The sequence below is a fragment of the Paenibacillus riograndensis SBR5 genome (assembly GCF_000981585.1).
GTDB lineage: Bacteria > Bacillota > Bacilli > Paenibacillales > Paenibacillaceae > Paenibacillus_AQ > Paenibacillus_AQ riograndensis.
This window is the reverse complement of record NZ_LN831776.1, coordinates 5088956-5204298: the sequence shown is the minus strand read 5'-3', so window position 1 is coordinate 5204298 and position 115343 is coordinate 5088956. Positions and strand designations below refer to the sequence as shown.

At 52.5% G+C, this 115343-nt stretch carries 109 protein-coding genes (1 of these 109 cut by a window edge); 94 read left to right on the top strand and 15 right to left on the bottom strand.

The annotated features are described in order from the left end of the window. Positions 1 to 242 precede the first annotated feature (242 nt). The 23 genes from PRIO_RS22100 (at position 243) to PRIO_RS21990 (ending at position 20103) form a co-directional block, all read left to right on the top strand. Positions 243 to 515: an HU family DNA-binding protein gene (locus tag PRIO_RS22100; protein ID WP_020427702.1), complete on the top strand. Its 273-nt coding sequence runs from the start codon at positions 243 to 245 to the stop codon at positions 513 to 515. Between the two features lie 118 nt (positions 516 to 633). Further along, positions 634 to 882 carry a trp RNA-binding attenuation protein MtrB gene (gene mtrB / locus PRIO_RS22095; protein WP_020427701.1) on the top strand — a complete coding sequence of 83 codons (249 nt, stop codon included), beginning with the start codon at positions 634 to 636 and terminating at the stop codon, positions 880 to 882. Positions 883 to 992: 110 nt separating this feature from the next. Then, positions 993 to 1532 carry a hypothetical protein gene (locus PRIO_RS22090; protein WP_020427700.1) on the top strand — a complete coding sequence of 180 codons (540 nt, stop codon included), beginning with the start codon at positions 993 to 995 and terminating at the stop codon, positions 1530 to 1532. Positions 1533 to 1642: 110 nt separating this feature from the next. Next, complete coding sequence (locus PRIO_RS22085) at positions 1643 to 2512, top strand: heptaprenyl diphosphate synthase component 1 (RefSeq protein WP_020427699.1); 870 nt, start codon at positions 1643 to 1645, stop codon at positions 2510 to 2512. A gap of 3 nt (positions 2513 to 2515) precedes the next feature. Then, on the top strand, positions 2516 to 3268 hold the full coding sequence (locus PRIO_RS22080) for a demethylmenaquinone methyltransferase (protein ID WP_020427698.1): 753 nt from the start codon (positions 2516 to 2518) through the stop codon (positions 3266 to 3268). After that, positions 3261 to 4136, top strand: a complete 876-nt coding sequence (locus tag PRIO_RS22075) for a UbiA-like polyprenyltransferase (protein WP_020427697.1) — start codon at positions 3261 to 3263, stop codon at positions 4134 to 4136. Before PRIO_RS22080 ends, PRIO_RS22075 begins: the two co-directional genes overlap by 8 nt. After that, on the top strand, positions 4133 to 4735 hold the full coding sequence (locus PRIO_RS22070) for a UbiX family flavin prenyltransferase (RefSeq protein ID WP_020427696.1): 603 nt from the start codon (positions 4133 to 4135) through the stop codon (positions 4733 to 4735). Before PRIO_RS22075 ends, PRIO_RS22070 begins: the two co-directional genes overlap by 4 nt. Before the next feature lie 3 nt (positions 4736 to 4738). Then, positions 4739 to 5599 (top strand): menaquinone biosynthesis protein, encoded by an 861-nt coding sequence (locus tag PRIO_RS22065; RefSeq protein ID WP_020427695.1) that lies wholly within the window; start codon positions 4739 to 4741, stop codon positions 5597 to 5599. After that, a complete protein-coding gene (locus tag PRIO_RS22060) occupies positions 5596 to 6564 on the top strand; it encodes a polyprenyl synthetase family protein (protein WP_020427694.1) in 969 nt (322 codons plus the stop codon). Before PRIO_RS22065 ends, PRIO_RS22060 begins: the two co-directional genes overlap by 4 nt. A gap of 107 nt (positions 6565 to 6671) precedes the next feature. Continuing rightward, positions 6672 to 7115 carry a nucleoside-diphosphate kinase gene (gene ndk / locus PRIO_RS22055; RefSeq protein ID WP_020427693.1) on the top strand — a complete coding sequence of 148 codons (444 nt, stop codon included), beginning with the start codon at positions 6672 to 6674 and terminating at the stop codon, positions 7113 to 7115. Between the two features lie 26 nt (positions 7116 to 7141). Next, positions 7142 to 7945, top strand: coding sequence for a CheR family methyltransferase (locus PRIO_RS22050; protein WP_046504708.1), 804 nt, complete (start codon positions 7142 to 7144; stop codon positions 7943 to 7945). 337 nt (positions 7946 to 8282) lie between these two features. After that, entirely contained in the window at positions 8283 to 8444 is a 162-nt protein-coding gene (locus tag PRIO_RS36165) for a hypothetical protein (protein ID WP_020427690.1), read from the top strand. A gap of 196 nt (positions 8445 to 8640) precedes the next feature. Continuing rightward, on the top strand, positions 8641 to 9810 hold the full coding sequence (gene aroC, locus PRIO_RS22040) for a chorismate synthase (RefSeq protein ID WP_020427689.1): 1170 nt from the start codon (positions 8641 to 8643) through the stop codon (positions 9808 to 9810). A gap of 2 nt (positions 9811 to 9812) precedes the next feature. Then, positions 9813 to 10916, top strand: coding sequence for a 3-dehydroquinate synthase (aroB, locus tag PRIO_RS22035; RefSeq protein ID WP_039787312.1), 1104 nt, complete (start codon positions 9813 to 9815; stop codon positions 10914 to 10916). Next, positions 10910 to 11281 carry a chorismate mutase gene (aroH, locus tag PRIO_RS22030; RefSeq protein ID WP_020427687.1) on the top strand — a complete coding sequence of 124 codons (372 nt, stop codon included), beginning with the start codon at positions 10910 to 10912 and terminating at the stop codon, positions 11279 to 11281. The genes aroB and aroH overlap by 7 nt, the downstream gene beginning before the upstream one ends. Positions 11282 to 11627: 346 nt before the next feature. Continuing rightward, on the top strand, positions 11628 to 13181 hold the full coding sequence (gene trpE, locus PRIO_RS22025; RefSeq protein ID WP_020427686.1) for an anthranilate synthase component I: 1554 nt from the start codon (positions 11628 to 11630) through the stop codon (positions 13179 to 13181). Positions 13182 to 13256: 75 nt separating this feature from the next. Continuing rightward, positions 13257 to 14297 carry an anthranilate phosphoribosyltransferase gene (trpD, locus tag PRIO_RS22020; protein ID WP_020427685.1) on the top strand — a complete coding sequence of 347 codons (1041 nt, stop codon included), beginning with the start codon at positions 13257 to 13259 and terminating at the stop codon, positions 14295 to 14297. Further along, entirely contained in the window at positions 14287 to 15117 is an 831-nt protein-coding gene (gene trpC, locus PRIO_RS22015) for an indole-3-glycerol phosphate synthase TrpC (protein WP_020427684.1), read from the top strand. Before trpD ends, trpC begins: the two co-directional genes overlap by 11 nt. Continuing rightward, entirely contained in the window at positions 15110 to 15790 is a 681-nt protein-coding gene (locus PRIO_RS22010) for a phosphoribosylanthranilate isomerase (protein ID WP_039787310.1), read from the top strand. Before trpC ends, PRIO_RS22010 begins: the two co-directional genes overlap by 8 nt. Then, complete coding sequence (gene trpB / locus PRIO_RS22005; protein WP_020427682.1) at positions 15787 to 16983, top strand: tryptophan synthase subunit beta; 1197 nt, start codon at positions 15787 to 15789, stop codon at positions 16981 to 16983. The genes PRIO_RS22010 and trpB overlap by 4 nt, the downstream gene beginning before the upstream one ends. Then, a complete protein-coding gene (gene trpA, locus PRIO_RS22000) occupies positions 16983 to 17804 on the top strand; it encodes a tryptophan synthase subunit alpha (RefSeq protein WP_020427681.1) in 822 nt (273 codons plus the stop codon). The genes trpB and trpA overlap by 1 nt, the downstream gene beginning before the upstream one ends. Positions 17805 to 17862: 58 nt before the next feature. Then, positions 17863 to 18960: a histidinol-phosphate transaminase gene (gene hisC, locus PRIO_RS21995; RefSeq protein ID WP_020427680.1), complete on the top strand. Its 1098-nt coding sequence runs from the start codon at positions 17863 to 17865 to the stop codon at positions 18958 to 18960. Positions 18961 to 19008: 48 nt separating this feature from the next. Then, positions 19009 to 20103 (top strand): prephenate dehydrogenase, encoded by a 1095-nt coding sequence (locus PRIO_RS21990; protein WP_020427679.1) that lies wholly within the window; start codon positions 19009 to 19011, stop codon positions 20101 to 20103. A 98-nt stretch (positions 20104 to 20201) separates the two neighbouring features. Here the strand turns inward: PRIO_RS21990 and PRIO_RS21985 are convergent, their stop codons facing one another. Next, positions 20202 to 21143 carry a ketopantoate reductase family protein gene (locus PRIO_RS21985; RefSeq protein WP_020427678.1) on the bottom strand — a complete coding sequence of 314 codons (942 nt, stop codon included), beginning with the start codon at positions 21141 to 21143 and terminating at the stop codon, positions 20202 to 20204. A 207-nt stretch (positions 21144 to 21350) separates the two neighbouring features. Here PRIO_RS21985 and PRIO_RS21980 point away from each other — a divergent pair, with 207 nt between their 5' ends. From PRIO_RS21980 to PRIO_RS21920, 13 genes are all read left to right on the top strand, one after another. Beyond that, positions 21351 to 21920 (top strand): TetR/AcrR family transcriptional regulator, encoded by a 570-nt coding sequence (locus PRIO_RS21980; RefSeq protein WP_020427677.1) that lies wholly within the window; start codon positions 21351 to 21353, stop codon positions 21918 to 21920. A 583-nt stretch (positions 21921 to 22503) separates the two neighbouring features. After that, on the top strand, positions 22504 to 23097 hold the full coding sequence (locus PRIO_RS21975; protein WP_020427675.1) for an RNA polymerase sigma factor: 594 nt from the start codon (positions 22504 to 22506) through the stop codon (positions 23095 to 23097). Positions 23098 to 23249: 152 nt separating this feature from the next. After that, positions 23250 to 23696 (top strand): hypothetical protein, encoded by a 447-nt coding sequence (locus PRIO_RS21970; protein WP_052741507.1) that lies wholly within the window; start codon positions 23250 to 23252, stop codon positions 23694 to 23696. A 143-nt stretch (positions 23697 to 23839) separates the two neighbouring features. After that, the gene (locus tag PRIO_RS21965) at positions 23840 to 24427 is read left to right on the top strand and encodes a histidine phosphatase family protein (protein ID WP_039787303.1); all 588 of its coding nucleotides are present in this window, start codon (positions 23840 to 23842) and stop codon (positions 24425 to 24427) included. 90 nt (positions 24428 to 24517) lie between these two features. Then, positions 24518 to 25603, top strand: coding sequence for a hypothetical protein (locus tag PRIO_RS21960; protein WP_039787299.1), 1086 nt, complete (start codon positions 24518 to 24520; stop codon positions 25601 to 25603). Positions 25604 to 25618: 15 nt separating this feature from the next. Continuing rightward, positions 25619 to 26125 carry a gamma carbonic anhydrase family protein gene (locus tag PRIO_RS21955; RefSeq protein ID WP_020427671.1) on the top strand — a complete coding sequence of 169 codons (507 nt, stop codon included), beginning with the start codon at positions 25619 to 25621 and terminating at the stop codon, positions 26123 to 26125. 18 nt (positions 26126 to 26143) lie between these two features. Further along, a complete protein-coding gene (locus tag PRIO_RS21950; protein ID WP_020427670.1) occupies positions 26144 to 26323 on the top strand; it encodes an IDEAL domain-containing protein in 180 nt (59 codons plus the stop codon). Between the two features lie 90 nt (positions 26324 to 26413). After that, on the top strand, positions 26414 to 26833 hold the full coding sequence (locus tag PRIO_RS21945; RefSeq protein WP_046504693.1) for a DUF2487 family protein: 420 nt from the start codon (positions 26414 to 26416) through the stop codon (positions 26831 to 26833). A 224-nt stretch (positions 26834 to 27057) separates the two neighbouring features. Beyond that, complete coding sequence (locus PRIO_RS21940) at positions 27058 to 27612, top strand: Rieske (2Fe-2S) protein (RefSeq protein WP_020427668.1); 555 nt, start codon at positions 27058 to 27060, stop codon at positions 27610 to 27612. Between the two features lie 5 nt (positions 27613 to 27617). Next, positions 27618 to 28289, top strand: coding sequence for a menaquinol-cytochrome c reductase cytochrome b subunit (qcrB, locus tag PRIO_RS21935; protein ID WP_020427667.1), 672 nt, complete (start codon positions 27618 to 27620; stop codon positions 28287 to 28289). A gap of 30 nt (positions 28290 to 28319) precedes the next feature. Then, positions 28320 to 29192 (top strand): menaquinol-cytochrome c reductase cytochrome b/c subunit, encoded by an 873-nt coding sequence (locus PRIO_RS21930; RefSeq protein ID WP_046504690.1) that lies wholly within the window; start codon positions 28320 to 28322, stop codon positions 29190 to 29192. A 94-nt stretch (positions 29193 to 29286) separates the two neighbouring features. After that, positions 29287 to 29937 carry a DUF1405 domain-containing protein gene (locus tag PRIO_RS21925; protein ID WP_046507277.1) on the top strand — a complete coding sequence of 217 codons (651 nt, stop codon included), beginning with the start codon at positions 29287 to 29289 and terminating at the stop codon, positions 29935 to 29937. 208 nt (positions 29938 to 30145) lie between these two features. Next, positions 30146 to 31057 (top strand): sporulation protein YpjB, encoded by a 912-nt coding sequence (locus PRIO_RS21920; protein ID WP_020427664.1) that lies wholly within the window; start codon positions 30146 to 30148, stop codon positions 31055 to 31057. Positions 31058 to 31193: 136 nt separating this feature from the next. Here the strand turns inward: PRIO_RS21920 and PRIO_RS21915 are convergent, their stop codons facing one another. Further along, the gene (locus PRIO_RS21915; protein WP_046504687.1) at positions 31194 to 31487 is read right to left on the bottom strand and encodes a hypothetical protein; all 294 of its coding nucleotides are present in this window, start codon (positions 31485 to 31487) and stop codon (positions 31194 to 31196) included. Between the two features lie 211 nt (positions 31488 to 31698). Beyond that, positions 31699 to 32574 (bottom strand): YitT family protein, encoded by an 876-nt coding sequence (locus PRIO_RS21910; protein WP_020427663.1) that lies wholly within the window; start codon positions 32572 to 32574, stop codon positions 31699 to 31701. A 205-nt stretch (positions 32575 to 32779) separates the two neighbouring features. On the opposite strand from PRIO_RS21910, the gene PRIO_RS21905 reads away from it, so the two are divergent. The 22 genes from PRIO_RS21905 (at position 32780) to PRIO_RS21800 (ending at position 54973) form a co-directional block, all read left to right on the top strand. Further along, positions 32780 to 33109: a nucleotide pyrophosphohydrolase gene (locus PRIO_RS21905; RefSeq protein WP_020427662.1), complete on the top strand. Its 330-nt coding sequence runs from the start codon at positions 32780 to 32782 to the stop codon at positions 33107 to 33109. A gap of 59 nt (positions 33110 to 33168) precedes the next feature. After that, positions 33169 to 33690, top strand: a complete 522-nt coding sequence (locus tag PRIO_RS21900) for a tetratricopeptide repeat protein (protein ID WP_020427661.1) — start codon at positions 33169 to 33171, stop codon at positions 33688 to 33690. A 32-nt stretch (positions 33691 to 33722) separates the two neighbouring features. Beyond that, positions 33723 to 34526, top strand: a complete 804-nt coding sequence (gene dapB / locus PRIO_RS21895) for a 4-hydroxy-tetrahydrodipicolinate reductase (protein WP_020427660.1) — start codon at positions 33723 to 33725, stop codon at positions 34524 to 34526. 15 nt (positions 34527 to 34541) lie between these two features. Next, positions 34542 to 34964, top strand: coding sequence for a methylglyoxal synthase (gene mgsA, locus PRIO_RS21890; RefSeq protein WP_020427659.1), 423 nt, complete (start codon positions 34542 to 34544; stop codon positions 34962 to 34964). Then, the gene (gene bshB1, locus PRIO_RS21885) at positions 34961 to 35671 is read left to right on the top strand and encodes a bacillithiol biosynthesis deacetylase BshB1 (RefSeq protein ID WP_020427658.1); all 711 of its coding nucleotides are present in this window, start codon (positions 34961 to 34963) and stop codon (positions 35669 to 35671) included. Before mgsA ends, bshB1 begins: the two co-directional genes overlap by 4 nt. A 90-nt stretch (positions 35672 to 35761) precedes the next feature. Continuing rightward, entirely contained in the window at positions 35762 to 36919 is a 1158-nt protein-coding gene (gene bshA, locus PRIO_RS21880; protein WP_020427657.1) for an N-acetyl-alpha-D-glucosaminyl L-malate synthase BshA, read from the top strand. Between the two features lie 26 nt (positions 36920 to 36945). After that, complete coding sequence (locus tag PRIO_RS21875) at positions 36946 to 38409, top strand: CCA tRNA nucleotidyltransferase (protein WP_046507268.1); 1464 nt, start codon at positions 36946 to 36948, stop codon at positions 38407 to 38409. Continuing rightward, positions 38399 to 39196: a biotin--[acetyl-CoA-carboxylase] ligase gene (locus tag PRIO_RS21870; protein WP_020432825.1), complete on the top strand. Its 798-nt coding sequence runs from the start codon at positions 38399 to 38401 to the stop codon at positions 39194 to 39196. Before PRIO_RS21875 ends, PRIO_RS21870 begins: the two co-directional genes overlap by 11 nt. Before the next feature lie 319 nt (positions 39197 to 39515). Then, positions 39516 to 40382 (top strand): 3-methyl-2-oxobutanoate hydroxymethyltransferase, encoded by an 867-nt coding sequence (panB, locus tag PRIO_RS21865; RefSeq protein WP_020432824.1) that lies wholly within the window; start codon positions 39516 to 39518, stop codon positions 40380 to 40382. Between the two features lie 49 nt (positions 40383 to 40431). Continuing rightward, on the top strand, positions 40432 to 41274 hold the full coding sequence (gene panC, locus PRIO_RS21860; RefSeq protein WP_407944502.1) for a pantoate--beta-alanine ligase: 843 nt from the start codon (positions 40432 to 40434) through the stop codon (positions 41272 to 41274). Then, positions 41267 to 41650, top strand: a complete 384-nt coding sequence (gene panD, locus PRIO_RS21855; RefSeq protein WP_020432822.1) for an aspartate 1-decarboxylase — start codon at positions 41267 to 41269, stop codon at positions 41648 to 41650. Before panC ends, panD begins: the two co-directional genes overlap by 8 nt. 132 nt (positions 41651 to 41782) lie before the next feature. After that, positions 41783 to 42400: a tetratricopeptide repeat protein gene (locus tag PRIO_RS21850; protein WP_231869735.1), complete on the top strand. Its 618-nt coding sequence runs from the start codon at positions 41783 to 41785 to the stop codon at positions 42398 to 42400. A 113-nt stretch (positions 42401 to 42513) separates the two neighbouring features. After that, on the top strand, positions 42514 to 45375 hold the full coding sequence (gene dinG, locus PRIO_RS21845; protein WP_020432820.1) for an ATP-dependent DNA helicase DinG: 2862 nt from the start codon (positions 42514 to 42516) through the stop codon (positions 45373 to 45375). Positions 45376 to 45692: 317 nt separating this feature from the next. Then, positions 45693 to 46346 (top strand): redox-sensing transcriptional repressor Rex, encoded by a 654-nt coding sequence (locus PRIO_RS21840; protein WP_020432818.1) that lies wholly within the window; start codon positions 45693 to 45695, stop codon positions 46344 to 46346. After that, positions 46333 to 47634, top strand: a complete 1302-nt coding sequence (locus tag PRIO_RS21835) for an amidohydrolase (protein ID WP_020432817.1) — start codon at positions 46333 to 46335, stop codon at positions 47632 to 47634. The genes PRIO_RS21840 and PRIO_RS21835 overlap by 14 nt, the downstream gene beginning before the upstream one ends. A gap of 45 nt (positions 47635 to 47679) precedes the next feature. Beyond that, a complete protein-coding gene (locus tag PRIO_RS21830; protein WP_020432816.1) occupies positions 47680 to 48198 on the top strand; it encodes a cell wall elongation regulator TseB-like domain-containing protein in 519 nt (172 codons plus the stop codon). Positions 48199 to 48631: 433 nt separating this feature from the next. Beyond that, positions 48632 to 49174: a hypothetical protein gene (locus PRIO_RS21825; RefSeq protein WP_039837840.1), complete on the top strand. Its 543-nt coding sequence runs from the start codon at positions 48632 to 48634 to the stop codon at positions 49172 to 49174. After that, positions 49167 to 50669 carry an AAA family ATPase gene (locus PRIO_RS21820; protein WP_020432814.1) on the top strand — a complete coding sequence of 501 codons (1503 nt, stop codon included), beginning with the start codon at positions 49167 to 49169 and terminating at the stop codon, positions 50667 to 50669. The genes PRIO_RS21825 and PRIO_RS21820 overlap by 8 nt, the downstream gene beginning before the upstream one ends. Positions 50670 to 50801: 132 nt before the next feature. Continuing rightward, positions 50802 to 51674, top strand: coding sequence for a 3-hydroxyacyl-CoA dehydrogenase family protein (locus PRIO_RS21815; protein WP_046504682.1), 873 nt, complete (start codon positions 50802 to 50804; stop codon positions 51672 to 51674). Further along, positions 51671 to 52879 carry an acetate/propionate family kinase gene (locus PRIO_RS21810; protein WP_020432811.1) on the top strand — a complete coding sequence of 403 codons (1209 nt, stop codon included), beginning with the start codon at positions 51671 to 51673 and terminating at the stop codon, positions 52877 to 52879. The genes PRIO_RS21815 and PRIO_RS21810 overlap by 4 nt, the downstream gene beginning before the upstream one ends. Positions 52880 to 52901: 22 nt before the next feature. Further along, positions 52902 to 54197, top strand: a complete 1296-nt coding sequence (gene asnS, locus PRIO_RS21805; RefSeq protein ID WP_046504679.1) for an asparagine--tRNA ligase — start codon at positions 52902 to 52904, stop codon at positions 54195 to 54197. 20 nt (positions 54198 to 54217) lie between these two features. Further along, complete coding sequence (locus tag PRIO_RS21800) at positions 54218 to 54973, top strand: DnaD domain protein (protein ID WP_020432809.1); 756 nt, start codon at positions 54218 to 54220, stop codon at positions 54971 to 54973. 153 nt (positions 54974 to 55126) lie between these two features. Here the strand turns inward: PRIO_RS21800 and proC are convergent, their stop codons facing one another. The 3 genes from proC to proB form a co-directional block, all read right to left on the bottom strand. After that, positions 55127 to 55993 carry a pyrroline-5-carboxylate reductase gene (gene proC, locus PRIO_RS21795; protein WP_020432808.1) on the bottom strand — a complete coding sequence of 289 codons (867 nt, stop codon included), beginning with the start codon at positions 55991 to 55993 and terminating at the stop codon, positions 55127 to 55129. 117 nt (positions 55994 to 56110) lie between these two features. Beyond that, a complete protein-coding gene (locus tag PRIO_RS21790; protein ID WP_046504676.1) occupies positions 56111 to 57358 on the bottom strand; it encodes a glutamate-5-semialdehyde dehydrogenase in 1248 nt (415 codons plus the stop codon). 22 nt (positions 57359 to 57380) lie between these two features. Further along, complete coding sequence (gene proB, locus PRIO_RS21785; RefSeq protein ID WP_046507265.1) at positions 57381 to 58484, bottom strand: glutamate 5-kinase; 1104 nt, start codon at positions 58482 to 58484, stop codon at positions 57381 to 57383. Between the two features lie 443 nt (positions 58485 to 58927). On the opposite strand from proB, the gene PRIO_RS21780 reads away from it, so the two are divergent. Next, the gene (locus PRIO_RS21780; RefSeq protein WP_020432805.1) at positions 58928 to 59125 is read left to right on the top strand and encodes a hypothetical protein; all 198 of its coding nucleotides are present in this window, start codon (positions 58928 to 58930) and stop codon (positions 59123 to 59125) included. An 817-nt stretch (positions 59126 to 59942) separates the two neighbouring features. On the opposite strand, the gene PRIO_RS21775 is transcribed toward PRIO_RS21780, so the two are convergent. Together PRIO_RS21775 and PRIO_RS21770 are read right to left on the bottom strand one after the other, a co-directional pair. After that, positions 59943 to 60854, bottom strand: a complete 912-nt coding sequence (locus PRIO_RS21775) for a LysR family transcriptional regulator (RefSeq protein ID WP_020432804.1) — start codon at positions 60852 to 60854, stop codon at positions 59943 to 59945. 127 nt (positions 60855 to 60981) lie between these two features. Then, complete coding sequence (locus tag PRIO_RS21770) at positions 60982 to 61440, bottom strand: hypothetical protein (RefSeq protein ID WP_020432803.1); 459 nt, start codon at positions 61438 to 61440, stop codon at positions 60982 to 60984. Between the two features lie 235 nt (positions 61441 to 61675). On the opposite strand from PRIO_RS21770, the gene leuC reads away from it, so the two are divergent. From leuC to PRIO_RS36940, 11 genes are all read left to right on the top strand, one after another. Then, entirely contained in the window at positions 61676 to 63100 is a 1425-nt protein-coding gene (gene leuC, locus PRIO_RS21765; RefSeq protein ID WP_020432802.1) for a 3-isopropylmalate dehydratase large subunit, read from the top strand. A gap of 27 nt (positions 63101 to 63127) precedes the next feature. Then, positions 63128 to 63730 (top strand): 3-isopropylmalate dehydratase small subunit, encoded by a 603-nt coding sequence (leuD, locus tag PRIO_RS21760; RefSeq protein ID WP_046504674.1) that lies wholly within the window; start codon positions 63128 to 63130, stop codon positions 63728 to 63730. A gap of 210 nt (positions 63731 to 63940) precedes the next feature. After that, positions 63941 to 65479: an N-acetylmuramoyl-L-alanine amidase family protein gene (locus PRIO_RS21755; RefSeq protein WP_231869734.1), complete on the top strand. Its 1539-nt coding sequence runs from the start codon at positions 63941 to 63943 to the stop codon at positions 65477 to 65479. Positions 65480 to 65641: 162 nt separating this feature from the next. After that, positions 65642 to 67081 (top strand): N-acetylmuramoyl-L-alanine amidase family protein, encoded by a 1440-nt coding sequence (locus tag PRIO_RS21750; RefSeq protein ID WP_020432798.1) that lies wholly within the window; start codon positions 65642 to 65644, stop codon positions 67079 to 67081. 108 nt (positions 67082 to 67189) lie between these two features. Beyond that, positions 67190 to 67855, top strand: coding sequence for a GerMN domain-containing protein (locus PRIO_RS21745; RefSeq protein WP_046504668.1), 666 nt, complete (start codon positions 67190 to 67192; stop codon positions 67853 to 67855). A 303-nt stretch (positions 67856 to 68158) separates the two neighbouring features. Further along, on the top strand, positions 68159 to 70912 hold the full coding sequence (locus PRIO_RS21740) for an S-layer homology domain-containing protein (protein ID WP_046504665.1): 2754 nt from the start codon (positions 68159 to 68161) through the stop codon (positions 70910 to 70912). A gap of 139 nt (positions 70913 to 71051) precedes the next feature. Next, positions 71052 to 71723: an endonuclease III gene (gene nth / locus PRIO_RS21735; RefSeq protein WP_020432794.1), complete on the top strand. Its 672-nt coding sequence runs from the start codon at positions 71052 to 71054 to the stop codon at positions 71721 to 71723. 44 nt (positions 71724 to 71767) lie between these two features. Then, entirely contained in the window at positions 71768 to 72034 is a 267-nt protein-coding gene (locus PRIO_RS21730) for a hypothetical protein (RefSeq protein ID WP_020432793.1), read from the top strand. A 686-nt stretch (positions 72035 to 72720) separates the two neighbouring features. Further along, the gene (locus PRIO_RS36945; RefSeq protein WP_231869733.1) at positions 72721 to 72918 is read left to right on the top strand and encodes a hypothetical protein; all 198 of its coding nucleotides are present in this window, start codon (positions 72721 to 72723) and stop codon (positions 72916 to 72918) included. A gap of 108 nt (positions 72919 to 73026) precedes the next feature. Next, positions 73027 to 73974 carry an IS110 family RNA-guided transposase gene (locus PRIO_RS21725; protein ID WP_046501296.1) on the top strand — a complete coding sequence of 316 codons (948 nt, stop codon included), beginning with the start codon at positions 73027 to 73029 and terminating at the stop codon, positions 73972 to 73974. 62 nt (positions 73975 to 74036) lie between these two features. Further along, on the top strand, positions 74037 to 74252 hold the full coding sequence (locus tag PRIO_RS36940; protein ID WP_052741404.1) for a hypothetical protein: 216 nt from the start codon (positions 74037 to 74039) through the stop codon (positions 74250 to 74252). A gap of 373 nt (positions 74253 to 74625) precedes the next feature. Here PRIO_RS36940 and PRIO_RS21715 read toward each other — a convergent pair whose 3' ends face one another. Both PRIO_RS21715 and PRIO_RS21710 read right to left on the bottom strand, forming a co-directional pair. Next, the gene (locus PRIO_RS21715) at positions 74626 to 74958 is read right to left on the bottom strand and encodes an ArsR/SmtB family transcription factor (RefSeq protein WP_020428420.1); all 333 of its coding nucleotides are present in this window, start codon (positions 74956 to 74958) and stop codon (positions 74626 to 74628) included. Positions 74959 to 74961: 3 nt separating this feature from the next. After that, the gene (locus PRIO_RS21710; RefSeq protein WP_020428419.1) at positions 74962 to 75387 is read right to left on the bottom strand and encodes an SRPBCC family protein; all 426 of its coding nucleotides are present in this window, start codon (positions 75385 to 75387) and stop codon (positions 74962 to 74964) included. A 374-nt stretch (positions 75388 to 75761) separates the two neighbouring features. Here PRIO_RS21710 and PRIO_RS21705 point away from each other — a divergent pair, with 374 nt between their 5' ends. The 17 genes from PRIO_RS21705 (at position 75762) to PRIO_RS21620 (ending at position 102867) form a co-directional block, all read left to right on the top strand. Then, positions 75762 to 79430 (top strand): dynamin family protein, encoded by a 3669-nt coding sequence (locus tag PRIO_RS21705; protein ID WP_144412128.1) that lies wholly within the window; start codon positions 75762 to 75764, stop codon positions 79428 to 79430. A gap of 147 nt (positions 79431 to 79577) precedes the next feature. After that, positions 79578 to 80768: a formate-dependent phosphoribosylglycinamide formyltransferase gene (gene purT / locus PRIO_RS21700; RefSeq protein ID WP_046504662.1), complete on the top strand. Its 1191-nt coding sequence runs from the start codon at positions 79578 to 79580 to the stop codon at positions 80766 to 80768. Beyond that, on the top strand, positions 80758 to 81222 hold the full coding sequence (locus PRIO_RS21695; protein WP_020431261.1) for a GNAT family N-acetyltransferase: 465 nt from the start codon (positions 80758 to 80760) through the stop codon (positions 81220 to 81222). The genes purT and PRIO_RS21695 overlap by 11 nt, the downstream gene beginning before the upstream one ends. A 629-nt stretch (positions 81223 to 81851) precedes the next feature. Then, positions 81852 to 83501, top strand: a complete 1650-nt coding sequence (locus tag PRIO_RS21685) for a response regulator (protein ID WP_020431263.1) — start codon at positions 81852 to 81854, stop codon at positions 83499 to 83501. A 3-nt stretch (positions 83502 to 83504) separates the two neighbouring features. Next, on the top strand, positions 83505 to 85328 hold the full coding sequence (locus tag PRIO_RS21680; protein ID WP_020431264.1) for a sensor histidine kinase: 1824 nt from the start codon (positions 83505 to 83507) through the stop codon (positions 85326 to 85328). Next, positions 85325 to 86344 (top strand): substrate-binding domain-containing protein, encoded by a 1020-nt coding sequence (locus tag PRIO_RS21675; protein WP_046504658.1) that lies wholly within the window; start codon positions 85325 to 85327, stop codon positions 86342 to 86344. Before PRIO_RS21680 ends, PRIO_RS21675 begins: the two co-directional genes overlap by 4 nt. A 340-nt stretch (positions 86345 to 86684) precedes the next feature. Beyond that, positions 86685 to 87764 (top strand): galactose ABC transporter substrate-binding protein, encoded by a 1080-nt coding sequence (locus tag PRIO_RS21670; RefSeq protein WP_020431266.1) that lies wholly within the window; start codon positions 86685 to 86687, stop codon positions 87762 to 87764. 123 nt (positions 87765 to 87887) lie between these two features. Beyond that, positions 87888 to 89399, top strand: coding sequence for a sugar ABC transporter ATP-binding protein (locus PRIO_RS21665; protein ID WP_020431267.1), 1512 nt, complete (start codon positions 87888 to 87890; stop codon positions 89397 to 89399). 14 nt (positions 89400 to 89413) lie between these two features. Beyond that, positions 89414 to 90421 carry a galactose/methyl galactoside ABC transporter permease MglC gene (gene mglC, locus PRIO_RS21660; protein ID WP_025708391.1) on the top strand — a complete coding sequence of 336 codons (1008 nt, stop codon included), beginning with the start codon at positions 89414 to 89416 and terminating at the stop codon, positions 90419 to 90421. Between the two features lie 896 nt (positions 90422 to 91317). Next, entirely contained in the window at positions 91318 to 93279 is a 1962-nt protein-coding gene (locus PRIO_RS21655) for a WG repeat-containing protein (RefSeq protein WP_046504652.1), read from the top strand. 163 nt (positions 93280 to 93442) lie between these two features. Then, positions 93443 to 94213, top strand: a complete 771-nt coding sequence (locus PRIO_RS34430; protein ID WP_046504648.1) for a CAP domain-containing protein — start codon at positions 93443 to 93445, stop codon at positions 94211 to 94213. Between the two features lie 190 nt (positions 94214 to 94403). Continuing rightward, a complete protein-coding gene (locus PRIO_RS21645; protein ID WP_020429128.1) occupies positions 94404 to 95324 on the top strand; it encodes a GDSL-type esterase/lipase family protein in 921 nt (306 codons plus the stop codon). A gap of 55 nt (positions 95325 to 95379) precedes the next feature. After that, entirely contained in the window at positions 95380 to 96360 is a 981-nt protein-coding gene (locus tag PRIO_RS21640) for an ABC transporter ATP-binding protein (RefSeq protein ID WP_020429129.1), read from the top strand. Then, a complete protein-coding gene (locus PRIO_RS21635; RefSeq protein WP_020429130.1) occupies positions 96353 to 97342 on the top strand; it encodes an ABC transporter permease in 990 nt (329 codons plus the stop codon). Before PRIO_RS21640 ends, PRIO_RS21635 begins: the two co-directional genes overlap by 8 nt. Positions 97343 to 97407: 65 nt before the next feature. Then, entirely contained in the window at positions 97408 to 99390 is a 1983-nt protein-coding gene (gene parE, locus PRIO_RS21630) for a DNA topoisomerase IV subunit B (RefSeq protein ID WP_020429131.1), read from the top strand. Between the two features lie 355 nt (positions 99391 to 99745). Then, positions 99746 to 102187, top strand: a complete 2442-nt coding sequence (gyrA, locus tag PRIO_RS21625) for a DNA gyrase subunit A (protein WP_020429132.1) — start codon at positions 99746 to 99748, stop codon at positions 102185 to 102187. 248 nt (positions 102188 to 102435) lie between these two features. Further along, the gene (locus PRIO_RS21620) at positions 102436 to 102867 is read left to right on the top strand and encodes a MarR family winged helix-turn-helix transcriptional regulator (protein WP_020429133.1); all 432 of its coding nucleotides are present in this window, start codon (positions 102436 to 102438) and stop codon (positions 102865 to 102867) included. A 583-nt stretch (positions 102868 to 103450) separates the two neighbouring features. Here the strand turns inward: PRIO_RS21620 and PRIO_RS21615 are convergent. Together PRIO_RS21615 and PRIO_RS21610 are read right to left on the bottom strand one after the other, a co-directional pair. Continuing rightward, on the bottom strand, positions 103451 to 104197 hold the full coding sequence (locus PRIO_RS21615) for an RluA family pseudouridine synthase (RefSeq protein WP_046504644.1): 747 nt from the start codon (positions 104195 to 104197) through the stop codon (positions 103451 to 103453). A 3-nt stretch (positions 104198 to 104200) separates the two neighbouring features. Beyond that, positions 104201 to 105064: a class I SAM-dependent methyltransferase gene (locus PRIO_RS21610; RefSeq protein WP_020429135.1), complete on the bottom strand. Its 864-nt coding sequence runs from the start codon at positions 105062 to 105064 to the stop codon at positions 104201 to 104203. Positions 105065 to 105296: 232 nt separating this feature from the next. Between PRIO_RS21610 and PRIO_RS21605 the strand changes: the two genes are divergently transcribed. The 5 genes from PRIO_RS21605 (at position 105297) to PRIO_RS21585 (ending at position 108656) form a co-directional block, all read left to right on the top strand. Beyond that, a complete protein-coding gene (locus PRIO_RS21605; protein WP_081487215.1) occupies positions 105297 to 106199 on the top strand; it encodes a helix-turn-helix domain-containing protein in 903 nt (300 codons plus the stop codon). Between the two features lie 99 nt (positions 106200 to 106298). Further along, positions 106299 to 106667: a VOC family protein gene (locus PRIO_RS21600; protein WP_046504640.1), complete on the top strand. Its 369-nt coding sequence runs from the start codon at positions 106299 to 106301 to the stop codon at positions 106665 to 106667. 247 nt (positions 106668 to 106914) lie between these two features. Then, on the top strand, positions 106915 to 107367 hold the full coding sequence (locus PRIO_RS21595; RefSeq protein WP_020429138.1) for a flavodoxin: 453 nt from the start codon (positions 106915 to 106917) through the stop codon (positions 107365 to 107367). Next, the gene (locus PRIO_RS21590; protein WP_141639116.1) at positions 107316 to 108149 is read left to right on the top strand and encodes a hypothetical protein; all 834 of its coding nucleotides are present in this window, start codon (positions 107316 to 107318) and stop codon (positions 108147 to 108149) included. Before PRIO_RS21595 ends, PRIO_RS21590 begins: the two co-directional genes overlap by 52 nt. 138 nt (positions 108150 to 108287) lie before the next feature. Next, positions 108288 to 108656 (top strand): winged helix-turn-helix transcriptional regulator, encoded by a 369-nt coding sequence (locus PRIO_RS21585; RefSeq protein ID WP_020429140.1) that lies wholly within the window; start codon positions 108288 to 108290, stop codon positions 108654 to 108656. Between the two features lie 1175 nt (positions 108657 to 109831). Here PRIO_RS21585 and PRIO_RS21575 read toward each other — a convergent pair. The 3 genes from PRIO_RS21575 to PRIO_RS21565 form a co-directional block, all read right to left on the bottom strand. Beyond that, positions 109832 to 110902, bottom strand: coding sequence for an SDR family oxidoreductase (locus PRIO_RS21575; protein WP_020427729.1), 1071 nt, complete (start codon positions 110900 to 110902; stop codon positions 109832 to 109834). A 277-nt stretch (positions 110903 to 111179) separates the two neighbouring features. Further along, positions 111180 to 112031 carry a GNAT family N-acetyltransferase gene (locus tag PRIO_RS21570; protein WP_020427730.1) on the bottom strand — a complete coding sequence of 284 codons (852 nt, stop codon included), beginning with the start codon at positions 112029 to 112031 and terminating at the stop codon, positions 111180 to 111182. 43 nt (positions 112032 to 112074) lie between these two features. Further along, positions 112075 to 112356: a GNAT family N-acetyltransferase gene (locus PRIO_RS21565; protein WP_020427731.1), complete on the bottom strand. Its 282-nt coding sequence runs from the start codon at positions 112354 to 112356 to the stop codon at positions 112075 to 112077. 212 nt (positions 112357 to 112568) lie between these two features. Here PRIO_RS21565 and PRIO_RS21560 point away from each other — a divergent pair, with 212 nt between their 5' ends. Continuing rightward, positions 112569 to 113471: an ArsR/SmtB family transcription factor gene (locus PRIO_RS21560; protein ID WP_020427732.1), complete on the top strand. Its 903-nt coding sequence runs from the start codon at positions 112569 to 112571 to the stop codon at positions 113469 to 113471. Positions 113472 to 113702: 231 nt separating this feature from the next. Next, positions 113703 to 115343, top strand: partial view of an ABC transporter substrate-binding protein gene (locus PRIO_RS21555; protein ID WP_046504632.1) — the 5' portion only. The gene runs 114 nt beyond the window's last position; only the first 1641 of its 1755 coding nucleotides appear in the window; it begins with the start codon at positions 113703 to 113705; the stop codon falls past the right edge of the window.

Below are 115343 nucleotides of genomic sequence, written 5' to 3'. Positions count from 1 at the left end.
TCCGCTCTGTTTTTGGTATGATTGGATACGGCATTGCACATTTTGAGGGCAAAAGTGCTACTTTCTGCTCCTTTTTTGAGGAACGCCTTGAAATTATGGATGGGCTGTATTACTATAAGTTTGTTGCGCTTCTAGGTAGAAGGGCGCCAGTATCTAGTAAAAAACGGGATTATCACGTATATTTTGCGTTTAAACGGAAACAGTGTATGATACCGGAAATTTGCCCAGGGAGGTGAGAAGACATGAATAAATCAGATTTGATCAACGTGGTGACAGAAGCAACTGAACTTCCCAAGAAAGATGCTACTAAAGCGGTAGATGCCGTTTTCGAAGCGATCACAGGTGCTCTGCAAAACGGAGATAAAGTTCAGCTGGTAGGATTCGGAAACTTTGAAGTGCGTGAACGTTCCGCACGCAAAGGCCGCAACCCGCAGACTGGTGAAGAAATCGAAATTCCTTCGAGCAAGGTACCGGCGTTCAAACCGGGTAAAGCTCTGAAAGACGGAATCAAATAGAGATTTCTACATATCTATCCCATAGTCTTTCTGAGTAACAATGATGCCGCCCTCCAAGGCGGCATTTGTTGTTGAGAGGGCTGGCTTAATCTCACAATCATTATTAGGAGGGTTCGGCATGACTGAGAAGAATAATGGCGTTAATCCCGCACCGGCTGGCAGCGACTACATTGTAATCAAAGCCAAGGAGAACGGCGTTCAGGTAATCGGGCTTACCCGGGGGCTGGATACACGGTTTCATCATACGGAGAAGCTGGACAAGGGCGAGGTGCTCATCGCCCAATTCACAGATCATACCTCAGCCATGAAAATCCGCGGCAGGGCCGAAATTTGGAGCAAACACGGACAATTGGAAAGTGAAAGCTGAAAAGCAGGCATAGCCTGCTTTTTTTCAAAATATAACTAAGGATAGCCATGTCTCGTTTTCCGTATATTCGTTCAAAGAGGCGGCAACTATGAATGATAAGGAGGCTTGTCATGAACAGGAGCTGGCTGATTGGAACGGCAGTGCTCATTACCGCAGCTTCCGCGCTGATTCTGCCGCAGCTGGCAACGCTTGAGCCTTCCCTGCACCGGCAGGACGGGGTGGTGGAAACCTTAAGCGGAGGCGGTGTGGTTCTGGAGAGCAGCAATCTTGTGGATATGCTGGAGAAGCTCCCGCTTACGCTGGCCATTGACAGGGCCGGGTGGAAGGGAAATGTGCTCTCTCTGGATTTGAAGGTGACCGGCAATGATCCGGAGCCGCAGGAGCTGTATCAGAACATGGCCCGGGTCATTTCCTTTGCTTTTCAGGAGACGGTTAACGTCGACCAGCTGCTGCTGCGGATTGTTGCCGAGGACAAATGGCTGGACAGCAGGCGTCTGCTGCTTGCCGGGGATATCCGGCGCAGCGAATGGTCGCCCCGGCTTCAGGATGCGCTGGAGACAGCGCCAAGCCGCCCGCTGCCCGAATCCGTGAAAAGCGGACTGCGCATCAGTGAGAGCGAGCTATGGAAGAAGCAGTTCATTTATCCCTGATCTGGGTAAAAGAAACTAGAATGGCCTACAGTGCGTGACCAAAAAACATGTGATATAATAGACAAGATTGTGAACAAAGTGTCATAACGTCAATGGCTCCGGAGGCTGAAATGAAACCGTACCGCATACCGCAACTGGCTAAACCTTATACCGACTACGACATGATTCAGCGGCATACGGAATTGCCGCCGTTCTCAGAAGGGCGTGGTCATTTGTTATATATTTTTTTAAGTCATGGCTCCCCGGCCGGCATAAAGGGCGGAGAGCTTTATACACTGGTGACCGGTCTCGTGCAGCTGGGGCTGGATACCCATGAGTGCATCGACCGTGTCCAGGACGAGCCGGGGAGAGATCCTATGCGCTCCCGCCAGCTTAAAGTTCTGGCCGGCGACTATTTCAGCAGCTGGTTTTATCATTTGCTGGCCAAACGGGAGCAGATTGAGATGGTCGGTATACTAAGCACCGCCATTGCCGATCTTAATGTGATGAAGGCTCATCTGTACAGCAAGATGAAGGGCATGTTCCTGTCTGCTGAACAATATTTGCGTCACACGGTACAGCTCAATATGAGGCTGTTCCTTTCTTTTACACCGATGATTGAGGAATCGCTTGCTGAGCTGTGGGAGAAGCTGCTCGCCGAATTCAGCCAGTATGAGACCGTCCTTCTGGAGCTCCGCCGCGGAGGCGACCCGGTAAATGCGATGGAAGGTTATTGCTACTGGAAAGTGCTGGAGTCGGCAACTGAGGATGAACGGCGGCTGCTTCAGGAGCAGGAGCTCGATCTCAAGGATTGGAAGAAGCTGAAGATGAAATACAAATGCGATTCTTTGCTGACAGACAAGCTGCATGGATCGCTCGGGTCCATTCAGGGACTGCTGCAGGGTGTGAAGGAGGAGAACCTGTTCGCCGAGCTGAATGCTGCGCTTGACCGCCTGCTTCAGCACATGAAAATTTCCGGACAAGCAGCCGTGGAGGGTTAGGACATGACTATAGAGAAAACTACTACAATCGGTGATCAAGGCACTAAACCCAAGGAGCAATTTGTCCATTCCGTGTTTGAGAGCATTGCCGGCAAATACGATCTGATGAATGACATCCTGAGCTTCCGCAGGCATAAGGCCTGGCGCAAATTCACCATGCGTAAGATGGGGATGAAGCGGGGCGACTCTGCGGTTGATCTGTGCTGCGGCACCTGTGACTGGAGCATTGCGCTCGCTGAAGCCAGCAAGACAGGCTGTGTCATGGGCCTGGACTTCAGTGCAGGCATGCTGGAGGTGGGCCGCCGGAAGGTGGAGGCACGCAATCTCCAGGACCGGATTTCCCTGGTACAGGGCAATGCCATGGAGCTGCCTTTCGGGGACAACTCCTTCGACTATGCGACCATAGGCTTCGGGCTCCGCAACGTGCCTGATCCCGTCCGGGTATTGAACGAAATGAAACGTGTGGTGAAGCCGGGAGGCATGGTGGTCTGCCTGGAATTATCCAAACCGATGAAGCAGCCGTTCAAAGGCATTTATTATTTCTATTTCCAGCGGGTGCTGCCGCTCCTTGGCAAACTTTTCGCGAAAAGATATGAGCAGTACAAATGGCTTCCGGAGTCATTAGCCTTGTTCCCGGACAGAAAACAGCTAGAAGTTATTTTCCGTGAAACCGGACTGCAAAAAGTGGAATCCTTTCCCTTGACCGGAGGCATCGCGGCACTACATATTGGGCTCAAGGAGAATTGTAATGCTTAAGAAAATCGGCATTTTTTTGCAAATGATCAAGTTTGAACACACCGTTTTTGCTTTGCCTTTCGCTTTTATGGGCGCCCTGCTGGGTTCGGTCGTGATGTTTGGGGCCTTGCCCTCCTGGGGCCAGATCGGCTGGATTGTAGTAGCCATGTTCGGCGCACGCAGCGCGGCCATGGGGCTGAACCGGCTGATTGACCGGTTCAGCGACGCCAAGAACCCCCGTACAGCCGGCAGAGCCATCCCGGCCGGACTGCTCAAGGTTGGAGAGGTGTCCCTGTTTATCGCCTTCTCTTTCTTTTTGCTGTTCTGGGCTGCATTCAAGCTGAACCCTTTATCGGCCAAGCTGCTGCCGATCGCAGTATTTCTTCTTGTTTTTTACTCATTCACGAAACGCTTCACCTGGGCCTGCCACCTGATCCTTGGTTTGACAATTGCGCTCGCCCCTCTCGGGGGCTGGGTTGGCGTCACCGGAACCGTGGACTGGACTTCCATGGTATTCTATTTCACGATTGTATTCTGGACAGCGGGCTTTGATATTATCTATTCCTGCCAGGACGTTGAATTCGACAAGAAGGAAGGCCTTTATTCTATTCCTGTCCGCTTTGGCGTGGCCCGTGCACTGACCATTGCCAAGGTGTTCCACATGCTGACGGGCATCGGCTTTGTTTCACTGCTGTTTATTACCGATCTTAGCTGGTGGTATGTGGCAGGGATGCTGATCGCCTACATTATTCTTTTTTATGAACACCATATTGTTTCTCCAAGCGACCTTAGCCGGCTGCAGACCGCGTTCTTCACCATGAACGGTGTGCTGAGCATAGTAGTATTTTCCTTTACCCTGATTGACTTGGTGGTGCAATTCTACAAATGAATGAGCTTAAGCCGAAAAACTATGTCGTGGGCATCACGGGAGCCAGCGGCGGCATTTATGGCGTCCGGCTGGCCAGAACGCTGCTTGCGCTGGGACACTCGGTCCATCTAGTGGTAAGCAATGCCGGCTGGCGCGTATTTAAGGAAGAGCTGGGCTTTGCCGCCTCAGACCGGGAGGGCTTTCTGAACGAACAGTTCGGGAGCTATCCCGGTTCTCTGCATTATCACCCGGTTGCCGACATCGGGGCTTCCATTGCCAGCGGCTCCTTCCGCACAGAGGCCATGATTATTATGCCTTGCTCCATGGGAACTCTGTCAGCCGTGGCCCACGGCAGCTCGGATAACTTGATGACCCGGGCTGCGGATGTCATGCTGAAGGAAGGACGTCCGCTTGTGCTCGTACCCCGGGAGACACCGCTTCATGCGATTCACCTGGAAAATATGCTGAAGCTGTCCCGGCTCGGGGTAAAAATGATTCCGGCAATGCCTGCATTTTATTACGGCCCGACTACGGTGGATGACCTGGTTGACTTTATGGTGGGCAAAGTGCTGGACAGCCTGAACATTGAGCATTCATTATTTCGCAGATGGGGGGAATGAAGGATGAATGATCCTGAACCTACCGTTATCGGTAAAATCAGCTATACCAATTCCTGGCCGGTATTTCACAATTTCCACACCTCTTCCTTAAGCTTTCCCGCAGAGATGGTGAGCGAGGTGCCAGCCGTTCTTAATCAAGGTATGACCAGCGGAAGTATTCATGTGGGAGCCTTGTCCTCTTTTGCCTACGCGGCTGCAAGCGAACGGCTGCTGCTGCTGCCGGATTTGTCGGTTAGCTCCGATGGACCGGTGAAGTCCATTCTGATGTTTTCACGTGTGCCGCTGGCACAGGTCGCCTCAGGAACGATTGCTGTAACCAATACTTCGGCCACATCGGTCAATTTGCTGAAGATCCTGATGGCAAAAGCATTGAACGGCAAACCTGAATATATCAGCGCCGCACCTGATCTGGACCAGATGATGGCCGGGGCGGATGCCTGCCTGCTGATCGGTGATCATGCGATCCGGGCTTCGTGGCAGGATCAGGGCTATATCGTTACTGACCTTGGCGGGCTGTGGAAGGAATGGACCGGATTCGGGATGACTTTTGCCGTCTGGGCCGTGAACCGGGAGGCTGCCCGAATGAGACCGGAGGCAGTGGCTGAAATCGCCGACGCCTTTGTGGAGAGCAAGAGACGCGGCCGGCAGAATCTGGCGCCCATTATCCGGGAGGCCTGCTCAGCTATCGGGGGTTCAGCAGCCTATTGGGACACGTACTTCCGTAATTTATGTTATGACTTTGGGGAAAGGCAACAGGAAGGGCTGAACCTCTATTTCCGCTACGCCTACGAGCTGGGTCTGCTGCAGCGTGAAGTGAAGATGGAGATGTGGAGCCAAAATCTGCTGACACGGGTGAACGAATGAAACGAATGCAAATGTTTGGCTTGCTGAACAAGGATATGGATCAGATCGAAAAAGAGCTCTACCGCAGCGTACAGGGGGACGATGATCTGCTGACAGAAACGTCCCTGCACCTGCTGAAGGCAGGCGGCAAAAGGCTGCGCCCGGTCTTTGTGCTGATGGGCGGCAAATTCGGGCAATATGACCTGGAGAAGCTAAAGCGTGTTGCCATACCGCTGGAGCTGATCCACAGCGCCTCGCTGGTTCACGACGATGTCATCGACGATGCAGAGCTGCGGCGCGGAGAGCTGACGGTCAAAGCGAAATGGGGCGATAAAATCGCCATGTATACCGGGGACTATATATATGCCAAGGCGCTGGTAATGACCTCGGAGCTGGGCAATCCGCGAATACACCAGATCCTCTCCAAGGCGATGGTGGAAATGTCCATCGGAGAGATGGAGCAGATCCGTGACTTCTTCAACAGCGAGCAGAGCGTGCGCCATTATCTGCGGCGCATCCGCCGCAAGACGGCGCTGCTGATTGCCATCAGCTGCCAGCTTGGTGCGCTGGCCGCGGATGCGGAGCCGAATACGGCCAGGCTGCTCTATGATTACGGATATAACGTCGGCATGGCGTTCCAGATCCGTGACGATCTGCTCGATCTTTCCGGGACGGAGAAGCAAATCGGCAAACCTCCGGGCAGCGACATGCGGCAGGGCAATATTACACTGCCGGTGATATACAGCCTGGAAGACCAGCGGCTGCGGAGTGCGCTGCTTACAGAGCTGGCTTCCATCCGTGAAGGCAATAGCGGCGTGGGGCGCGCCATCGATCTGATTCTGTCGGGTGAAGGCATTGCCAGGGCAGAAGAGCTGGCATCCCGCTACATTGCCAAGGCGCTTGAGGCGCTGGACCAGCTGCCGAACAACCGGACGAAGCGCAATTTGAAGGATATTGCTTTTTTTGTGACAGGGCGGTCTTATTAATCTGCAGAATTTAAAATATTAAGCGTTCACAGATGGCATGGTTTCTGATACTATCAGAAAAACAGCTTATTATTCATTAGGAATAATAGAAAATGGAGAGTGACTCTATGGAGCAAACGTATCTGATGATAAAACCGGATGGGGTGCAGCGCGGATTGATTGGGCGGATTGTGGCCCGTCTGGAGGACAAAGGATTCAAGCTGGTTGCCGCGAAGCTGATCATCATTACAGAAGAGCAGGCGAAGAAGCATTACGCTGAACATGAAGGGAAGGATTTCTTTCCCGAATTAGTGCGCTTTATTACCTCTGGACCTGTATTTGCCATGGTCTGGGAAGGGGATGACGTAATCGCGCTGTCCCGGTTGATGATCGGCAAAACCAAGGTGGGGGAAGCTCTGCCGGGTACGATCCGCGGAGATTATGCCAGCCACACCCCTCTGAATTTGATTCATGGTTCGGATTCCCCGGAAAGTGCGGCACGTGAAATCGCCAATTTCTTTGCTCCGGATGAACCGGCGGATTACAACAAAGACATCGCGGCCTGGATGTAGGTTCAGGCGGGAGGCAGGGAAAAGAAATGGCTGAACGAGAAGAAGCAGCAACAGCACCAGACCCGGATTACACCGGATTTATCCATAACGTTAAGCAAAGCACCGGAATTGACCTGGCGCAGTATAAGGAAGCGCAGATGAAACGGCGTCTGACCACGCTGCGGATGAAGAACGGCTATCAGTCCTTCAGCGATTTTTTCGCCGCAATGATGAAGGACAAAGCCTTGTTCTATGAATTCCTGGACCGCATGACCATCAATGTCTCGGAATTCTGGCGCAACCCGAACCGCTGGGAGGTCCTGCGGGATGTCATTCTGCCTGAACTGCAGCGTTCGGGCCGCAGGCTGAAGCTGTGGAGCGCTGCCTGCTCCACCGGCGAAGAGCCGTACACACTGGCGATGATCCTCTCCGACAAAAACATTCTGGCCCAGACCGGCATTCTGGCGACAGACATTGATGACGGGGCACTGGCCAAAGCGAAGCAGGGCATCTACCTGGAGCGGTCGCTGAAGGATGTGCCGAAGGATGTCGCCGGCCGCTATTTTACACCGGAAGGGCCGGTGTTCAAGGTCAGTGAAGGACTCAAGAAAAATATCGATTTCCGCAAGCAGAACCTGCTGCTGGATAAGTTTGATGAAGGCTTCGACTTGATCATCTGCCGCAATGTCATGATATATTTTACGGAGGAAGCCAAAAACAAGCTGTACCATAAGTTTTCAGCCAGCCTGCGTCCGGGCGGGTATCTGTTCGTAGGCAGCACGGAGCAGATTTTCACGCCGGCGCAGTACGGATTCGAATCGACGGAAACGTTCTTTTACCGCAAGAAATAAAGCAGCTTTATAGAGTGAACTTGAAAAACGAACAAAAGGGAAAAGGGATGGAGGGGAAGTTTGGATACTTACGGAGCGAATGCGTCCGCCTTTGTCTGCGGATTTCCACCGCGAACAGCGATAACAATCAAGAAATCTGCAGATGGGCAGCGGCCGGAAGTCCAAACATTCACTGGAGTCCCGACGAAGTCCCTAAAATGTAAATATCTTAAGTTCACTCTATATATGTCCCGCAAAAAGGCATTCCTTAGGGATATACGTATACTTTCGCCTGTTTTCAGTGATACTGGACAGTAGAGGTTGATTACGCGAGTCATGCGAAAGGTCGTACAATCCGATGGATAAAAGCAAGGTCATAGATGCCTACAGACGCGGCTTTCTGACCGTACGTGAATGCGGGCAAATTCTCGGTGTTGAAGAGCGGCAGCTGCAAAGTCTGCTCGCGCTTGAAGCTGACAAGGCGTCATGCCTGCCGCCAAGCCGGAGAATCGGCAGTTGAGGACCGGATTCTCCGGGTACACTGCAGCGTCGTCTTTACTCGGAAGAGTAGAGGCGGCGCTGTTCTTTTTCGTGCCGGATACGGGCAGGCCGGGTGTATCCCTTTCTTGTCAAAGCGGATTCCCTATACTATAATGAGCAAAGACATTTAACATTTTAGCGGTTTACAGTTTAAAAGTGTGAAGGGGGAACGCAGCATGAGTTTACGTTACTTAACAGCGGGGGAAACGCACGGCCCCCAGCTTACAGCTATTATTGAAGGACTGCCCAGCAATTTGACACTTGATTTTGAAGAGCTTAACTTTCAACTGCAGCGGCGGCAAAAAGGGTACGGGCGGGGACGCCGGATGCAGATCGAAAAGGATTCGGCAGAAATCGTCGGCGGTGTCCGTCATGGTTACACCACGGGTGCTCCTGTAGCTCTGGTTGTGGAGAATAAGGATTGGACCCACTGGAAAAATATTATGAACATCGAGCCTATTCCCGGCAGCGATGAAGAGAAGCGGCGTGTGAACCGTCCCCGTCCCGGACATGCGGACCTGAACGGCGGACTGAAATATAATCTGACAGACCTCCGGAATGTGCTTGAGCGCTCCAGCGCCCGCGAAACGGCGGCCAGAGTGGCTGTAGGTGCCGTAGCCCGGCAGCTTTTGGCTGCGTTTGGCGTGAAGATTGCCGGACAGGTGATCCGTATCGGTGAAATTGAAGCGCCTGCAAATGATCTGCCGGTTGATGAGCTGATCGAGCAGACAGAAGCTTCTTCGGTGAGAGTTGTGGATAAAGAAACTGAGAAGAAGATGGAAGCTTACATAGATAAGATCAAGGAGGAAGGCGACTCCATCGGCGGCATCGTGGAATGTATCGTTGAAGGCCTGCCGGTCGGCCTGGGAAGCCATGTACAGTCCGACCGCAAGCTGGATGGTGCCATCGCCGGTGCAGTAATGTCCATCAACGCCTTCAAGGGTGTGGAAATCGGCATTGGTTTTGAGGCAGGCAAGCTGCGGGGCTCGCAGGTCCATGATGAGATCATGTATGAAGCATCCCGGGGGTACTACCGGGCGAGCAACCGTCTGGGCGGCTTTGAAGGCGGAATGACCAACGGGATGCCGGTTGTGGTCCGCGGAGTGATGAAGCCGATTCCGACGTTGTACAAACCGCTGCAGAGTGTCGATATCGACACGAAAGAGCCTTTTACCGCCCAGGTGGAACGTTCAGACGCCTGTGCTGTGCCGGCTGCATGTGTGGTGCTTGAGAATGTGGTGGCCTGGGAGATCGCCAAAGCCTTTATGGACAAGTTCGGCGGGGACTCCATTGAGGAGATCAGAGCCAACTACAACAATTACCAGGCACAGCTGGAGAGCTACTAATGATGCGCAGCATTACGGTAGAACTCGGTGAACGTTCCTATCCGATCCACATCGGAAGCGGACTCTTGCGTGACATTGGCCAGCATTGTGTGAAGGCCGGGTTCCCGCTCCGCAGTCCGCTGCTGATCGTCAGTGACAGCGAAGTGGCCCCGCGGTATCTTCCCGTGGTTGAGGCCGCCCTGCGCGGAGAAGGATATGCTGTAGTCAGTCATGTGATTCCGGCCGGAGAGGCCTCCAAATCACTGGCTGTGTATGAAGAAGTCATCACAACGGCAATCCAGGCCGGCCTGGACCGCAGTTCAGCCGTACTGGCGCTGGGCGGCGGTGTGGTAGGGGATCTGGCGGGATTTGTAGCCGCAACTTTCATGCGCGGAATAGGCTTCATTCAGATTCCTACTACCATATTGGCTCATGACAGCAGTGTAGGCGGCAAGGTGGCGGTGAATCACCCGCTGGCGAAGAATATGATTGGCGCCTTCTATCAGCCGTCGCTGGTGCTGTATGATTTGGATACCCTGAGCACGCTTCCGCCGCGCCAGATCTCTTCGGGACTGGCTGAAGTGGTGAAGCACGGTCTGATTCTGGACCGTGACTTTGCTTACTGGTGCCTTGAACATGCTTCTGAACTGCTCTCCCTGAATACAGAGGCATTGGGATACGCGCTGGAGCGGGGCTGTGCGATCAAGGCCCAGGTCGTCAGCAATGACGAGCGGGAGCATGGGCAAAGAGCGTTTCTGAACCTTGGGCATACGATCGGACACGCGATTGAAGCCGTAGGCGGATACGGTGTATTCCTGCACGGCGAAGCCATTGCCATCGGAATGGCAGGTTCTGCACTGCTCGCCGCCAAGCTTGGCCGGGAACGGGCGATTTATGAGGATACCATTGCCATGCTGTCAGCACTCTCGCTTCCCGTGAAATTGCCTGCGGAGTACAGCGAGGATGAGCTGATGGAAGCGATGATGCATGACAAGAAATTCAAGGAAGGCAAGATGACCTTTATCGTGCCGGATTCAATCGGCGCTGTCAGCATCGTGAATGATGTGCAGCCGAGCGCCGTCCGCGAGGTTCTCGCGCAGCTTAAGAAGGAGGGAAGCCCGTGGTAAACCGGGGAATACGCGGTGCAACAACCGTAACCAACAATGAGGAAAACGAGATCTTGCGCGAAACGGTTGTACTGCTGCGCGAGATTGTGGAGCGAAATGATGTCATAGCGGAAGATATCTGCAGCGTGTGGATTACGGTGACGGGAGATCTGGACGCCACCTTTCCGGCGCGGGCCATCCGGGAAATTGAAGGCTGGGACCTGGTGCCGCTGATGTGCTCCGTGGAGATTCCCGTCAAAGGCGGCCTGCCGAAGTGCATCCGGCTTATGGTGCAGGTCAACACCGATAAATCGCAGCGGGATATCCGCCACGTCTATTTGAATGAAGCCCGGAAGCTCCGTCCGGATCTCTCACAGCAGAAGTAACAAATTTCTTGTGCGGGGTTGCCATGGACCAAAGCCATCATGTATAGTGTAGTTAGCCGAGTGAAGCAGAGTTTAGTTAAGCTGAGTTGAGTATAGTTGAGCAGAGTGCAGAATTTTAGTTGAGTCCAGGCATCATACCGTTTGGTTTGCAGTTCTCTTTGAGGTACGCTTTAGTGCTGATTTGCGCTATCGCCGGATTTTTCTATGGGAGAAGTGCATCTTTTGCGATGGTGATATGCCGCTCCTTTGCGCTTTTTCATATACTTACTTACACAAACCTCTACTTCGGTAGAGGTTTTTCTGTATTTCGGACAATATAAACCAACAACCTAAGGAGGCATCCCAAGTGACGAATCCAAGAGTAGAAGAAGTGCTGTCGCTGTCGCGGGAATATAATCTGATCCCTGTAGTTACGCGGCTGCTCGCCGATATGGAGACACCCATCCGGTTATTCCAGCGGTTTGCCGGGCAGGACCGGGCCTTTTTGCTGGAGAGTGTAGAGGGCGGGATACAATGGGCCCGTTATTCTTTTATCGGCAGTGACCCCTTCCTGATGGTCTCCGGCAAAAAAGGCGAAGTCCATGTAGAGGTCGGCGGCGAGAAGAGACGGCTGTCCGGCAAACCCGTCGAGGAGCTGAAAGCACTGCTCCGCTCATACCGCAGTCCCAAGCTGGACGGGATGCCTCCTTTTACAGGCGGGGCCATCGGATTCTTCGGCTATGATCTGCTGCAGTATTATGAGAAGCTCTCCGCCCACGCAGTCGATGATTTGAATATGGATGATATCCGCTTCATGTTCTGCGACCGCATTATCGTATTCGATCATGTGAAACAGCAGATTCTCCTGGTGGGCAACCTGCATATCAAGGACGGGGATACGGATTCCGATATCCGGGCCGGATATGAGGAACTGAGCCGGAAGCTTGAGAATATGGCTGAAGAGCTTCAGAAGGAAGGACCGAAGGAAAACGTCAACCGGCGCAGCATTCCACAGGACATTGAACTGGGCGAGATCCATTCGAACCTTACCAGGGAACAGTACATCAGCAATGTGGAACAGGCGAAGGAATATATCCGGGCGGGGGATATTTTTCAGGTGGTGCTGTCCCAGCGGCTGCACATTGAAACAGAAGTATCTCCGCTGCATGTCTACCGGATGCTTCGGACGCTGAATCCTTCACCCTATATGTATTATCTGAAAATGGATGAGGAAATCATCGTCGGCACTTCACCCGAGGCGCTCGTCAAGGTGGACGGAGGCCGTGTGGAGACCCGTCCCATCGCCGGGACCCGTCCCCGTGGTGAGAACGAAGCGCAGGACCGGGCGCTGGCCGCTGAACTGCTGGAGGACGAGAAGGAACGGGCAGAGCATCTGATGCTGGTGGATCTGGGCCGCAATGACCTGGGCAGAGTATCCAAATTCGGTACGGTAAAATGCGATTCCTTCATGGAAATCGAGAGGTACTCGCATGTGATGCATATCGTCTCGAATGTGTCAGGGACACTCGACGAGGGCAAGGATTTCTTCGATGCCTTCCTCTCCTGTCTTCCGGCAGGAACGGTATCGGGTGCGCCGAAGCTGCGGGCGATGGAAATCATCGCCGAACTGGAACGGGAAGCGAGAGGCGCTTACGCCGGAGCCATCGGCTATCTCGGATTTTCCGGAAATATGGATTCCTGCATTACAATCCGCACCATCATTTTCCGCAAAGGCCGGGCTTATGTGCAGGCTGGGGCAGGGATCGTGTGGGATTCGGTTCCCGAGAAGGAATATGAGGAGACCGTCAACAAGGCCAAAGCGATGCTGAAGGCGATCCGGATGGCAGAAGCCATGTTCCCGGCCGAAGTTAAAGAAAAACAGGTAATCAACCAGGATTACATGTATGAATATACCCCTTGATCCCGGCGGGTCAAGCGGAACCGCTATATGAATTCCAGAAGCCTGAGATGGCACAATGAACAGGAGGAAACCAGGATGGACGCAAACCAAAGGATACAATCAGGGATTGCCAGCATAATCGAGGGCCGGGATCTCAGCCGGCTGCAGGCGCGGGAGATTATGGGGTCAATTATGGAAGGGTCGGCCTCAGCGGCGCAGATTGGCTCGCTGCTGACGGCACTCCGGATTAAGGGGGAAACCGTTGAAGAAATCACCGGGTTCGCGGAAGCGATGCGGGGGTTCAGCACACATGTGGCTACGGAACGGTCCCAGCTGCTGGATACCTGCGGGACCGGCGGCTCGGGCATCCATAAGTTCAATATTTCCACAGCCTCGGCCATTATATCATCTGCAGCTTCCGTCAGAGTCGCCAAACACGGCAATCGTTCCGCCTCCGGCAGAGCGGGCAGTGCCGACGTGCTTGAGGCGCTTGGAGTCAATATTCATCTGAATGCGGAACAGGCCCGGCAGTGCCTGGACAGCATCGGCATCTGCTTTCTGTTCGCGCAAATCTACCATCCGTCGATGAAGCACGCTGCAGCGCCGCGCAAGGAGCTGGGGTTCCGCACCGTATTCAATATGCTGGGACCGCTGACCAACCCGGCAGGCGCGGACCGTCAGCTGATGGGAATCTACGACAGGGACAAAACACAGACTATAGCCCATGTGCTGAAAGAGCTGGGTTCCAAGCGTGCGATGATTGTAAGCAGCCTGGACGGCCTGGATGAGATCAGCATTTCCGCTCCCACACAGGTGTCTGAACTGAAGAACGGTATGGTAACGACTTATGAGATCACCCCTCAGGAATTGGGACTAAGCACACATCCGCTGGAGAATGTGCTCGGCGGTGATGCGGCCGTAAATGCGGCCATCATTACCGGAGTACTGCAAGGAGATGTGAATCCTTACCGTGATATTGTCCTCGCCAATGCGGGCGCCTGCATTTATGTGGCTGGACTTGCGGATACCTTGCAAGAGGGCGTGGAACAAGCAAAGGCTGTAGTAGATTCCGGCGCTGCGCTGCTGAAGCTGGAGCAGCTCAAAGCCATGACGAAGGAGCTTGATTATGTATCTTGAGCGGATTGTTGCCACCAAAATCAAAGAAGTAGAAGTCCTAAGCACAACGTTCTCCTTGGAGGAGGCCAAACGTCAGATTGCCGCCTTGCCCCCTACAAGGGGATTTCGAACAGCGCTTACGAAGTCGCGGAACAGATCCATGGGGCTGATTGCCGAAGTAAAGAAGGCCTCTCCGTCCAAAGGCCTGATCCGGGCGGATTTCGATCCGGTGTCTATCGCCAAGGGGTATGAAGCGGGAGGGGCGGATTGTTTATCCGTCCTTACGGATAAAGATTATTTTCAGGGCAGCGGCGCTTATCTGCAGCAGGTTAGGGAGGCGGTAAATCTTCCGCTGCTGCGCAAGGATTTCATTATCGATGAACGCCAGATCTACGAAGCCCGGCTGCTGGGTGCCGACGCGGTGCTGCTGATCGCCGCCATTCTGACGCCTGAACAGCTGATTTCGTTCACGGATACAGCTGCCTCGCTGGGACTCGATATCCTGATTGAGATTCATGACCGGAGCGAGCTGGAGGCCGTTCAGGCCACCGGGAAACTGGAGCACCCGGGGGTGCTGCTGGGGATTAACAACCGTAATCTGCGCACGTTTGAGACGGCACTGTCTACCACAGCTGAGCTTGCTGCGCTGCTTCCCGGCTCAGTTCCCGTGATCAGCGAGAGCGGAATAGCCGGACCCCGGGATATTGATTATCTTAGAACCACCGGAGCCAGCGGCGTGCTGGTCGGAGAATATCTGATGCGCCAGCCGGATGTGGAACAGGCAGTGAACGGGCTGCTTGGTGCGCTGCCGGAAGGAAAGGAACGTGCCGCCCGTGGCTGAGACGCTGGTAAAAATCTGTGGACTTCAGGACGTTGAAGTGCTAAAATCTATGAAGCGATTACCTGTGGATTATATCGGGTTTGTGTTTGCAGAGAGCCGCCGCAGGGTGAGTCCCGGACAAGCGGCAGAGCTTATTGCCGGGCTTGCGGAATGGGAGAACGGAAACCCTCCGCTTGCTGCCGGAGTGTTTGTGAATCCTACACTTGCTGAGCTTGCAGCGCTGCTCTCCACCGTTCCGCTGAAGGTCATTCAGCTGCATGGCCGGGAGAGTGCGGAATTGTGCCGGGCCGTCAAGGCGGCTTTTCCCCAGGTGCAGGTATGGAAGGCTCTTTCGGTAGCCAAAAGCAATGCCGAGTCTGATGCGGACGGTCCGCATGCTCTTCAGCAATATGCCGGTGCTGTTGATGCTCTGCTGCTGGATACCTATGACCCTGCCGGCAGCGGCGGCTCCGGGCAGACCTTTGACTGGGGGAAGATCCCTTCGTATCAACAGGCGGCTTCTGAATATGGCCTGCCACTATTTGTCGCCGGCGGATTGCATCCGGATAATGTGCGTGAACTGCTGGACGGCTATGCTCCCTACGGTGTTGATGTTTCAAGCGGAGTAGAGAGCGGCGGGGTTAAGGATCTTATCAAAATGACGGCTTTTGTGGAAAGGGTGAAGCAATCATGATACAAGTACCGGACAAGAATGGGCGTTTTGGTTCTTTTGGAGGCCGCTTCGTTCCTGAAACGCTGATGAATGCGCTGATTGAGCTGGAGGAAGCCTACAACAGGTTTTCCGCCGATCCGGCTTTTCAGAAGGAAGTGGATTATCTGCTCAAGCAATATTCCGGACGCGAGACTCCGCTCTATTATGCGGAACGTCTCAGCAAGCATCTGGGAGAAGCTAAAATATACTTGAAACGGGAAGATCTCAACCATACAGGCGCCCACAAAATCAACAATGCAATCGGCCAGGGCATACTCGCCAAGATGATGGGCAAAACCAAAGTCATCGCCGAAACCGGAGCAGGCCAGCATGGTGTGGCCACAGCTACAGTAGCAGCGCTGCTCGGAATGGAGTGTAAGGTGTTCATGGGCGAAGAAGACACACGACGCCAGGCGCTGAACGTCTTCCGCATGAAGCTGTTGGGGGCTGAAGTCATTCCGGTGACTTCCGGTTCGCGGACACTGAAGGACGCAGGGAATGAGGCGCTCAGATACTGGGTCAGCAACGTGGAAGACACCTTCTACGTGCTGGGTTCTGCTGTAGGCCCGCATCCGTATCCGATGATGGTCCGCAATTTCCAGCGGATTATCGGGGATGAGACACGGCGCCAGATTCTGGAAGCCGAAGGCAGGCTGCCGGATTTGCTGGTCGCAGCAGTGGGCGGCGGCAGCAATGCGATCGGCATGTTCTATCCGTTCATGGAGGATAAGCAGGTCGGGATGATCGGGGTGGAAGCAGCCGGCAAAGGCGTGGAGACTCCCTTCCATGCGGCAACGATGAGCAAAGGGACCCGGGGAGTCTTTCAGGGCTCGCTAAGCTATCTGCTGCAGGATGAGCATGGACAAGTACAGGAGGCGCATTCCATATCCGCCGGTCTGGACTATCCCGGAGTAGGACCTGAACATTCCTACCTCAAAGATGTCCACCGTGCCCAGTATGTACCCGTTACGGATGATGAAGCACTGGAAGCCCTGAAGCTGCTCTGCGTAACCGAAGGGATTATTCCGGCGCTTGAATCCGCCCATGCCCTTGCGCATGTTGTGAAGCTTGGACCGACATTGACCAAGGATGATCTCGTGGTGATCTGTTTGTCGGGACGCGGGGACAAGGATGTTGAGTCGATTATGGCCTACACGGAAGGGGCGGGTAAGTGATGACAATCGAAACGACGAACCGGATGGATGTGGCCTTCCGCAGACTGAAGGAGGAGGGCCGGACAGCGCTGATTCCGTTCCTGACTGTAGGCGATCCTGATCTGGAGACTACGCTTGAGATTATCGCCGAGCTGGAGGCGGCAGGGGCGGATATTCTGGAGCTGGGCGTGCCTTATTCCGATCCGCTGGCGGACGGTCCTGTAATTCAGCGCGCATCTTCCCGGGCCTTGCGCGGCAATATCAATCTGCGCACCTGCATGGAAACTGCGCTGAAGGCCCGGCAGGCGGGCAGCAAGCTGCCTTTTATTCTGTTCACCTACTACAATCCGGTCATGCAGATGGGGCTGGACAACTTTTTCTCCCTGCTGGATGCCCATGAGATCAGCGGACTGATCATACCTGATCTTCCGGTGGAAGAGTCAGAGGATATGCGCCAGCGCAGCCGTGCTGCAGGAGTAAATCTGATTCCGCTTGTAGCGCCTACGTCCAGCGAGCGGATTGCGCGGATTGTCGCCGGGGCAAGCGGTTTTGTGTACTGCGTATCTTCGCTTGGAGTTACAGGAGAACGCTCTTCCTTTCATTCCGGAGTGGATGACTTCATTGCTTCTGTCCGCCAGGCCACGGACCTTCCGGTGGCGGTGGGCTTTGGGATCTCGACCGGTGAGCAGGTAGCGCGGTTTGCCCGTATCTGCGACGGTGTAGTGGTAGGCAGCGCTATCGTCCGCAAGGTCGAGGATGTTATACCGCTTCTGGACAATCCTGCTACCCGAAGTGAAGGACTGTTGCAAATTCGTGAATTTGTGGCACAATTAAGACCATAACAGTCTGCTGGCAGGCCCTGAAACAGCTGGAGATATTGATGGAGAGCGAGGACCGTTCATGAACCCGAAACCGAATATTGTTAACCTCCCTGTATATAAGCCGGGGAAACCTATTGAGGAAGTGAAAAAGGAGCTGGGCTTAAACGATGTCATTAAGCTGGCCTCCAACGAGAACCCGTACGGGTCTTCGCCAAGTGCAAAAGCCGCCATCCTGGCGGAGCTCGACAACCTGTATCTGTACCCTGACGGTTCGGCTGCTGAATTGACGTCAGCGCTGGCCGGTCATCTCGGAGTGCAGAGCGGCAATATCATCTTTGGCTGCGGCTCGGATGAGATTATCGCCTTGATCGCCCGGGCATTTTTCCTGCCGGGAGACGAGACGATTATGGCAGACCAGACCTTTTCCGTATATAAAAGCAATGCCGATATCGAAGGAGCAGTCTCCATCGAAGTGCCTCTGGCGGACGGTACGCATGATCTGGATGCGATGCTGGCCCGGGTTACAGAGCGGACCAAGGTCATCTGGATCTGTAATCCCAATAACCCTACCGGGACGATCGTGCCCGAGGAAGCCCTAATTACATTCCTGAATGCGGTGCCGTCCGGGGTGATGGTTGTCCTGGATGAAGCGTATTGCGAATATGTGACGGATCTTTCGTACTCGAATGGAATCAAGCTGCTGGAATCCTATCCGAACCTGGTTGTACTGCGCACCTTCTCCAAGATTTACGGCTTGGCTGCTCTGCGCATCGGGTACGGGGTGGCAAGTCCGCAGATTATCTCCTTGATCAACAAGGTGCGTGAACCGTTTAATACCTCGCGTCTGGCACAGGCCGGAGCACTCGCTGCGCTTGCTGACCAGGAATACGTACAGGAGTGCCGCCGTCTGAACAGTGCGGGCATTCTCCAGCTTCAGGCTGAATTCAAGCGGCTGGACCTTGCATTCTTCCCGGCGCACGGCAATTTCATCATGGTGGATGTGCGGAGGCCGGCAGCCGATATTTTTGATGCATTGCTGCGGCGCGGGATTATAGTGAGAGCAGGGCATAAGCTGTACCCGACCTATATTCGCGTCACCGTCGGTTCGGCGGAGCAGAACAAGGCTTTTATCGCTGCGCTGGAGCAGGTGCTTCAGGAACAGGGCGTACAAGTCTAACGGGCAGCATATAAGACGAATCTACAGAAGGCAGGTAGTTCAAAGAACATGACGACAAAAATAGCAATTTTCGGTGTCGGTCTGATCGGAGGCTCTCTGGCCCTTTGCTTCAAAGGCAAGGAGGGCCTGACCGTTGTAGGCCATGCCCACCGTCCTGAATCGGCACAAAAATATGTCAGCAGAGGTGTGGTCGATCAGGCCACACTTTCACTTGAGGAAGCGGCACTGGATGCCGATTTCATTTTTTTATGCGTGCCTGTAGGCATGCTGGAGGATTATTTGCAGCGCCTTAGCAAGCTGCCCTTGAAGCCGGGCTGTATTATCACGGATGTGGGCAGCACCAAGGCGACGATTGCCGCCTGTGCGCTGTCGCTGGACCTTCCCGGGGTCCATTTTATCGGTGGACATCCCATGGCGGGGTCGGAGCGTTCCGGCGTGGAGGCCGCTTCTTCGCTGCTGTTCGAGAACGCCTATTATGTGTTGACACCCCCTCCGGGAGTGCCAGAGGAGGCTTATCAGACGCTTGAGGCTTTGCTTTTACATACCAGAGCGCAGATTGTCCGGCTTGATCCGGAGCGCCACGATGAGATTGTCGGAGCCATCAGCCATTTGCCCCATATCATTGCGGTTGCGCTGGTGAATCAGATCCGGGCGTATGACGACACGGACTCCCTGTACAGCACCTTGGCGGCCGGGGGCTTCCGTGACATCACACGGATCGCATCCAGCGACCCGATCATCTGGAGAGATATTCTTCTCAACAACCGCCCGGTCATGCTTCGTCTGCTGAAGGATTGGAATGATGAGGTTTCCTCATTCGTGCAATTGCTGGAGAATGCGGACGGGGAGGGGATTGAGGAAGCGTTTCTTGAAGCGGGCGGCTTCCGCAGCCAGCTGCCGGAGCGGCGCAAGGGGATGATTACTCCGCTGTTCGATCTGCATATCGATGTCCCCGATCATCCGGGGATTATCGGACGGATTGCCACAGAGCTGGGCGATCAGGGCATCAACCTCAGCAATGTGCAGATTATCGAAAGCCGCGAGGATGTGCCGGGCATAATGCGCCTGTCCTTCCGCCAGGAGAACGATATGGAACGGGCAAAAATTCTGCTGCAGCACCACGATTATACAGTGTACGTGTAAGCTTGGATAATATCCCCTTTAAGCAACTACGCTCCAAAGCCCATGGCTAACAGGAGCGGAGAAGTGAGCTTGAAGGGGATTTTTTGCAGCGGAAGGCTTTAACTCTGGAGAAGCGGCGAATGAATTCCAAGTGTATCCCAATTGGGTGTCGGAATGCCTGCTCTGCTCTTTAAATCAATAAAGGCTTGATATAATGCAGACATCTCGTCAGCGGACACCGCTTTATCGCCCAGGAGAATTTTGCCGACAGGGGTGGACAGCATTATCTTCAGCATGATATAGAACATTTTCCTTTGCTTCCGGGCTAATTTCAGTTGACTTGCAGGCGTAACCGTATATCCGAGCTTCTCCAAGACTTGATGGCCCTCATCTACAGCAGCAATGACCTGATGAAGCAGCTTATTGTCTTTTGCAGCCTTCCGCAAATCACCGTTATGGGCAGGCGCAATGAAATTCAAAGGCAGGATCATCATAAAGTGACTTTTCAGCCATTCATCCATGTTCTGGTGATAGACCAATTTATATTTGGTGTTCACAAAAGCCTGGTCAATCACCGTCCGCCAAGGCAAATCTTCACCTAGACCGCCGATGGTCATTTGTACCTGAGGTCCGCGCACGGTGAACATCCGGCCGGGCTCCCTCCATCCGGCACTCACTTGGAATCCAAAGGCAACCTGCTTTTGAACCGGACTGTTGGCCTGCAAATAGTCTCTCATCTCTGTGGGGTTGGCATTATTCCCTACGAGTACCACCCGACTGCTGTGGTTCGCTGCAAGTGCAGGCAGTACTGAGTGGAAATCCGGATATTTCATCACGACAAAAACAAGGTCGTAAATATCCTCCGGCTGCAGTTCACTGATCACATTCACCTTGTCAGCCGTAGTGCGGAACTGGAAATAATGCCGGATCACGTTTCCGTGCTTTTGCAATTCATCCAGCCGCGCACCCCTGGCCAGCATGGTCACGTTGTTGCCTCCACGCACCAGCACATGGGCTAAGTAGCTTCCCAACACCCCGGCCCCGTACACCAATATTTTCATTGAATCGTTCCTCCGTATCCTATTGCATATTTTGTATAAAGTTTTTAAATATTGAGTCATATATTTAAAAATTATCACAACTCGATTCTAGTCCTGACACAAACCGTCTGTCAATAGGTTTTTAAATCAAGGTGCTAATATTTCAAAATTTCAGAATTCATGTTATAGTAAGCTTAATCAACAAATGCGGGATGTGGGTAAAGCGGTATGAACAAATTTGAAATAAGAACACAAACGAAGAAGGATGCAATTGTTGCAGCAGCCCTAAGGCTTTTCCAGGAAAAAGGCTTCACCCACGTCAGTATAAAAGACATTGCTGCTGAATCCGGCGTATCCTCTGTGTCACTATATAACTATTTCGGCAACAAAGAAGGGGTAGTCAGGGAATGTGCGAATGTCCTGATGCAGAATTCCGTCCGCAAGGCCAAGGAACTCCTGGGCCAAAATATCGGATTCAAAGATAAAATGCTCCGGGCGTTGGAGATTTGTGCCGATCAGGATTATCAATTGCTCAGTTCCCCGGGGGCAGTAGAGGATCAAGTGTTATCAAGTCTCTATAATGAAAATACAAACCGGATCAGAGTCGAAATCATTCAGGAGTTCATCGGGCAGGGGAAAAGTGAAGGGGTTATAGATGCTTCTGTTTCTATGGATACCATATTGGAATTATTATGTGCGATTGGTCCGCTCCAATCATCCTGGGCCAAAACTGAAAATTACAAGGATAAAATGGCAGAGCTTAACCGTCTGCTCCTGTTTGGATTACTTGGAACTTAAATTCAGAATTTAATCTTTAAAAAAAGTGTTGACAGGATGTAAACGGATACATATAATAAAAGTACAGTATGGTTTCTCTCCACTCCTATCCAAATACTACACGGTTCCAAGAAATTGTGAACTGTAACCGCTTATAATGTAAGCGGTCTTTTTTTTGCCTATTTTTAGCATCATCTGGAGGAATATAATAAATATTGCAAAATTCCGAATCCATGCCCCGCGTTCCATCATTCGACCCCACGCGACCCCACGCTTGAAAATCCGACGCATTCCGCTGCAATGAGTCTATTAATGTCATCCTGTTAGAATATGTGCTATACTAGACTAGGTATGTTTATAGTTTCCAGAGATATATCAAGCGAACCGGTATTTGGATGGCCGATCCATCCATGGACTTGCGTTTTTCTTTCTGTATTTACTTACAGAGTGCCTTATTTGCCGGGTAACTGAATATACATAGAAGTAATGCCTTTAAATTTGTGCAAATTTGCAGGAAAACCGCAACTTTTTACGCCCCGGCCGGTATAAGAATTATGGACCGGACGGGATTACACGTGCTAGGGCGAGGAGGGCCGAACTCACCATGACGGATTCCCAGTTGATCCAGCTAATCAAACAAGGTAACACAGAGATATATTCAGAATTAATGCGGCGTTACCAACGTAAAATACTGGCTTTTGTCTACCATATGCTCAAGAATTCCCACATGGAGCTTCTTGCGGAGGATTTATGCTCGGAGACCTTTTACAAGGCGTTCCGGAGCCTGCATTCTTTCCGGGAAGTAGATGCATCATTCTCAACATGGCTGTATACGATTGCCCGGAATACAGTGCTTAGCGAGCTGCGCAAGAACCGTGCCGGAAATGTGTCACTTGAGGAAAGCGGGTATACGCCGGTAGCCCCGATTGAGGTGGCTCCAGAACAGGCTGCGCTCCGCAAAGAGCGGATGAACCTGGTCCGTGAAGCGATTAATAATCTGCCGGAGAAACAGCGTTCCGCGCTGATACTGCGGGAATACGATCAAATGGACTATCAGGAAATTGCAGAGATTCTGGACCAGAGTGTCAGCTCCGTGAAATCATTATTGTTCCGTGCCAGGAGCAGTGTGAAGCTCCAACTCGAGTCCTATTTTTATGAGCCTGAAATAGAGGAAGATCAGCAGGCTGAGAGGGTGTAAGGCCTATGAATTGCAGGGAAGCGCAGGATTCCATTCCGCTTTTGTGGGACGCTCCCCCCACGGACCCTAGGCGGATTTTGCTTGAAAGGCATATTGTGAATTGTCCCTACTGTTCCGCTGAATGGGCGTTATGGCAGGAGAGCAGTGAGCTTATGCGGGAAACACAGATTGAAATCAGCGAAGAACGTGCGGAGGCTGTGAATCTTCGGGTGATGGAGCGGATTTATCTGGAAAGTCCCTGGCTTATGCCGGGGGATGGTAAATCTGCCGGGAATTCTGCTGCTTTCCGCCGCCGGCTCAGTCTCTGGATTGCCTGTTTTCTGGCTGTTTTTATATCCAGCTTTTTGTATTTTACAATGTTCAAAACACCCGCCAATACTACTGTGGCGCAGAGCGGGATTGTGGAGACCGGTGTAGCCGGCTTGTCTCTGGATTGGTCCTCCTCGTATCCTGACTCTGAATCGGGCGGAGGGATCATTGAACCGCTCGTGGTGAGCATGGGTCCAACCCATCCGCAATATTGGATGATGCTGTCCATGCTCGGAGTAGGCCTGTCGATATTTTTGCTGTACCGGTTGAACCGTTACCGCAGACATTAAGAAGCCCTCTTTACTCCCAGGTAAAGCGGGTTTTTTGTTGTGATTTTACAGGACAAACCTAATTAACATTTCAAAAAGAAGACATTTGTTTTCATTCGTGTTACATTATTAAGCAAACATAAGGGAAGGGCAAGGTGATTGTGATGCTGATTGGCTTAATCCGCCATGGGCTGACGGACTGGAATGCGGAAGGCAGGATACAAGGACAAAGCGACATTCCGCTCAACGATGAAGGCCGGAGGCAGGCTGAAATGCTGGGGGATCGGCTTCTGCAGGAAACTTACCGTTGGGACTACTGTATCACCAGCAGTCTTTCCCGTGCTGCAGAGACAGGCAAAATTATCGCGGCCAAACTGGGTATTCCATTGCTTGAACCGGATGAGCGCATCCGTGAGCGGGCCTATGGGCAGGTTGAGGGGATGACTGCTGCACAGCGTGAAGAGAAATGGGGCAAAGACTGGAATCTGCTGCCGCTTGGACAGGAGTCGGATGAGCAGCTTCAAGCGCGGGCCTTGGCTTTTATGGAGGAAATTGCAGCGCTTTACCCCGATAAGAACATACTTGTTATCTCGCATGGAGGCTTTCTGGCCCAGCTCTACATCGCCTTATATAAGGATAAATACTCAGAGCGTCTCGGCAATCTCTCGCTTACAATACTGGAAAAGAAAGAGAAGGAATGGAATCCGCTGCTGTACAATTGTACACGCCATATTCTGCAACAACAGCATTAACCCGACCCTTCGGGTTATTTTTTTTGAGCCATAAGGAATAAAAAGGGCAGTATTTCCCATAATGGTAGTAAAACGGTGAGGCGATAAATGATGAATCTGGCGGATATGCTTAACTTTGCAGACATTAGTCAGCTTACCGCCATTGCGGGACGCTACCAGTGTGATTGCAAACGGAATTCCAAACATGATTTGATTCAGAGTATATTGATCACACTGGGGAGCCGCCAGTTTATGGAATCCCATATCCGGGAATGCGCTCCTGAAGACCTGCGGTTTCTCAATACGCTGTTGTTCGACGAACGCAGCCAGTTCAGTCTTGAGGATTTGCTGGCTGCGGCGAGGCAGGCTTCCTTCGATACAGCTCCCGGCAAAAGCGGGGGGTACCGGGAGATGGTGGCAAGGTTCAAAAACAGCGGTTGGCTCTTTAGCGGCGCTTCTCAGCAGAGCAGATATTTGTTCCGGGTTCCGCAGGATCTGAAAACCCGCTTCCGCGAACGGATGGGCGATTATCTGAGGGAACAAATCCCTCCCGTCGGAGAGCCTGCGATTTACCGGAGTGAAGGCGAGATGCTAGCGGGTGACCTGCTGCTCTTTCTCCGCTATATCCAAGAGAATGAGCCGGAGCTGAACCAGGAAGGTGCGCTGCACAAAAGGTATCAGCAAGGGGTCATGAACGCGATCCAAATTCCTGAACCCCTTCTCGGTAAAGGCGGCTGGAGATTCGGCTATGGAAGAGCCTGTGAGCATTACCCGCCCAGACTGGCTCTGATCGTGGATTACGCCCGCCACCGCCGCTGGACTACCGAGGCAGGCTACCGTTTGAAGCTGACTTTGGCCGGAGAAACGCTGCTCGAACAGGGGAAAACCGAAAAGCTGATACAGTTATACTCCTTTTGGTTAAAACTGTATAAAGGCGCTATACCAAATCTGCCGTCCCTCGTATACTGGATAAGTGTAAGTGCGGGGAAATGGGTTGCCGTAGCCTCACTTGTAGAGAGTCTGGGCTGGCTGGTCAAGCCGTTTTATTACGATGATGCCGCATCGATTCTGGAACAGCGCATCATCCGGATGATGCTTCATCTGGGAATGCTCCGCCTCGGCGAAACACCGGATGGGCCGGTGGTTATGATGACGCCGTGGGGGCTGGAGGCGGCTGTGCCGAAGCAGCTGCAATAGGCAGGGGGGAGAAAAATGCGGATTGGTTATGGGAACTACATACCGCAGCTTGACGAGTCTGTATACGTGGCGGAGGGTGCGAAGCTGGTAGGTGACGTAAGAATTGGACGACAGTCCAGTGTCTGGTTCAACGCCGTCCTCCGGGGGGATTTAGCTCCGGTAATAATCGGCGACCGCTGCAATATCCAGGATGGTACCGTGGGGCATGTGGCAGAAGGACTGCCGCTGGTATTGGGGGATGACATATCGGTCGGCCATTCTGCAATCATCCATGGCTGCAGGATAGGCAAAGGTACATTAATCGGAATGGGTGCAATTGTATTGAACGGTGCGGAGATTGGTGAATATGCTTTAATAGGAGCCGGTTCTATTGTAACCGAAAACAAAATCATTCCGCCCTATACCCTATCACTCGGTTCACCTGCCAGAGTGATTCGTGAATTAACGGAGCAGGATCTTCAGAGGATGGCCCGCACATGCGAGAGCTATGTACTTAAAGCAAGTGAATATGGAAGGATCTAAACAGCGGAGGTGTATCGAATGGACAAAATGAAGGCTACCTATGAAGTGATGCTAGGACTTGCGGCAGAAATGGTGTGGGATGAAGCGCTGCGAAAGCGTCGTACCGACATCTTGTACCGGGAGATCGACACGGCGCTGGCTGCCGGAGATAAGACGGCGTTCCGCAATCTGACGGAGGAATTGAAAAGTCTGGCCTAAGAATAATACGGGAAATGCGCCTGGCGCATTTCTTTTTTTGTTACAATGAAATCTCATAAGGAACTTATATCATAAAAAAGGATGAGTGTGATGAAATTCAGTGATTTTACGGCCGAGAGCTGGCTGGAGAACCGGAAGTACTATGATACCTGCCTGCTCCCGTATACAGGACTTAGCGGCATGGAGAGTCCGCCTGAAGCCGCGGAGGCATTGGAGAGATTGCGTGACTTTTTGGATCTCGTGGAAAAACCATATCAGGGCCGTATCGTGACCTACCCGGCTTTACAGTACAATGGGGCCGAAAGCGCAGCTTTTATAAATGAGGTTTGCCGAAAAGTCAAATCCAGCGGTTTCCAGTATGTGATTGTGCTGTCAGCGGACCTCTCTCTGGCCGGGAGCGGGATTATTGAAAGCGATTTAGTTCTCTCCCTGCCTGACGTTGAGGCTTTTCAGCACAAGCCGGTGAGAAGCTGCATCAGAGATGAAATCGAGGCGTTATGGAACAAATGAAACAGGTCTAAATGTGACAAAAAATCAACAATTTATAAAGAAAATTAAAAATGGGGTCGTCACAATTTAGACAATATTCTTGACGGGTTTTGGAGGCTAAGCTATGATTAGATTGAACTTGTGACATGTGATAATTATCATTGTAAACGGATTATTTACAGAAAATTGCATTAGTTTTACACTGCAGGTGCCTTCTCAAAAGTGAAAAGGGGGTTACACACCGTATGAGCAGCCATAATAACGAGCACGAGTCAATTCCACAAGGACCTCCCAGCCGGAAAGAGATGTCCAGGCGGCAGTTTTTAACGTATACACTGGGAGGGGCAACGGCATTTATGGGAGCAGGTGCGATTCTGCCCATGATCCGTTTCGCGGTGGACCCGGTATTACATAAGAAAGGTGCGGGGGAATTCATCAAGGTAGCCGAGACTGCCAAGATAACCGATGTCCCGCAAGAGTTCACCTTCGAACTTCCCCAACAGGACGGGTGGTATGCCAGTACAGCTACGCTGACGGCGTGGATCCGCAAAGACGAGAACGGAGAAATTTATGCGCTTTCACCAATCTGCAAGCATCTGGGCTGTACGGTGGGCTGGAACAATGACAAGGCGTATCCGGATGAATATCACTGCCCATGCCATGGAGCCAGGTATACGAAGATCGGCAAAAATCTGGCTGTAGCCCCCAAGCCCCTGGACCAGTACAAAACCAAAATTGATGGAGACTGGGTCTATCTGGGTGAGATCGTCCCCAATACAGAGGTTAAAAAGGAGGCGTAGATCTGATGTTTAAAAATGTCTACAACTGGATTGATGAACGTCTGGATATTACGCCGATCTGGAGAGATGTCGCCGACCATGAAGTTCCTGAACATGTCAATCCGGCCCATCACTTTTCGGCATTTGTGTATTGCTTCGGCGGCCTTACTTTTTTTATTACCGTCATTCAAATCTTATCCGGCATGTTCCTCACGATGTATTATGTCCCGGATATTATCAACGCTTATGCCAGTGTGGAATATCTGCAGACCAAGGTTGCTTTCGGGCAAATTGTCCGCGGCATGCATCACTGGGGAGCGAGCCTCGTCATTGTCATGATGTTCCTGCATACCATGCGGGTATTCTTTACCGGATCGTATAAAGCTCCGCGTGAGATGAACTGGGTAGTGGGCATGCTGATTTTTTTCGTCATGCTGGGCCTTGGCCTCACCGGTTATCTGCTGCCTTGGGACAATAAAGCCTATTTTGCCACCAAGGTAACCCTTGAGATTGCAAATTCCGTACCGGTCATGGGGCCGGTGCTGAAGGAGCTGATGCAGGGCGGCACGATTGTCGGAGCGGAAACGCTGACCCGTTTTTTTGCACTCCATGTATTCTTTCTCCCGGCGGTCCTGCTTATTCTGCTCGTCGGACACTTTATTATGATCCGCAGACAGGGGATTTCTGGCCCGCTCTGAGTTCCGGCCACAGCTAAAGGAGGAAATGCAATGGCTCACGGAGACAACTCCAAGGAAAAGATTGTATATGTGGGGGATTCACGGGTGCGCAGGGGCAGCGGCTTCATTACGCCGCCGGATTACACAGCCTATCCCGGAAAATCGGAAGCATTTATCCCTAACTTTCTGCTAAAGGAATGGATGGTGGGGGTAGTCGTGCTGGTGGGCATACTCGTTCTGACGATTTCTGAACCTGCCCCGCTGGGGTTCCCTGCAAATGCCAACGCCACGGTCATTCCGATTCCCGACTGGTATTTCCTGTTTCTGTACCAGTATTTGAAGCTGCCTTATGCATCCGGCGATTATATCGTGCTGGGAACACTTGGCGTGACCGGTGTAGCTTTTGGCTCGCTGCTGCTGGCTCCTTTTCTCGACACGGGCCGGGAGCGCCGCTTCTACCGCCGTCCGATTGCTTCCTCGCTGATGTTCCTGTCCCTGATCGCAATCGTCTATCTGACCAACACGGCCTGGACGGAATACAAGCATGAAATGGCCGAAACCGGCCAGATACCTGAAGATGTGCAGCGTGAGGAAAAAGCGGCTGAGAACAAGGCCAAGGGCTTGCCGACCACCAGTGCGGTGCAGGCCAAAAAAATTGCTATTGTGGACAAGGATGATCCGGCAATGGGGCTGTTCAAGCAAGCCACCTGCGTAACTTGCCATGCGGTGGATATGAAAGGTGCCGGAGGGCCGTCTCTGCGCGGTGTGGGCGACACCCATGATAAGGAAGCAATCCTCGCGATCATCAAAAATGGCCAGGGCCAGATGCCCCCGATGCACGATACTGCTATAGCAGCGGGGCTTAGCGAGCAGGATATTGACAGTCTGGCGGCCTGGCTTGCCAAACAAAAAAGCGAACAGTAAAATAATAATAACGCACCAACCTGATCGTACCTGCGGTCGGGTTTTTGTATGTAATCCTAAGAAGCTGCCACATTCGGGAGGTTAAAGATTGTATATGCCGGTTCACTGGTTTGAGAGACTGTTTAGGCACCGGGGAGTCATGTGGCTGCTCTTTATTGTGAATTTCCTCGGGACGATTTACGGGTACATATGGTATGGCAATCAACTGGAATTTACAGCGGGTAATTATCCCGTATGGCTGCTTCCCTTTGTTCCGGACAGCCCGACTGCGAGCCTGTTTTTTACGCTTGCCTTGCTGCTGCTGCTCTATCCTCCAAAAGGGATCAAAGGAACACTCGTGCGCGAGCTGATTGAGGCGCTGGCGGTGGTTACATCCGTGAAATACGGCATTTGGGCGGTCAGCATCATTTTTGCCGGCGGATACCAGGGAGATACAGTGAGCTGGAAGGACTGGATGCTGGTGGTTTCCCACACCGGAATGGCGGTTGAGGCACTGATCTACGCGCGGTTTTTCTCCTTCCGCAGAATGCTTCCCCTGGCATTGTTCTGGGCATTTGCCAATGACATGGTGGATTACTCGAAGGGGGTTTATCCCTGGCTGCCGGATGTGCTGGAGGACAATGTGAACGAAGTCCAATATTTCACCATTGGCTTAACCTTCTTTAGCACTGCAGCAGCTTGGCTGTTCGGGGGAAGGTCCAGAAGGACTGAGCCGCTGGACAGGCCCGCTGTGGGACGACGCTGACAGGCTTGGTAGTCCTGTTAGAACACTGAAAGGCACGGTAAGCCTGTTGGAGCGTTGAAGGGCTTGGTGGCCTGTTGGGACATTAAGAGCATGGTAATCCTGCCTCGAACACCAATAGGCTGACAGGACCGACAGTTCTGTTGGAGCACTGACAGGCTGTTCTAACTCTTGTCCTCCTGCCATACATTTAAGGTAGGAGGGATGTCTCATGCCGCGCAGGAGATATGTTGTGCTGACAGGATTGATGTTGTGCTGGCTGCTGGCCGGCATGAATGCAGGTGTAGGTCAAGCGGATGCCAAGGCGGCTGTGCAAGGGGCAGGCGGTGAAGTCACTGTCCGGGCTGGTGGTTCCGCACCCAGTTCCGCAACCAGTCTTGCACCGGCGCTTACCAGCAGAAATGCTGCCCAGCGGCTGGATGAAGCGGCTGAGGCACTGTATGGTTATGTGCTAGAGGGTGACGTGATGAAGGCGAGGCAGGAGAGTGAGAAAGTTGCACAGATTTTTCTCTCCACTTCATTTGAAGGCCTGACTTCTGTGGAAGGAATAAATGCGATGTCTGATGTCATTATTGACTTGAAGGCAACGCTGGCCGCTGCGCAGATTCATCCGGAGCAATGGGAAGCTGCCGCCGCCAAGCTCCGGCTTGCGGCCAACAGTCTCAGCCATCCGCGCCAGCCAATGTGGCTGCAATATTACAAGCTGATCCGTGAGGATCTGAACGATATGGAGCAGAATGCTGCCGCAAATGATCTCAAAGGCTGGCAGAACACGCTGGAACGTCTGCAGAGCCGGTACGACAACATCCGGCCTGCGGTTATCATTTCCCTGCCGCCGGAAACGGTCAATGCCTTTGATTCCTGGCTGTCCTATGCAGCAGGAGTCCCAGCATCCTCACAGCCGGTGAGCCGCGCCCGTCTCCTGGAAATTGTCTCCTACGGGCAGGATGCGGCCCGGGTGATGTTCGGCAAAGAACGGGAGGAGCCGGCCTTGACCCTCCCGCTGGCCCAGCAGGGATATGGAGCCTGGGGCCTGCTGGCCGGAGGATTCATCATTGCCGCATTGGCCTACGCTGCGTTCCGCAAGTACCGTGGTGAGAATGAGGATTGGAAGCCGGTATAGAGCTGATGTAAGGGGCGATGAACGGAAGGGGCCTGTCTTGTCAGGCGCAGCCCGGTCCGTCTTATAAGGCGCAGCCCGGCCCAAGTGGAATAACGGCAAAACTGCCGTTATTCCAGCCGGAATTCGGCGAAGCAGCTTAGAACAACAGCTGAAACGCATCTGCACTGCACCTCATATGGCTGAAAAGTACGTTCACGGCGAAATCAAAGGTAGAAATACCTCTCATTTCACCGAATGACCTATCCACGGTGAAATCAAAGGTAAAACTACCTCTCATTTCACCGAATGTCCCGTTCACGGCGGAATCAAAGGTAAAAATACCTCTCATTTGGCCGAATGCCCCGTCCACGATGAAATCAAAGGTAAAACTACCTCTCATTTGGCCGAATGACCCGTTCACGGCGAAATCAAAGGTAGAAATACCTCTCATTTCACCGAATGACCTGTCCACGGCAAAATCAAAGGTAAAGTTGGTTTGGGACAGCGTGCAACGGCAGGATTACCGAAATAACGGTGCCAGGATAGGACGGGTATCAAAGAGAGTACACCAAAACCAAAAACAAAGAAGACTGTCATACCAGCAGAGATTCTGCAAGGTAAGGCAGTCTTTTTTTTTGCTGTATGCCTACGCCTATCAATGGTCAAGTCTGCCGGAAGCCCTCGCCGTGGACATCGTGAACGTCACTGATGATGACGAACGCTTTGGCATCTACCGACTTGACCAACTGGCTCAGCCGGCGGATTTCCTGCCTGGAGACTACGCAGTATACCATATACTTGGCTTGCTTGGAGTAAGCGCCGATGGCTGGAATCAGAGTTACGCCCCGGTCCATTTCTGCTGTAATAAGATCGGCGATCTGCGGGGCGTCGTCACTGATAATCGTAAAGGCTTTGGCGGCATAGGCGCCCTCTTGAATGAAATCGATGACACGGGAAGAAATAAAGACGGCCACCAGAGTGTAAAGGATCTTTTCACGGGGAATATAGAGCAGTGAAGCGCCTATAATGATAACGTCGACGGCCAGAATAATCTGCCCCATGCTCCAACCGAACTTGCGGCCGAGAATTCGGGCTACAATATCTACACCGCCTGTAGTGCCTCCGAAACGGAACACGATGCCCAGTCCCAAACCGAGCGTAACCCCTGCATATAATGAAGCGAGAATAAAATCATGCTCGGTGCTGAAGGTTACGATCCAGCCGGCATCGATCATCCGCTCGAACAGCCAGAGAAAAAGGGACAATGCGCCGATCCCGACACCGGTGTAGGCGATTTGCCGTCCGCCCAGTACTTTCCAGCCCAGTAAAAAGAGCGGGAGGTTGAGAAGCAAAGTGGTCAAAAAGATAGGGATATTGAAAGCATAGTTAAGCAGGATGGTTATCCCGGTTACGCCGCCTTCCATCAACTGGTTAGGTATGATGAAATAGAGCAGGCCAAAAGCATATACGGCGGCTCCCAGCATGATCGGTGCTGCCGTTTTGACAATAGTGGAAGCTACTTTGGAAGATGAATTCATGTAATCCCTCGCCTGGCCCGTTTAGGGCATAGTGTATTAGTATCCCTTTTTATAGGTTGCTTTTGTCAGATTATTGCATTTGCCGGTTTGCCCGGGACCTGGAGAATTCCTTATATTCTAAAAAAGATTTGTCTTCAAAACGTCTTTACGATAACATAGGGGCAAACAGAAGGCAAGATCATACAGGGGGGCTGAGAAACAAATTATGGATAAAAGTCTTGGTGACATACAGCGTGAAGTTGATGCTTATATCTCACAATTTAAAGAAGGTTACTTCAGCCCGCTTTCCATGCTGGCCCGGATGTCGGAGGAGGTAGGCGAGCTTGCCCGGGAAGTTAACCATCAGTTTGGCGAAAAGCCCAAAAAAGTGGATGAAGCAGAAAATTCAATTGAGCTTGAACTGGGAGATATTTTGTTTATTACAGTTTGCTTTGCTAATTCACTGGGCATTGATCTAACTGAGGCTCACAATAAAGTGATGCATAAGTTCAATACCCGCGATGCCGGTCGATGGACTCCTAAAAACACCGATTAGGTATCTATAACATATGCTGTACCAAACGAACGGGATTTAGCCGTGAGGATGGTGGGCAAATGGATCATAACGACTATATCAAAGCGGCATACCGCTCCATACTCCGCAGTGACTTCGCCGAAGCGATCACATTGTTCGAAAAAGCAATTGCGGCCAGTCCGGACGATGCCGAAGTAAGGTACCGCTGCTCTATAACGTATGCCCGAAGCGGTATGCTGGTCAAAGCGCTGGAGCATGTCCGGGCGGCAGTGAAGCTGGACGGAGAGAAACCGGAGTATCGGCTCCACCTGCAGCATTTGCAGGCGCTGCAGTTCGTGCAGGAGGCCAAAAAGCTCCTGGAGGATGAAGTGACGGAGACCCATAACCCGTATCATCCGGTTACCTTATTGAAAGAAGCAATAGCTCTTGACCCCTTGTACGGGGATGCCTATGTTTGGCTTGCCATTGCACACAGCCGGATGAATGAGCATGTGCAGGCAATAGCCGCGCTAAAAGAAGTGATGTCGCTGCATCCTGATGATAACGGGCTGCGGCAGCTTATGAAGGACCTTCAGAAATCGTTGCAAAAATATATTCAGTAATTTGGAACCAGTGAAAGCGAGGAGGAATAAGGGTGAAGGCCAAGATCAGAGTTATCGTCTCCGGTGCGGGAGGCAGAATGGGCAAAGAAGTTGTGAAGCTGGTACTGCAGGATGAAGAACTGGAGCTGGCTGCTGCTGTAGACCGATCGTCAAGCGGCAGCGATGCCGGCCGTCTGGTTGGATTGGAAGAGAGCGGCATTGTGGTTGTATCTGATTTGGAAACTGCCCTGGCAGAGAGCGGCGGAGAGGTTCTTGTGGATTTCACCACCCCGCAGTCGGCCTATCCTAATACACTACTTGCCATAAAATATGGAGTCCGTCCGGTAATCGGTACTACCGGGTTCTCTCCGGAACAGATTACTGAGTTGGACAAGCAATGCCGGGAACGGGGGATCGGAGGGCTCATTGCCCCCAACTTCTCGATCGGAGCCATTCTCATGATGAAATTTGCGGCTCAGGCGGCGAAATATTTTCCGCATCTGGAAATTATCGAATACCATGGGGACCAGAAGCTGGATGCTCCCTCAGGTACGGCAATTAAAACGGCAGAGATGATTTCAGAGGTAAGGCAGGAGCTGCGGCAGGGCAATCCGAAGGAAGAGGAAGTGATTGAGGGTGCGCGCGGAGGCTATTATAACGGGTTCCGCATTCACAGCGTCCGGCTTCCGGGTGTTTTTGCCCAGGAAGAAGTGGTTTTTGGCGGGTATGGGCAATCCCTCAAAATCCGTCATGATTCCTATGAGCGGGCAGGCTATATGCCAGGTGTCAAAATGGGAGTCCAGAAGGTAATGGGCTACACCGGATTAATTTATGGTTTTGAGCATTTTATTGAATAGACGGGGGAATACACCATGTTGAAAATCGCATTTATCGCGCATGACCGGAAAAAAGATGAAATGGTTAATTTTGTAACTGCCTATGAGCATGTATTTGTCGGGCATCAGCTGTATTCAACGGGAACTACGGGTCAACGCATTATGGAAGTGACAAAGCTCTCTATCCACCGCTATATGTCCGGGCCGCTTGGCGGCGATCAGCAGATCGGTTCTATGGTGGCGATGGACGAGCTGGACCTGATTATTTTTCTGCGCGACCCGCTTATGGCACAGCCTCATGAACCGGATATTACAGCATTGCTTCGTCTTTGTGACGTATATGGTATCCCGGTGGCAACCAATATTGCCACAGCTGAGATTCTGGTCAAAGCCATCGACCGCGGCGACTTCGCCTGGCGTGAGCTTGTACATAAGTATAAGCCGGGTGTGGATGAATGAAGCTGGACATTCTTGTATTCGGTGCGCATGCTGACGATGCCGAAATCGGCATGGCCGGAACGATTGCCAAACATACGGCTGCAGGATTCAAGGTAGGCTTGTGTGATTTGACGGCGGCGGAAATGTCCTCGAACGGAACTGTGGAGCGCCGTAGAATGGAAGCCCAACAGGCTGCCGATCTGCTTGGTGCATCCGTTCGTACGAATCTGGGATTGCCGGACCGGGGACTATATATGACAGAGGAACATCTGGCGGCAGTGACGCTGGAGATCCGCCGGTTTGCTCCGGATATCGTATTTGCCCCTTATTGGGAAGACCGGCATCCGGATCATATCGCCTGCAGCAAGCTGGTGGAAGAAGCGGTTTTTAATGCCAAGCTGCGCAAATATATGCCGGACAAGCCTGCTGTCCCTGCGCCACAGCTGTATTTTTATTTCATTAATGATTTGGGGCGTACTGACCTTATTGTTGATGTGACCGGGCAATACAGCCTTAAAGAGCAGGCGTTGTCCTGCTACCGCTCACAATTTGAGAAAAGTCCGGGAGAGGACGTAGTGTCCACTCCTTTAAATAAAGGATATATCGAACGTGTCCGCTCCAGAGATATGCTGCTTGGACAGCGGCGGCTTATTCCTTACGCTGAGGGCTTCGCTAGCAAAGTGCCTCACACCGTTGATCTGTTCACTACACCGCTTAATCAATCCTGATAATCTTTATTAAATGGTTATGAACCACTATAATATATTCATATCATTACACTAAGTAATGAACTTAAGTCTTATAAAGGGGACGGAGCAATGGACCGTTTGAAAATAGGCATCACCTGTTATCCGTCTCTTGGCGGCTCGGGTGTTGTGGCGACGGAACTGGGCAAGCTTCTGGCCGAGAAGGGCCATGAAGTCCATTTTATTACACATAGTATCCCGTTCCGGTTGGGAACGTTTCAGAAGAATATTTTTTATCATGAGGTTGAGGTCAACGATTATTACGTTTTCCGTTACCCGCCTTATGATCTGGCACTCGCGACCAAAATGGCTCAAGTAGCCAAAATGGTGGGACTGGACCTGTTCCATGTCCATTATGCGGTGCCGCATGCAGTATGCGCTTATCTCGCCAAACAGATGCTGGGCAATGATATCAAGGTAGTAACTACTCTGCACGGGACCGACATTACGGTTCTTGGACAGGATGAGTCGCTGAAGGACCTGATCCGGCTCGGTATCAACGAGAGCGATGCGGTGACAGCGGTTTCGCAGGATCTCATCAAAGAGACCCGCAAGGTGCTGGATATCACCCGGGAAATTGACCTGACCTATAATTTTGTCGACAAACGTGTGTATTATCCCCGGGATGTGACTGATCTGCGCGGGGACTTCGCGGAGCCGCATGAGAAAATTCTAATGCATATCAGCAACTTCCGGCCGGTTAAGCGGGTATCGGATGTGGTCGATATTTTTGCAAAAGTGAGCCAGGAGCTTCCTTCACGGCTGCTGCTGGTGGGGGAAGGGCCGGAACTGCCCAAAATCCAGGCAAAGATCTGTGAAATGGGGCTGGAAGACAAGGTTCGTTTCCTCGGCAAGCAGGATGAGATCGCCCAGGTGATTTCCCTGGCGGATCTACTGCTGCTGCCGTCGGAGAAGGAAAGCTTTGGTCTGGTGGCGCTGGAAGCGATGGCATGCGGGGTTCCGACCATCGGCTCTGAGGCCGGAGGCATTCCGGAACTGATCCAGCATGGCAAAACCGGGTTTCTGGCCCCGATCGGGGATACGGCTACCATGGCGAAGTATGCTGTAAAGCTGTTGTCTGATCCCCTGATGGAGGAGCAGTTCAGAGCAGCGTGTCTGATACGTTCCTGTAATGATTTCAGCAGAGATGTGATCACCAACCAATATGAAGATATCTATTACCGGGTGCTTGGAAGCAAGGTGCATGGTCTGGATACAATCCAGAGGTAGGGAGTGCTTGAACTATGGACTGGACAATGGCCCCTTCCGGAATGGTTGCAGCGGGTAACCTGGTATTAGCGGGTCTCTTGGAGCAGGGATATGAGGCTTATTTTGTCGGAGGCTGCGTCCGTGATGAGCTGCTGGGCCGGCCGGTGCATGATATGGACCTGACGACTTCGGCGTGGCCTGAAGAGGTCATGGCTATTTTTCCGCGCTGCGTCCCAACCGGACTTGCGCATGGCACTATCACAGTTCTACAGGATGGCTGGAGCTTTGAAGTGACGACGTACCGGACGGAGAGCGGTTATGCAGACCACCGCCGTCCGGAGCAAGTTTTGTTTGTAAGTGATGTGAAGGAGGATCTGCGCCGCCGTGATTTCACGATCAATGCGATGTGCCGCGGATTGGATGGGGTTGTCGTTGATCCCTACGGCGGACAAGAGGACTCGGAGCGCCGGTTGATCCGCTGTGTGGGCGATGCCGAGGCCCGGTTCGGGGAGGATGCGCTGCGCATGCTGCGGTGCGTTCGCTTCGCCTCCGTTCTTGATTTCAGCATCGCCAAGAATACTTGGCGGGGGCTCCTGCGCCAGCGGGACAAGCTGGCGCATATTGCCGTAGAACGCGTTCGCGCGGAGCTTGAACGCATTGTCCTCGGCCCGCACCCGCAGCGCGGCCTCGGTCTCGTGGCGCGCAGCGGGCTGCTGCCGCGCGGCAAGGCGCCGTTCCCCTGGACCGGCAGCGACATGGCGGCAGCCGCCGCCCTGACGGCCGGGATCGGAGACCTGCAGGACGCCCACCTGCGGTGGGCGCTCCTGCTGCATGCCCTGAAGCAGACGGCCTCGGAGGCCGGCGAGCTGCTGCGGGCATGGACCTTTCCGGGGGCGACGTGCAGCGCTGTCGCCGGGGTGCTGCGCGTCCGCGAAGCGTGGGACGCGGCGCTTGCGGAGGTGCCGCCGGGTTCCCCTGGCGGCACAGAGGCCCTGCGGCGGCGGTGGATTGCCGCCGTGCTGGCCTGCGGCCAGTCAGCCGCCGAAGGGTGGCTGACGCTGCTTGCGGCGCTGCCGCAGGCCGCCGCGCCTTGCGCGGCAGGCGTTGCACAGCCGCCTGCGCCTGCACTGGGGGCGCCGGATACAGGCGCTCCTGCCGCGCAGCGGCATAACGCGCCGGAGACAGGCGCCCCCGCCGCGCAGCGGCATAACGCGCCGGAGACAGGCGCCCCCGCCGCGCAGCGGCATAACGCGCCGGATGCATGCGCCCCTGCCGCGCAGCGGCCCACCCCAGCCCTCCTGCGGTCCTGGACCGCGGAGATGCCGCTGCACACACTCGCGGAGCTCGCCGTGACGGGGAATGAGCTGGCCGGGGCGCTGAATAAGCGTCCGGGTCCGTGGCTGGGCGAGCGGCTGCAGCAGCTGCTGCTGGCTGCCGCTGCGGGTGACATTCCCAATGACAATCAATCATTGCTGCAGGAAGCAAAAAGGATGGATCGTAATGAATCGTAATGAGAGGCTCCGGCTGGCGGGGGGGCGGGATACTTTTGTACCCGGCTGGCTGGACCGTGTGCAGCTGCTGGAAACCGTGGTGTCCACGCAGGAAGAGGCTAAAAAGCTTGCGGAAAGCGGCGCTCCCCAAGGCACCACCGTCCGGGCGGAAGAACAGACCGGCGGAAGGGGGCGGATGGGCCGGAAATGGCATTCTCCGCGCGGCAAAGGCATCTGGATGAGCGTGGTGCTGCGCCCGGAGCTTCCCTTGTCATTAACTCCGCAGCTTACCCTGCTGGCCGGGGTTGCCGTCTGCTTAGCCATCCGGGAGGTCACGGGTGTCCAGGCAGGGATTAAGTGGCCGAATGACCTGCTGGCGGGCGGGCGCAAAATATGCGGCATCCTGCTGGAATCCTCCCTGCGTGAAGGCAGGCTTCATTATGCAATCGCCGGTATTGGGATTGCAGCCAATCTGACGGAAGAAGATTACCCGCCGGATTTGCAGGGCATCGGCACCTCGCTGCTGATCGAAGGCGGCGGCATTCCTGTTGACCGTTCAGCGCTTACAGCGGCTGTCCTGACCGAACTGGAGTACTTATATCTGGTATACAGGGAACAGGGATTTGCGCCGATCCGTGAACTGTGGGAGTCTATGTCAGTTACACTCGGGCGCCAAGTGGGCTTTAATACCCCGCAGGGACGCTGTGAGGGGACCGCTGTGGGACTGGACGATAATGGAGGTCTGCTGCTTAAGGACGGCACGGGGAGCGTCGTCAGTGTACTCTCTGGAGAAATAGAGATGATCTGAGATGGCAAGGTTCCATTCCTTGTCATCTTTTTTAGTGTACATACTTGCAGATTTTGTTATAATAAGGGCAGAGACGGCATCGGAATCGAGCTGTACTCGGCAAGAAACCTTTTATATCAGGGAATTTGCTTTTGGATTCACCTTCTTAACTGTATTTCACGGTTACGTTGGATTCTGCTCTGAGCCGTAAGGACCGAGACAGAAGGGACGATCGCGAGTGACTCTTTTTTGCCCTTCGGACCTTTTTAGCGGACTATGCTAAAAGGTTTTTTTGTTTGCGCGTTTACGCGTAATAACTGCGAAAAGGGGAATAGAGCCTATGGCTGACAAACAAGCACTGAATATTGTGAAAATGAAAAAAATGAAAGCGGACGGCGTGCCGCTGAGCATGCTGACGGCTTATGATTATCCTTCGGCGCTGCTGGCTGAGGAAGCGGGGATTGACCTGATTCTGGTCGGTGATTCGCTGGGGAATGTGGTGCTTGGCTATGATACCACCCTGCCGGTAACCATAGAAGATATGGTCTATCACACCCGCTCAGTCACCCGTGGAGCCCGGAATACGTTTATCGTGGCCGACATGCCGTTTATGACGTACCACGGAGGTATTGACGAAACTCTGCGCAGCGTGCGCAGGCTGATGCAGGAAGGACGGGCACATGCCGTCAAAATGGAAGGCGGACTGGAAATTTGCAGCACGGTGTCTGCCGTTGTGTCTGCCGGGGTTCCTGTCCTTGGCCATATCGGCCTCACCCCGCAGTCCGTTAATATGATCGGCGGCTACCGCATACAAGGCAAAGACGCCAAGGATGCGCAGCGGCTGATGGATGAAGCGAAGGCACTTGAAGCTGCCGGTGTGTTCGGAATTGTGCTGGAACTGGTGACCGAAGAAGTGGCAGAGGCGATCTCCAAGGCTGTCAGCATCCCGACCATCGGGATTGGTGCAGGCCGTTTCTGCGATGGCCAGGTGCTGGTCTTCCATGATTTGCTGCGTTATGCCTCCCCATACCGGGAGAAACGGTTTGTCAAAACCTACGCTGATGTGGGCACTCTAATCCGTGAGGGAATCAGCAGCTATGTCCAGGAAGTGAAGGACCGTTCCTTCCCGGCGGAGAGTCATGTTTTTAATGCAGATGAGCATGTGCTGGATTCGTTATACGGCGCGGCCGGAAAAGGAGAGGAATAAGATGAGGGTAGTCAGAACGGTTCTGGAATTGCGCGAAGCGCTGGATTATATGCGGATGGGGGGACACACCCCGATTGGTTTTGTGCCGACCATGGGTTATCTTCATGAAGGGCATGCCAGCCTGATCCGCAAAGCGGGAGAAATAGCCAACACAGTGGTGATGAGCATTTTTGTCAATCCGCTGCAATTCGGGCCGAACGAGGATTTCTCTTCCTATCCGCGCGACGAGCGCCGGGATCTGGAGCTGGCAGAGCGGGAAGGGGCAGATATCGTTTTTATTCCCGGCGTTGAAGAGATGTACCCTGAGCCCATTCGCACCAAAGTTAGCGTAAGCTCGCTGACCACACAGCTGTGCGGAGCTTCCCGCCCCGGCCATTTTGACGGCGTGACTACGGTTGTCAGCAAGCTGTTCAATATGGTTCAGCCGGATTATGCTTTCTTCGGACTGAAGGATGCGCAGCAGGTAGCCGTTTTGCGGCGGATGGTGTCCGATCTTAACATGAATGTGGAAATTATCGCTTGTCCGATTATCCGGGAAGAGGATGGACTGGCATTAAGCTCGCGGAATGTGTATCTGAGCGGTGAAGAGCGTACCCAAGCGCTGGTGCTGTCCCGTTCACTCCGCGAAACCCGCAAGGCGATTGAAGAAGGGACTGTCAGAACGGTGGAAGAAGCGCGCAAGCTGCTGGAAACCGTTATTTCGTCCTCACCGCTCGCGGTCATCGATTACGTGGAAATTCTCTCTTTTCCGGGCCTGGAAACGCTGGCTGGCGGGTCTCTGTTAAGTGATGCAGAGGGAGAAGTGATTATGGCGCTGGCTGTGAAGTTTGGCCGGACCCGGCTGATCGACAATAATGTTTTTATCCCCAAGGAGGTACATGCCCTTGTTTAGACATATGATGAAATCCAAAATCCACCGCGCCACCGTAACGGAAGCCAACCTGAATTACGTGGGCAGCATTACCATTGACGAGAACCTGATGGAAGCCGCTGACCTGCTGGAAAATGAAAAAGTGCAGATTGTCGACAATAACAACGGTTCCCGCCTGGAAACCTATGTCATTCCCGGACCGCGCGGCAGCGGCGTTATCTGTCTGAACGGCGCTGCAGCCCGGCTGGTTCAGCCCGGGGATACAGTAATTATCATCTCCTATGCCATATTGTCCTCCGAGGAGCTGGCTGCTCATAAGCCGACGGTTGTATTCGTGGACGCTGACAACAAACCGGTCAAGCTGGCGGATCATGAGCTGCATGCCACGATTGCCTGAAGCTTAAGCCATGCAATGAATGGCAGGGATGAAGAGACCCGTACTTGTGAAAAATGAAGGCAGGCAAGCTTAAGCTGATTTCATTTTCAGTAAGGGTGGGGGTGTCCCGTGTTTCAACATTTATTTGCTGAGATGAACAAGATGCTTCAGGAAATCGCCGAAGACTTTCCAACTGCGGAGGGCGCCCGCCGGAATGATCTTTTATGCAAGTACAACATGCTGCACAGGCTAAGCGATGAAGTGATGGACGAGTGGCTGGTCTTTGCCGAGAAGCTGAGTGAGTTCCGCCAAAATGCGGATTTTTCGCCACCTTCCGAGGAAGAAATGCCACAGATTGAGGCACCCGAGCTGGCCATGGATTCCTTTGTCCGCGGCCAGGGCTACTACAAGCTGCTGATGTACCGCAAATGCATCGAGCAATTCAAGCAAGTCATCACCCGTTATCCCGACAGTCTGGCAGCACATCTGTATTTAGCCATGGCCTATCTGCAGGAAGGGGAGCTGGACGTCTCCTGGGGGCATCTGCATCACATGCTGGCCCTGATCCGCGAGAGGAAGCTGAAGGCCATGATCTACAATGCGCTGGGCTGTATCCGGGCCTCCCAGGAGCGCTACCCTGAAGCCCAGGAGCTATTTAGCCTCTCTTTGCAGCATGATCCCCTGCTTCCCGAACCGAGTGTGAATTTGGAGGTCTGCCGCAGGAGAGGCGGGAAGCTTCAATTTGGACATCAGCTGGTTTCGCTTTTATAATTCTTCATCCATTAAAGCGATGCATCCCGCTTGCCAAGGGGTGTGCATCGCCTTTTTTCGTAACTTCTGTTATGCTGATAAGGAGTCTCAAGTGAAAGGATTTAGAACTTATAATGAAATTTGCCGTGCTTGATTTTGAAACCACAGGAACCCAATCCGTGGGTGAGATCATCCAGGTTGGCCTTGCCATTATAGAAGAAGACCGGTCCATCTCCAGGGTGTATGGTTCCTACGTCAAGCCCGGAACGCCGATTCCCCCCTTTATTACGGGATTGACCGGAATCACGGACAGTGATGTGCAGGACGCCCCTGAACTGGATGAGATGATGATGGAGCTGGTTCCGCTGCTCGACGATGTTGTGCTGGTCGGCCACAATGTGGCTTTTGACTTTCATTTTCTGCAGAATGCGCTTGACCGGTGCGGTTATTTGCCGTTCCAGGGCCGGATTCTGGATACGATTGATTTTCTCAAGATATGCTTTCCGTCACTGACCACCTATCAGCTCGGCGCTGTAAGCGCCCATTTCGGCCTCACGCATGAGCGTCCGCACCAGGCGGACAGTGATGCCCTTGCAACTGCACTGGTGCTGCTGAAATGCCTGGAGGAGCTGTACAGCCTGCCCCTGCTGACCATCCAGCGCCTGAATGAATTGTTTGCGGACGAGGACAGCGATCTCGCCTGGTATTTTGACGGGCTGCTGCATGAGCGGGAAATGGAGACCTTCCAGCCTGAGGGTGAGCTGAACTTTTACCGCCAGCTGGCGCTGGCTGTAGGAGACTGGACGGAGCTGATGCCTCCCAGAGAGGAAGGAACCGGCAATCCTGCGCAGAATATTACCTTTGAGGAATATATGGAAGAGGTGACCCTGCGGCTTAAGGAGACCTTGCCCCAATACGAAAGCCGTGAAGCCCAGGAAATTATGATCCATGAGGTGATAACGGCACTGGAAAGTGACAAGCATCTCTTAATCGAGGCGGGAACGGGCACGGGCAAATCGCTGGGCTATCTGCTTCCGGCCATCTACCACAGTGTGCGCTCGGGACAGAAGGTCATGGTGAGTACGCATACCATCAACCTTCAGGACCAGCTGCGTGAGCGCGACATCCCGCTTTTGACGAATGTTGTGCCATTCCCGTTTAAGGCTGCGGTCTTCAAGGGCAGAGGACACTATTTGTGTCTGCGCAAGTTTGAACATAAAATAAATAAAAAGGACTTCGCGAGTCCCCGGGAAGAAGCGCTTACTGCAGCGCAAATGATTGTGTGGCTGACACAGACCCAGTCAGGAGATGACGAGGAGCTGAATCTGAACGGCCGCGGCGGTGATTTCTGGGAGACCGTGGCCAGCGACACGGATTCTTGTCTCGGACGTTCCTGCCCCTGGTTCCGCAAATGCTATTACCACCGGGCCAAGCACGAAGCCGGAATAGCTGATGTTGTAGTAACCAATCACTCCAAGCTGTTCGCAGACGTCAAGGCCGGTCATCAGCTGCTTCCGGCGTATGAGCACCTTGTTATTGATGAAGCCCATCATCTGGAGGATATTGCCGGCAAGCATCTGGGCATGCAGATGAAATACTTCACGGTAGCCCATACGCTTACACGCCTCTATAAGGACAGCAAAAGCGGACAGCTGCCCGTTCTGCGCCAGACCCTGCAGTCTTCAGGCAACGAACAGGCGGCTGAATGGAGCGGGGTGATCGACAGAATCTACCCGGATCTGCTTACGGTTAGGGAATCTTGGGATGCGCTTAGCGACAAGCTGTTTGCCTTGCTGCCTGAGCGCAGCGATGCCGCAGCAGGAGAAGCGGGACAGCTGGTTACGCGTCTTCTGCCGGGTGCTCAGCCCAAGGGCTGGGAAGAAATCACCGCACTGGAGAACACCCTGAACCTGAGCCTGAGCGAAATTATCCGCAGGGGCGACAAGATGCTCAGCGAAATGCGCGAATCGGAGAGCCAGTCGTCCTCGGACAGTCTGGTGACGGATATCGGCGGGCTTTTCAAGGATTTGGCTTCGATCCGCGAGCAGGTACGGTTTTTTATGAACCTGAACGACGAGAATATTGTCTACTGGATGGAGGGCAGCGGGAATTACCGCGGGAAATCGCTGCAGCTGTATGCTGTTCCGGTGGATGTCAGTGCCCAGCTCAAGGATCTGTTTTTCGATAAAAAGAAAAGCATTGTCCTGACCTCGGCCACATTGTCCGTGGATAAATCCTTTCAGTTCATGATAGACAATCTCGGCCTGGGCGAGTCCGCAGAACAGGGGCGTCTGATGACAGCGCTGCTGCCGTCGCCGTTTAAGTATCGCGAACAGGCGCTTCTCGTTATTCCGCGCGATTTTCCCAGTGTCAAAGGCAGTGTGGGCGATGCCCGGTTTGTCGATAAGCTGGTGCATTCGCTGGCGGAGGCTGCAGTGGCGACCCAGGGCCGGATGCTGGTGCTGTTCACATCTTATAAAATGCTGCGCCAGGTCTATGATCCTCTGAAGGAGGCGCTTGCCTCCCAGGACATCGCTGTTCTGGGTCAGGGTGTAGAGGGCGGAAGCCGCAGCAAGCTGATCCGGCGTTTTCAGGACAGTGCCGCCTCCGTGCTGCTCGGGACAAGCAGTTTCTGGGAAGGGGTAGATATTCCCGGTGAGGCGCTGACCTGTCTGGCTATTGTCAGGCTGCCGTTTCAACCGCCTAACCATCCGCTTGCTGAGGCGAAGGCTGAGCTGCTGCAGGCGCAGAAAAAGAACCCGTTTATGAAGCTGTCGGTTCCCCAGGCGGTCATCCGGTTCAAGCAGGGCTTCGGCAGACTGGTTCGCACTGCACAGGACCGGGGAATTGTTATTGTATATGATACCAGGGTTATCGAATCTTATTATGGAAAGTACTTCCTGTACTCACTCCCTGGACCCAAAATGGAGCATATGCTCACCGATCAGATGGTCCCGCGTATCGCCGAATGGCTTGAAGACGGCAGTGTGTCCTGATTCCACTATACGTTCAAATTTAATTATTTAGAAATTATGATTTTTTCTGTTGCGGAGAAGGTGTGCGCCGCAGGGGCTAGTCCAGAAATAACGGCAGAAATGCCGTTGTTGGAGCGTTGAAGGTCGGCTAGTCCAGAAATAACGGCAGAAATGCCGTTGTAAGAGCACCGCAGGCTGGCTAGTTTGTTCATGGATGTTGTACAGAGAATCATTCCTTAGGCGCCTTCTGTTTTGAAGGGGCGCCGGGAATGATTACTAATTAGCTGCAGCTCTTTAAATTTAAGGTTACGCTAACAATACTTTTAGGAGGAGAAAATATGAAATCGGATAAAATATCAGAGGCCGTGGTGCGCAGGCTGCCTGTGTACCTGCGTTTCCTGAACGATCTCCAGAAGCGTGAAATCTCCACCGTGTCTTCGCAGGAGCTGGGACAGAAGCTGGATCTGAATCCGGCGCAAATCCGCAAGGATTTGGCCTATTTCGGCGATTTCGGCAGAAAAGGCATCGGTTACGATGTATCGTATCTGATTGAGAAAATCCGCCATATCCTGAAGCTTGACCAGCAGATCAATGTGGCACTCGTGGGTGCAGGTAATCTTGGACACGCTTTATCCAATTACAATGCCTATTTGAAGGACACGATGAAAATCACCGCGGTCTTTGATTCCTATCCCCCCAAGATCGGGCAGAAAATCAACTCGCTGACGGTTCAGCCTATGGAAGAGCTGGGGAGCACAATCCGCGAGCAGGGCATCCGCATCGGCATTATCACTGTACCGGACAGCGAAGCGCAGAACGTTGCAGATATCCTGGTGGATTCAGGCATCGAGGCAATCCTCAATTTTGCACCGGTGATTTTGAAAACGCCTGCCAACATCCGGATTCATGCCGCTGATTTTACTACTGATTTGCAGAGCTTGGCTTATTATTTGCATGATGGAAAGGACGAGGCGGAAGATGAGCAGCAATAAAACTGTAATTGTAAATGGGCGTTTCCTGGTGCCGGGAACGGCGCAGCCTGTCCTTAGCGGTTATATGACTATAGAAAAGGATCTCATCACATACATAGGAGAAGTCAAGCCTGTCATAGAAGAAGGTACTCAGACCATTGACGGCAGCCGTCTGCTGTTCATGCCGGGTCTGGTCAATACCCATGGCCATACGGCGATGTCCCTGCTGCGCGGCTACGGGGATGATATGGTGCTGCAGAATTGGCTGCAGGAAAAAATGTGGCCTATGGAAGAAAAATTCACCGGAGACGATGTCTATTGGGGCACCGCCTTGTCTGTGCTGGAAATGCTGAAAGGCGGCACAACCACCTTCCTGGATATGTATGACCACATGGACCGTGTGGCCGAGGTTACCGAGCAATCAGGCATCCGTGCCGTGCTGATGCGCGGGGTGATCGGGCTCTGTCCGGAGGACGTGCAGAACCATAAGCTGGCGGAAGCGGTTGCTTTTGCGCGGAACTGGCACGGAAAAGCGGACGGAAGAATCACAACGATGATTTCACCGCATGCCCCGTACACCTGTCCGCCGGAGTTTTTTGTGAAGTTTGTGCAAGCCGCCCATGATCTGGACCTGCCTATGCATACCCACATGTCGGAAACCCGGCGGGAAGTCGAGCAGAATGCGGCCGATTACGGTTTGCGTCCGGTGGCGCATCTGGAGAAGCTGGGAATGTTCACCCGCCCGTCCCTGGTCGCTCATGGTGTTCATTTGAACGATGAAGAGATTGAGATTCTGGCCCGTTACCATGTAGGGGTATCCCATAACCCGGGCAGTAATCTGAAGCTGGCGAGCGGAGTAGCCCGGGTTCCTGAGCTGCTGCGTGCAGGAGTCACGGTATCGCTTGGCACCGATGGCGCGGCGAGCAATAATAATCTCGACATGTTTGAGGAGATGCGCCTTGCCGCCTTGATCCACAAAGGCGTGAGCGGTGACCCGACGGCGGTTCCGGCACAGGAAGCGCTGCTGATGGCGACTGAATACGGCGCACAGTCGATTTTTCTGGAAGGAGTCGGACGGCTTGCTCCGGGAATGAAGGCGGATTTCATTGCCCTGGATATCGACCAGCCGCATTTCCTGCCGCATACGGATCTCTTGTCCCATGCCGTTTACTCGGCAAGCGCCAAGGATGTTGCGCATGTCTGGGTGGACGGCAAGCAGGTTGTGAAGCATGGGCAGTGCCTGACGCTGGATGAGGAACAAATCCGCCGCAAGGCGCAGGAGACCTTTGAGGGCCTGCTGAAGCGGTAAATGAACATGATCGGTGAGGCATTTTGAAAGAAAGGGAGCTGTACTTTGAAGAAAAGAAGAAAATGGCTTCTGCTGGGGATACTCCTGGTTCTTCTCCTTCTGTTCGGACTAAGCCAGTTCTATGCTTATGTGATGAAAGACCAGTGGAGCGAACGCAGCGCAGCCACAGAGATTGCTGAAGCCAGAGCAGGACTGACAGAGGTGACCCGGGCCCAGAAGTCCGTCTGGGATGAAAATTCGATTTACTGGGTAATGACAGGCCGTAACGCAGCCGGGACGGAGCTGATGGTCTGGGTCCGCTTTACACGGGACGGCAAGCCTGCAGGGGGAGACAATGGTGTATACGCTGAAGAAGTGGCCAAAGGCATGTCGGAGCAGAAGATCCGTTCCATCATTGCCTCAGACTTACCAGGGAGCACCATTAAGCGCCTGCTGCCGGGTGTGTACAACGGAGAATATGTGTGGCAGCTGTTTTATAAGCTGGAGGGACGCTATTATTACAAGTTTTACCGTTTTGCGGACGGAAATGCGATTGGGGACGGCTACAGCCTGCCGAAAAAATAATAAGCGCACGACCCATATTGAGCGGGTGGACAAGTATTTGTCTGCCTGCTTTTTTAACATTTAGGAAATTAGCGTATTCAGTAGAGAGTCGAATATATCTGCGGGTATATATCTTTGAGGCAGAACCAGCAGCATCTGGTGATAAAGATGGGAATATCTTAAGCATCGCCAAAACGGCCGCAGCGCTAATCGTTGCGGTCGTTGCTGTCGATATAAGGGGAAACGGGCTGTCATTTTGCCCAAAAATTAGTACTGAAAATTTTAAATATATTCACACTTTTCTTCGAATTCGTATATACACCTGTGATATACTACTATTTGTACTACGGCATGCTTAAGAGCATGCTAGTCTCGGAAGAGCATTAGGCACGCTATTTAATAAAATTTATTATATTTTTTCACATTTTTCTTATCATTGAGAGGAGGACGTTTCTTGAAACTACGTCTTATGCCAGTACTGCTAACGTCTCTGCTGTCGGCTGCGCTTTTGTTTGGCGGCTGGTATTCCTACCGGGAGTTCGTGGTGCAGGAGCCGCTGCAAAAAATTGTCTCTGCTTATGAGGGAGTGAATGACTCCCATATCTCTATTAAACGCAATGAGGTCACTTTGAAACTTGATTTGCAGCCGGGCACTAAATTGCGCGAGCTGGTGCAGTATGTAAATACTGAAGGCAGATCGGCGATTGACGGCCGTACATTGAAACTGGATGTGGAGCAGCATTCCAGCGAACTGCTGGATGAATATTGGGACCAGGCGATGTTCTCGGTTGCTGAAGCCATGGAGAGCCGTAAATATACATTAATTCCTGCGAAGCTGGATGAACTGAAAGCCCAGAATTCCAAATACAGCAGTGTAACTGCAGCAACTGAAATTGATGACAATAACGTATATGTGAGCCTGAGCGACGGTAAGAAAAGCAAATTTATGATTTTGCCACGTGCTGCGGCAACGATGGGAGTGTGGAATAATGCCTAAGTTCTGGAAAGAGGTATTAATCGGATTTGTTCCTGTGCTGGTGATATTTATGGCTTTTGTCGGGATTAATATTTTCCCCGTGATCATCGCCGCAGGCATGGTTGGCGCACTTCTGCTCATTGCCCATCTGCGCGGGGGGCTGACCGTCAATGCCGGAGGAGACAAAAAACGTAAAAAGAACGGCCCGTCGAAGCTGACCTTTGAAGAAATCGGAGGACAGGACAATGCCAAGCAGGAGCTGCGCGAAGCGCTGGATTTCCTGATCCGCCACGAAGAAATCAGCAAGTTCGGCATCCGCCCGCTGAAGGGGATTCTGCTTACAGGCCCTCCGGGAACCGGGAAGACCCTGATGGCCAAAGCGGCAGCCCATTATACCAACTCCGTATTCGTAGCCGCATCAGGCAGCGAGTTCGTTGAGATGTATGTGGGTGTCGGCGCCGGACGTGTCCGCGATCTGTTCAAAGATGCGCGTGCGCGTGCCCTCAAGGAAAATAAACAAAGCGCGATTATTTTTATCGATGAAATTGACGTCATCGGCGGCAAACGCGAAGGCGGACAGCAGCGTGAATATGACCAGACGCTCAATCAGCTGCTGACGGAGATGGACGGGATTTACAACAATGATACGCCGCGCATCCTGCTGGTTGCGGCAACGAACCGCAAGGAGATGCTGGATTCGGCGCTGCTGCGCCCCGGCCGCTTTGACCGTCATATCCAGGTAGACATGCCGGACAAGAAGGGCCGCCGGTCCATCCTCGATCTGCATGCCCAGAACAAGCCGCTGCATGAAGAGGTCGACCTGGATAAGATCGCGGAAGAGGCTTATGGCTTCTCTGGCGCCCAGCTTGAGAGCGTGATGAACGAAGCGGCGATCTACATGATGCGCGAGAACCTGACCCAAGTGGAGCAGCGCCATCTCTCGCTCGCAATCGACAAGGTCATGATGGGCGAGAAGACGGACCGGGAAACCAACCACGAAGAGAAGAAGCGGGTAGCTATCCATGAGCTGGGACATGCCATTATGGCCGAGCTGCTGCGTCCGGGAAGCGTTAGCCAAGTTACGCTTACACCCCGTGGACAAGCGCTAGGCTACGTGCGGCATAATCCGCAGACCGAACAGTATCTGTACACTAAGGATTACCTGGAAAATCAGATTATGATTGCCCTGGGCGGCGCTGTGGCGGAAGAAATGTATTACGGCGGCCGAAGCACAGGATCACGAGGGGACTTTGACCAGGCGCTCAATATTGTGGAGACGATGATGAAGTCAGGGCTAACCTCTCTGGGCATCGCGAATCTGCAAATGGTTACCACAGAAGAATTAATGAAGGAAAACAGTAAAATTCTGGACGAGTTAATGGTACGTACGCATGAGCTGCTCGGCAAGCAGCGGAATGTATTTGATTACTCTCTTGACATTTTAATGAAAGAAGAAGTTCTCTCCGGAGAGCAATTTCGTTGTCAATTTCGTGACAGTGTCCTTTTACCGGCATAATTCTTTATGCCGGTTATTTTTTTTTACTTTTCAGACATGCTAAGATATTATTATATGTCGGGCTACTTATTTTTTACGACAGACAAGGTACAATACAAAAGTATAGATACCTGAAAGGATGGAGACTTTTAGATGAATTTTAAGAAAATTGGTGTCATCGGTGGTGGCACAATGGGTCAAGGGATTGCTGAAATGCTGGCAGCCAAGGGCCTGGATGTAATGCTGGTGGAGAAAACCGCTGAAAGACTGGACTATTCTTATGCAATGATCGAGACAAGTCTCGACAAGCAGCTGGAGAAGTGGGCAATTACCCAAGCCGAAAAGAAGCTTATTCTCAGCCGCATTCAAAAAGTGACACATTTCGCAGAACTCAGCTCTTGTGATATGGTGATTGAGACCATCACCGAAGACCTGGAAGCGAAGCAAAAGGTATTCAATCAGCTCGATCAGGTGTGTCCGAGCCACATTATTCTGGCCAGCAACACGTCTACACTCAGCTTGACTGAGCTTGCCAGTTCTACAATGTACCCGGAACGCGTCATCGGCATGCATTTCATACATCCGGTAGCGAAGGTGGATCTCGTTGAGATTGTGCGCGGACTGAAAACTTCCGACAGCACTTTTGAAGATACCAAAGCCTTTGTTGATGAAATTGTTGAGAAAAAAGGCGTAATGATTTACGAATCCCCTGGGTTTGTATCTTCACGCCTCATTTGCCTGTTCATTAACGAAGCTATGCATGTCCTGCAAGAGGGTGTGGCTTCTCCTGAAGATATCGACGATGCTATGCGCATCGGCTACCAGTTCCAGCATGGGCCGCTTGAAATGGCTGACCGTTTTGGTCTGGATTCCGTTCTTGCCGCCCTGGAAAATATGTTCCGTGAGTACGGTGAGCTGAAATACCGTCCTTCCACGATTCTTAAGAAAATGGTGCGCGCGGGACAACTGGGCATGAAATCAGGCGAAGGCTTCTTCAAGTATGACAAGGATGGTGACCGTATATGAATATTCTAGTTATTAACTCAGGCAGTTCTTCTTTGAAATACCAGCTTTACAATATGACTGATGAATCCGTGCTTGCCAAAGGTCTGGTAGAGCGCATCGGGATGGATTCCTCCATTCTGAACCATAAGCCGACCGGCAAACAGGAAGTTACCGAAGTCAGCGAAATTCTTGAACACAATACAGCGATCCGCAAAGTGCTTGCCTGTCTGACCGACAAGGAACACGGCGTAATCTCTTCGATCGACGAGATCAATGCTGTGGGTCACCGCGTAGTTCACGGGGGCGAATTCTTCAAGGCTTCCGCACTGGTTGATGCCGATGCCAAGACCAAAATCCGCCAGCTGTTTGACCTTGCACCGCTGCACAATCCGGCTGCAGTAATGGGGATTTCAGCAACTGAAGTGAACATGCCCGGCGTGCCGCAGGTTGTTGTTTTTGATACTGCATTCCATCAGACGATGCCTGAGAAGGCTTATATGTATGCCATTCCTAGAGTGCTGTACAACAAATACAAGGTCCGCCGCTATGGCGCACACGGCACATCCCATGATTTCGTCAGCAAAGCTGCTGCCGATTATCTGGAGCGTCCGTTGGAAGACCTCAAGATCATTACTTGCCACATCGGTAACGGTGCGAGCGTGACTGCCGTTGACGGCGGCCAGTCTATCGATACTTCAATGGGGATGACACCGCTTGAAGGTCTGATGATGGGTACCCGCAGCGGTGACCTGGACCCGGCTATCGTTCCTTATGTAATGAACAAGGAAGAGCTGTCCGTGGGTGAAGTCAATTCGATGCTGAACAAGCACAGCGGCCTTTTGGCTATTTCTGGCGTCAGCAGCGACATGCGTGATATTATTGATGGTGCGGAAAAAGGCGAGCCTAACTCTACGCTTGCTTTTGATATGTATGAGTACCGTCTGCGGAAGTATATCGGTTCTTACGCTGCAGCGATGAACGGGGTAGATGTAATCGTATTTACTGCCGGTGTTGGCGAGAATGCCGCCGTGCTGCGTGCCAAAGTGCTGAATAACCTTACGTTCCTTGGAATTGAACTGGATGCTGAAGCCAATAAGGTCCGCTCCGGTGATCCGCGCCGTATCTCTACGGTAGAGTCCAAGGTGCAGGTGCTCGTGGTTCCGACAAACGAAGAGCTTGTCATTGCACGCGATACGTATCGCATTGTGCAAGGAATTAACGGCTAAATCAGAGGAGAGATCAGTAGGCATGGCTAACAAGAGTGTAATCAAGAACGTGAATGAGCATGTTGGAGAGGCTGTTGTGATTGGATGTTGGGTCAATAACAAGCGTTCCAGCGGTAAAATTCAGTTCCTGCAGCTCCGGGATGGTACAGGCTATATCCAGGGCGTCGTGGTGAAATCGGAAGTACCGGAGCAAGTATGGGATGATGCCAAAAGCCTTACCCAGGAAAGCTCGCTGTACGTGACCGGAATCATCCGCGAGGAGCCGCGCAGTCAATCCGGTTATGAAATGACTGTAACGGGTATCGAAGTATTGCATCTTACAGAGAATTATCCGATCACCCCGAAGGAGCATGGCGTGGATTTCCTGATGGATCACCGTCATCTCTGGCTTCGTTCCGCGAAGCAGCGGGCAGTGCTCGTGATTCGTGCGGAGATCATCCGCGCGGTCCAGCAATTTTTCAACGAGAACGGGTTTACAAAAGTAGATCCGCCAATCCTGACGCCAACTTCGGCAGAAGGAACTACCAATCTGTTTCACACCAAGTATTTTGAAGAAGATGCCTATCTGACGCAAAGCGGACAGCTGTACATGGAAGCTGCGGCTATGGCGCTCGGCCGTGTCTATTCCTTCGGTCCGACCTTCCGTGCCGAGAAGTCCAAAACCCGCCGTCATTTGATCGAGTTCTGGATGATTGAGCCGGAAATGGCCTTCACCGACCATGAAGAAAGCTTGCGTGTGCAGGAGGAATTCATCAGCTTTGTAGTGCAGTCCGTGCTGAAGAACTGCCGTGCAGAGCTGGAAGCGGTTGGCCGCGATATCTCGAAGCTGGAGAATATCAAAGCGCCGTTCCCGCGGATCACCTATGATGATGCGATCAAGTTCCTGAATGAAAAAGGATATGAGATTGCCTGGGGTGAAGACTTCGGGGCACCGCATGAAACGGCGATTGCAGAAGCCAATGACAAACCGGTTTTCATTACGCATTATCCGGCCTCGTTCAAGGCATTCTATATGAAGCCGCATCCTGAACGCCCTGAGGTTGTGCTCTGCGCGGATATGATTGCTCCTGAAGGCTATGGGGAGATCATTGGCGGATCCCAGCGTATCGACGATCCGGCATTGCTCGAAGAGCGCTTCAAGGAACATAATCTTTCAATGGATGCCTACAAATGGTACATGGATCTGCGCACATATGGTTCTGTGCCGCACTCCGGTTTCGGTCTTGGACTTGAACGGACGGTGGCCTGGATTTGCGGTTTGGACCATGTGCGGGAAACGATTCCGTTCCCTCGTACGTTGTACCGTCTGTACCCATAGGCTGGCAAAGGGGGCTGCGCATGGACGGCAAAGCATGGAATGCCTGGGGCGAAGGCGTGTCTTTTGGCCTCCAGAACGGGATGGCCGTCATTCCTTACGCGCTCTTGAAGTATTACCGGAAGCTGAACTTGACCGGCAGTGAAGCGATGCTGCTGATTCATCTGCTCTCTTTCCGCCAAGTGGAGGGAATGGAGTTTCCTTCCCTGGAGGAACTGCAGACGGTGACGGGGCGGAGTATTGCAGCAATAGCAGGAGAACTGCAGAAGCTTATGAAGGAAGGCTTCATCAGCATTGATGAAGACATCGATGAGCTGAGAGATATCCACTATGAACGCTATAATTTCTCCGGATTGTACGGCAAGCTTGGCGCATTTTTGGCAGGAGCTGCTCAGGACCCGGCCCAGGGCAGCAGCAAGCCTGCTGGCACTGTGCCAAGCCTGCATGCCGGAGCTCCTGCTCCGGATGGCGGATACGGCAGAGCGTTCACTTCTGCAGCGGGCAAGGACGCTGAAGAGAACCGCAGTCTGTTCACCATTTTTGAGAAGGAATTCGGACGTCCGCTGTCCCCGATGGAATGTGAAACCATCTCCGGCTGGGTAGACCAGGACAATTACCCGGAAGAATTGATTCTGCTGGCTCTAAAAGAGTCCGTATTCGCCGGAAAGATTCATTTCCGCTATATTGACCGCATCCTCCTGGAGTGGGCCCGCAACCGGGTAAAAAATGCCCAGGATGTCAAAACCTATACCCAGAAGTTCCGCGGTGGCGGAAGATAAAAGGATTCCCGGAAAGACATTATAGCGCACAGCGAATTAGTCTAATATTTAATAAAAAACACCCGTACTTTACCTGGCTGTCTCAGCCTGGAAGTACGGGTGTTTTCGATTTGAGATTTATAGATTCGCTTATGGTTTTACATGATCCATCGTTTATGAGAGCTCTTTTTCAAGGGCCAGACCCATTTCACGGGAGCGTTCGGCACAGCGGTTCACAGCGGAAATTACCGTCTCGAAGAAATCACCCTTCTCAAGCACTTCAAGAGCTGCTTGGGTGGAGCCGTTCGGCGAGGTCACTTTTTTGCGCAGGGCGGCTGGTTCTTCACCGGTCTGCTGCACCATTCGGGCCGCGCCAAGGACAGTCTGAACCGTAAGCTCTCTGCTCTGTTCAGCCGGCAGGCCTCCACGGATTCCAGCGGCGATCATCGCTTCCATCATGTAATAAATGTACGCTGGACCACTGCCCGAAATCCCCGTCAGGGTCTCCATACGCTCTTCATCAATGACCGAGGTTAATCCGACAGCCTCGAAGATATTGAGCGCCGTCCGGCGGCTCTGCTCGTCCACCTCTTTGGAGTATGCGATGCCGGTTGCCCCCAGCCCAATGGAACTGGATGTATTAGGCATGGTGCGGACTACCGGCTGGGACTTGCCGAGCAAGCCCTGCATCGTACGGATGGTCATCCCGGCGATCATGGAAATCACCAGCTGATCCGGGGAGAGCAGGGGGCCCAGGCTGCGGAGAGCCTCGGCAGCATCCTTGGGTTTCATGGCAAGCACGATGACCGGGGCTGTGCGGAGATATTCATTTTTTTGTTCAGGGTCGTTGCTGCCAAGGACCCCGTACCGGCTGCGCAGCTCGCTCAGGCGTTCACTGCTGCTGCGGTTCAGCATCACGATATTGCCGGACTCCACGACATTGCGGGCAATCATCCCGCGCACAATCGCTTCCGCCATCGAACCCGCCCCGTAAAAAACAATCTGGTGATTAAGTAATGGAATTGCAGGCTGCTGACACATGGCTATTTGTCCCCCTAAAAGTTTGTGAGCGATATAATTTGAACTTGAATCATTACCCAAAATGAAGCCTATTCAGATTTCAAGTTCAATCTATATAGGCTTCACAGTAATTATTGCTTATCCCCGGATTTGTCCAGAGCCGTGAATTTTGTATTTGGATGATGTCAGCGCCGGCAGTCCCATAGGGCCGCGGGCATGCAGCTTCTGGGTGCTGATGCCGATCTCTGCCCCGAATCCGAACTCAAAACCGTCGGTGAAACGCGTTGAGGCGTTATGGTAGACAGCGGCGGCATCCACTTCCTGCAGGAAACGCTCGGCGTTTCCGACATCCCTGGTTACAATACATTCGGAATGCTTGGTGCTGAATTCGGCAATGTGCTGCAACGCCTCGTCCAGGCCACCGACAATTTTGATGTTAAGAATATAGTCATTGTATTCGGTGGCAAAATCTTCTCTGGCCGCAGGCAATGCCCATGGAATCAGAGCTGTGGTCTCCGGGCAGCCCCGCAATTCCACAGGGATCTTGCGGAAGGCTTCTGCTAAAGGAAGAAGATGCTCCGCAGCATAGTCCCTGTGGACCAGCAGCGTTTCCATGGAGTTGCAGACAGAAGGGCGCTGGGCCTTGGCGTTCAAGCTGATGGATAATGCCATTTCCGGGTCAGCGCCGGCATCAAGGTAGGTATGGCATATGCCTGCTCCCGTTTCGATGACGGGTACTGTGGCGTTGAGTACGACGTTCTGGATCAGCGCGCTCCCGCCGCGTGGGATTATGACATCAAGCAGTCCATTCAGCTTCAGCATTTCATCCACGGAGGAGCGGTTCGGATCTTCGATCAGCTGCAGCGCCTGGCTTGGAATAGCCGTTTCGTCAAGTGCCCGGTGCAGCACTTCGATAATTTTGCGGTTGGATGACAAAGCGGAGGAGCCGCCGCGCAGGACAACGGCATTTCCGGTTTTCAGACATAAGCCGGCGGCATCTACGGTTACGTTGGGCCGCGCCTCATAGATAATGCCGATGACACCCAGCGGAACGCGGATCTTTTCGATATACAGCCCGTTTGGACGTTCGAAGGTTTCCAGGCGGTCGCCAATAGGATCCGGAAGCCCGGCTATTTGCTGAAGCCCTTCTGCGATGCCTGTGATCCGGCTGACATCCAGTGCCAGACGGTCCAGCATCGATTCAGGAGTGCCGCCCAGCCGTCCACGCTCCAAATCTTCAGCATTGGCGGCGATAATGGCTGGGGCTTCACGGATCAGGGCTTCTGCCATGATCCGCAAGGCCTCATTTTTGTCTGCAGTGCTCAGGCTGGCCAGCACACCTGCAGTTTCTTTAGCTAATGCTGCCTTGTTAACAACCTCACTCATATTAACCCTCCTAAAAGATTTGTTAGCGCAACGTAATCCATTCATCACGGTGGATGACCTCCAGCCGGTGAACCTCGCCCAGCTTCGGCACAATCTGATTGCTGGGCAGCCCCTGGATCGTGCGCAGCTGGGAGTCGTCGTAATTCACAATTCCCCGCCCGAGCAGCCTGGCGTCCGGACCAAGGACCTCTACCACATCACCGGAATGAAAGCTGCCTTCGATCCGCTTAACCCCAACCGGCAGCAGGCTGTGCCCGCCATGGAGCAGCGCTTCTACTGCACCTTCATCTACATACAGGGAGCCCAGCGGGGTGGACATGAAGCCAAGCCACTGTTTCTTAACCGGCAGGGAAGAGAGCGTGGTGTCAAAATAGGTACCTTTGCCGGTGCCTGCCGCTGCCAGCTGCAAATCGCCGGGTTCGGTTGCTCTGCCTACAAAGACGGGGACTCCGCCGCGTGTGGCGATTTTGGCCGCATCGATCTTGGAGCGCATGCCGCCAGTGCCTACACTGGAGCCTGCTCCCCCGGCAATGGCATAAATCTCCGGGGTAATCTCCTCAACACGCTCATACCGCGTGGCTCCCGGATGCTTGCGCGGATCTCCGCTGTACAAGCCGTCCATATCCGTCAGAACGAGAAGATGGGAAGCTTTCAGGAGATTGGCCACCAGCGCGGACAAGGTGTCGTTATCACCGAATTTCAGCTCATCTACCGAAACGGTATCATTTTCGTTGAATATGGGCACAGCTCCCTGCCGGAGCAGCTCTTCTACCGTCATTACAGCATTATTCATGGCCCGGCGGCTGCAAAAGTCGGTCCTTGTCAGCAGGATCTGCGCGGTAGGAATGCCATATTCCGCAAAAGCCTCCTGATAGGCCTGCATCAGCATCACCTGGCCCACCGCTGCCGCCGCCTGCTTCTCATGCAGCAGCTTGGGGCGTGCGGGATATCCGATGGCCCGGAATCCGGCAGCTACAGCTCCGGAGGTAACCAGCAGCACTTCACAGCCGTCCTTCTGCAGCCCGGCGATTTCAGCGGCAAAGAAAGCAACCGCTTTACGGTTCAGCCCGCCTTCAGGTCCGGTAAGCGAGCTGCTGCCGATTTTGACCACGATTCTTGTCGTCAATGTCATTCACTTCCTTCTTGATTTTACAATATTTCACGCTGGAAATGACAAAAAGCCCCCATCCTTAGACTTAGCAAAGGACGAAAGCTTGTTAACTTCCGCGGTACCACCTTCATTGATGAGGGTTCATCCGACTTCATTCTCATAACGGGAGTTTCCGTCCTGCCGGGGCAGGCCGCTCGGGGATAGGAATTCTGAACGGACAACCGCGGTGAATTCTTCCAGCCTGCCGGAATTCACTCTCTGAGCGCGGATAATCGTCTATTCGTACTGGTCCCGTCAACACGTTTCACTGTTTGACATTTAGAATACCATGGAGAAGTCAGGTTTGCAAAGAGTCCCGGCGGTAATATTTTTTCCAGGAGCGCAGACGTGAATCTGATGTTTATCCTATGGGGGATGGGGTAAAATACTTATAATCTGTTACCAGGAGGTGGATAGACTTGGGTAAGAACAACAACGTCCAGCAGGAACAGAAGCGAAATTCCATAGAAGCAGCCGAGGTTCAAAACAAGGCGATGCGGGAATTTGTTGAGGAGAACACCGTGGATTCACGCACAAAAGGTCTGGTCGACGAGAGCACAGCCCGGTTGTCCGATGATCAGAACCGCCTGATCACACAGCATAATCTGCGTAAATAAGCAGCAGGCCGAAACGGCTGCGGAGCTCTCGGCAAGAGGCGTTCCGTTTCAATGAGAGATAGTAAGAACCGTTATGGTGCTCGCTATGTAAAGCTTCATTTATTTAAAAAGCCCTTCCAGCCACATAGGTGAGCCGGAAGGGCTTTACTTATAACAGGAAATTATTCAATACCAAAAATGTGGACAGCCTGGAAGTTTAGCAGTGTAAAGAAGAAGCCTGTGTTCTCTGTAGTGTTAACCCTCGAAAATCTTGCACGGAATACAACAAAGTGTGTCTTAAGCAGACCGAATGGATGAACATCTTGTACGTTGTACAACAAATGCGGATCTCATAACCTCCAAATACCTTTGGACGAATTTATAGCGAACAACGGCAGAAATACCGTTGTTGGAGCGCCGAAGGCCGAGGTCAAATATCCTAATTCCAACTCACACTTGCTTACCGGTTTCTTCGCAGGTGCTAGTTGGAAAAAGGGACCTTATTTTTCCGGAAATCAAGAAATCCTGAGAGTGAAGTGGAAAAAGTAAATCTAATTGGGCCACTTTTCTTGTCTAATGGCGGAATTAGCGGAATTAGTGTCCCTTTTTCCACTTCATCTGCCCAAGGACAGGGTACTCCGGCAAATTAGTTAACCTTTTTCCACTTAAAGCGTTGCCATGGGTTCATGGGGAGTCGTTCTCCAGGCAACGCTAGAATCAAGACCGCTGCACTGTCCTGTGGAGGACGGCACAGCCCCTTCTACTTGTAGAGAAGCTTTTTTTTGCGAAAACACACGCCTTGCCGGGCTGTTTCGGACTCAATCCGTTAAATCGTATGCTACTCCACGGAAAGACCTTTGACCGTCGTTCTGAACGTTTCCATAAAAGCCTCCGCTGCGTGGGATAAATAGCGGCCCCGCCGGTAGGCCACAACCAGTGTTCGGCTGGGCACCGGATCGGCCAGCGGCAGGTATACAGGAACAAATTCACTGCGCGGCGCCCGGGCGATAAAATGGGGAACCAGCGTCACACCCATTCCGGTAGCAACGAGCGATTGAACTGTCTCCATATTATTGCTCTCAAAGACAATACGCGGCTCAAAACCGGCTGCACGGCATAATTCCACGGTCATTTTACGGAAGCCCTGGCCTTCTTTAAGCACAATAAACGGTTCATCCCTTAATTCCTCCAAGGCAGTGCGGATCTCTGAGGCGCTTCGCGAAGCGAGGGGATGCTCTGGAGGGACGGCGAGGTCAATCCGCTCTTCTCCCAGCACCTCGTAAGCAAGTGTAGGGATCTCCAGCGGCAGAGAAAGCAGGCTCAGGTCGGTTTGGCCGCTGGCGGTGAGCTTTTCCAGGTTCATGGAGGAGTCCTCCAGCAGGGTAATTTCAACCTCGGCGTATTTACTTTTGAATACGGGAAGTACATGCGGCAGCAGATGGGCACCGGTGATGGGCATGCTTCCTACAACCACACGTCCTGTCCGCAGCTGGGAAATATCCGACATCTCCTGGCGCAGCAGCTCCACGGCATCAATAATCGTCTGGGCCTGCTCCACAAACTTCTCCCCGGCGTGCGTAAGTTCTACTGAGCTGGTGTTGCGCTGGAACAGGAGGACACCCAGCTCTTTTTCCAGTTTTGAAAGCTGCTGGCTGAGTGAAGGCTGGGCGATATGCAGTTTGTCCGCTGCCCGGGAAAAATTCCGCTCTGCCGCAATTTGCAGGACATATTGCAACTGTCTGAGTTCCATAAACAGATTCCTCACCTTGAAATAGTTTGTCGCTTATAAGTATAACCTATAAATACTGTTATTAGTATAGGTGGTATTGCCGAGCAGGATGAGCCAGAAATACGACAGCCGATGCTCAAGCCAAAGGTTATCCATTGCCTGCAACTGCAATACCAGAGAAGCTTCTGGCTCCCAAAGTGACGCCATAATTTGTAGTTACGCTAATGATATAGCGGATTTGGCCTGCGAGCACATCGGCAGCGGGAGGGAAATCAACGGCCGTAATACCGGCCATCTCATACGTCAGCTCCGTCATCGCCTGAGATGCAGGCTTTTGATAGACAGTAGTAAAGATCTGGGCTGAATTTCGGAAGATGGTAAAAGTGACATCAGGAACAATCGCAGGGTTGGACGAGATAGCCATAGTCAGGCGGGCATAGGCGTTAAGTGTCACCCGCACCAAGCTTGCATTGCCGGGGGCAATACCACCTGTCTGCAGCCCGATATCGCCAAAAATATAAGGGAATGAAGAGGAAGATAATGAAACTCCCGGCTGATCCGCAGCGCTGTCCTGGGAAATCCGCATATCTAAAAACTGAATGCCCATTTGTGATTCACCTGTCCTCTCATGTTAGTTGGTACAGCTTATGAGGGAGAATGATAGATTGCTTGGACCATTTTTAATAAAAAATGAAGGCAGGTCTGATGCTTATAGGCCAAACCTATGACTTTTATAGAAATCATATCTTGGAATTATAAACACCGCGATGTTATATTTAGATCATTCAAGAGAGACTCCACTTTCTCTTCCAATGAACGATTCTACTTTATGAGGTGAAGACATGGGCAACAAGACAATGTTTGAAAAGATTTGGGACAATCACGTAATCCATCAGGAGGAAGGCAAGCCAAGCATCATTTACATCGATTTGCACCTGGTGCATGAGGTTACATCCCCGCAGGCTTTTGAAGGGCTTCGCCTCAGCGGCCGCAAGGTGCGCCGTCCGGGTCTTACTTTTGCGACTATGGATCATAACGTTCCCACCAAGGACCGTTACAATATTACCGATCCTATCTCCAAGCAGCAGATTGATACATTGTCGCAGAACTGCCGCGATTTTGGCGTAAAATTGTTCGACCTGAACGATATTGACCAAGGCGTAGTCCATGTTATGGGTCCGGAAATCGGTTTGACTCATCCCGGCAAAACCATCGTCTGCGGCGACAGCCATACATCTACACATGGCGCATTCGGTGCGCTGGCATTCGGGATCGGCACCAGTGAGGTTGAGCATGTGCTGGCGACCCAGTGTCTGCAGCAGTCCAAGGCCAAAACGATGGAAGTCCGTTTCACGGGCAAACGCAATCCCGGCGTAACCGCCAAGGATATGATTCTTGGTGTCATCGCCAAGTACGGCACTGATTTTGCAACAGGTTATGTTATTGAATATACCGGGGAAGCTATCCGTGAGCTGTCGATGGAAGAACGCATGACGGTCTGCAACATGTCGATTGAAGGCGGGGCAAGAGCGGGGCTGATCGCTCCGGATGAGACCACCTTCAACTATCTGCGCGGACGCCAGTATGTGCCTCAGGGCGCAGCCTATGAAGCTGCGGTTGAAACCTGGAAGGAGCTTGTCAGCGACGAAGGTGCCCAGTATGATACCGTTGTTGAATTTGATGTGGAAACATTGATTCCGCAGGTAACCTGGGGAACCAGCCCGGGTATGGGTACGAATATTACCTCCACTGTGCCGAACCCGGCGGATTTCACGACGGAGAACGAACGCAAAGCGGCTGAAAAAGCGCTTGAGTATATGGACCTGGTACCGGGAACGCCGATTTCCGAAATCGGTATTGACTATGTCTTCATCGGCTCCTGCACGAATGGACGCATTGAAGATCTCCGCGCTGCGGCTGAAGTAGCCAAGGGCCATAAGGTGTCGGATAAGGTTACAGCCATTGTGGTACCGGGATCGGGACGCGTGAAGATGCAGGCCGAGAAGGAAGGGCTTGACAAAGTATTTACAGAAGCGGGGTTTGAATGGCGCGAAGCGGGCTGCAGCATGTGCCTGGCCATGAACCCGGATGTCCTGCAGCCTGGACAGCGCTGCGCATCCACCTCGAACCGGAACTTTGAAGGACGTCAGGGACGCGGCGGACGCACGCATCTCGTATCTCCTGCCATGGCGGCTGCGGCTGCGATCAAAGGCCATTTTACCGATGTCCGCGACTGGAACTACAAGGCGGAAGCCGTCAACGCATAGAACTTGAGAGAGCAGGAGGAACTAATCATGGAAGCATTCAAAAAATTAACCGGAATCGTTGCCCCGGTAGACCGGGTAAACGTAGATACGGACGCTATTATCCCTAAGCAATTTTTGAAACGGATTGAACGCACGGGCTTTGGACAATTTTTGTTCTACGAATGGCGTTTTGACGAAGCCGGAAATGACAATGCTGCGTTTGAAATGAACAAACCCCGCTACAAAGGGGCTTCGATTCTGATCTCGCGGGCCAATTTCGGCTGTGGCTCCTCACGTGAGCACGCGCCTTGGGCCATTATGGATTACGGCTTCCGGGTTGTCATTGCCCCTTCGTATGCCGATATTTTCTACAATAACTGCTTCAAAAACGGGATTTTGCCGATTAAACTGTCGGAATCCCAGGTAGATGAGCTGTTCAAGCGTACAGCAGAGCACGATGGCTACAAATTGACAGTGGATCTGGAAAATAACCTGCTCAGCGATGATCATGGACTCAGTATTACCTTTGAGCTGGATGAGCACCGCCGCCAGTTCCTGCTGCAGGGGCTGGATGATATCGGTCTGACGCTTCAGCATGCGGACGAAATCGCCGCCTATGAGGAACGCCACGCTGCCAAGCTGTTTGCATAAGAAAAGTCAACATAAAAACTTTACAAGATTTACACAAAACTTCTATTTCCGGGTGTCGGAAATAGAAGTTTTTTTGCTATAATCGATATATTCATTGCCCGAGAAGGCAACTTTTGGAGATTTCAGTCGTCTTAATCTTATCGAAGCATCTAACATTTGCCAGAAGGAGAGGAAAGGATGAGAAGAGCCGGACAACGAGTGCTATTTCTATTGCTGCTGCCACTGCTACTGCTATCATTCGCCGGCCATGAAGCCGCAGCTGCCGGGAACAGCGCGGGCAGAATTGTTATGGACAACAGGGAGCTGGAAATCCCCAAGGGAATCACATTAGAGAATGTAAATGGAAGCGTTATGATTCCCATCCGGGTAGTTGTTGAGAATTTGGGATTTGAGGTGCTCTGGGAGCAGAAGTCCCGCAAAGTAACGGTCCAGCAGGACGGCAAAAGTGTACAACTGGCTGTGGGCAGCAAAACGGCCGATGCCGATGGAGTTACACTGGCACTGAATGCGGCACCGAAGCAGACGGGCGGAACGGTATTGGTGCCTATCCGTTTTGTCAGTGAGCAGTTCGGGCTGAAGGTGGGCTGGGACAACAGTGACAAGACCGTCTACCTGAGCGGAGGGGCCGCCGGCAGCACAGCAGCTCCAAGCAGTCCCCAGCCTTCTGCTGCACCGGACCCGACAGCTGTGCCGGGGCCAACCTCTGTTCCGGCAGACAGCCAAGGGACAGATGGAGATATTGTAACGGGAGTGACAGAACCTACTCCTACGCCGATTCCTGGCAGCGCGGGTACGGCTGCCGGTTCGCCGCAGGTCATGGGTGCGGTGTTCAGCGAGAACCGGCTGATCATCTCTGTGGCAGGGGCAGCTAAGCCAAATGTGACCCAAATGGGCAGCCCCGACCGGATTGTCATTGATTTTCCGGGCGCTGTCTTTGCCCCCGATTTTGCGGGCAGCTTTCCGGGAGTTTCCACCAGCGGAAGCCCTCAGGGCAAGCTCGATGTCAGCGGATATCCGCTGGTGACCGAAGTGCGTTACGCGCTCTTCAGTGTGAGTCCGCCCACCGCCAGATTTGTAATCCAGACCGTTGGCAGCCAGCCTTACCAGGTGAGTAAGGATGATAGTACAGGACTGGTAACCGTTGACTTGAATGCTGTAAGCAGCGGAACACCTCCCACAGGGGGGACAGGGCTCAGCGGCAAGCCGGTAGTCGTACTTGACGCCGGTCATGGCGGCACTCAATCCGGAGCCGTCAGTCTTACAGGAAAGCTCGAAAAAAACTTCAACCTCGCTGTGATTCAAAAGGCAGGCGCGCTGCTGATGCAGGCAGGACTGGTTGACGTAATATTCACCCGCACAGAGGATGTTACGCGTGGACTGCAGGAGCGTGTGGATATTGCGGAAAGGGCAAAGGCCAATCTGTTTATATCCGTCCATGGCAACTCGTTGCCTGCAGATTACCCGAACAGGAATAAAGTTAATGGGAGCGAGACTTATTATTCACGGGCGGAAAGCCTGCCGCTTGCCCAGATTATGCACAAACACCTGGTTGCGGCGACAGGGTTCAAGGACAACGGGATAAGAAGCAAAAGTCTGCACGTCACGAGAGAAAGCAGCATGCCGGCAGTGCTTCTGGAGGTCGGTTACCTTACTAATCCGGGAAATGAATCGGCTATGTACAGTGAACAGCTTCAGGACAGCCTGGCCCGGGAAATTGTTGCCGGAATTATGGAATATCTCGGCTTGTAACGGGACTCTACCGGATGATGCAAGAGAGGAAATAGGTTTGGATATGGTATATATTCGCAACTTTTAAGGAAACCCGGCGTCTAATCATTGTCGAAGGCTGTCAGGCAAACTGGCATCATGAACGCTTTTTTTGGGCGGAATACTAGATTCTTGAGGTGAAGAATGAAGAAATTTGCTTTTATGCTGTTGCTGCTGCTCTTTGTAGTTGTTCTGCCGGGGCAAGGACATGCCGCTGGCGGGAGCAACAAGATTTTTCTCGATGGCAAGGAGCTGACGGCAGGACTTGACGTTCCAGTTGAAAATGTGAACAACTCCATTATGGTGCCGCTAAGAATGATTGCCGAGAACCTGGGTTACCAGGTGAATTGGGATCAGAAGAGCAAGACGGTTACAATTGAACAGCAAGGCAAGACCATCAAGCTGATTGTCGATCAGACTGCGGCTTCCGTCGATGACAAGACCGTAGTACTGACGACAGCGCCGCTGCTTAGGAGCGACACGACGTTAGTACCGATCCGGTTTATCGGTGAACAGTTTGGCCTGAAGGTTACCTGGGACAATACAACCAAGGTTGTAAATCTTATTACCCCGGAAATTCCCGACAGCACCAGCAATACGGGAGAAAGTTCCGGAGACGGCGGGACAAGCGTGGCCGTGCCTCCGGTGGATACAACGGCAAATCTAACCATGGTCAATGGCATCAGCTTTAGTGAAAACCGGCTGACCATTGCAATGGATGGGAATTCGCAGCCAGTGGTATCCAAAGTAACCGGGCCGGACCGCATTGTCATTGATCTTCCGAATGCCACGTTCTCAGATGTATTCGGAACGGGGCAGGTGCTGAGTCCGGATCTGAACGGCTCGCTTGCCGTAACAGATTATCCGGATGTTTCAGGAGTGCGCTATTCGCTTTACAGCACTAATCCGTACACCGTTCGGTTTGTGATTGATTTGAATAATGCCAAGAATTATAGTGTTAATGTATCGGGAGATGTCTCCAAGCTTGTCGTCGTGGATTTGAACGCGGCAAGCACTGACGACCCAGCCACCTTACCCGGCAACAACGGACGTAAGCTTGTGGTGCTGGATGCGGGGCATGGCGCCAAGGATTCCGGGGCAGTCGGGGTTACAGGCAAATACGAGAAAAACTTCAATCTGGCCGTTGTCCTTAAGGCGGCTGCACTGCTGAAGCAGGAAAACAAGGTTGACGTCGTGCTTACACGCAGCGATGATACTTTCCTGGAACTGAAGGAACGGGCAGGAATGGCCAATAATCTCAAAGCCGACCTGTTTATATCCGTTCATGCGAACAGTGGGTCATCATCTGCGGCCAGCGGCTCGGAAACCTATTATCAGCGGGCGGAGAGCAAGGCTCTGGCGAATGTAATGCATAAGTATCTGGTCCAAGCTACCGGGTTAAGCGACAGGGGAGTTCGTTATGGTAACTTTCATGTGATTCGGGAGACTACTATGCCTGCCGTGTTGCTGGAGGTCGGCTATCTGAGCAATAAGGGAGACGAAGCCCTGTTATTCTCAGAAGATCTGCAGAACAAGGTAGCCGCTGGCATGGTCGCCGGCATTAAGGAATATCTCAAATTATAGCAGCAGCCAAGCGGCACAGCAGGGCCGCAAAGTCAGCTTCGGCCTCAGCAGGTCAAAAAGGCTTTGCGGCCCTGTCTGCCCATATTCATCCAGAGGGGGTAATTGTTGATGAACAAGAAATTGACATATGCAGGTATTGCAGCTTTGCTTCTGCTTGTGATATCCGGCTGCGGAGATAAACCTACAGCAGCTCCAGCCAATGAACAAGGGCAAGATTCCACAACGGTTGTCAATGGCGCAGGCAGCAATGAAGGAGGAGAGGAAGCTACGGCTACCGCTACTGCAACGGTATCCCCATCTGCATCCGCTCAACCGACAGCAGAACCTACTGCCTCCCCTGCAGCTACAGAGCAGCCGACAGCACCAGCCAAAAAGAGCCAAAGCATTTCTGTGTACTATACGGATCCTCAGCAAATGGAGCTGGTTTCTGCCAAGACAGATATAAGCTATGCAGATGCTGTGGAGAAATACAGTGAGGCATATAAATCACTGCAGAGCAGCAGCAATCCTGATCAAGTGCCTTTATGGGGAAAAATTGAGCTTAAATCGCTTAAATTCACTGACGGGCAGATTATTATGGATATCCATAAGCCGGATGAGGCACAGCTTGGGGCAGGCGGCGAAGCTTTTGCCATCAGCGCGCTGGCCCAAACCCTCTTTCAATTCGAAGAAGTGAAGAGCGTTGAGGTTCTAGTGGACGGTGAGCAGGTGGAAAGTCTCATGGGCCATGTGGACCTGGAACATCCGCTTACCAGAGAGAACAGCGGTTTGTAAGGAAAATGCAGGAATAGGCTTGCTGACTGGCGAAAGTACTTAAATTACTATATAAAGCGAATTTGAAAACTAACAAAAGGGAAAAGGGTGGAGGGGAAGTTTGGAACTGGAGGAGCGAATGCGTCCGCCTTTGTCTGCGGATTTCCACCGCGAACAGCGGTATACAATCAAGAAATCTGCAGACAACAGCGGCCGGAAGTCCAAACATTCCCCGTAGTCCCGACGAAGTCCCTTATGTAAAGATCTTAAGTTCACTATATATAGCAGTCTTTTAAATTGATCCATAGAGAGGGGAATAACCTATTGTCCGGGCAAAAAAGGTCAAAACGTTCAATTCATACTTACTCCAGCAAAGCGGCAGCCGCAATTCTGGCCGGCACGATGGTGCTCGGCGGAGCAGGTGCGGCTTTTGCTGCACCTGCTGCACCGGCAGCAACCTCTGGAGCAAATAATGGTTCTGCTCCAACAGCCGCAGCAGGAATTTTTACCGATGTAAAAAATGGCTTCTGGGCCGAAAAACATATCTATAAGCTCGCTTCTCAAGGGATTGTTGTAGGTAATAACGGTCTATTCCGTCCCGGGGATTCCGTTACCCAGCAGGAAGCAGTGCTGATGGCGCTGCGTTTCATGAAGCTGCAGGGCAATGTCCAAAGCGATTCCGATGTAGTTTTTCCAACGGATTTCAAAGTAACCAACTATTATAAGCCTTATGTGGTGCTTGCTTTCCAGCAGGGGTTGCTGGACAAAGCGGCAGAAATGGCGCCTGATAACCTCAAAACCTCCTGGGGAGAACGTAAAGCCAGCCGTGAATGGGTAGCAGAGCTCCTGATCCGGGCACTCGGCAAAACTACGGAAGCCGCTGCTGTATCGGGCAAACCTACCGGGTTCGCAGATGATGCGAAGGTTGCCGCCAACAAACGGGGGTATATTAATGCCGCAGTAGGTCTGGGGCTGGCCAACGGGCTGGACGGCAACCGCTTTGATCCGCAGGGTGCTGTAACCCGGGCGCAATTGGCCACCTTCTTCAGCCGGGCAGAAGCACACAACACGCTGGATTATGACAACACTGTCAAAGGGACCATCAGCGCAATGCAGGACGGAAAATTGACGCTGTTCAACAATGGCAGCACATCTGTATTCAATGTAACCTACAGCACCGCCTATTTTACCAGTACGGTTGATACCAGAATTAATTTTAGCGATCTTAAGCCATATACCAAAGTGACTGTCATTGGAGCTACCTATAATGCCGCTTATGTAGAAGTGACAGATCCGGTCCAGCAGGTACAAACTATTGAAGGTGTATTTGCCAAAGTTACTCCAGGAACGATCTGGCTGGATTCTCCAACCGGATACGACCAGTACAGCTATGATGGAAGCACCGCCTTTGTGGATGTGAACGGTGCTGCCATTTCCGCCTCCTCGATTACAGCTGCCAGCAAGATTGCGCTGCTTCGGGAAACGTTCAGCGGTACGGGCAAGATCGTGAAAGTACAGGTGACCTCGGGAATTGTCAATAAAACGGCAAATGGAACCATTCAAAGTGTAGATAATGCAGCAAAGAGTATTACGTTCAAAACAGCAGAGGGTGCAACTGAAACCTTCAAATGGGAGGATGGCACGACCCTGTTCAGTTCACAAAATGCAGTGCTGCTGCCGGCTGATCTGAAGGCGGGGGCTGCCGTCAAGTATACAGTCAAAGATAATCTGATCCGGACAGTGGAAGTAACATCCGGTGTGGAACGTACTGTCCAGGGAGCGATTACTGAACTGACAAACTCAACGATTGTCTACAAAAAGGCTGATGGTACACGTGAAGTGAATCTGCTTGGCACATCGCCAGCCGTCATCATTCCCGGCGTTGCCTCACCGGGTATCGGAGATCTGGTCGCTGATGCAACGGCCGGAGACAATGTACAGCTCACCTTGAACAGCAGTGACCAGGTGACCAAAATTGAAGTTTTGAGCCGGCAGATCAGCCAGTTCACCGGTGCAACTGTGGTCGATTACAGTGCAAAAACCCAGCTTCTGACTGTTACAGACAGCAGCGGCAAAGCACAATTGGTAAAGATCGATGCGAATACGAAACTTGCTTATGATGGAGCTACGACCACTTCTCTGGCTAATATGGGTTACAGACTTGCGGAAGGCCGCAAAGTGGATGTAGTAGCTGCAGGCCAGCGCGCATTATCTGTGGAAACAAGCACCAAATATGACGGCACTTTGACCGCTGTGAATGTGGCGAACAGAACGATCACACTGAAGCTTGCCAATGCACAGCAGGTTACATTGCCTTATCCGCAGTCCGTGGAAATCTTCGGCCGTACTTCTTCGGTCATTACAGATGTAGCACTTGACAGTGCAGTCACTGCGGTTCTTGCGGATAATCAGAGCGGGGTATCGGTTCTCCGTGTAAACTCATCCATGCAATTGGAGATTGCTACTCTGGATGCAACAGCAAATAAGCTGGGAGTGAAATGGACGGGGGGAACCACCGTACTGAATACTTACACACTGCCTATGACAGATGAAAGCGGAAAAAGCATCAAGATCGGGGATTTGAAGGTGGGGGATTTTGTAAATATCACCTTTAATGGAAGTTCGCCGCTCTCTCTTCAGGCGGTAAAACTTAACTCAGGCCAGCTGACCGCAGTGGATGCGGCTGCCGGAACGTTTACCTTGAAGGATTACAAAGGCGGTGCACAGACGTTCTCAGCGGCTGGCGGGGTCAAAATTATCCGTGACGGGTCTACAACCACATCACTGGGTTCACTAACCACAGCTGACCGTGTGGAAGTACGCAAGGATTCGGACGGGTCGACAATTATCCGTGTACTCAGCCAGCAGAACCGTGTATTCTGGCGTTACGAGAGTGGAACAAATGAGATTCTGGTAAAACGCGCAAGTGCTTCCGATAGTAATTACCGCTTTGTTCCGGGTCCGAATGTATATATTCATCAAGGCGACACGACTTTACCCGTGCAATCTCTCAAAGATAATGATAATATTATAATGTATTTTAATAATAATATTCTTGTTGAGATTGCGAAACAATAAGAGCTTGGTGATTTTCCGCGTGAAACACCGTCTTGATTCAGGCGTTTGTCCTGCTTCAAGACGTTTTTTTTGAAATATTTACAATCGAGAAGTTGCACCCGCTGCTGCTGGCGGGGTAACAATCCGTGGAGGGGACACTATGAAAGCTGCAGAGGTCCGCCACATCCTGGATACCATCGGTGATCTATTTCCTGATGCGCATTGTGAGCTGAACCACAGCAACGCTTTTGAATTGACAATCGCTGTGCTGCTCTCAGCCCAGTGTACGGACGCAACAGTGAACAAAGTCACCGAGGACCTGTTTCAAAAGTACAAAACTCCGCTCGATTACATATCTGTACCCATCGAGGAACTGGAGAGTGACATCCGGCGTATCGGATTATACCGCAATAAGGCGAAGCATATTCAAAGTCTGTGCTCCATCTTGATAGAGCAGTATGGCGGCGAGGTGCCGCAGGCCCACGACTTGCTGGTAACCCTGCCGGGTGTCGGGCGAAAGACCGCCAATGTGGTAGTTTCCAACGCTTTTGGAGTTCCGGCTATTGCAGTGGATACCCATGTCGAGCGTGTAGCCAAAAGGCTGGCCCTTGCGGGCTGGAAGGATTCTGTGCTGGAAGTGGAAAAGAAGCTGATGAAGGCGGTGCCGCGTGACGAGTGGACACTCACGCACCACCGGCTGATCTTTTTCGGACGTTATCACTGCAAAGCCCAGAATCCCAAATGTCAGGTATGCCCGCTGCTGGATGTCTGCCGGGAAGGCAAGAAACGTATGAAAACTGCTGTAATCAGGAAAGCTAAGAGTCATACGTGAACAATTAATTAAGAGTTAGAGATGAAGAAGAGGATGGGATAGAGATGAAGTGCATTTCTGTATATACCGATAATTTTGAAGCTTTTTCCGATATTTTTGAACGTGTAGTTGAAAGTCCGCTGGAGGAAAATGAAGAGCAGGAAGTGGAAGGCATCACAATCAGCCACTCCGGCGATGTGCCTGAGCACTATCTGGAACGTATGTCTCAAAAACCTGAAGTTGTAGTGATGAGAGACAAATCCCGTGGCCTGACGATTCTTCAGCATGGCAAAGTATTCGAAATTTTGCTGCCTGTTCTGGAAACTGCCTGATTAGTCAGCTTGGTGGACAATAGAGATAGCGATATGTGATGTGAAAAAGCCGGCCCTTGGGCCGGCTTTTTCTGAAAAGAATTTATTTGTTTTGGGGGAAGCGAAGCTTACCCCTTATATAATTATATTGGAAATTATTCAGTGTAAAAAAGTGTGGACACCTTGGAAGCCTCAGAGGATATATGGGATGTAGGAGGATGGGGCTCCATCCGCGGACTGCAGCGGACTGAGGGGACCTTATTTCGCCAAAAATCTTGTTTTTTCAGCGGTTACGGACCAAGGAGCCGTTATATCGTTCAATTGATCCTGGAATAAAGGGGAAAGGGAGAAATAAAGGCATCTCAGTCCGTCCCTGCGGAATAGCCAAATCTTCTATCCATAACGGCTCTCCTATCCGTAACGGCTGCGGATAGAACGTGAAGGGAGCTCACTGTGTCCGCAGAAGGACCTACACCATAATCATACAGCCCGCAATGTGTCCCCTAACTGACTTCGGGCAAGCTATGATTACTTCCATGTGGATAAAATGATGCTTAAAGTTGTAGAATAAATCCTTTGGACGAATTTGTAATGAGCAACGGCAGAAATACCGTTGTTGGGGCGGCGAAGGCCTAGTTCTGAGGGGGAGTCGGTCTAAATATCCTAATTCCAACTAGCACCTGCTTACCCTTCTTCGCAGGTGCTAGTTGGAAAAAGGGAACTCATTTTTCCAAAAATTAAGTAATCCTGAGAGTGAAGTGGAAAAAGTATACCTAATCACCCATGGCCTGGCGGCCACCGTCGGTCATGAAAATCAGGTGAAGTCAGAGTATATATTTGGTAAAATCGTGCTGTGGATCAGAGGTCGATTCAATATTGGTGAAACATCCCGTAACCTAATCTGACCAACTGCAACGACGAGGATCGCCGAGTGTTGCCACGAGCACGTGTATAAAATTTCACCTCTTTAGGTTGCATGATCCACGCATACTTTTAGCTTGGAGGTAGGGAATATGGATGCCATTCGTGAACGCTGTGCCGGGTTGGATATTCATCAGGAGACGGTGGTGGTTTGTCTACTGAGTGGCCCCCTGGAGAAGAAACCCAAGTCCGTGATCGAGACGTTTGGAACCACGACCCGCGAGCTTTTGAGATTACAGGAGTGGCTGGAGCAGCAGGGATGTACCGAGATTGCCATGGAAAGTACAGGGGTCTTTTGGAAACCCGTGTGGAACATTCTAGAAAGCACCTGTACGATCACGCTGGCCAACCCGCAACGCATCCGCAATATGCCCGGGAAGAAGACCGACGTCAAGGATGCCGAGTGGATCGCCAAGCTCCACCGCTGCGGCTTGATTGAGGGAAGCTTTGTCCCGGACGAGCCCATCCGCGATTTGCGTGACCTTACCCGGTATCTGCGCAAGCTTAAGCAAAACGCGACGCAAGAAAAGAACCGGATTCACAAAATTCTACAAGATGCCAACATTAAACTGACCACGTATGTCTCCGATCTTTTTGGCGTTTCCGGTCGTGCGCTACTGGACTCGATTGTGAATGGCGAAGTGCTGGAGGTGCATGAGGTCCGCAAGCTGGTGCATACCCGGCTGAAGATGAAGGTGCCTTCACTGGTCGAAGCGATGAACGGCCGACTACGTCTGCATCACCGGAAGATGATCCGGCGTCATTGGGATCATTTGCAGTATCTGGAGAGTGAAATGCAGACGTTGGAAGCTGAAATTGAGGAACTGGTGCAACCATACAGGAAGGAAATTGAACTGCTGGATACCATTCCAGGCGTGAGCACGGATGCCGCGGCGAGCATCGTGGCGGAACTGGGTACCGACGTGTCTCCTTTTCCAAGTGAAGCTCATCTGGCCTCTTGGGTCGGGGTGTGTCCAGCCAACCATGAGAGCGCCGGTAAAAAAAAAGTAAAAAGAACCAACGCGGGAACCGAGGTCTGAAAGCCGTACTCGTCCAGTGCGCTTGGGCAGCGAGCAAGTCCAAGAATAATCGGCTTTCCGCTATGTACAGTCGGATCGTGAAACGGGCAGGAAAACAGAAAGCCATCGTCGCTTTAGCCCATGCGATGATCCGAATCATGTATGTGATGCTTCGGGATAAAGTCCCCTATACCGAGCTGGGGACGGAATATCTGAACACCCCAGAGCAGACCGCAAATTACCTGATTAAAAAACTTCAAAAGCTAGGCTACCAAGTGGAACTGACACCTATTACATGATACCCACTTTTTAAAAAAATGAAGTTCCGATATAGGGGATCTTTAAAGCAAAATTTACTTTCGAGCTGTGAAGCGACAAAGTTATTTTCGTATAAATAGGGCCACATTTCTTGTCCAATGGCGAAATGGGCTGAATTAGTGTCCCTTTTTCCACTTCATCTGCCCGAAGATAGGTTACTCCGGCAAATTAGTGTCCCTTTTTCCACTTAAAAAGTTGCCGTAGGATTCATGGGGAGTCGTTCTCCAGGTAACGCTAGAACCAAGACGGCTGCGCTGTCCCGTGGAGGACCGCACAGCCGTTTTTGTTCGAATATAAGCATTTTAGTCGACTTGTTGGAACGGAATCACCTGTAATTAACCTTGCTTTACGCTTTTATTGCGGATCAGGGGCGCTCTCCACAAATTCCTTCAGCAGTGACAATCTGTCGTCCCAATATGTTTCAAAAAATGCAAGCCAGTCTTTTAGCTCAATAAGCCGCTCTGGTTGAAGCCTGTACCTTGTCTCCCTGCCTACCCGCCGTGAGCTGACAAGACCTGCATCAGACAAGATATGCAGATGTTTGTTAATAGCGGTCCGCGAAAGCGCGAAGTTCTCCGAGATGGCCACAATGGGCATATCGTTGCGGGCGAGCAGCTGTAATACAGTGCGGCGGGTAGGATCGGCAATCGCCTGAAACACATCATGCTTGAGGGCTGGGGCAGACACTGCTTAAGCCTCTATATAGCTAACAAGGCTTTGATTGACGATTTTTTCCCAGCCCCCGTTCATGATGCCGCGGATAACCGAATGGGGTTGTCCAAATTCAGTGACCTTTGCTTCATCCCAGCCGGAATGAATCAGAGTGAATTCTGTCTGTTGGTTCTCCAGCTCTTTCAACTCAAAAGCGAGATGCCAGTCTTTCCCCCAATCAAAGCCTAGCCGGTAAGGCGGCTCAAGTTCGGTGACTTTGCAAGGCGAATCACCGAATTGTCCGGACCGGAGAATGAACTCCTGGCCTAAGACGGGCTCAAAGGTATTGTCCATCCACCAGGCGGCAAGGCCCCCGGAAGTGGCAACAGCCTTCCATACTTTATCAATAGGAGCGTTAAGGACTATAGTTTTGCGGATTTCGGGCAATGTTTCTTCAGTGTGCATGAGCAAGCCTCCTGATTTTTTATAACACCTTTTGGTTTCATGTTTATAGTAACACCGTAAGGTGTTATATTGCAATTGGTATTACATATTCATCACGTTTTTTGTTTATCGTTCCGCGCAAAGACCCAAATTATAAATAGGCTAGAACTATTGCTCTGCTAAACGTTAGTTCATTCTCTCCCTATGTCTGAAGAAATAAGTGAGGTAATCCGCAGTTTTGTAAAGTGTATCAACCGGACCGGCGTGATTCGTAGAGGATTATAGGGGATTTTGTAAATTGTTCTGATTTGAAATGTGGCAGACTGGTGATAAAATGTAATTATTCTATTCTTGATAACCGTACAATACTGGAGGCAGCGAAGGTGGGAGTTAAAGTGGGAACGGGTCGGGCTGAAATGCTGAATGAGATCTTGAAAGAGCAGTCTTACCTTGGGCTTAGAAAACTATTGGAACAGTGGGAAGACTCTGCTGCAGTGCAAATTATCACAGATTTGGAGACAAAAGCAGCTGCCGGTGAGCTGACGTTTGCTTTTTGCGGCCATTTCTCGGCAGGAAAGTCGAGTATGATTAATCAGCTGTGTGGCAAACAGGTCCTGCCGTCAGGTCCGGTACCAACCAGTGCCAATATCGTATCCATCCGCAGCGGGTCCCCCCGCGTTCTACTATATCCGCATGCCCCTGAGACTGGAGTCCAACCGTCACCATGGGAGACAACGCCGGAGCAGCTCCAGGATTTTTGCCGCAAGGGCGGGGAATATGCAGCGATTTCCGTGTGGGAGGATGTCCCGCTGCTGGGGAGCCACGGGGTTCTGATGGACACCCCGGGCGTGGATTCCACCGATAACGGACATCAGGCAGCAACGCATTCGGCGCTCCATCTGGCTGATGTCGTTTTTTATGTCATGGATTACAATCATGTGCAGTCCGAGAATAATCTCGCCTTTGCGAAAGCTCTAAGTGAATGGGGCAAACCGCTGTATCTCATCATCAACCAGATTGACAAACACCGTGAACAGGAGATCACCATCGAGTTGTACCGCCGGCAACTGGAAAGCGCTTTCGGCCAATGGGGAATTCACCCGGCAGGCATTCTTTTTACTTCCCTTAAGGTCCAGGAGCATCCTCTGAATCAATGGGAGCATCTGCTGAGCCTGATTGGCAGCCTTCTGAAGCAGCGGGAAGAGCTGCTGCAATACAGCCTGTCCCGCTCTCTCTATCACACTGCTGACGCAGCTCTGGGAGCGTACAGGGAAGAGCAGCGGGAGGAAAGAGAACGCCTGCTGGAGGAAGCAGGAGGGGATGGGCCGGATTCCGTAGAGCAGGAGCTTCAGAAATGCGCGGAGGAACGGGTAAGACTTGACGGGCTGGGGGAGGAGGCGCGCCTGAATCTGCGCACCGGAGTGGATGCGCTGCTGGGGAATAGCAGCCTGATGCCGGCAGAGGTCCGGGAAGCGGCTGGAGCCTACGCCGAAAGTGTCAGTCCCGGCTTCCGCAAGGGGCTGCTCTTCACGGCTGCGAAGCGGGAGAAGGAGCAGCAGAAGCGGCTGGCCGCGTGGCATACGCTGCAGACCCGGGAAATTGCCGCCCAGCTGGAGTGGCATCTGCTTCAGCTCGTGCGGCAATGGGGAGAAGGACTCGGCGTCTGGGATGAGGCGACAGAGACGCAGCTTAAGCAGGCGGTCAGCCCCGAGGGACTGGCGGCTGCCGTCAAGCCGGGAACCGGCTTCAGCGGGGAGGCGCTGCTTAATTTCTGCCGCACGCTTGCGGCTGACATTAAGGCACAGTTCCGCCGCGCCGCGCTGGGTGCAGGCGATGAGCTGCTGGCAAAGCTCCCGCCGCTTCTTGACGGGCAGCGCGCGGAGCTGGCGCGCCGCGAGGCCGCCTTGCAGCGGCAGGCGCGCGCCTTGGCCGCGCTGGCCGCCCTTGACCGCGCGGCGGACGCCCGCGCGGCAGAGCTCGCGGCGCAGCTGCCGCCGCGCCGCACCCTCACCCCCGGCACCCTGCCGGAGGTGAGGGTCACCCCGCAGGCCGGCGCGCTCCGCGCCGCGCCGCGCAAGCCCCAGCCGCTGCCCCAGGCTGCGGCTGGAAGCCCCGCCGCCGGCCTGGCGGCGGGGACGGCTTCGCCGGCGGGCGGCCGCCGCCGGCTCGGGGAGGCCGCAGCGGTGCTGGACGCTGCGGCGGAGCTGCTGCGCCGCGAGCCGGCCATGGCCTCGGCTGCGCGCAGCCTGGCGGCGCGGGCGGCAGACCTCGCCGGCGGCCGCTTCACCCTGGCGCTGTTCGGAGCGTTCAGCGCCGGAAAGTCCTCCTTCGCCAATGCCCTGCTGGGCGAAGAAGTGCTGCCTGTGTCGCCGCATCCCGCCACAGCGGCGGTCAACCGCATATTGGCGCCGGAAGGGGACTTCCGTCACGCCAGCGCGGTTGTCACCATGAAGAGCAGAGAGGATTTCTGGGAGGACATCCTCCATTCCTTCAGCGTGCTGCAGCTGGCCGCCCCGCAGCCGGAGACCTGGACCGCTGCGGCTGCGGAGCTGCAGGTTGGCGGACTCCACCCTTCGGCACTCCCGCATGCCGGTTTTCTGCGGGCGGCAGCCGCTGGCTGGCAGGAAGCCGAAGCGCTGCTTGGCACGGTGCGTACCGTCGATCTGCAGGAATACCGGACCCTGGTCGCCGAAGAGACTCGGGCTTGCTTCATCCAGGGGATTGACCTTTACTATGACTGTCCGCTGACAGCCAGCGGGATTGTGCTGGTGGATACCCCCGGGGCGGATTCTCTGCATGCGCGTCATACCGGAGTGACCTTTGGTTACATGAAAAATGCGGATGCGATATGTTTTGTAACCTATTACAATCATGCCTTCTCCAAGGCGGACCGGGGCCTGCTGGCCCAATTGGGACGGATCAAAGACAGCTTCGCGCTCGATAAAATGTTTTTTATCATCAATGCCTCCGATCTGGCTTCGGATGAAGATGAGCTGCAGGAGGTTCAGCAGCATGTTGCGCAGAATCTGCGGGCCGGCGGCCTGATGAAGCCGCAAATGTATTCCCTCTCCAGCCTGCTTGCCCTGGAAGGCAAAACGGCTGGCAGCCGGGAGCTGTACGAGGCTTCCCGGTTCAGCAGCTTTGAGCAGGCGCTGGCGGATTTTGCCGGCGGAGAACTGCCGCGGCTGTCTCTGGCCGCAGCTAAAGACAGCCTAAGCACAGTCCGCCGCCGGACAGAGGAGTGGCAGGAGAAGGCCCGCCAGGCGGCCGGGCAGCGTGAAGCGCAAATGCGGGAGCTGGAGGACCAGTGCCGCATAGCTGAGCAGCGGCTGCGTCAGCTGGCAGGAGAGGAACGGCCGGGCCGGGATTTGCGCCGGGAAGGCGAAGAACTGCTGTATCATGTCCGCCAGCGGATTTCCTTTGCGTTTGGCCGTTTCTTCCAGGAGTCTTTCCATCCCTCGCTGCTCCGTGAGGATGGCGGGAATCTGAAAGAGATCTTTACAGCCTGCGGAAGAGAGCTGGAACGGACGGTCCAGCGTGAGCTGGAGCAGGAGCTGTGGGCAACCACGCTGCGGCTGGAGGCGGCTGGACGGCGGCTTGCGCATGCGGCAGCGGCCGCTGCGGCAGAAGAACTGTCCATCCCCGCAGAGGACCTGCAGTTCCTGCAGAATGACAAGGACCCCTGGCCTTCTCCGGCCAGGCTGGAATGCAGGCTGAACCCGCTGGACTGGCCGGCGCTCTGGAGCCGGTTCAAATCGCCGCGCCACTTCTTCGAAGGGGTGGGGCGGAATGAAGTCAGGGCAGCGGCAGAGCCCTGGATGAAGGAATCTGTAGCAGGAGCAGCCGAAGAGCTTGAATCCTTCCTTCTCGATTTCTATGCAAGGAGCGTGGACGCCGCATTGTCACGTGCAGGGGATGCGCTGCGCGAGAGTCTGACTGAACGGGAAGCAGCGATCACAGAGCTCCTGAAAGGGGGTGATTCAGCAGAGCACTGGCACAGACTCAGCGGAGAATTGCTGCGCCTGGAAGAAGCTTTCGACAATATCGTGGACAATGATCTGTGAAGGTTGTAGGAAAATGTCGAAGAACACTTGCATTCTGACGGATGATGGAAGAAAATAAAGGAGCCTGAAAATTTACAATTAGAACTGCTTTTTTTACAGAAAAAAAGAACAAAGCAGTCAAATTGCTGAAAGAGGTTGGAATCGACAATGTGGGGAGCTCCTTTTTCAACCCAGAGCCGTAAGCTGCTGCTCTTGGGCAGCGGGGAATTGGGCAAGGAAGTCATTATCGAAGCTCAGCGCCTTGGCGTAGAGACCGTAGCTGTTGACCGTTACGAAGCTGCACCGGCGATGGGAGTGGCCCATCGTTCGCATGTGATTGATATGCTCGATGCGGAAGCGCTGAAGAAGCTTATTCGTGCCGAGAAGCCGGATCTGATCGTACCGGAGATTGAAGCCATTGCCACACATGCGCTGCAGGAGCTGGAAGAAGAAGGTTTCCTGGTGGTTCCCACCGCCCGTGCAGCCCGGCTGACCATGGACCGGGAAGGCATCCGCCGGCTGGCTGCCGAGGAACTCGGCTTGCCGACGGCCGGCTACCGCTTTGCGGATAGTCTGGATGAGCTGCGCCAGGCCGTAGAGATCTTGGGTACCCCTTGCGTGATTAAGCCGATCATGAGCTCTTCCGGCAAAGGGCAGAGCATCTGCAGAAAGCTGGAGGATGCGGAGAGCTGCTGGAACACAGCGCTTGAAGGTGCACGCGCCAAAGGAACAAGGGTGATTGTAGAAGCTTTTGTCACCTTCGAGAGTGAAATCACACTCTTGACCGTCCGTTCGGTCAGCGGGACGATATTCTGTCCTCCCATCGGTCATATCCAGAAGGACGGCGACTATGTGGAATCCTGGCAGCCCCATCACATGAGCGCAGCCCAGCTGGCTGAGGCTGAAGGGATAGCCCGGGCAGTAACAGACCAGCTTGGCGGATTTGGGATTTTTGGAGTGGAGCTGTTTCTTACGGATCATGGAGTGTTGTTCAGCGAAGTTTCGCCGAGACCGCATGATACCGGCATGGTTACCATGATTACACAGGATTTATCGGAATTTGCTCTGCATGTCAGAGCCATTCTTGGGTTTCCGCTCGACCCGGTGCATTTGCTGTCACCGGGCGCATCAGCAACATTGAAGGCAGAAACAGCCGGACAAGCTTTTCGGGTGACCGGTATTGGCGAAGCACTGGCGCTTCCCCGTACGCAGGTTAGAGTGTTCGGCAAACCGGAGATCCGTCCAGGGCGGCGGATGGCCGTAGCATTAAGTGCAGCAGAAGATGTGGAGATCGCGCGGACAGCAGCCAAGCAGGCAGCGTCTATGCTAAAAGTGGAGGTTATTGAGGATGAACAGTAGTACTCAGGAGCAGGTACTGCAAATTCGCAAATGCGGCTTAAATGATCTGGAGAGAGTCACAGCCCTTTTGCGGGAATTCGGCTATCCGACAACGCTTAGCGTGATGAAAGAAAGAATGGAAGACATGGAGACAGATCCGTTCCATTGCACACTGGTTGCAGAACTGGATAATGAAGTTGTGGGAATGGTTGGACTACGCAAGGTAAGATCGTATTACAAACAAGCAGATTGTATTACGGAAATTACCGCACTGATTGTAGCAGAGGAGCTCAGAGGCAACGGCCTTGGTAAAAGACTCGTGGCCGCAGCAGAGGAATGGGCCCGCCAGAAGGGCTGCTGCGAGCTTTTCCTGAGAAGCGGCAACCGTGTGGAGCGTGCGCCGGCACATGCTTTTTACCGCCATATCGGGTTTGAAAAAACCGCCGGTTACCGTTTCAACAAATCATTGCTATAGGCCTATATGCACCAATCATCCCCATCCCGGGTCAAGCGGGATGGTTTTTTTTATTTAAGCAGTATTATATGCTCCACGCAATAAAGGAAATAGTACACCTCACAGCTGATTCTTATTGTGTATGATTTTAAATTTAGCCGGAGCTGTACTCTACGCTGCATATTCAATTAATGCTTATAATTCCATCTCTGTGGTGCCGCCTGGCGGCATGGATCAATTGCACTTTCTGCAATTGTTCGTCTCCAAATCGGCCGAAAAATTGAATCTGCTGTATTCTGTGCAGCAGATTATACGGGAAAAGCGGTGTGGGCCGGAAATTCCAGAAATCAATTGTACGAATTACAGCAGAATGGGATTTGAGGCACTTTTATTGAAATTCTGCTGCACAAAGTGCAATTAGGCTGAGAATTCCTTACTGCTGCTTCGTCAAAAACGCAGCCTGCACACGGGTACTAACGATTCCTTCCCCGCAGAAAAACTACAACACCGCTCTTAGCATGCGGACCTGCCTGTAATTTTATGTATTTCCTTATCCCTGCCACTTCCTTAACTTAACCATAGATTGAGCCGTTCGAATCAGCTAGAATGGTTGTAGTATGACCTAAACCTGATTCAAAGAGGGATGAAGGATGTATAAATTGATACTTGCCGAGGACGAAGAAGATGTAAGAGAAGGGATTATCGCGCAGATCGACTGGGAACAATACGGGTTTGAGGTTGTGGATCAGGCCGAGAACGGACGGGAGGCCGCGGATTCCATTGACCGGCTGCTGCCGGATGTGGTCGTTACCGATATTCAGATGCCATTTATGAACGGGCTGCAGCTGGCTGAGTGGATTCGCAACCGTCATCCTAATACGAAGATCATTATATTGACCGGCTACGATGAATTCGAATATGCCCAAAAGGCCATCAAGCTGCAAATTGATGAATATATTTTGAAACCGTTTTCCGCACAGGAGCTGATTGACGTTCTGCTTAAGGTAAGATCTGCGATTGAAGCGGAGATTGCCGAGAAGGAGAATGTATTCGTACTCAGTGAGCATTACCGCAAAAGCCTGCCTGTGCTCCGTGAGCAGTTCCTTTCCTCTCTGGTATCCCGCAGGCTCCGGCCCGCGGAAATTGCCGAGAAGAGTGCGGAATACGGAATCCATCTTCGCGGAGAATTGTTTCAGGCTTCCGTAATCAGTGTCGATTATATCCGGGAAGGCGGAGGAGGGGAGGCTGTCAGCAGCAGACCGGTATCGCTCAGGGACACCGGAGACCGCAATCTGCAGCTTTTCGCCGTACTGAATATTGCCGAGGAAATATGCCAGAAGCACAGCTTCGGCAAAGTATTTATCCACCGGGATAATGTGGTGCTGCTCTCGGTAAGCGAAGAGAAGGAAGAGGCATCCATTACCGGCAGGACGTATGCCATCCTCGAAGAAATCCGCCAGAATGTCCAGCGTTTTCTTAAACTGACGGTAACTGCGGGTTCCGGTACGGCATGCCATTCTCCGTCTCTTTTGTCCCAATCCTTCAATGATGCGCTGCAGGCGCTGGATTACCGGCTGATCCTTGGCAACAACCGGGTCATCTGGATTGAAGATGTGGAATCCCGGGTTGGACGCATGCTCGCCTATGACGAGCTGACCCAGCAGTCGCTGATCCGCACCATTAAGCTGGGCACTCTCCAGGAACTGAAGGAGGTCGTGGACGAGCTGTTTGGCGGATTGGATGCGGCACAGGTAAGCACACAGGAATACCAGATTTTCCTGCTGGAGATCATCACCACGATTCTGCGGGTGGCCAAGGAGTCGGGCAGTGAGCTGAACGATTATCCGGGCCTAGGGTTTACTTCACTGTCAGAGATTCATAAGTTCAACAATATGGGTGAAGCCAAAGAGTGGATTATCGGGGTATGCAGCCGGCTGATGGATTCGATTGCTATGGAACGGCAGTCCAGCTACAAGCAGCTTATCGATCAGGCCAAGGACTATATCCGCAGCCATTATGAGGAATCCGATATTTCCATCGGCAGAGTCTGCCAGCATTTGCACATCAGTACAGGCTATTTCAGCAGCATTTTCAAAAAAGAAATGAAGATGACCTTTGTCAGCTATCTGCTGCAGATCCGTCTTGAAGCGGCCAAAGAGCTGCTGCGTTCGACAGAACTGAAGGCGTTTGAAATCGCCGAACGGATCGGCTTTGCCGACCCGAACTATTTCAGCTTCTGCTTCCGCAAGAAATATGGACAATCGCCTAAAGAGTACAAAAACAGCTCCCGGGGAGGATAAGCCATGAACAAGCCGAAGGCTTATTTTCCTCCGCACCGCCCGCATCCGCGCAGAAAAGGCAAGCTCCGCTTGCCCTCCAAGCTGCGGAGTATTCAGCTCATCATAACCTTAACCTTTACGGCGGTCACAGTGCTTGTTGCAGTGATCGTCAGTTTTATGCTGTACAACAAGTTTGCCGCAACGGCCGAAGCGAATGCCAATATGAACATGCAGCAGATCATTGAGCAGGTGAATTACAATCTGGACCTGTACGCCAAAGGGATGGCGAATATCTTTGCAACTGCGGAGGAGCATATTACTGCCAGCCCTTCCATTGATTCACCCCTGCTTAGCGAACGGATGGATACGCTGATGAGCAGCCGCGAAGACCTCGTTTCAATAGCGGTATTCACCCCACAGGGGAAATATGTTGTCGGCACCCCCGGACAGAACATGCGGATCAACACCCAACTGCAGAGTCAGAGCTGGTTCACCTCGGCGGTCAAAAACCCGGAAATCTCCTATTCCGCTCCCCATATCCAGAATTTGTTCAAAGGACGCTACACCTGGGTGGTCTCGATCAGCAAAATGATTGAGTACAAAGAGAACGGGCAAATCAGGAAAGGGATTCTGCTGATCGACTTCAACTTCCGCACCATTGATGAGCTCAGCAGACAGGTTAAGCTGGGGAAAAGGGGTTACGCTTACATCCTGGACCCGTTAGGGAACATTGTCTACCATCCGCAGCAGCAGCTGATCTATGCCGGGCTGAAATATGAGAATGTGGAGCCTGTGCTGGAGTATAAATTCCGCAGCTACCTGGACGAGTCGACAGGGGAGAAACGTTTTATTACGGTGCGCACCCTGGATTTGACAGGCTGGAAGATTGTGGGCGTCGCTTATTATGATGAGATTGTGACTACCAAACGTGACCTGAACCACTTTTTGGCCTGGTTTCTGGGCGTTGTGATTGTAGGTGTGATCGTGTTATCCATTCTCCTCTCCTGGCTGATTGCCAGTCCCATCCGCAAGCTTGAGCGTACCGTCAAGCTGGTAGGGGAGGGGGATCTCAATACGCCGATCAATGTCAGCGGTGCCTACGAGGTGGAGCAGCTGTCGCGGCGTTTCAACATGATGCTGCAGCGGATCAGGCAGCTGATGGACCAGATCATCTACGAGCAGGAAACCAAACGCAAGGGTGAGCTTGAAGTCCTGCAGTCGCAGATCAACCCCCATTTTCTGTACAACACGCTGAATTCGGTCATCCGGCTGGCAGAACGCGGCAAAACGGATGAGGTGGTGACCATGATTCAATCGCTGTCGAAATTTTTCCGCATCAGTCTCAGCAAAGGGAAAAATATGATCACTATGCAGGAGGAGCTGGATCATATCCGGCATTATCTGGTCATTCAGAGCTTCCGCTTCAAAAATAAATTCCGTTACGAAATTTCGGCTGAGGAAGAGGTGCTGGCCTGCCAGACGATAAAGCTGATCCTGCAGCCGATTGTGGAAAATGCCCTCTACCACGGCATCGAAATGCTGCCGGATGAAGGTCTGATCACTATTACCGCTGAGCTGGTGGAGGGTTTGATTATCATCCGGGTCAGCGATAACGGGCTTGGGATGAGCAAAGAGACGTTGGGTACCCTGCTGAGCGGCGGCAAGAGCAGCAGCGGTTCAGGTGTAGGTGTGCGGAACGTGAATGAACGGATCGGACTGGTCTACGGGCGGGAATACGGACTTGCTTTTGAGAGTGAGCTTGAAGAGGGAACGACAGTGACCATTTGCTTTCCTGCGGTCCAAGCCGGAACAGAGCCGGAAGAAGGAAGGGAGGACTCCGTACAATGAAAAGCTGGCGCTTAGGGCTTGTGCTGCTGCTGTGCACAGGGTTGGGGCTTGCGCTTACTTCCTGCCTGGGTACTTCGCCGGCATATATCAGCACGAATAAAACACACAACGTCCATATGATTGTAAAAATGAACCGGGGCGATTACTGGAATACCGTGAAGCTGGGTGCGGAAGCCGCCGCCAAGGAGTTCAATGTCAAGCTGACGTTCAAGGCGCCGGATTCGGAGAGCGACATTGATGAGCAGATTACCATGGTGGAAGAGTCTATCAAACAAAAGGCCGATGTGATCATCCTTGCGGCCAGCAGCTATATGGGGCTTGCACAGGTAGTGGATCGGGCGGAATATTACAGGATTCCGGTGGTTTCTGTCGATGCGGAGGTGGGTTCGGCCAAAGTGAAAACCTATGTGGGCTCCAACGGCTATGAGGCGGGGCAAAAATCCGCAGAACGGCTGATTGATCTGTTGAACGGGTATGGAGAGATCGGGATCATTAATTTTACCAACGCCACAAGCGGACAGACCAGTTCGACGGGGACGATTGATTTCGGCGCACGGGATGCGGATGAACGGGAAAAAGGGTTTCTCAACTACGCTGCCCGTTTTCCCAATGTTGAAGTGGTGCAGATTTCTTATACTTCCTCCAACACTGCCGATGCGGAACAACTGACCCGGGACATGCTTCGTAACCATCCCCGTCTTCGCGGGATCGCCACATTGAATGAAACAGCTTCCCAGGGTGCAGGCAAAGTAATTCAGGAATTGGGCCCCGGTCCGCTGAAGATGGTGGCTTTTGACAGTTCGCCTTCCATGCTGGAGATGCTGCAGGACGGTACGGTTCAGGCCACAGTGATCCAGAATCCCTTCAATAACGGATATTTAGCGGTCAAATACGCGGTAGAGGCCACAGAAGGCATAGATGTGCCGGAGCGCGTAGATACCGGAACGAAGCTGATTGACCTGGACAATATGCTGTGGCCGGAGAATCAAAAGCTGCTGTTTCCGTTCGTAAGGTAGCCTATACAATTGAACTTGAAAAAATATAAATAAAGGGAAAAGTGGCGGAGGAGAAGCTCCAGTTCAATTTTATATAGCTTAAAATATCAGGCCTGAGCAACAGGCCCGTATTTCCACTGCAAGTGGAGAGCGGGCTTGTTTGCGTGCACATTATTTTTTCAAAAGGCTGCGGTTATGCCAATATCGGGAAGCTTTTTTGGTGCTTTCAGCATATGAGAATTTTCATACAACAGATGAGGATTTTATATTCGCAATCGTTTTCACGTCGGGCATAATAAAGACGTACCCGGTACATAACGGATACAACTAAAAAGAAATATGATCAGGAGGTCAAATAATTATGAAAAAAATCACTTCCGTTTTACTCGCCAGTGCTTTGCTGGGTGCGGCTCTGGCAGGCTGCGGCGGCAACAATAATGCCGATACAGGAAATAAAGGCAATACTGCCAAAGCCACTAACAGTGCAAACTCCGGTGCAGCCGGGGGTGAAACTCCAAAGGTCGGCGTGGCCATCTACAAATTTGACGACACGTTCATGACCGGTGTCCGCAACGCGATTGACACGGCGGCTAAAGGCATTGCTACTGTGGATATCGTAGACAGCCAAAACTCTCAGCCTACGCAGAACGACAAGGTTGACCTCTTCATCACGAAAAAATACGACGGCATGCTGATCAACCCGGTTGACCGCACAGCAGCAGGCGTAATTATCGATAAAGCCAAAACCGCGGACATTCCGGTGGTGTTCCTGAACCGTGAACCGCTTCCGGAAGATATGAAGAAATGGGACAAAGTATACTATGTCGGCGCTAAAGCAGAAGAGTCCGGCACCATGTCCGGCCAGCTGATTGTGGATTACTGGAAGGCCCACCCGGAAGCGGACAAAAACAAAGACGGCGTGCTCCAATACGTAATGCTGAAAGGCGAACCGGGACATCAGGATGCTGAGCTCCGCACCACATATTCCATCCAGGCGATTGAAGATGCCGGCATCAAGGTGGAAAAGTTAGCTGAAGATACCGCAATGTGGGACCGTGTCAAAGGGCAGGAAAAAATGGCAGCCTTCCTCGGCTCCCATGGCGACAAGATTGAAGCTGTCCTTGCCAACAACGATGACATGGCCCTCGGTGCGATCGAAGCTCTGAAGGCTGCCGGATATTTTACTGGCGACAAGTACATGCCGGTTGTAGGGGTGGACGCAACAGCTCCGGCGGTTCAAGCGCTGCAGGATGGAACCATGCTCGGTACGGTGCTGAACGATGCCAACAACCAAGGTAAAGCGGCGATTACACTGGCTGCGCTGCTAGCCAAAGGTGAAGCTCCAACCAAAGAAAACGTGGGCTTTGACATCACTGACAACCAATATGTCTGGATTTCCTACAAAAAGATCACCAAAGACAATGTAGCTGACGCTAAATAAGCTCTAACTGAATCATACCGGGGAGCGGAACATCCGTTTCCCGGAATTCCTTACGGGTAGGGACCAGGATAGAACCGCTGTGCCTCTCATGGAAAAAGAAAAAAGCGTAGGGGGCGAAACAATATGGCAAAATCTCAATTTTTGCTGGAAATGAACAATATTACCAAAGAATTTCCCGGCGTGAAGGCGCTGGACGGCGTAAGCCTCAAGGTTAGGCCGGGTTCAGTCCATGCACTTATGGGCGAAAACGGTGCAGGCAAGTCCACACTGATGAAATGTCTGTTTGGAATCTATTCACCGGATGCCGGTGAGATTTATCTGGATGGTGAAAAGGCTAGTATTACGAATTCCAATGATGCTTTGGGCCACGGAATCTCCATGATACACCAGGAGCTGCATCCCGTTCCGTTCCGCAATGTGATGGAGAATATCTGGCTGGGGCGTTTTCCGACAAAAGGCTTCGGACCGCTTCAGTTCATTGACCACAAGAAAATGTTTACTGACACTGAAAACCTTTTCAAGGATCTGGACATTGATCTGCATCCCGAAACCTTGGTGGGCAAGCTGTCCGTATCCAAAATCCAATCGATCGAAATCGCCAAAGCTGTCTCTTTTCATTCGCGGGTTATTGTGATGGATGAACCGACTTCGTCGCTGACCAGCGTGGAGGTGGAGCATTTGTTCCGGATTATCCGGGATCTGCAAAAAAGAGGCGTAGCCATTATTTATATATCGCACAAAATGGAAGAAATTCTTGAAATCTCTGACGAAGTGACGATCATGCGTGACGGTAAAAAAATCGGCACCTGGCCTTCGGCGGAGCTGACCACAGATCTGATTATCTCCAGAATGGTCGGCCGTGACCTCACCAACCGGTTCCCGGAACGCCAGAACGTTCCAGGTGAAGTTTTTCTCAAAGTGGAAGGGCTTACATCGACAGAACCCCGCTCGTTCAAGGATGTATCCTTTGAGCTCAGACGCGGTGAAATTCTCGGCGTTGGCGGTCTGGTCGGCGCCCAGCGGACAGAGGTTATCGAAGCCCTGTTCGGCCTGCGGTCCATTAAATCCGGTAGCATCTCCATCGGGGGCAAAAAGGTCAACATACAATCGCCGCAGGATGCCAAAAGGCACGGGCTGGCCCTGCTCACCGAAGAGCGCCGTGTAACTGGTATTTTCCCGGTGTTGTCGGTTCATGAGAACGGGGCGATTGCCAATCTGGATCATTACAAAACTCCGTACTTCCTGCTTGACGGCAAGAAGAAGAAAGCAGAAGTCGATAAAATGATCGAAAAACTGCGCACCAAGACACCAACCACCAAAACGCAGATTATGAATCTGTCAGGGGGCAATCAGCAAAAGGTGCTGCTGGCCAGATGGCTGCTCACCGAGCCGGAGGTTCTGCTGCTGGATGAACCCACCCGCGGAATAGATGTCGGCGCCAAGTTCGAGATTTATTCGATCATCGCCGACCTGGCGAAGCAGGGCAAAAGCATTATTATGATCTCTTCTGAAATGCCGGAGCTGCTTGGAATGTCCGACCGCGTAATGGTCATGTCGGAAGGCAGGCTTACTGGAATATTAGAAGGCGACCAGGCTACGGAAACCGAAGTTATGCGTCTCGCTGCACAGCATTAAGGGGGAAACTACTAATGAACGTTAAAAAAGCTCAATCCTTTGTCACTCAGAATGCGATTTATATCGTATTGGTCCTGCTAATTCTAGGTATTATCATTTATGAGCCAAGCTTTATGTCCATCAACACCCTGCGCGATGTGCTGATTCAGTCGTCAACCCGCGTCATCATCGCCCTTGGTGTGGCTTTTATTCTGATCACGGCCGGTACGGACTTGTCCGCGGGGCGTGTCGTAGGCTTCACAGCAGTGATCTCCGCTTCCATGCTGCAAATCCCGGATTATTCCCGCCGTTTCTTCCCGGATATGCCGCAGGTGCAGGTATGGCTGCCCATTCTTATCGCCATCGTTGCCGGTCTTCTCTGCGGTCTGATCAATGGTATCATTGTTTCCAAGCTTAATGTTCCGCCATTTATCGCCACACTGGGCACGATGCTGATCGTCTACGGTCTGAACTCCCTGTACTTTGATATGGACCCGAACCAATCGCAGCCGATTGGCGGCCTGCGTCCTGACTTCACCAAAATCGGCTCCGGTTTTATTGGCAGTGGACAATATTCTATACCCTACATTGTCATCATCGCCCTGGTAGTCGCCGCCATTGTCTGGGTGCTGTTCAACAAAACCAAGCTGGGCAAAAACATGTACGCCATCGGCGGCAATATGCAGGCTGCCAAGGTGTCCGGGATCAATGTATCCAAGAACCTGATCTACATCTATGCTATCGCCGGCGCCCTTTATGGTCTGGCTGGTGTGCTTGAGGCGGCCAGAACAGGCGGCGCTACGAACAACTATGGCAACATGTACGAGCTGGACGCCATCGCAGCCTGTGTAGTCGGGGGCGTATCCACTACAGGCGGTATCGGTACGGTGCCAGGCGTTCTCGTCGGTGTTATTATTTTCACCCTGATCAACTACGGCCTGACCTTTATTGGCATCAGCCCGTATTACCAATTGATTATCAAGGGTCTGATCATCATTGCTGCGGTATCGTTTGACATGCGGAAATATTCGTCGAAGAAGTAAGCGAAGTGTTGAGGGGAAGAGTTGAGGGAGTGTGTTGAGGGAAAAGTGCTTGAGGTGATAAGGGTGTGGCTGCGGGTAGTGTTTGGGCTTCCGGCCGCTGTTGTCAGCAGATTTCTTGATTGAACCGCTATTCTCGGTTGAAATCCGAGGACTAGCTTATGCTTCCGATGCGAGCTTTCCTTTGGAAAGCTTTCAGGCGGACGCTATCGCTCCTACAGTTCCAAACCTCCCCTCCGCCACTTGCATCACCTAAGGTAGCTCCATCCGCGGACTGAAGCGGACAGAGGAGCCCTTATTTTGCCAAAAATCTTACTTTTTCTGCTGTTACGGACTCAGGAGCCGTTATAACGTTCGATGGAGCCTGAAATAAAGGGGAAAGGGAGAAATAAAGGCATCTCCGTTGTCCTGCGGAATAGCCGAATCTTCTATCCATAACGGCTCTCCTGTCCGTAACGGCTGCGGATCGATCACGAAGGAATAGGGCGATCCGTCTTTATCGGCTTCTTCGCAGGTGCTAGTTGGAAAAAGGGAACTTATTTTTCCGAAAATCAAGAAATCCTGAGTGTTAAGTGGAAAAAGTAAACTTAATTGGGCCAATTTTCTTGTCTAATCTCGAAATGGGCTGAATTAGTGTCCCTTTTTCCACTTAGATCTGCCGAAGATAGGGTACTCCGCAAATTAGTGTCCCTTTTTCCACTTAAAAAGTTGCCGTAGGATTCACGGGGAGTCGTTCTCCAGGTAACGCTAGAACCAAGACGGCTGCGCTGTCCCGTGGAGGATGGTACAGCCGTTTTTGTTCTATATAATTTCCTCCACGAACGTGCCTGGCCACGCACATAAATCCGCCCTTGCCCATATCCTGTAGGCATAAGGCTATGGCAAAGGGGAGCGAATGAATGCTGAGGATCATATTAAATGAGCTGATCAAAGGCTGGGATAACGGCCTCGTGCAGACAGAGGTGTGGCGTTGGGACGGAATCGGCTGGAACGAGTGTATTCCCCAGCAGGAAGAGGATTTTATCCGGGCGGATGAAGATTTGTTCGTAACGATCCCTGCTGTGGCGGGCTTATACCGGGTGGATTACTCCCGGAAACCGCTCGAACCGCTGCTTGTTCTCCCGGAGGTGGAGGAGAGTGCGCTGAGGGCAGAACTGCTGCACCCGGCGCCTTTTAAGCTGAAAGAGGGCACGCTCTGGGGTTATATCAACAATGAGGGCAAGACAGCCATCGAGCCACGGTACGATTATGCCGAGGAATTTCAGGCGAACGGGCTGGCTGTTGTGCAGCGTAAGGACAAAAGCGGACTGATTGACAGCACCGGCAGGGAAAAAGTGAAACCGGTGTATTCCTTTATCGCCCCGTTTTCTGAAGGCAGAGCTGTGGTCTCGGATGCAAAAGGTTATACCCTGATTGACGAGAAGGGCAAAGAGGTCACTCCGGCGCGGGCGGATTATTTGAATTCGCTGCAGGAAGGGCGGGCACTGTTCTCCAAACAGAGTACAACCGGCAAATCCCTTTACGGCTATTGGGATGCGCAGGGGAAAGAGGTGCTGCCAGCCGTTTATGAGGATGCCGGTGATTTCGCCGCCGGGTCTGCTCTGGTTAAAATCAAAGACGGCGAGTATGCCCTGATCGATCCGCAGGGGGCTGTATTGCATACGTACCATCATCCTTTTGTCGGCTACCCGGGTGACGGGCTGCTCGCCTTTCAGGCGGAGGAGAACGGTAAATACGGCTACCTTCGTACAGACGGCACAATAGCGGTACAACCGCAGTTTTCGGCAGCGCTGCCTTTTTCCGGAGGAAGAGCGGTGGTCAATACAGCATCAGACTATGGCAATGCCTACGGTCTTATTGACAAGCAGGGCAAACAGATCATCCCGGCCACCTATTATGAAGTGCTGCAGCTTGGCGAAGACCGGGTAGCACTTGGAACCCCGCTGATTGCCTCCCAGCCTTACCGGGGATCGCGGTACGGTATTGCAGACGCAGTGACAGGGAGAATCCTCAGCAGCCATCCTCTGCTCGGCGTGAACAATTATCAGAACGGCCTGGCGTCCGTATATGATACCCAGAATACTTATTTTATCGATAAAAGCGGCAAAAAGGCTGCCCAGCCTCCGGTCCTCCCCGGCTCCGGGACACTCTCCTTCAGCGGCAGTCTGATCCGGGCAGATGTAGACCTGCGGACGTCTTATTATGACCGGAGAGGCAAGCAGATATGGAGGCAAAACGGTGTGATACCGCTCCGGCCGCCCTATTCCGTGCTGGAGAAGAAATACAAGCCGAACAGAGACTATCTGGTGTACTATCCGGTGGTGGAAGGCATCGCCATTACGGATGTGTCCAGAGAAGTGAATGATAAGCTGCGGAGTCTTTCTCTGGCCGAAGGAGCGGGAACGGGAGGGGGAACGCAAGACTTCAGTTATACAGGCGATTTCGCCGTATCCTTTTTCCGGAAGGTTTTGCTGGTGTTGGAGCTAAGCGGGTACCGTTATCCGTTTGGAGCGGCCCATGGCATGCCTACGCGGATATATACACACATCAATCTGAAGAACGGCAGGTTTTACCGGCTCGGTGACTTGTTCAAGCCAGGCAGCAAATATGTGCAGAAGCTGAGTGATATCGTCGGCAAGCAGATTGCGAACGATCCGCAGTATGATTATGTTTTCCCCAATACTTATAAAGGCATTTCCGCTGATCAGCCGTTTTATGTAGATGGAGAGGCACTTTACCTGTATTTTGCCCCGTATGAAATCGCGCCGTATGCCGCCGGGTTCCCGACCTTCCGTATTCCGTATGCAGAGATTATGGGCCTGATCTCAACCGAAGGTGAATTCTGGCAGTCCTTTCATTAAAAAAGCTCTATACGGTTTTGTTGTTCTATTAATCTCCAGAATTTAGAAGCGCACTGCTGATAGATTTGTGTTACAATGACTGAGGAACAAATTACAACTTTGTAATATTTGATTCAGCAGCTCTTGGCAGCCCACAATACAACACGAATAAGGAGATGGCAGAATGAAGAGCAAGACTTTAAGAGCGATGTTAGGGGGAAGTGTAGCAGCTGTTATGGCGCTTAGCATTTCTCTACCATTACAGGCAAATGCAGCATCCGAAGTTCAGACCGTGACCCTGAAGACTGACAGCTTCGCAAAATTTATGGAATATCTGCAACAATATAGCGATAATGGATTTTCGTTTGACGGATCCACGGTAACCATTACCAAGCCTCAGCCAGTTGTCACTACCAAACCGGCACCTGCCGTGCCAACAGCTCCAGCCAAACCGGCGGCAACACCAGCGCCAACAGCCAAGCCAGCGGCTACACCGGCGCCAACAGCTCAACCTGCAGCGCCAGCAGCAACAGCTAAGCCTGCAGCAACTCCTGCAGCTCCGGCAGTAGCGGATACCACAGGAACCGCTGCCTTTACCCAGCAGATTGTAACGCTGGTCAACAAGGAACGTGCCGCAGCCGGACTTTCGCCAGTCTCCGCTTTGGCCAGCCTGAACAAAGTTGCCGCAGCCAAAGCCACAGACATGCGCACAAATAATTATTTCTCCCATACCTCTCCTACGTATGGATCACCTTTTGACATGATGTCTGCATTTGGAGTTACTTACCAGTACGCCGGCGAGAACATCGCCATGGGGCAGCGGACGCCTCAGGAAGTTATGACCGCCTGGATGAACAGTGCAGGACACCGCGCCAACATTTTAAGTGCCAATTTCAATTATATCGGCGTCGGTTTTGATAACAATTACTGGGTTCAGGAATTCATCGGCAAGTAAAAATTGTATGCTGCAGGCAGACCCTGGCTGCTTCAGCATATATAACCGTCCTCCGGTGCAGCCGGGGGGCTTTTTTTGCTATGAGAGCATTTGCAAATTGCACATAGAAGAATTATGTTTATCTACATAGTTAAGAAGTTTGTAAATTGTGGAACAATGCAGAATAGAACGGCATACGGGGGGATAGCTTTTGAACGATTCCAAATGGACCTGGCGGGCAGTCAGCCTGATTTCCATCGCGGCTACAATTCTTTTGCTGGGCGGGTTTGTTTATGCAGTAAAGGATATCTTGTATCCCAGAGGGGAAGCCTTGCTGACCACTTTACCGCAGGAAACAGCAGCTCCAGCTGCTGCAGCTGACGGAGTGATCAAAATAGTGGCATTAGGGGACTCTCTGGCTAAGGGAACGGGCGATAACGAGGGAAGCGGCTTCGTAAAGCGCACAATAGACGGCCTGACAGCTAAAGGCAACAAGGCGAATCTGGTCGGCAATCTGGGGATCAACGGCATGACCACAGCAGGACTGCAGAGCAGGCTCCAGCAGGAAGGCGTGAAGTACGCGCTGCGCCAGTCCAACGTGATCCTGGTCTCCATCGGCGGGAATGATCTGTTCAGGGGCTCCGACCTTTTGGGGAGCAGCAGGAAAGGCCAGCAAATAGCGACACCGGAAACGGAAAATACAGGCAGTGGAAGCGCAGGTGCCAGTGCAAGTTCGGGGTCAGGTGTCGGCGAGGGGATGACTGAAGGCGCTGAGGGCGCGGAGGACCTAACCCCCGAATCGCTGCTGGCCGCTCTTCCGGAAGCGGCCAAACGGCTGAATACGATACTGGAACGCATTGCGGAGATTAATCCTGAGGCACAGATTTTTTATATGGGGCTCTATAACCCCTTCGGAGATATTCCTGAGCTGCTTGTACCGGGCAATCAGGCGGTAACTGCCTGGAATAATGCGGCGATGGATATTATTAATAAGCACAGCAATATGACGCTTGTCCCGACCTTTGATTTGTTCAACCGCCATCTGGACAAGTATTTATCGAGCGACCATTTTCATCCGAATGGCGATGGTTACCAGCGGATGAGCGAGCGGATCGTACAGGCAGTGCAGTAAGCCGCATGAACAGTGAACAGGACACAGAAATGGAGAACAGGGGGCTGTGAGAAGGATGACAAAAGATCAAAGCGGCGGCTCCGGAACCGTAGTGCTGTCAGTAGAGGGTGTCCGCAAAAAGATAGGCCGCAAATGGATTATTGACGATGTAACCTTTGATGTGCGGGAGGGCGAAGTTTTTGGGTTTCTCGGTCCGAATGGAGCCGGTAAAACGACCACGATCCGCATGCTTGTGGATTTGATCCGTCCCAGTGAGGGGGAAATTACCGTATGCGGCTATAATGTGAACCGGCAGCCCGAAAAAGCGCTGCAATATGTCGGCTCCATTGTGGAGAACCCGGAGGTATACACCTACCTGACCGGGTGGGAGAACCTGCAGCATTTTGCCCGGATGCAGCCGGGAGTCGACAAGGCCCGCATTGATGAGGTCGTGGATATTGTCCGGCTGGATCAGCGGATTCACGATAAGGTGAGCACGTATTCGCTCGGTATGCGCCAGCGTCTGGGGATTGCCCAAGCGCTTCTCGGACGGCCCCGGCTGCTGATTCTGGATGAACCGACAAACGGGCTTGACCCCAAAGGAATCAAGGAACTGCGGGAATTCATCCGCCAGCTTGCCGCTGAAGGGCTGGCCGTATTTGTCTCCAGCCATCTGCTGAGCGAAATTCAGCTGCTGTGTGACCGGGTGGCAATTATCAGCAAAGGACGGGTGCTGGCTGTAGGCGGAGTTGAGGATCTGGTCGCCCGTAATTCTCCTTATGTACTCTGGGAACTGGAACCGCTAAGCAGGGCAAAGAAGATCCTCGGCAGCCGGCCGGATATTTCACTGATGGAGCTGGATGAGGTGACGCTGGACGATTCCATTATTGCCGGAATGGGGGCGAATTCACTGGTTACGGTGATGGAGGAGGATTTGATCCCAGAAATTGTAGCCGTGCTGGTTACAGCTGAGGTGGAAGTAAGAGCCGTGCATAAAATCAATCCCACACTGGAACAGCTATTCTTGAAGCTAACGGAAGGTGAAACTATTGACTAGCCTGATACCGCTCATCCGCAATGAGTGCCTGAAAATAATAAAAAAGAAGCGTTTCTACATCATTTTGCTCATTCTGGTTGTTCTCGTGCCTATGTTCACCTATGCACAGATGCGGATTGCCGACCGCAACAAGGATAAGTTCAATTCGGACTGGAGGCTGGAGATCCAGCAGCAGATTACGGATAATCAGAATTCGCTGGGCAGCGACCGGATTCCGGAGGAATGGAAGTCGTACCGGAAAATATTTGTCCAGCAGCTGCAATATTATCTGGATCATGATGTGAACCCCAACGAACCCAGCGGGGTAACCTTCACCCGGGAGTTCCTGGACAATTCGGTATCCCTGTTCATTCCGCTGCTGATTATGGCTGTGGCCTCCGATCTGGTGTCTGGAGAGCGGACCACCGGTACCATCAAAATGCTATTGACCCGCCCGGTGAAGCGCTGGAAGGTGCTGTTCAGCAAAATGGCAGCACTGTTGATGTTTGTTTCGCTCATTGTGCTCGCAGCTTTCGTGATCAGCTACCTTATCTCGGGTCTTGCTTTTGGCTATAAGGGATTTAATGTGCCTGTCTTTACGGGTTTTCAGCTGAATGGAGATACCGTAGATATGTCTGCCGTGCATGCGGTGCCGCAGTGGAAATATCTGCTGATGCAAGGCGGCCTGATTTGGTTCGTGAGCGTAGTTGTTGCGCTCCTGGCCTTTATGGTGTCCGTGCTTGTCCGCAGCACAGCCGCAAGTATTGTCGTAATGATGGCGGCGCTGATTGCCGGCACCATTCTGACCAATATGGCTTCGGCGTGGACGACGGCCAAATATTTATTTATGGTCAACCTGGGTCTGACCGGGTATTTGGCCGGTTCCCCCGCCCCGATTGAGGGGATGACGCTGTCTTTTTCCATGGGTGTGCTGGCCGTTTGGGGGATTCTTTCAGTGATCATTTCATTCGCCGTCTTTACGAAACGGGATATTTTGAATTAGAATGTACAAAGTGAACCAAAACGTTTGTTTGCATTTCGCAGATAGAGAAAGAAGGAGGAGCATGAATGCTCGAACAGATCGATATGTTTGCAAAAGTCTCCAAGAACGGCAGCACAGCCGGAACTGGATACGATGCTGACGACATTCAGGTGCTCGAAGGTCTGGTTGCAGTACGCAAACGGCCCGGCATGTATATCGGCAGTACGAGTTCTTCGGGACTGCACCATCTGGTATGGGAAATCGTAGATAACGCCGTAGATGAGCATTTGGCTAAATTTTGCTCGAAGATTGATATTACACTCCGCAAGGACGGCTCGGTGACCGTGCTCGACAACGGACGCGGAATTCCAACCGGAATGCACAAGACCGGAGTGCCTACACCGCAGGTGGTGTTTACGATCCTGCACGCAGGCGGCAAATTCGGCGGCTCCGGCTATAAGAAATCCGGCGGTCTGCACGGCGTAGGGGCTTCGGTCACGAACGCCTTGTCCGAGTGGCTGGAAGTTGAAATATACCGGGACGGCAAAATCCACCGCCAGCGCTTTGAATATTGGGTAGACAAAAGCGGCAAGGAGCATGTCGGTGAGCCCGTAACGGGACTCGAAATTCTGGGGAATACGAATAAGACCGGATCGAAGATTACGTTCAAGCCGGATATCCGTGTCTTTCCAAACGGCATCGCCCTGAATTATGATACGCTGGCGGAACGGGTGCAGGAGATTGCATTTCTGAATTCCGGGCTGCGCATCATACTGACGGATGAGCGCAGCGGCCGCCAGGATGAATACTTTTATGAAGGCGGGGCCAGCCAGTTCGTGCAGTTCCTTAATGAGGGCAAGGACGTGCTGCATGATGTGATTCATTTCAGCTCCGAGAAGGATGATATTGAAGTTGAGGTTGCCCTGCAGTACAATGCCGGATATACCGAAACGCTGGCATCCTTCGTGAACTCAATTCCGACCCGCAGCGGCGGCACGCATGAGACGGGCTTCAAGACTGCCTATACCCGTGTGCTGAATGAATATGCCCGCCGGACCCAGCTGCTCAAGGAAAAGGACAAGAACCTGGAGGGCAATGATCTGCGCGAGGGCATGATGGCAGTCATCAGCGTCAAGATGGCCGAGGTGGAGTTCGTCGGACAGACCAAGGACCAGCTGGGCAGCGCCTCCGCGCGCAGTGCCGTGGATTATATCGTGGCCGAGAATATGGCCCGTTTTCTGGAAGAGAATCCGCAGGTGGCACAGAGCCTGCTGAAGAAGTCGATTCAGGCCTCGAAGGCGCGGGAAGCCGCGCGCAAGGCCCGCGATGAGATCCGCAGCGGCAAAAAACGCAGCGAAAGCTCGAACCTTGGCGGCAAGCTGTCGCCTGCACAGTCCAAGGACGTGACACGCACAGAGCTGTTCATTGTCGAAGGCGATTCTGCCGGAGGCTCAGCCAAGCAGGGCCGGGATTCCAAGATTCAGGCCATCCTGCCTTTGAAGGGCAAGCCGATGAATTCGGAGAAGGCCAAGCTGCTGGATGTGCTCAAGAACGACGAATTCAAGGCGATTATTGCCACCATCGGTGCAGGGATCGGGCCGGATTTTGCCGTAGAAGACAGCAATTATTCCAAGATCATCATCATGACCGATGCCGATACGGACGGGGCGCATATCCAGGTGCTGCTGCTGACCTTTTTCTACCGTTATATGAAGCCGCTGATCGATGCTGGCAAAGTCTATATCGCCCAGCCGCCGCTCTATAAGCTGACGCGCAAATCGGGCAAGCTGGAGACGGTGCGCTACGCCTGGAGCGACGAGGAGCTGGCGAACTACCTGAAGGAATTCGGGAAAAATTTCGAGCTGCAGCGCTACAAGGGACTGGGTGAAATGAACCCGGAACAGCTGTGGGAGACCACGATGAATCCGGAGTCGCGCAATCTGCTGCAGGTGCAGATCGAGGACGCCGCCAAGGCCGAACGCCGTGTATCTACGCTGATGGGCGACAAGGTGGACCCGCGCAAACGCTGGATTGTCGAGAATGTCGACTTTACGGAGATTGAGGAATAGCAAGCTTAGTCGAAACCGGATATGGAGTGTCTTCCGTGATTCTCCCGTGCCGCTGGTCCGGCAGCATGATTTCATAAAGGTGCCGGGGCACAGCGTGGCACAGAAATGTGTTTTTTCGGATAGCGACGAAAATTCCGAGTTTGGAATAGCTTGGTGATGAAAGGAGCAAAGGGGAATTTTGGAACTGGAGGAGCGGTAGCGTCCGCCTTTGTCTCCGGATTTCCACCGCGAACGCGGTATAAATTGAAGAAATCTGGAGACAACAGCGGCCGGAAGTCCAAACATTCCCCGCAGTGACGAGGATATCACCACACTATTTTTGAGTTGGACAGATTGAGGAACAGAAGGTGAGCGAATGAGCAGTTTATCAGAACAGTTTTTGCCGGCTTTTCTGGAAGAGGTCGTCGGTGACCGCTTTGGCCGGTATTCCAAATATATTATTCAGGACCGGGCGATCCCGGATGTCCGCGACGGGCTGAAGCCCGTGCAGCGCCGGATTCTCTATGCGATGTATGATTCGGGCAATACCCCGGACAAGCCATACCGCAAGTCCGCCAAGACGGTCGGGGATGTAATGGGGAATTATCATCCGCACGGAGACTCCTCCATCTATGAGGGGATGGTGCGGATGGCACAGCCCTGGAAGATGGGCCACGTGCTTATAGACGGCCACGGGAACTGGGGTTCCATGGATGATGACCCGGCAGCAGCGATGCGTTACACGGAAGCGCGGCTGTCCCCGATCGCGATGGAGATGATGCGCGATATCGAGAAGCGCACCGTACTCTTCAAGGACAACTTTGACAATACGGCCAAAGAGCCGGTGGTGGTTCCTTCACGGTACCCGAATCTGCTGGTCAACGGGACCAGCGGCATCTCGGCCGGGTTTGCGACGGAAATTCCTCCTCATAATCTGCGTGAGGTTATTGACGCATGTATCGCCGTCATGCAGAAGCCGGATATTGCGCTGGAGGACATCATGACCTTTATCAAAGGTCCGGATTTTCCGACAGGCGGAACCATTATGGGCGGCGAGGGCATCATGGATGCTTACCGTACCGGCAAAGGGCGCATCTACTTGCGCTCCAAAACGGAAATCGAGAATCTGCGCGGCGGGAAGCAGCAGATTGTGATTACCGAGGTGCCGTTCCAGATCGTAAAATCGCGGCTGGTCACCTCCATGGAGAATATCCGTCTGGAGAAAAAGATCGAAGGCATCGCTGAAGTCCGCGACGAGAGCGGACGCGATGGCCTCCGGATCGTAGTCGAGCTTAAGAAAGAGGCGGATGCCCAGGGCATCCTGGCTTACCTGCTCAAAAAAACCGACCTGCAGGTTACTTATAATTTCAACATGGTGGCAATCGTCAACAAGTCCCCACAGCAGCTTGGCCTCAAAGCCATCCTGGAGGCTTACATAGCCCACCAACGCGAGGTGGTAACCCACCGCACCCAATTCGATCTGGAAAAAGCGGAGGACCGCGCCCACGTCCTGGAGGGGCTGGTCAAAGCGCTGAACATTCTGGATGAGGTCATCGCCGCCATCAAAGCGTCGAAAAACCGCCAGGATGCCCAGAACAACCTGGTCTGGATGTTCGGCTTCAGTGAACGCCAGGCGGATTCGATCCTCACCTTGCAGCTGTACAGATTAACCAATCTGGAAATTCATTCGCTCCAGAAGGAGCTGGACGAAATGAATGCCCGCATTGCCGTGCTGAAGGGAATTCTGGAGAGTGACAAGAAATTGATCGCCGTAATCCGGAAAGAGCTGATTGAAATCCGCGACAAATACGGCATCGACCGCCGCTCGCTCATCCAGGGCGAAGTGGAGGAGCTTAAAGTCAGCCTCGAAGTGCTCGTCAACGCCGAGGATGTTCTTGTAGCTCTCTCAGCGGACGGATACATCAAACGGACCGGCATGCTGTCCTTTACCCGGTCAGGCGGTGAACGGAATGCCTCGGGTGTGAAGGAAGGCGACCATATCGTCAGGCTGATGGACCTGAATACCCGGGACAGCCTGCTTGTGTTCACCCGCAAAGGCCAATATTTCCTGCTTCCGGTCCATCAGATCCCGGAATTTAAATGGAAAGAGCCGGGTACGGCGATCGTCAACGTGATTGGCCTCGCCAAGGGGGACGGGATTGCCAGTATCCTGCCGGTGGGCAATATGGATGATCCTGGAGCCAGCCTGGTCTTCGTCACGCGCAAGGGTCAGGTGAAGCGTACAGAGCTCAAGGAATACTCTACCAGCCGCTCAGGGGCCGTTGCAGCCTGCAAGGTGGCTGAAGGGGATGAGGTCCTTACAGTGGCGCTGAGCAGCGGTGACAAGGAGATTGTGCTGGTGACCCGTGAAGGCATGAGCATCCGATTCCGTGAGAACGAAGTGAACCCTATGGGCCGTGTGGCCAGCGGGGTGAGGGGAATACAATTGCGTGAAGGGGACGAGGTGGTCTCCTGCTTCTGGGTCAATGAAGATGAAGGCGAAATTCTGGCTGTAACCGAAATCGGCTATGCCAAACGCACGCTCCTGCTGGATTATCCTGCACAGAGCCGGGGCGGCAAAGGCATGCCAACCTTCGAATTCAAGGAAGGCAAACGTGTCCGCCCGAACGGCAGCAGAATTTCCGGTGCCTTCTATTGCCGGGAACCGCTGGAGCTGGTGGCCATTACCCGCGAGGGGGCAACGCATTCCTTCTCCTCTGAATCGGCACCGCTCAGCGAACGCCGTTCGATAGGGAAGCAGCTTGTGTCCGTAGAGAAAAAGGACGAGATTATAAGCCTGTTCCCGGCGATCAAATAACCTGTGATTCGTTATTCCAGCAATGGGTGAAGAAATGAACGGTGTCCGGAACCTCCCTGCGGAGATGACGGGCACCGTTTTAAGGTATACCCGCAGTACCAGAATCATAGTCCAAAGGATTCATTTTTAGCTGGCAGCGGGCTATTTATTTTTTTCTTTTGCAGGAAATGGAAGTTATCTCGCGAAAATGTAGTTATAGCGTCCCGACAGGATACCATCCCTATTGATCTAGAAAGGAAGGAATAAGTGTGCACTCCACTGAATTCAGTAAGATCTGGCATAAATTATTGAAGGATTACAAGTTACATATGGATAGCAACCTTGCCCCTACACTTACAGATGCCCAACTCACCGTACTGGAATTACTGCAGGAACGTGACGCGATGAAGCCTTCCGATCTGGCTCCGCATCTGGCGACCAGCCCGGCAGCGGTAACGATGCTGCTGGACCGGATGGAGAAGCATGGCCTGATTGTCCGGGAGCGTGATGCTGCCGACCGGCGGATTGTATGGGTAAGCATCACGGAGACGGGCAAGCGGGAGACTGAGCGCGGGCTTCAGATCCGCAGTGATTTTTTTGCCGAAGCACTGGACCCGATTTCCTCCCATAACCAGCAGCTCCTGCTCTATCTGATGGGAAAAATGGTCGTCGCTCCAACACCGGAGGGCTCAACCCCCTAAGATGTGTTTTCAAGCAATACAAAAAAGTTGATAAATTGAAAGGTGCCGACGGTGCAGAAGCAAGCGGTTCCATCTGCAGCATGAAGTGGACAGAGAAGACGTTATTTTGAGAAAAACACACCTTTTCCGGATCATTCTGACTCAGGAGCCATTATATTGTTCTTTCGGGCCCAAAATGAGGGAGGGCTGGTCAAATAACGGAATCTGTGTCCGCTTGAGCTATGAAATCGCCAGATCTGCCTCATTAACGGATCTGCTGTCCGCATCCAAACGAGGGAAGGGAACGGAACGGTAATGTGCCCGCTAAGGACACCGGCGTAAGCCACACACCAGCAATGCTCCTAACCTCGTATTATAGGCGGGAAGCTTGCACCATGTACAACAATATGGGCTCTAGGCACTTCAAATGGGTAAAGATATTGCACCATGTACAACAATCTTCGCTCAAAGCACTCATAATGGGCAAAAATCTTGCAGATCATACAACAAACTGGGCTTCGTAAGCTCCAAGTTTTTATTCACCGAAAAAGATGAATCTGATCTATTTGAACAAAAGAAACTATATACAAAAAGCAGGCCTCCGTTAAAGGATGGCCTGCTTTTGTATATGCTGTGACCACAGGCTCCACGGATGAGTCTGCGGGGGCAGAGAGATCAGTTCAATTTCCTCTTTGGTCACGGGATGCGGAAAGCCGACGACTGCAGACCACAGAGCAATCTGCTGGCCCGGCTTATTGACAGCGGCTCCGTATTTCTGGTCACCATACAGGGGGCACCGGATGCCGCTTAGCTGTACGCGGATCTGGTGGGAACGTCCGGTAAGCAGGTCAATCTTCAGCAGACTGTAACCTTCGGCGCTGCCGATCACCGTATAATCCAGAATGGCCTCCTTGCCGCCGGGTGTGCCTTTGCGGACAATCGTGACCGTGTTGGTCTTGGCATCCTTCAGCAGCGTGTGGACCAGACGGCCCTGCGCGGCAGGAGGTTTTCCATGAACCACAGTCAAATATACTTTGTGGAAGCTATGGGAACGGACGCTCTCGGACAGCCGGGAAGCGGCTTTCGAGGTCTTGGCAAAAATCATCGCCCCGCCAACCGGCCGGTCTAGCCGATGGACCAGACCCATGTAGACATTGCCCGGTTTATGAAAGCGTTCCTTCACATCTTCCTTCAGCAGGCTGAGCAGATCGGGATCTCCTGTAGCGTCCTCCTGCACAGGAATATTAACGGGCTTCACTATGCCGAGCAAATGGTTGTCTTCGTACAGGATTTCGAACCGGGAGCTTCCGCTGCCGGAATCCCCGGATGCACCGGGTATTATTCCTGGCATGGCTTACGCCTCCCAGCGGCCTAAAATTCCGCAGGGCAGATTCATCCCGGAGGCGGTAATCGGCAGGCCGATTTCACCGGAGGTGAGCTTGCCGCCATAACGCTTGCCCATCGTCATCGAGAGCATGTTGCGGAGAACCGTTGGCGAAATGCCGGTGGTGTAGGAGTTGATGAGCATGAACAGCGGCCGGTCGCTCATTATTTCCAGGCAGCTCTCCAGGAACGGATACAGGCTCGCCTCCAGTTTCCACATTTCGCCGCCGGGTCCTCTGCCGTAGGAAGGCGGGTCCATGATGATTGCGTCATACTTGCTGCCGCGGCGCTGCTCACGCTGTACGAATTTGAAGACATCGTCGGTAATAAAGCGGACCGGACGTTCAGCCAGTCCGGAGAGCTGCACATTTTCCTTCGCCCATTGAACCATGCCTTTGGCGGCATCCACATGCACGACGGAAGCTCCTGCGCTGGCTGCTGCGACAGTAGCGCCGCCCGTGTAAGCAAAAAGATTAAGCACGGAAACCGGACGGCCCGCTTCAGCGATCTTGTCCATCATCCAGCGCCAGTTGGCCGCCTGCTCGGGGAATAGGCCGGTATGCTTGAAGTTGGTCGGGCGCAGATGGAATTTCAGCTTGCCATAGCTGATTTTCCAGTTGTCCGGAATGGTTTTCTTCATTTCCCATTGCCCGCCTCCGGCGGAGCTGCGGTGGTAGTGTCCATGCACATCGCGCCATTTTGCCGTCTCATGGGCCAGCGGCCAGATGATTTGCGGGTCAGGCCGGCGGAGAATAATGTCTCCCCAGCGCTCCAGCTTTTCTCCGCCTCCGGTATCGATGACCTCGTAGTCCTTCCAATCACTTGCTATATACATCTCTTATCCATCCTTCAAAAAGTCATTTAGCCTTTATTGTACAACATTTTTCCTTGCGGCTACAAACAAAATGGTTGCAAAGCTGCGACTATTCACATTTTGCCCCATTGCCCCGGAGTGTATAATATTTCCACCCTAAACATGGAAGCCAATAGAATTAGACAGCAATAAAAAGAAGCCGGAAAAGAGTCCGAAGCCGTTGTAATTCTGGCGCTTCCGGCGGTGATTGTGTATGATCGGATTAGATTCGGAATGGAGGCGGAAGGTGATGTATGACCTCTCGGAGCTGTATTATCCGATTACGGCCAACCCGGCGGGGGCCAGTGAGATTCTGCCTTGCCGGGCCTTGCGGCCCTATATCCGCTGCTTCTGGGGCAGTGCGGCGCTGCAGCAGGCAGGTGCATTCGAACCCGGGACGCCCCTTGTTGGGCAAGTCTCCCTGACTCAGGAGCCGGAAGTGATTATACCAGATACATGTATGGATATTATATGGGAATGGGATGCGGCTGCAGGTGAAGCCGGAGGGGTATTTTGCGGAATCAATGATGCCCCGTTTGAAACGGGACAAGCTGGTCAGCCCACCGGCAAGCTGTATTTTGCCATCCGGTTTCATTTCTGGGCGGTGCATTTGTTCGCGGACGAGCATCTCAGGGATGTGCTTAATGTACATGTTCCGGTGGAGCACTATTTTGGCTCATTCCGCGAAGAATTGGGCCACAGGCTTCAAGCTTCCCGTACATTTACAGATTGCATCGCTGCGGCAGAAAATTACCTGCTGAAGCGTCTGGACCGGAGGACCCGGGGCGGCCCTGACAGCATGATGAATGCCGTCTACAGTATTCTTAGGCACAGAGGCGTGGTTAACGCCAGAGAGCTTGAGAACAGCGCAGGGGTGAGCAGCAGGCAGCTGGAGAGGCTTTTTCGTGAATATATCGGCCTTACGCCCAAAAAGACTGCGGATCTGGTCCGGTTTCAAAATGTATGGCTGGACTTGTATCTGTCGCCCCCGCCCCGCAAGGCAATGCTGGATATGGTTTACGATTACCGTTACACCCACCAGTCGCATATGATCAACAGCTTCAAGAAATTTGCCGGAAAAACGCCGCTGGAGGCTTTGGCCTATGCGCGGAGGTAGATGTCGTTTTTTTGCAATACAATAACTCCAAAAGCAAGTACACTATGTTCAGCGGGCCAATGTGCAGCTAAGAAAATAATCTTGAAGGAGTGCGAACAGATGATTTCTTCTTTTGAAGGCATTAACCTGTATACTAAGGATACGGCCGCTTTGGCAAAATTTTATGCGGAGCTGCTCGGGGTTCCAGTTCCGTTTGAGGGGTTTGGCAATTATGACGGGGCCAAGATCGGTTTTGACAAGGGACAGCCGGGACTGATTATCTGGAATGAGAACAAATGGGGCAAGCACACTACGGGTGTTGTGAATCTGGTATTCTCCTGCAGCAGCCTGGATGAAACCTATGAGCAGCTTAAGGCGAGAGGGCTGGACTGCCAGCCGCCGGCCACCATGGAGTATGGGGGCAAGGAAATGAATTTCCGTGACCCGGACGGCAATGGAATTACTTTGCTGGAAGGCGCATATTGTTGAACCCATAACTACGCCATCAGAGATCATACTGAAGCGGTAAATGCGGGCTCTATCCGGTTGGTGAACCGGGGGACCGTGTTTACTGCTTTTTTGTATTGACAATGAGAATCATTATCAAATAGAATGGGGTTAGCAATACATGGGATTGATTTGAGCTTGAATTTCTGTTTGAATTCCACCTCACATTTCGGAGTTCCGGCTTGAATTTTCGGACAAATTAAATGTTAACTTTGGGAGGAACCTATACATGGCTAAGGTGCTTGTGGCATATGCCAGCTTGACTGGCAACACGGAAGAAATCGCTGAACTGATTGTGGAAGGCATTCGCCAGGCAGGCGGTGAGGCTGTGCTGAAATCGGTCACGGACTGCAATGCGGATGAGATCAAAGCCTATGAGGGTGTGCTGCTGGGCGCATATACCTGGGGGGATGGCGAGCTGCCGGATGAATTCCTGGATTTCTACGAAGAGATGGATGAGCTGGATTTGACAGCTTGCAAGGCAGCAGCCTTCGGCAGTGGAGATACCGGCTATGAAATATATTGCGGTGCCGTGAATCAGATCGAAGAGAAGCTGCGGGAGCGCGGGGCGGAGATTGTCCAGGAAAGTCTGAAGATTGAATACGGACCCAATGCTGCGGAAAAAGAAGCTTGCCGCAGCTTCGGCCGCCAATTCATCGAAACCTGCGCGGCGGTATCCTGAGAATGGGCGGCGCGGCGGGAAGCAGGACAGCAGGAAGAAGCGAAGCACCGGCCGTCCAATTCAGCCGGCTGAATGATTTCCGCATGGAGCATATTATGCTGGGCGGAGCGGAGGCTTCCGGCAGCGGGACGGCGGCCACCGGGCTTCCGCGCTGGAGGCAGCAGGTGCAGTATGCGGTAGGGCATACGCTGAATGATTTCTATAGTCTCCAGCCGGAGGTGCGGAGGGAGACGCCAATCCAGTTCCTGCTGGAGCGCCGCTGGCCTCCCAAAGGGGATGCTTTTCCTTCGCTCATGCACTATTGGGAGGTCAAGACGGCGGTCACCGATGAGCTGATGCGAAGAGCCAGTGTCAATCACCTGCAGGACATTCCGGTGCTGCTCTATGAGCAGTGGCATGTGCCGGTGCCGGAGCTGGGCATTGAGCTGGCGATGATTTTTCAGCTGGCCTGGAATTCTGCAGTCCCGGGCCGCTGCCTCAGCATCCAGAAACTTATGGTGAGCGGAAATGATGAAGTGATCACCGGATTCCTGCACATGGCGAATGTGTTTTGTCATCAGGCGTACGGAATGCCGGCCGATAAGGTGGAGGTTTATTCTCTGCTGGACGGCCGCCAGCATATTTTTGACGGAGCAGGGATTCCGCTCCCGGAATCCCTTGATTACGTGCGGCTGTTGTCCGTGTTCATGAAGCAGGAGGAGTCGGCCGCACGGATGCTGAAATACGGAGAACGCAGGAGTGAGCACGATGAGCTGGTTCAGCGGGGGTACGGTCTGATGTAAGTGGTGGCTCTGCTGTGCTGCTGCTTGAGCTTGTTTAGCGGAGGGATGCGAAATGTAAGTGGTAGCTTCTTCGGCGCAGCTTGAGCTTGCCAGTGGACTGCCGAGGCGCTATGGTTAGAGCAGGGGGTGTTCACAGCCATGCCGGAACCAATCAAAACATATAATACCGCTGTGGAAGCTACGCTTGAGGTGATTGGCGGCAAGTGGAAGCCGGTGATCTTGTTCTTTCTTACCTTCGGCAAGAAGCGCAACGGAGAATTTATAAGCCTGATGCCTGTCATTACCCAGAAGGTGCTTACACAGCAGCTCAGGGAGCTGGAAGAGGATGGGGTTATCAAACGGACCGTATACAATGAGGTTCCGCCCAGGGTCGAGTATGAGCTGACCGATTACGGCTGGAGCCTGAAGGAAATCCTGCATCTGATGTGCAGATGGGGCGATGCCCATATTGAGCGGGTCTATGGGGATCAAGCCGCCGTGCTGGCCCAGCCGCAAACGAAAGCATAATGAAGCCTGGCCCTGTAGAAGGGTCAGGCTTTCCCCGTGGTTCAGGAAATGATGATTTCCTTTTCTTGTGGATAAGATATGTATAAAGTTGGGGATAAACACCTTTGGACGAATTTGTAACGAACAGTGGCAGAATAGTCGAAGGCCAGTTTGCCCATAAATAATAACAGAAATACCGTTGTTAGAGCGTCGATGGCCAGTTTGCCCATAAATAACGGCAGAAATACCATTGTTAGGCCGCCGAAGGCCGGTTTGCCTGGAAATAACGGCAGAAATGCCGTTGTTAGAGCGTCGAAGGGCTGGTTTGCCCGGAAACAACGGCAGAAATACCGTTGTTAGAGCGTCGAAGGCCAGTTTGCCCTTATCTTGGGAACTATAAAGTTGGGAGACCAGTCGGTCTATATATTATGAACTTAAAAAATTCAAAAAAGGGTAGAAGTGCGGAGGGAAAGTTTGGATACTTACAGAGCGAATGCGTCCGCCTGAAGTTTTCCGTAGGAAAGCTCGCTATCTTCAGCATAAACAGTCACCGGATTTCAACCGCTAAAGGCGGTGCAAATCAAGAAATTCTTACGACAACAGCGGCTGGAGTCCAAACATTCCCCGCAGTTACGACCATACCCTACAATGTAAAACTAAAGTTCAACTTAGATAGATATCCTAATTCCAAGTAGCGTTTTCTCACCGGCTTCTTCGCAAATGCTAGTTGGAAAAAGGGAACTTATTTCTCCCCAAAATCAACCATTGTGAGATTTAAGTGGAAAAAGGAAACTTAATTGGGCCATATTCCCTCGTCAGGAGCGAAATGAGCTGAATTAGAGTACCTTTTTCCACTTAATGTGTGGAGAACAGGGTGCTGGGGCAAATTAGATAACCGTTTTCCACTTGGAATTGCCGAAGGATACATAAAGGGTTCTTCAGGCAACGCTAAACTGAAATCCAAAACGGCTACCTTATCCAGTCAAGGACGGTGTAGCTGTTTTGTTCAAAGATAAGATTTATATGTTTTGGGGTAAGCGAAGCTTACCCTTAGTTCTAAAGGAACTCTGACTTTGTAAGCTCCAGTTTTTTGTTGCCCCGTTAGGGAGATGTTGTTACAGACGGAAATTCGCAATATGCGTGGGCTGGTGTTCTGCTCCAAGCCAGACATCAATAAATAGGACTGCTGATGCTGGTTACGGGATCACTTTCCGGCTGCGGAGGTCCGTAAATATGTTCATAAACATCGCTTCGGTATCGATGAACTCATGGAATCCGAACCGCCGCGCCTTGCTCCCGTCCGCAAAAAAGTCATAATCCCAGGAAAATACAAAATCTCCGAACCCCCATGAGGACACATCCCGGTAGCTGTTCGGCTCCAGGCTGTATTTCTCCACCATCCCGTTCCACAGTGCTTCCTTGTCCTCCATAACTACTGACAGGGACATAGGCAGCGGAGGGGCCGTCTCCAGCCCGAAAAATGCGGCAAGCTTCGGCCAGAGCTCGTCCCAGCGGAACAGATCGCCATTCGTAATGTTAAATGCCTGATTGGCGCAGCGGCTGTCGGTTGCTGCCCAGACGGTTGCCTGTGCCAGCAGGCCTGCATCCGTCATTTCCAGCAGGCTATGGTAAGCACCGGGCTTCCCGGGGAACCGGAGCGGAAGTCCGAGCTCCTTCGATATAGAGGCATAAACGGCAATGACCATGGCCAGATTCATCGGGTTGCCGAGTGCAAAGCCGCAGACCACAGACGGCCGCATCGCCGACCAGGTCCAGGTTTTGCCTATCTGGCGCTGCTCCAGGAAGTTCTGCTGATCGATATTGAACTCCGGCGGCATGTGATTGGCATCCGTTTCCCGGGCAGGGGTCTTGAAGGGACCCAGATGGGCACCATACACTTTATAGCCCTGCATCAGGCTGATATGCTGCAGATTGCGGGCAACGGGCTCAACAGCTTCTACGGCGTTCACAAGCATGGCCAGATTCGGAGGCACCAGCTCCGCCCAGGTGGGGCGTTCCTGATAAGCGGCATAGAAGATATGCGTCACCTCCGGCAGAGTCCCCAGCTTCAGCCGGGTTTCTTCAGCGTCGAGCAAATCGGCGGCGATATAGCGGACACGGCTTGTGTTCACTCCGCCCCGGCGGGAAACTCCGATAATGTCCCATTCAGGAAGCGTTGCCAGGTGCCCGATCAGATTGCGGCCGATCACACCGTTCGCTCCAATAACCAGTGCAGTTTTGCGCTGTACAGCATCATTAGGATTCATAAGCAGGTTCTCTCCTTCAACTTGGGTATGCCATCATTATGTCTGCCGGGCCAGAGCGTGAATAGTACGCACTTTGGGGTTATATAGGCACCTGAAAGTAACAATACATAGAGTAAGCTTGAACTAGAGTACCTTGAACTAGAGTGGCCTTAATATAGAGTGAACTTAAGAACCTAACCCGAAGTCTAAGAAACTACTACAATGTCCATATTAAAAAGCACCCTTCCCTAAGGCGTGGTCGCCAAAAGAAAGAGTGCTGTACAGATTGTAATATTCCTCAGCCGGTATAGCGGTAGTAATCCTGCTTGTTCAAAATAACAAAGCCGCAGCTTTCATACAGCCTCAGCGCATTCGGATTGTCAAGTGCTACCTCCAGGTTGACGCCATTGTAATTGCGCTGCTCCCGTTCAATGGTCTGCAAAAGCGCGCTCCGGCCGATGCCCAGGCCGCGCAGTTTCTTATCTACCGTAAACCCGTAGATCCAGGTTTCGTTGTCTTCCGTCCACAGCCGCATCTTGCCGGCGGGCTGGCCGTTCATTTCGATGATGATCTGTTCCTGCTGATTCTCATTCATCTGCTGAGTGTACATTTCTGCGGCATCTTCTTTGGACATGTCAAATCCTGAGCAGTCCAGCTCAACAAGAAGATCCGCTTCATCCTGGCGCGCAGGCCGCAGAACTACGGCACCTGCGGCTGAACTGGCTTCCGGCGAACCTTGCGGGACAGCAGACCCGTCCCATTTCATCTGATACTCCGCATGGTTGAAAACCACCGGCAGAGTCTTCAGAAAACCTGCCGCCGAGGCCGAGCTGGCCGGGGCATTCAGCAGCAGTGTCCTGATCTGGTTGCGCTTAATGATGCTCTGCGCCTGCTCCCAGAGCGAGGTGAAAATCCCTCTGCGCCGGAACCCCGGCCGGACCATGCCACAGACTTCCATTTCACCGGCAATCCCATACAGTCCTATAAAACCAGCCAGGACATCTTCCTCATAGGTTACCAGCCATTCCGCTCCGCCGGCTTCGGGTGACAAGCGCAGCATGTCCCAATTCAGCTTCAGGCTGATGCCTTCGTATTGCTCGCAGCGCTGCTGCAGTTCCTCTATATCCTTTAACATTTCAGCTGTATTCAAACGCATAGCCTCCTAAAAATTACTATGGCCCAATGGACCCTGCTCAGCTCCTGCTGAGCACATCCCCGTATTCCTCATGCTTCTTGAACTGATGGGCAGCATAAGGGCACTGGGGTACGATCTTAACCTGCTCTGCCCGGGCTTTATCCACAACCGCCCGCACGAGCTTCTCACCGGCACCTTGGCCGCGCAGATCTTCTGAGACAAAGGTATGGTCAATAACCCAATTTCCCGTTGTTTCATCCGTTCTGTATGTTATCTCGGCAAGGTCCTTACCGTCACCAGCTATATAAAATCTTCCTTCTCCCTGTTCAATCGATTCCATATTCTTCACTCCAATCGGATATAGTGACTATATTTTACTACCCTGATCTGGAAAAAGCGAGATGGCAGGCAGCGGCTGATGGTGAATCTGGCCGTACCTGTATAACCCGATGAGCAGCGTGATTTATATAAACTTGCGTATGCTCCGTAAAATACCATAAGATTAAGACACTAACGCTGTGATGAATAGAAGTTGCTTCAGGGGGAATGGCAGTGGAATACGAGGTAGAGGTTCAGTTTGAGCCGGTATACGAATTAGTGAGCAGCATACATACGTTTATATGCAAAAAATCCAATAAGAAGATGGACCTGGGCACCTCCTGGTCTGCTGAAGTCGCGGGCAAGCTTAGCCCGGAGCTGTTGTCCGCTCTGGAGGAGACGGAGCTCGGGAATGACTGGAAGCTGCTGAATCTGCTGATCTATCAGTGTCCTGTGAAGGACAGCGTAGACACTGCCCTGGAATGGCTGGAGCGCTTGCCGGTAGGGGAGATGTATGAGACGCTTTCGGAATACATCAGCGTGTTCCCGGTGCAGATGGATCAATTCCGCAGCCGCATGCACTTTCTGCTGTCCGAGTGGAACCGGCAGTATTTCAGGGGCACCAGCCCTGAGATCATCGGCAAACTGCGGCAGCATACGGAAGAACAGAGACTGGAAGCGGATAACAGGGCTGTATCCGATTTTGTAAACAGGACAACGAACGGATTCTATTTCCTGCCGGGAGACGGACTGCGCAAGCTGGTGCTGATACCGCAGTTTCATTTTCAGCCTGCCAATATTATTTACAGCTTCGGTCCGCTGACGATTTGCCATTATGCGGCGAGAATCTCTGTAGCGGATGAAGAAATTTCGCCTTCGATGTACAGGACTCTGCGCAGCCTGGGGGAGAAAAGCCGTCTGAAGATCCTTCAATCGCTTGGCGGCGGGCGCAAAACCTTTACCGAAATCGCCAGGCAGGCCGGAATCTCCAAGGGTATTGTCCATGACCATATTTTCAGCCTCCGCTGTGCGGGCCTGCTTCATGCCTACATCGAAGGGGAGAACGTCATCGCCTACAGTCTGCGTCTGGAAGGAATCCGCCGGATGAATGAGCAGCTGTTCGAATATTTGCAATAACATCCGGCCTTCCGGCATCACAACAAGTCAAAGTATTCTCTGCTGAAGAGAAAGCTTTGGCTTTTTATGTTGCGGATTTTCCCGGTGAATTCTGTTCAAGGAGAAATTAAATAAAGTTCTCTCTTTACAGAACCACAAACTTTTCCTATAATGTGAACTATCGGTCTTAAACATACTTAGTGGGTAGGAATTATAAGTTTTATTCATTTTGGAGAGAAGAGAGATGATTTCATGAGAAAAAGTACGCTTGTATTGTCCACACTGCTGATTGCCGGTTCCCTGCTGCTGACAGCCTGCTCGGACAACAGCAGCAATTCTGCAACCGGCAACGCTCCGGCGTCTGCAACTTCTGATCCGGGTACAACCGGAACTGAAGCGTCGGCCTCTCCGGCACCTGTGCCTGCGGGTGCGCTGAGCGAGCCTTTTACAGCAGCGGATTTATCCAAGCTACCGGCTGTCGCCCAGAACCGCAATGATACGATTATTGTCGGCCTGACCGATCCCAGCGGCGCCTTTACGCCTTATTTTCAAGAGAGCGGCTATGACGGCAACGTATCTTCCCTGCTGTATGCCTCCCTCGTAACTGTGGATGACAAAGGTGTTCCTACACCCGAGCTGGCCGAGAGCTGGGATGTATCGGATGATCAGCTTACATACACCTTCCACTTGCGGAAAGACCTGAAGTTCAGCGACGGCTCGCCGCTTACAGCGGATGATGTAGCTTTTACCTGGACCATTCAATATGACAAAGCCTATGACGGCGGCTCTTCTGTGCCTTCCATGAACGTAAAAGGCGGCAAAGCCTATAAAGAAGGCACGGCCAAAACAATTGAAGGGATCAAAGTCATCGACCCGCAGACGATCTCGGTAACATTGGAGAAACCAAATGCTACGGCACTGGTGACCCTCGGCTCCAATGTGCTCTCCAAAGCTTATTACGGTAAGGACTACACATTCGGCCACCTGGAATATATCAAAAAGCTGCACGAGCATCCGCTCGGCGACGGCCCCTACAAGCTGGAGAAATTCCTGCCCGGGCAGGAAGTGCGCTTTACAGCCAACGAAAATTATTTCAAAGGCAAACCCAAAACAGAACATTTCATCTATAAAACCTCTGAAGGCGATGTGTGGCAGTTCCTGGAGACGGGGGAGGTCGATTACGCTTCCTTCAGCGCCACGGATGAAAATATTGAGAAGCTGAAAGCACTCGGATTTGTGAACATCCTTCCTTATACACCCAGCACCTACGGCTACATGCAGGTCAATCTGAAGCATGAGCAGCTGAAGGATAAAGAGGTCAGACAGGCGATTATGTACGGGCTGGACCGGCAGAGCATTTATGTAGATGCTGCGCAGGGAGCGGGCTCCATTGCCAATATTCCGGCGTCACCGATCTCCTGGGCCTATACCGAGGAGGGCATCAATCCTTACAAATATGATCCGGAAAAAGCCAAGCAGCTGCTGGATCAAGCCGGCTGGACTGTTGGCGCAAACGGAATACGCGAAAAAGCCGGCAAACCGCTGACGATCCATTATCTCGGCTCCAAAAGCAAAAACACCGATATTTTCATCGCTGTAGCCAAGGAGAACTTTGAAGCCCTGGGTATAGAATTCCAGCCGGAGGTTTTTGCCGACTTTAACTCCCTGGTGTCCAAGGTTGAAGGCGGAGACTACGATCTGGTATCCTTCTCCACCAGTATGCTGACTGATCCGGCGGACGGGTTCATGCAGTTTTTTGACGGAGAGATCACTGATTATGACAATCCGAAATTCCTGGAACTGTACAACAAAGCTTTGGCTACTACAGATATTGAGCAGCGCAAGGCCGTCTATAAGGAGCTGTACCAGCTATTCAATGATGAACTGCCGATC

Bases quoted from the DNA above. Each gene is read 5' to 3' on its own strand.
- PRIO_RS22100 (WP_020427702.1), top strand. From the start codon at position 243: ATGAATAAATCAGATTTGATCAACGTGGTGACAGAAGCAACTGAACTT.
- mtrB (WP_020427701.1), top strand. From the start codon at position 634: ATGACTGAGAAGAATAATGGCGTTAATCCCGCACCGGCTGGCAGCGAC.
- PRIO_RS22090 (WP_020427700.1), top strand. From the start codon at position 993: ATGAACAGGAGCTGGCTGATTGGAACGGCAGTGCTCATTACCGCAGCT.
- PRIO_RS22085 (WP_020427699.1), top strand. From the start codon at position 1,643: ATGAAACCGTACCGCATACCGCAACTGGCTAAACCTTATACCGACTAC.
- PRIO_RS22080 (WP_020427698.1), top strand. From the start codon at position 2,516: ATGACTATAGAGAAAACTACTACAATCGGTGATCAAGGCACTAAACCC.
- PRIO_RS22075 (WP_020427697.1), top strand. From the start codon at position 3,261: ATGCTTAAGAAAATCGGCATTTTTTTGCAAATGATCAAGTTTGAACAC.
- PRIO_RS22070 (WP_020427696.1), top strand. From the start codon at position 4,133: ATGAATGAGCTTAAGCCGAAAAACTATGTCGTGGGCATCACGGGAGCC.
- PRIO_RS22065 (WP_020427695.1), top strand. From the start codon at position 4,739: ATGAATGATCCTGAACCTACCGTTATCGGTAAAATCAGCTATACCAAT.
- PRIO_RS22060 (WP_020427694.1), top strand. From the start codon at position 5,596: ATGAAACGAATGCAAATGTTTGGCTTGCTGAACAAGGATATGGATCAG.
- ndk (WP_020427693.1), top strand. From the start codon at position 6,672: ATGGAGCAAACGTATCTGATGATAAAACCGGATGGGGTGCAGCGCGGA.
- PRIO_RS22050 (WP_046504708.1), top strand. From the start codon at position 7,142: ATGGCTGAACGAGAAGAAGCAGCAACAGCACCAGACCCGGATTACACC.
- PRIO_RS36165 (WP_020427690.1), top strand. From the start codon at position 8,283: ATGGATAAAAGCAAGGTCATAGATGCCTACAGACGCGGCTTTCTGACC.
- aroC (WP_020427689.1), top strand. From the start codon at position 8,641: ATGAGTTTACGTTACTTAACAGCGGGGGAAACGCACGGCCCCCAGCTT.
- aroB (WP_039787312.1), top strand. From the start codon at position 9,813: ATGCGCAGCATTACGGTAGAACTCGGTGAACGTTCCTATCCGATCCAC.
- trpD (WP_020427685.1), top strand. From the start codon at position 13,257: ATGGACGCAAACCAAAGGATACAATCAGGGATTGCCAGCATAATCGAG.
- trpC (WP_020427684.1), top strand. From the start codon at position 14,287: ATGTATCTTGAGCGGATTGTTGCCACCAAAATCAAAGAAGTAGAAGTC.
- trpB (WP_020427682.1), top strand. From the start codon at position 15,787: ATGATACAAGTACCGGACAAGAATGGGCGTTTTGGTTCTTTTGGAGGC.
- trpA (WP_020427681.1), top strand. From the start codon at position 16,983: ATGACAATCGAAACGACGAACCGGATGGATGTGGCCTTCCGCAGACTG.
- hisC (WP_020427680.1), top strand. From the start codon at position 17,863: ATGAACCCGAAACCGAATATTGTTAACCTCCCTGTATATAAGCCGGGG.
- PRIO_RS21990 (WP_020427679.1), top strand. From the start codon at position 19,009: ATGACGACAAAAATAGCAATTTTCGGTGTCGGTCTGATCGGAGGCTCT.
- PRIO_RS21985 (WP_020427678.1), bottom strand. From the start codon at position 21,143: ATGAAAATATTGGTGTACGGGGCCGGGGTGTTGGGAAGCTACTTAGCC.
- PRIO_RS21980 (WP_020427677.1), top strand. From the start codon at position 21,351: ATGAACAAATTTGAAATAAGAACACAAACGAAGAAGGATGCAATTGTT.
- PRIO_RS21975 (WP_020427675.1), top strand. From the start codon at position 22,504: ATGACGGATTCCCAGTTGATCCAGCTAATCAAACAAGGTAACACAGAG.
- PRIO_RS21970 (WP_052741507.1), top strand. From the start codon at position 23,250: ATGCGGGAAACACAGATTGAAATCAGCGAAGAACGTGCGGAGGCTGTG.
- PRIO_RS21965 (WP_039787303.1), top strand. From the start codon at position 23,840: ATGCTGATTGGCTTAATCCGCCATGGGCTGACGGACTGGAATGCGGAA.
- PRIO_RS21960 (WP_039787299.1), top strand. From the start codon at position 24,518: ATGAATCTGGCGGATATGCTTAACTTTGCAGACATTAGTCAGCTTACC.
- PRIO_RS21955 (WP_020427671.1), top strand. From the start codon at position 25,619: ATGCGGATTGGTTATGGGAACTACATACCGCAGCTTGACGAGTCTGTA.
- PRIO_RS21950 (WP_020427670.1), top strand. From the start codon at position 26,144: ATGGACAAAATGAAGGCTACCTATGAAGTGATGCTAGGACTTGCGGCA.
- PRIO_RS21945 (WP_046504693.1), top strand. From the start codon at position 26,414: ATGAAATTCAGTGATTTTACGGCCGAGAGCTGGCTGGAGAACCGGAAG.
- PRIO_RS21940 (WP_020427668.1), top strand. From the start codon at position 27,058: ATGAGCAGCCATAATAACGAGCACGAGTCAATTCCACAAGGACCTCCC.
- qcrB (WP_020427667.1), top strand. From the start codon at position 27,618: ATGTTTAAAAATGTCTACAACTGGATTGATGAACGTCTGGATATTACG.
- PRIO_RS21930 (WP_046504690.1), top strand. From the start codon at position 28,320: ATGGCTCACGGAGACAACTCCAAGGAAAAGATTGTATATGTGGGGGAT.
- PRIO_RS21925 (WP_046507277.1), top strand. From the start codon at position 29,287: ATGCCGGTTCACTGGTTTGAGAGACTGTTTAGGCACCGGGGAGTCATG.
- PRIO_RS21920 (WP_020427664.1), top strand. From the start codon at position 30,146: ATGCCGCGCAGGAGATATGTTGTGCTGACAGGATTGATGTTGTGCTGG.
- PRIO_RS21915 (WP_046504687.1), bottom strand. From the start codon at position 31,487: ATGAGAGGTATTTCTACCTTTGATTTCGCCGTGAACGGGTCATTCGGC.
- PRIO_RS21910 (WP_020427663.1), bottom strand. From the start codon at position 32,574: ATGAATTCATCTTCCAAAGTAGCTTCCACTATTGTCAAAACGGCAGCA.
- PRIO_RS21905 (WP_020427662.1), top strand. From the start codon at position 32,780: ATGGATAAAAGTCTTGGTGACATACAGCGTGAAGTTGATGCTTATATC.
- PRIO_RS21900 (WP_020427661.1), top strand. From the start codon at position 33,169: ATGGATCATAACGACTATATCAAAGCGGCATACCGCTCCATACTCCGC.
- mgsA (WP_020427659.1), top strand. From the start codon at position 34,542: ATGTTGAAAATCGCATTTATCGCGCATGACCGGAAAAAAGATGAAATG.
- bshB1 (WP_020427658.1), top strand. From the start codon at position 34,961: ATGAAGCTGGACATTCTTGTATTCGGTGCGCATGCTGACGATGCCGAA.
- bshA (WP_020427657.1), top strand. From the start codon at position 35,762: ATGGACCGTTTGAAAATAGGCATCACCTGTTATCCGTCTCTTGGCGGC.
- PRIO_RS21875 (WP_046507268.1), top strand. From the start codon at position 36,946: ATGGCCCCTTCCGGAATGGTTGCAGCGGGTAACCTGGTATTAGCGGGT.
- PRIO_RS21870 (WP_020432825.1), top strand. From the start codon at position 38,399: ATGAATCGTAATGAGAGGCTCCGGCTGGCGGGGGGGCGGGATACTTTT.
- panB (WP_020432824.1), top strand. From the start codon at position 39,516: ATGGCTGACAAACAAGCACTGAATATTGTGAAAATGAAAAAAATGAAA.
- panC (WP_407944502.1), top strand. From the start codon at position 40,432: ATGCGGATGGGGGGACACACCCCGATTGGTTTTGTGCCGACCATGGGT.
- PRIO_RS21850 (WP_231869735.1), top strand. From the start codon at position 41,783: ATGAACAAGATGCTTCAGGAAATCGCCGAAGACTTTCCAACTGCGGAG.
- dinG (WP_020432820.1), top strand. From the start codon at position 42,514: ATGAAATTTGCCGTGCTTGATTTTGAAACCACAGGAACCCAATCCGTG.
- PRIO_RS21840 (WP_020432818.1), top strand. From the start codon at position 45,693: ATGAAATCGGATAAAATATCAGAGGCCGTGGTGCGCAGGCTGCCTGTG.
- PRIO_RS21835 (WP_020432817.1), top strand. From the start codon at position 46,333: ATGAGCAGCAATAAAACTGTAATTGTAAATGGGCGTTTCCTGGTGCCG.
- PRIO_RS21820 (WP_020432814.1), top strand. From the start codon at position 49,167: ATGCCTAAGTTCTGGAAAGAGGTATTAATCGGATTTGTTCCTGTGCTG.
- PRIO_RS21815 (WP_046504682.1), top strand. From the start codon at position 50,802: ATGAATTTTAAGAAAATTGGTGTCATCGGTGGTGGCACAATGGGTCAA.
- PRIO_RS21810 (WP_020432811.1), top strand. From the start codon at position 51,671: ATGAATATTCTAGTTATTAACTCAGGCAGTTCTTCTTTGAAATACCAG.
- asnS (WP_046504679.1), top strand. From the start codon at position 52,902: ATGGCTAACAAGAGTGTAATCAAGAACGTGAATGAGCATGTTGGAGAG.
- PRIO_RS21800 (WP_020432809.1), top strand. From the start codon at position 54,218: ATGGACGGCAAAGCATGGAATGCCTGGGGCGAAGGCGTGTCTTTTGGC.
- proC (WP_020432808.1), bottom strand. From the start codon at position 55,993: ATGTGTCAGCAGCCTGCAATTCCATTACTTAATCACCAGATTGTTTTT.
- PRIO_RS21790 (WP_046504676.1), bottom strand. From the start codon at position 57,358: ATGAGTGAGGTTGTTAACAAGGCAGCATTAGCTAAAGAAACTGCAGGT.
- PRIO_RS21775 (WP_020432804.1), bottom strand. From the start codon at position 60,854: ATGGAACTCAGACAGTTGCAATATGTCCTGCAAATTGCGGCAGAGCGG.
- PRIO_RS21770 (WP_020432803.1), bottom strand. From the start codon at position 61,440: ATGGGCATTCAGTTTTTAGATATGCGGATTTCCCAGGACAGCGCTGCG.
- leuC (WP_020432802.1), top strand. From the start codon at position 61,676: ATGGGCAACAAGACAATGTTTGAAAAGATTTGGGACAATCACGTAATC.
- leuD (WP_046504674.1), top strand. From the start codon at position 63,128: ATGGAAGCATTCAAAAAATTAACCGGAATCGTTGCCCCGGTAGACCGG.
- PRIO_RS21750 (WP_020432798.1), top strand. From the start codon at position 65,642: ATGAAGAAATTTGCTTTTATGCTGTTGCTGCTGCTCTTTGTAGTTGTT.
- PRIO_RS21745 (WP_046504668.1), top strand. From the start codon at position 67,190: ATGAACAAGAAATTGACATATGCAGGTATTGCAGCTTTGCTTCTGCTT.
- nth (WP_020432794.1), top strand. From the start codon at position 71,052: ATGAAAGCTGCAGAGGTCCGCCACATCCTGGATACCATCGGTGATCTA.
- PRIO_RS21730 (WP_020432793.1), top strand. From the start codon at position 71,768: ATGAAGTGCATTTCTGTATATACCGATAATTTTGAAGCTTTTTCCGAT.
- PRIO_RS21725 (WP_046501296.1), top strand. From the start codon at position 73,027: ATGGATGCCATTCGTGAACGCTGTGCCGGGTTGGATATTCATCAGGAG.
- PRIO_RS36940 (WP_052741404.1), top strand. From the start codon at position 74,037: ATGTACAGTCGGATCGTGAAACGGGCAGGAAAACAGAAAGCCATCGTC.
- PRIO_RS21710 (WP_020428419.1), bottom strand. From the start codon at position 75,387: ATGCACACTGAAGAAACATTGCCCGAAATCCGCAAAACTATAGTCCTT.
- purT (WP_046504662.1), top strand. From the start codon at position 79,578: ATGTGGGGAGCTCCTTTTTCAACCCAGAGCCGTAAGCTGCTGCTCTTG.
- PRIO_RS21695 (WP_020431261.1), top strand. From the start codon at position 80,758: ATGAACAGTAGTACTCAGGAGCAGGTACTGCAAATTCGCAAATGCGGC.
- PRIO_RS21685 (WP_020431263.1), top strand. From the start codon at position 81,852: ATGTATAAATTGATACTTGCCGAGGACGAAGAAGATGTAAGAGAAGGG.
- PRIO_RS21680 (WP_020431264.1), top strand. From the start codon at position 83,505: ATGAACAAGCCGAAGGCTTATTTTCCTCCGCACCGCCCGCATCCGCGC.
- PRIO_RS21675 (WP_046504658.1), top strand. From the start codon at position 85,325: ATGAAAAGCTGGCGCTTAGGGCTTGTGCTGCTGCTGTGCACAGGGTTG.
- PRIO_RS21670 (WP_020431266.1), top strand. From the start codon at position 86,685: ATGAAAAAAATCACTTCCGTTTTACTCGCCAGTGCTTTGCTGGGTGCG.
- PRIO_RS21665 (WP_020431267.1), top strand. From the start codon at position 87,888: ATGGCAAAATCTCAATTTTTGCTGGAAATGAACAATATTACCAAAGAA.
- mglC (WP_025708391.1), top strand. From the start codon at position 89,414: ATGAACGTTAAAAAAGCTCAATCCTTTGTCACTCAGAATGCGATTTAT.
- PRIO_RS21655 (WP_046504652.1), top strand. From the start codon at position 91,318: ATGCTGAGGATCATATTAAATGAGCTGATCAAAGGCTGGGATAACGGC.
- PRIO_RS34430 (WP_046504648.1), top strand. From the start codon at position 93,443: ATGAAGAGCAAGACTTTAAGAGCGATGTTAGGGGGAAGTGTAGCAGCT.
- PRIO_RS21640 (WP_020429129.1), top strand. From the start codon at position 95,380: ATGACAAAAGATCAAAGCGGCGGCTCCGGAACCGTAGTGCTGTCAGTA.
- parE (WP_020429131.1), top strand. From the start codon at position 97,408: ATGCTCGAACAGATCGATATGTTTGCAAAAGTCTCCAAGAACGGCAGC.
- gyrA (WP_020429132.1), top strand. From the start codon at position 99,746: ATGAGCAGTTTATCAGAACAGTTTTTGCCGGCTTTTCTGGAAGAGGTC.
- PRIO_RS21615 (WP_046504644.1), bottom strand. From the start codon at position 104,197: ATGCCAGGAATAATACCCGGTGCATCCGGGGATTCCGGCAGCGGAAGC.
- PRIO_RS21610 (WP_020429135.1), bottom strand. From the start codon at position 105,064: ATGTATATAGCAAGTGATTGGAAGGACTACGAGGTCATCGATACCGGA.
- PRIO_RS21605 (WP_081487215.1), top strand. From the start codon at position 105,297: ATGATCGGATTAGATTCGGAATGGAGGCGGAAGGTGATGTATGACCTC.
- PRIO_RS21600 (WP_046504640.1), top strand. From the start codon at position 106,299: ATGATTTCTTCTTTTGAAGGCATTAACCTGTATACTAAGGATACGGCC.
- PRIO_RS21595 (WP_020429138.1), top strand. From the start codon at position 106,915: ATGGCTAAGGTGCTTGTGGCATATGCCAGCTTGACTGGCAACACGGAA.
- PRIO_RS21585 (WP_020429140.1), top strand. From the start codon at position 108,288: ATGCCGGAACCAATCAAAACATATAATACCGCTGTGGAAGCTACGCTT.
- PRIO_RS21575 (WP_020427729.1), bottom strand. From the start codon at position 110,902: ATGAATCCTAATGATGCTGTACAGCGCAAAACTGCACTGGTTATTGGA.
- PRIO_RS21565 (WP_020427731.1), bottom strand. From the start codon at position 112,356: ATGGAATCGATTGAACAGGGAGAAGGAAGATTTTATATAGCTGGTGAC.